Consider the following 112,990-nt stretch of genomic DNA (forward strand, 5'->3'; position numbering starts at 1 on the left):
ACCGCGGGCGGACCGTCGTCGAAGCAGCCAAAGAGCTCGGTGTTCCGCCGGGTACGGTGAAGTCGCGTTCGTACTATGCCCTCCGAGCGCTCCGCGCGGTGATGGCTGAGGAAGAGGCGGAGGTGTCCGGATGAGCGAGCACGAGCGTACGCAGCTGGGCGCCTACGCGCTGGGCGCGCTGGAGCCGAGTGAGATCGAGTCAATCGACCGGCACCTGGCCACTTGTGCGGAGTGCCGAGCCGAGCTTGCTGAACTGACCGGGCTGACGGACGTACTCGGTGCGGTACCGCCGGAGGCGTTCCTGGATGGTCCGCCCGACGGCAGCGACCTCCTCTTGCAGCGGACACTCCGGGAAGTGCGCGAGCCACAAGTACCGGTTGATGCTCCGGTCGCGCGGCGGCGTGCTCCCTGGTTGCTGGTCGCTGCGGCAGTCGTTGTCGTCGCAGGTGCGCTGGGCGGTGGTGTCGCACTCGGTCGGTCGACCGCGCCGAGTGGTACTGAACCGGTTGCCGGGTCGAGGCAGGTGACTACGTCCGACACCATCAGCGGCGCGAAGATGGCGACCACGGTGGAGCCACGGTCGGGCTGGACCTGGGTGCAGGTGCAGGTGACCGGGCTGAAGGCGGGGGACCAGTGCGAGATGGTCGTGTACGACAAGTCGGGCGAGCCGTGGACCGCTGGTAGTTGGCTGGTGTCGGAACAAGCAGCCAAGGACGGAAGTACGTTCGGCGGCGGCGTACTTGTTCCACTCGACCAGGTGCAGTCAGTGGAGATCAAAACCCTGCAGGGACAACACGTGATCACAGCGACGTTGTAAACGGGGTTGCGGGCCGCGAGAGGATGGGAATCGTGGCTACTACCTCCGAAGATCTGCGGGAGCGCCGGAAGAACGCGCTGGACAACTGCGACCGTTGGCTGTCGGGTCGGCGAGTGTCGGTGCCGGACCAGCTGCGGCAGTTGGCGGAGGTCGCTACAGACGATCAGACGGACATGTACGGCAGTGGTGGCGAGGTAGCCGCCCTAGAACAAGAGGTAGCGCAGCTACTCGGCAAACCGGCTGCCGTGTTCATGCCGACCGGCATCATGGCGCAGCAGGCAGTGCTGCGCGTGTACGCGGACCGGGCGGCGACCAACCGGGTAGCAGTGCATGGCCTGGCCCATCTACTGGTGCATGAGCTGAACGCGCTGGAAGAGGTACATCACCTGCGCATCGAGCGGATGACGTCTGAGCCACGTCAGCCACGCCCCGACGAGCTGGCAGCTGTTCCAGGCAAGTTGGCGGCGGTGACGCTGGAGCTGCCGCTCCGGGATGCCGGGTACCTCCTGCCGACGTGGGACGAGCTGGTGGTGTTCTCCGAGTCCTGCGCGGCACGCGGAGTCCCTCTGCACCTTGACGGGGCGCGGCTGTGGGAGAGCACGCCGTACCTGGAGCACAGCCTGGCTGAGATCGCCGCGCTGGCCTCGACCGTGTACGTGTCGTTCTACAAGGTGCTCGGCGGGATCAGCGGGGCCGCGCTGGCCGGCCCGGAGGACGTGATCGCCGAGGTACGCCGGTGGCAGCGGCGACTCGGCGGCAACCTCTTCTCGCTCTTCCCGTACGCCGTCTCCGCGCGCGAAGGTCTGCGGACCGTGCTGCCGCGGATGGACGACCTGTACCAACGAGCCGTCGAAGTCGCGATGGCCTTGCAGAGCGAGGGGTTCCGCGTCTTCCCGGAGCCGCCGCAGACCAACTCGTTCCGCCTGTACGCACCGCGCGCCGTGGATTCGATCGAGCGTGCTTCGATCGAACGAATGGAGCGTACGCACGAGGCGCTGTCCTACAGCTGGCAGCCGGCCGACGTCCCCGGGTGGTCGTGGGTCGAGTTCGTCACCACCCCGAACACGCTCGATTGGCAGGTCGACGAAATCGCCAAGGCGTTCGGGGAACTTCTGACGCGGTAACAACGTCAGGCACTGTGTTGGGGTGTGGGGATCCGGGGAGAGAAGTGCTGACATTCGTCGTCACCATGGTGGTTTTGCTCGTGCTGGCAGGTCTGGTCCTGCTGGCTGTCGCCCGCGGGGAGGGCAAGCACTTCGGTTAACTGACCGCGTCCACAATCGCCGTCACGATCGGGGCGGCGATCGTGATCGTAGGGATGATCAGCAGCGCCGCCGCCGCGACGTACGTGCAGCTGGACAGTAGGCGCTCGTTCGGCGCCGGTGCTGCCAGGCGTTCCACTCGAAGCACAGTGGAAGACTTGGCCGCGGCCAGTGCTGCTTCGGGCGCCGGCGCACCGGCCAGGGCTACTAGGGCTCTGGCCAGTGGGCGTGGTCCGTTGCGGCGTCGCGCGTCGTCATCGGCCAGCAGCTCCACCAACGTACGCGCCTGCTCCAGAGCCACATCACTGCGTACCCAGCGTGGGAACGCATGGTGCAGTGCGGTGAACTCCTCCAGCACCAGGTCGTGCCGTGCACGTAGGTGCGCCTGCTCATGAGCGAGTACGGCCTTCAGCTCGCCGTCGTCCAGCCGATCCAGTGCACCGACGGAGACAACGACCCGAGCACCGCGAAGAGCAGGCAGGCAGTACGCCAGTGGTGTCTCCTCCGCCAGCACGCGCAGTCCGGGGATCAGGCCGTCCGGTGTGGCAAGTACGTCGACCAGGTCCCGGTGCCGTTTGCGACGGGCCCGCGTACCCACTGCGACTCGTCCTACGGCCCAGAACAGTCGCACCACGACCAGTGCGGTCATGGCCAGGATCGCTGCGGCCACCAGGTCACGTGCTGACGACGGGTTGAACCGTGGCTCACCAGGGCGGCCGGCAATCGAGTAGGAAAGGGCAATGCCCGCACCGAGCGCGGCCAGTACGGCTGCGAGTGCTATCGCCTGCCAGAGGATGACAGCGGCGCGGGGGACTCGGTAGGGCCAGTTGGAACGAGCTAGCACGGCCGGGGCCGGGCCGGTGAGTACCAGCGCCAGGACGGCCAGCAGAACCGGGGTGATCACCCCGACTGCTCCTGAGCGTCCAGCCGCGACAGGGCCTCACGCAGTAGAGCCGCCTCCTCGTCGGACACCTGACCGACGAACCGGACCAACGCCTCCCGGCGATCACCAGCACGGTCCAGCGCGTCCCGCATCAGGTCGGCGGCCAGCTCCTCCCGCGGCGCGGCCGCACGGTACCGCCAGGCTTTGCCGTCGCGCTCCCGCTCGGTCAGCTTCTTCTTGGCCAGCCGGTCCAGCACGGTCATCACGGTGGTGTACGCCAGCTCGCGCGTGCCGGACAGCTGCTCGTGCACCTCGCGCACGGTCAGCGCGGCCGGTGCCGCCCAGAGCTGCTCCATCACCAGCCGCTCCAGGTCACCCAGTGGCCGCGGTGCCTGCGGCTGAACCTTCTCCTCACTCGCCACGTGACCAGTATAACTACATGTTGTAGTAGATCGGCGCTACCATCTACTACGACACGTCGTAGATGGGCTCGGAGGCCTGCCGATGGACACCCTGGACCTGGCGCGGTGGCAGTTCGCGATCACCACCGTGTACCACTTCTTCTTCGTGCCGGTGACGATCTCGCTGGTCGCGATCACCGCCGGCCTGCAGACCGCCTGGTACCGGACCGGGAAGGAGAAGTACCTCCGGCTGACCAAGTTCTACGGGAAGCTGTTCCTGATCAACATCGCGATGGGCGTGGTCACCGGGCTGGTCCAGGAGTTCCAGTTCGGGATGAACTGGAGTGACTACTCGCGGTTCGTCGGCGACGTCTTCGGCGCCCCGCTCGCGCTCGAGGGGCTGCTCGCGTTCTTCCTGGAGTCGACCTTCATCGGGCTCTGGATGTTCGGCTGGGACCGGCTGCCGAAGCTCGTACATCTGGGCTGCATCTGGATGGTCGTGCTCGGCACGCAGCTCTCGGCGTACTTCATCCTGGCCGCGAACTCGTGGATGCAGCACCCGGTCGGCTTCCGCTACAACGCCGAACGCGGCCGGGCCGAGCTGACCGACCTGTGGGCGGTGCTGACCAACAAGGTCGTCCTGGTCACCTTCCCGCACACGATCTTCGCCGCGTTCATGGTCGGCGGCGCGTTCGTCGCCGGGGTCGCGCTCTGGCACCTGATCCGCCGGCCCGAGGTGGACAAGGCGGTGTTCCGGTCGGCGCTGAAGATCGGCGCCTCGATCGTCCTGGTCGCGAGTGCCGGGGTGGCGATCAGCGGTGACCTGCAAGGCAAGGTGATGACCGAGGTACAGCCGATGAAGATGGCGGCGGCCGAGGCGCTGTACGAAACCGAGAAGCCGGCCGCCTTCTCGGCGTTCACGATCGGCACGCTGGACGGGTCGAAGGAGATCTTCTCGATCAAGGTCCCGTACCTGCTGTCCTTCCTGGCCACCGGGAGTTTCGACGGCGAGGTGAAGGGCATCAACTCGCTGCAGGAGGCGTACGAGCAGTTGTACGGCCCAGGCTCGTACAAGCCGAACATCCCGCTCACGTACTGGACGTTCCGGCTGATGATCGGTGTCGGGATGGCGTCCGCGGCGGTCGCGCTGTGGCTGCTCTGGACCACCCGCCGGGGCCGGGCGCCGACGCGCTGGCTGATCTACCTGGCCGCGCCGCTGCCGCTGCTGCCGATGGTGGCGAACACATTCGGCTGGATCTTCACCGAGACCGGCCGGCAGCCGTGGCTGGTGTTCGGCCTGTTGCCGACCGCCTCGGGTGTCTCGCCGGGTACGACCAGCGGCGAGGTGATCACGTCCTTGGTCGGCTTCACCGCGCTGTACGGCGTGCTGGCCGTGGTCGAGACCAAGTTGCTGCTCCGGACCATCCGTGGCGGTCTGGCCGGGACCGACGATCCGCCGGCGGACGAACCACCGGACGGCTCGCCGGAGCAGGCCGAGAAGCCACTGTCGTTCGCGTACTGAGGGGTTCGAGATGGAACTGACGACTGTGTGGTTCGTCGCGATCGCGACGTTGTGGACCGGGTACTTCGTCCTGGAGGGGTTCGATTTCGGAGTCGGCATGCTGTTCCGCGTGCTCGGCCGGAACGAGCCGGAGCGGCGGGCCGCGATCAGCACGATCGGGCCGGTCTGGGACGGCAACGAGGTCTGGCTGATCATGGCCGGTGCCGCGACCTTCGCGGCGTTCCCGGAGTGGTACGCGACCCTGTTCAGCGGGTTCTACCTGCCGCTGTTCGCGATCCTGGTCGGGCTGATCATCCGTGGCGTGGCACTGGAGTACCGCGGGAAGCGCGACGACGCGACCTGGCGGGGCCGGATGGATGTGATGATCGCGGTCGGTTCGCTGCTGCCGGCGCTGCTCTGGGGCGTTGCCTTCGGCAACATCGTGCGCGGCGTCCCGCTGGACGCCGACCACGAGTACATCGGCGGTCTGGGTACTTTGCTGAACCCGTTCGCGCTGCTCGGCGGGCTGACCTTCGTCGCGGTGTTCGTCACGCACGGCGCGATCTTCCTGGCGCTGCGGACCACCGGCGACCTGCGCGTGCGCGCCAACCGGCTGGCGACGCGGACCGGAGCCGTCGCCGCGGTGCTCACGATCGCCTTCCTGGCCTGGGCGCAGGTACTGCGCGGCGACTCGATGTCGCTGGCGCTGATGATCGCGGCCGTGGTCGCCTTCGCCGGTGGTCTGGTGGCGAACGTGGCGCGGCGCGAAGGGTGGGCCTTCGTCGGTACGACCCTCGCGATCGGGCTGGTCGTGGTGGCGCTGTTCGTCGCGCTGTTCCCCGACGTGATGCCGTCAACACTTGAGCCTGGATCAACATTGACGGTAGTTGATGCGGCGTCATCGCCGTACACATTGAAAGTGATGACGATCATCACGGCGATCTTCTTCCCACTGGTTCTGCTGTACCAGGGCTGGACGTACTGGGTGTTCCGCAAGCGCGTCATGGTGGCAGCGTCGTGAAGCCGCTCGATCCGCGGTTGCTGCGGAGGGCCCGGGGCGCGCGGGTCTTCCTCGCGGCGTCGGTGCTGATCGGGGTCGCCAGTGGCGTGCTGATCATCGTGCAGGCGGTCCTGCTGGCGCGGGGCATCGCGGGTGTTGTACTGCACGGCAGTCCGGTAACCGCGGTGGCCTGGGGGCTCGGTGCGGTGGTGGCAGGACGCGCGCTGCTGGTGTGGGCGCAGGAGGTGGTCGCACAACGTGCGGCGGCCGCAGTGAAGTCCACGCTGCGCAAACAGGTCCTGCGGCACGCGCTGGAGCTCGGACCTGTCTGGCTGAGCGGTGAGCGCAGCAGCGCGCTGACAACGCTGCTGACAAAGGGCCTGGACGACCTGGACCCGTACTTCGCGCGCTACCTCCCGCAGCTGGTTCTGGCGGCTACTGTGCCGGCCGGTGTGATCGGATGGATGGCGACCGGCGATCTGATAGCTGCCGGTACGGTGCTGATCACCTTGCCGTTGATCCCGATCTTCATGGCGCTGATCGGCTGGGCCACCCAAGCCCGCAGCCGGCGCCGCCAGCACGCGCTGGCGGTGCTGGCACATCACTTCGCCGATGTGGTCGGTGGACTGACCACGCTGAAGTTGTTCGGCCGGGCGAAGGCGCAGGTGACCGCCGTACGCCGGGTGACCGACGAGCACCGGAAGGCGTCGATGGGGAGCCTGCGGCTCGCGTTCCTGTCGTCGTTCGCGCTGGAGCTGCTGGCCAGTATCTCGGTGGCGCTGGTCGCCGTGGGCGTCGGCCTGCGCCTGGTCGACGGGAAGCTGGGCCTGGAGACCGCGCTGATGGTGCTGATCCTGGCACCGGAGGCGTACCTGCCGCTGCGGCAGGTCGGTCTGCAGTTCCACGCCAGCGCCGACGGAGTCGCCGCGAGCGAAGAGGTCTTCCGGGTACTGGAGACCCCGCTGCCGCAGCGCGGCGACCGGACCGACGTACCTGACCTGCGGACCATCCCGCTGCAGCTGTACGACGTGACGGTGTCTTACCCGGGCCGTGAGGAACCGGCGCTGGACGGCTTCGACCTGGAGTTGCATCCGGGTGAGGTGGTCGCACTGACAGGTGCGAGCGGCGCCGGTAAGTCGACCGCACTGGCTGTGCTGCTTGGGTTCGTCGAGCCGACGCGCGGCCTGGTCGTGGCTGGAGGCAGTGCGGCCGACGAGTTCGACCCGGTCGTGTGGCGGCGGCAGTTCGCCTGGGTGCCGCAGCGGCCAGGGCTGCGGTTGGGGAGCGTGGCCGACAACGTACGGCTTGGTCAACCGGACGCGTTGGACGACGAGGTACGGATGGCGCTGCTCGCCGCCGGTGCCGGTGAGCTGGAGCTGGACAAGGCAGTGGGGGAGCAGGGGCAACTGCTGTCGGGTGGTCAGCAGCGCCGCGTCGCACTGGCCCGGGCGCTCATCACCGACGCGCCAGTGCTGCTCCTGGACGAACCGACCGCCGGCCTCGACGCCGATGCGGAGGCCGCCGTGGTCGCCGGACTGCGTGCCAGCGGCCGGACCGTCCTGATGGTCGCCCACCGACCGGCGCTGATCGCCGCCGCCGACCGGACAGTCACTGTCGGAGCCAGAGAGCTGGTGAAGGTATGAGCATGGACCCGGAGCACCCGAGAGCTGGTGAGGGTGTGAGCAGGCACCCGGAGCACCCGAGAGCTGGTGAGGGTGTGAGCAGGCACCCGGAGCACCCCAGAGCTGGTGGCAGTGTGAGCGGGCAGTTGGTTCGCCCGGACAGTGGCGTGCGGTGGCGACTGGTGCTGGCGTTGATGTTGGGCGTTGCCGCGGCTGGGTCCGCTGTCGCGCTACTCGCCACGTCCGCTTGGCTGATCACGGCCGCCGCCGCGCAGCCGCCCGTACTGCTCCTGATGGTCCCGATCGTGGCTGTACGTGCCTTCGGTGTCGGGCGAGGCGTCTTCCGGTACGTCGAGCGGCTGGTCGGCCACGACGCGGCGTACCGGGTGCTGGGAGAGTCGCGTGCCCGCGTGACCCGACGGCTGGAGCAGGTAGCACCCGGCGGACTGACTGGGCAGCGAAAGGGTGATCTGCTCGCCCGCCTGGTGTTGGACGTGGATGCCGTCCTGGACCTCTGGCTGCGCGTCCTGCTGCCTGTTGCCGTGGCAGCTGTCACCGCAACAGCCACTGTCGCCCTGCTGACCATCCTGCTACCTGTGGCCGGTGCGGCCGTGGCGCTGGCAGTTCTGGTCGCGTGCACCGTCGTCCCGTGGCTGACTGCCCGGACCGCCGAGCGGGCCGAGCGGAACATCGCCGGCGCCCGTGGTGAGGTCTCGGCGACCACCACGGAGACCCTGCTGACCGCAGCCGACATCGTGGCCTTCAACGCGGTTGACTCGGTGCTGAACGACTTCAGCCGCCGGGATGCCCGCCTCGCCGCTGCAGAGCGTCGCTCCGCGTGGAGCACAGGCCTCGGCGGCGGTCTGCTCACCCTGTGCGTCGGCGGTGCCAGTATCGCCGCGCTGATCCTCGGCAGTACGGCGAACATCACCGGTCCGGTCTTCGCCGTACTGGTCCTCACTCCGCTCGCCCTGGCCGACGTCCTTGGTGGCATCCCAGCCGCTGCCCAGCTGGCCATCCGCGTACGGGCATCCCTCGCCAGGGTCCAGGAGCTCCTGGACACCCCAGAGCCCGTCACTGAGCCGACCCATCCGCTGCCGCTGCCCACCGGCCGCGACCTCCAGGTCCGGCTCCTACGTGTCGGGTACGACGACACCGATGTGCTGACTGGCCTCAACCTGGACCTGACGGCGGGCAGCCGCGTAGTGGTCACCGGTCCGAGCGGTTCCGGCAAGAGCACGCTGGCTGCCGTACTGCTCCGCTTCCTCGCACCACGCGGGGGAGAGGTGCTGCTGGACGGAGTGGACCTGGCCCGGCTGGAAGGCGACCAGGTGCGGTCCGTGGTCGGGCTGTTGACCCAGGAGAGCCACGTCTTCGACACGAGCATCCGGGAGAACCTGCTGCTCGCACAGCCCGGCGCAAGCGACCTGCGGCTCTGGAAGGTGCTCTACCGGGCCCGGCTCGGGCAGTTCGTCGAGAACCTGCCGGAAGGCCTGGACACCATGGTCGGCGAGCACGGCGCGCGGTTGTCCGGTGGGGAGCGCCAGCGGCTCGCTTTCGCCCGGCTGTTGCTCGCGGAGCGGGACGTACTCGTGCTGGACGAGCCCACGGAGCACCTGGACGAGGAGACCGGCCGTGCGCTGCTCGCCGACCTGTTCGCGGCCGCCGGAGACCGGACCGTCGTTCTGCTCACCCACCGGCCCGAGCTGGTACCTCCTCACGTACCGCGACAAGAAGTGTGCCTGACGTGACGAATGCGGGCGGCGGGCCGGGTGTCTGTCAAGATTGGGAACCGTGTTGACCCCACAGCTCGTCTCGCTGCTCACCGACCAGGCACTGATCACGATCGTGGTCGCGATCGCGGTCGTTCTGGTCGTCGGTACCACCGGTCTCGTCGTCGCGCGGCGGCGGCGCGCGGAGCTGCCGTCGGCCACCAAGCCTTCCGTCGAGGCCGGATCCGACCAGGCCGGATCCGACCAGCCCGGCTCTGTCGAGGCGGCCGAGCCGGGGGTGGCGGAGCCGCAGGTGGGCGACGACGCCGGGGAACCCCGGGACACGCCGACCCGCACGCTGGAAGACGCCGAGCTGCCGGAGCCGGTCACCCCGACCATCGAGAAGCCCGAGTCGGCGCAGGGCCGCCTGGTCCGGCTCCGGGCCCGGCTGGCCCGCTCCCAGGGCTCCCTGGGCAAGGGGCTGCTCGCGCTGCTGTCCCGCGACAAGCTGGACGAGGAGGCGTGGGAGGACATCGAGACCACGCTGATCACCGCTGACGTCGGCGTGGCGCCCACCCAGGAGCTGGTGGAGAAGCTGCGGACCCGGATGCGGGTCGAGGGCGTCGGCGCCCAGCAGGCCCGCGAGATCCTCCGCGAGGAACTGATCGCGCTGGTCAACCCGTCCCTGGACCGCTCGCTGAAGGTGAGCCGCAAGGAGGCGCAGCCGGCCGTCGTACTCGTAGTCGGCGTGAACGGCACCGGCAAGACCACGACGGTCGGCAGGCTTGCCCGCGTGCTGGTCGCCGAGGACAAGCACGTCGTGCTCGGCGCCGCGGACACCTTCCGGGCCGCGGCGGCCGACCAGCTGCAGACCTGGGGCGAGCGGGTCGGCGCACGCACCGTGCGCGGCCCTGAGGGCGGCGACCCGGCCAGCATCGCGTTCGACTCGGTCAAGGAGGGCATCGCCGAGGAGGCGGATGTCGTGCTGGTCGACACGGCCGGCCGGCTGCACACCAAGACCGGCCTGATGGACGAGCTCGGCAAGGTCAAGCGGGTGATCGAGAAGTCCGCCGAGGTGGACGAGGTGCTGCTGGTCATCGACGCCACCACCGGGCAGAACGGCCTGACCCAGGCGCGGGTGTTCGCCGAGGTCATCGACGTCACCGGCCTGGTGCTGACCAAGCTGGACGGTACGGCCAAGGGCGGCATCGTGATCGCGGTGCAGCGCGAGCTGGGCGTGCCGGTCAAGCTGGTCGGTCTGGGTGAAGGAGCCGACGACCTGGCACCGTTCGACGCGGAACAGTTCGTCGACGCGCTGCTGGACTGATGTCGAGAACCCGGCATCCGCTCCGTCTCCCGGGTAAAGGCACCCAAGGAGGAACATCATGACCAAGTTCATGCTGCTGATGAACATGGACGGCGGGAACTGCCAGACGCCGATGCTGGACTGGGACCCGGCCGACATGCAGGCTCATATGACGTACCTGGGCGAGAATCTGGCCAAGCTGCGGCAGAGCGGCGAGCTGGTGGAGGTGAACGCCCTCACCTGGCCGAAGCACGGCAAGGTGGTGCGGGCGGCGAGCGTGAGCGCACCGGTGCTGACCGACGGGCCGTACGCCGAGTCCAAGGAGGTCCTGGCCGGGTACACGATCGTCGACGTCGCGTCGGAGGAGCGGGCGCTGGAGATCGCCGCGGAGCAGTCCAGCGCGCCGGGGCCGGGCGGCGTGCCGCTGGAGCAGCCGATCGAGGTCCGGCGGATCATGGAGACCGATGCCGATCTCCAGGACATCTGAACCAGACGACCTGGAGGACCTGCTGCGGGAGCTGACGCCGCAGGTCCTCGGTGCGGTGGTGCGCTGGTCCGGCGACTTCGCCGCGGCCGAGGACGCGGTCCAGGAGGCGCTGCTGGCCGCCGCGACCACCTGGCCGCGTGACGGCCGCCCGGACAAGCCGAAGGCGTGGCTGATCCAGACCGCTTCCCGGCGGCTGATCGACGAGGTACGGCAGCAGCAGGCCAGGCGCCGCCGCGAGGAGCGTGCCGCGCTGCGAGACGTGCCGTCCGGAGACGTCGAGGAGCACGACGACACGCTGCGACTGCTGTTCCTGTGCTGCCACCCGGCGCTGACCCCGGCGTCCGCGATCGCGCTGACCCTGCGCGCGGTCGGTGGACTGACGACAGCTGAGATCGCCACCGCGTACCTCGTACCGGAGGCGACGATGGCGCAGCGGATCAGCCGGGCGAAGCAGAAGCTGAAGGGCGCCAGCTTCGCCGTGGATGCTGATGACGCCCGGCTGCGGAACGTACTGCACGTCCTGTACCTGATGTTCAACGAGGGCTACACGAGTACGAGTGGTCCGGAGCTGCACCGCAGTGACTTGTCGACTGAGGCGATCCGGCTGGTGCGTGCCGTACGTACGCAGCTTCCGGCGGATGGTCAGGTGACCGGACTGCTCGCCCTGATGCTGCTGACCGATGCACGGCGAGCAGCACGGACCGGTGTGGACGGTGAGCTCATCCCACTGGCCGAACAGGACCGGACGCGGTGGAATGGCGAGTACATCACCGAAGGCGTGGCGCTGGCTGTCGAAGCGTTCGAAACGCCTCCGCTGGGGGAGTACCAGCTTCAAGCAGCGATCGCCGCGCTGCACGACGAGGTGGACAAGGCTGAGGACACCGACTGGCCACAGATCCTCGGGCTGTACGGACTGCTCGAAACCCTGTCCGGCAACCCGATGGTCAAGCTGAACCGAGCCATCGCCGCCGCCATGGTGGACGGCCCAGACGCCGGCCTGCAGCTGCTGGAGCCGCTTGACGAGGAGCTGGCCGACCACTACCGCCTTGCAGCCACCCGCGGCCATCTGTACGAGATGCGCGGCGACCACGAGACCGCCGCCGAACACTTCCGCACGGCGGCCCGTGGCACGACCAGCCTCCCTGAGCGGGACTACCTACTCAGCAAAGCAGCCCAGCTCAGTTAGGCCACCGGTTGCCAGCAGCAACCGAAGGAGGATGCGGGCCTTGTAGGGATCGAGGAATCCGGCATCGATCAGACCACGCCGCAACAGATCGGTTTCCGATCCGGGCGCGTGGTACGTACCGCGCAGCACCGATCCGCCGCCGGTCCGCGAGGTGAGCACGACCGGGATCCTGGCCGCCAGCTCGCCGAGCACCGGCGCGAGCTTGGCCGGTACGTGACCGGCGCCGAACCCGGCGACGACCAGGCCCTGATGCGTGTCGGCCAGGCCACGAAGCAGTACGCCGTCGTCGTCCATGGTGACCGTGTAGAGCGCGACGCGGATGTTCTCCAGCTCGGCCGGCTCGGCGCTGCCCTGGACGCCGTCCAGCCGCGGCGGCCGGGTCAGGACGCGGACCCGGTCCTCGACCACGTGGCCGATCGGGCCGGTGTTCGGGGAGATGAAGGTCGCGGTGCTCGTGCTGTGCGTCTTGCGTACCCAGCGGGCCGCGTGGATCTCCTCCTGGAAGACGACGAGTACGCCCAGGTCGCGGGCGGCGGGGGAGCAGGCGACCCGCAGCGCGGCCAGCAGGTTGGCCGGGCCGTCCGGACCGGCGAGGGTCGGGTTGCGCATCGCGCCGGTGAAGACCAGCGGCTGCGGGTGCGGCCAGACCAGATCGGCCAGGAACGCGCTCTCCTCGAGCGTGTCGGTGCCCTGGGTGACGACGACGCCCGCGGCGCCGGCGGTCACCGCCTTCGAGGCGGCGTCGACCACCTCCAGCAGGCGGCCGGCGGTCAGGTCGCCGCTCGGGATCTTCTCGACGTCCTGGATCTCCACCTGGTGGCCGAGCCGGTCCAGACCGGGCACGGCGGCGGTCAGGTCGTCGCCGGTGAGCCGGTGGCTGCCGGCCATCGAGATCGTGCCGCCCAGGGTGAACAACGCGACGCTCACGGGGGTGTCTCCTTCATCGAGTTCGGGCTCTGACGTGCATCCGCTCCCCCTGCGGGCCGTACAGACATAGCACCTCGGTCGGTCCAGGTCCCGGGTTGGAGAACCAGTGCGGCACGCGGCAGTCGAACTCCGCCACCTCGCCCTCCTTGACGATGAAGTCCTGGTCGCCGAGCCGCAGCCTGATCCGGCCCGAGAGCACATAGAACCAGTCGTAGCCCTCGTGCGTCTTCTGCTCGACGTCGTTGCCCGGGTAGCCCTCCGGCAGGATCTGCTTGAACGCCTGGAGCCCGCCCGGCCGGCGGCTGAGTGGGATGTGCACCGTGCCGTGGCGTTTGATCGGCTTGGCGTAGATCCGCGGGTCGCCGGTCGGTGGCGCGTCCACCAACTCGTCCAGCTGCACCTGGTGCGCCCGGGCGAGCGGCAGCAGCAGCTCCAGCGTGGGCCGCCGCCCGCCGGACTCCAGCCGGGACAGGGTGCTGACCGAGATCCCGGTCGCCTCGGACAGTTGCGCCAGCGTGGTGCCTCGTTCGACCCGCAGCGAGCGCAACCGGGCGCCGACCGACTCGAGTACGTCCTCGAAGGTGTTTGCCATAGCGGCAACATTACTTGTCGAAAATGAAAACCACGACGGATCGTGGGGACACACCTGAGCAGAGGAGTATCGGAGATGACGAAGTACGACGTGATCGTGATCGGTGGCGGCGCCGCCGGGCTGAGCGGTGCGCTGGCGCTGGGCCGGTTCCGCCGTTCGGTGCTGGTGATCGACGACGGGACGCCACGGAACGCGCCGGCCGACGGCGTCCACAACTTCCTGACCCGCGACGGCGTACCGCCCGGCGAGCTGTATGCGCTCGGCCGGCAAGAGGTCATCGGGTACGGCGGCGCGATCGCCGAAGGCACCGTGACCTCCGCCCGGCGGGACGGCGACGGCTTCACGGTCGAGCTGGCGGACGGTACGACCTACCGCGCCAGGCGGCTGCTGGTGACAACCGGGCTGACCGATGTACTGCCTGACGTACCCGGACTGGCTGAGCAGTGGGGCAAGGACGTGATCCACTGCCCGTACTGCCACGGCTGGGAGGTACGCGACCAGGCCATCGGCGTACTGGCGACCAGCTCGATGGCGATGCACCAAGTACAGCTGTTCCGGCAGCTGAGTGACGACGTGACGCTGTTCCTGCACACCGCACCTGAACCGACCGAAGAGCAGTGGGAGGAGCTGGCTGCCCGTGGTATCGCCGTTGTACAAGGCAAGGTCGAGCAGATCGAGCTGGCGAACGGCAAGCTCACTGGTGTCCGGCTGGAAGGCGGTGTGGTCGTGCCACGACAGGCACTGGCGATCCAGAGCACCGTACGCGCGCGGGCGGACTTCCTGGCCGATCTGGGCCTCGAAACGACGCTAGTGGAGTCGAACGGGGTGGAGATCGGTACGGCGGTGCAGGTCGACGCCATGGGCGCTACACAGGTCCCTGGGGTGTTCGCGGCCGGCAACGTGACCAACCCGATGGCTCAAGTCGTACCGTCCGCAGCAGCCGGTCTGACTGCGGCTGGTGGCATCAACTTCGATCTGATCAACGAAGAGACACGTCAGGCAGTAGCAGTGCGCGGTAGTTGAGGAGTTCAATAGGGGCCGGGAGGGTGGATGCGCGACACGATCGACCCCGACTTCGCCTCGTATGTGGATGCGCGGCAAGTCAGATGGCTTCGTACGACGTACCTCGTGTACGGCGATCTGGAACGAGCTCAGAAGGTACTACTGCACGCCTTCGCGCGGTTGTCGATGCGCTGGCCCCGAGTGGACGACCCGGACGAGTTCGTCCAGCGCCTGCTCTACCAGCCGGCGCTGAAGCCGTGGAACCGCGCCAAGGCGTTCCTGGACACGGAGAACCAGGTGCAGCGCGTACTGGGCGAGCTGACGCCCGTGCAGCGCACTGTGCTCGTGCTGCTGCACGTGGAGGAGCTCACCGAGTTCGAGGTGGCCGATCTGCTCGGGCTGTCGCAGCCGGCAGTACATGCACATGGCATGGCCGCGTTCGGCTTGTTCCGTACGGCACTGGGCGATGGTGATCGGCGGGATGCCCCATGAGGCGTGAGGACGTGCAGCCACTGCTCCTGGAGACAGTAGACCTGCTCCCGGACCCGAACCTGGCCGATGCGGCGTGGGCCGACGGTCTGGCGCTCCGTCGTACCCATCGCCGCATCGTCCTGATCTGCGTACTGACCGTGATCGCGCTGGCGATCCTGACGTCCGTCCTGATCGGGATCAGCTAGTCCATGATCGCCCGCAACGTGACTTCGGCCAGTCGCTCGGCTTCGTCCGGGGTGGGCATCGGCTGACCGGTCAGGGCCCGGACCACGAAGACACCGGCCAGCCACTCGACCATCAGTACCGGGTCGGCGGTGTCCTTGACCGGCTCTCCCCTTGCCCGGGCGCGCTCCAGCGTGTCCCGGGTCTGCGCGATGCGGTGTTCCAGCAACGTTCGGTAGATCCGCGCGGACCGCTCGTCGCGGTTCGCCTCCGAGACTGCGAGCCGGATCATCGCCCGGCCCTGATCGGTGTTCACGAAGGCCAGCGCGACCCGGTACACCTGGAGCAGGTCACCGGCGATCGAGCCGGTGTCCGGGTCCGGGATCTCCAGGTCGAACAGGTCGGCCAGCGCGTCGTTCGCGAGCAGCTCCTTGCTGGCCCAGCGGCGGTAGATCGTCGCTTTGCCGACACCGGCGGCCTCGGCGACGTCGTCGACCGTCATGCCGTCGAAGCCCCGCTCCAGCAGCAACTGCACGGCGTACCTGCGGATTCGCGGTTCCGCCTCCGGGTCGCGTGGCCGGCCGCGGCGCGGCCTCACCCCGTGGTTCGGCTCCATTCGTCGTCCCCAGCTCAGACGGGTGCGGTGGCGCGTCCGCGGCCCGTGTGGTCCAGGCCAGAGTGCCATATCTTTGCCCCGGGCGAGCAATGTCACCCCGATGTCACCGGAGAGCTTGCTTTGTCACATCCCTGAAACAAATCGACCGATCGGCTGAAACCACGCGCCGAGACGGTGTCGGTGTGGCCGCGCGGCGGGCTCCCCGGCGTTGTGGAGACCTCCCCGACTGAGGACGCCGGCCATCCCCGTTCGATGGAAGGGATGACGTTGATGGAGATCAACGCCGGCGATACCGCCTGGGTGCTGGTGAGTGCCGCCCTGGTGATGCTGATGACCCCGGGCCTGGCCTTTTTCTACGGCGGCATGGTGCGCGTGAAGAGCGTGCTGAACATGATGATGATGAGCTTCGTCACCATCGCCGTCGTCACCATCCTCTGGGTGGTGGTCGGTTACTCGCTGACGTTCGGTGGTGACAGCGGGCATGTGATCGGCAACCTCTCCGAGGTCGGCCTGAAGGGCCTGCTCGCGCCGGACGCGGTCAGCGGGACGACCCCCACGCTCGCCTTCGTCGCCTTCCAGATGATGTTCGCGATCATCACGCCGGCGCTGATCTCGGGCGCGATCGCCGACCGGGCAACGTTCCGCGGCTGGATCGTGTTCGTGGCCGGCTGGACCTGCCTGGTGTACTTCCCGGTCGCGCATTCGGTCTGGTTCCTGGACGACGGCAACGGCGGCTGGATCGGCGACAAGCTGAAGGCGATCGACTTCGCCGGTGGTACGGCGGTGCATGTGAACGCCGGGGCCGCCGCCCTGGCGCTGGCGATCGTGCTGGGCAAGCGGATCGGCTGGAAGAAAGACCCGATGCGGCCGCACAGCCTGCCGCTGGTGCTGCTCGGTGCCGCGCTGCTGTGGTTCGGCTGGTTCGGTTTCAACGCCGGCTCGGCGCTGAGCGCGGGTAGTACCGCCGCTATCACCTTCGTGAACACGCAGGTGGCCACGGCGGCCGCGGTGATCGGCTGGCTGATCATCGAGCGGCTCACCCACGGCAAGGCCACCACGCTGGGGATGGCGTCCGGTGCGGTTGCCGGTCTGGTCGCGATCACCCCGTCCTGTGGTGCGGTGACGCCGGTCGGCGCGATCATCCTCGGCCTGTTCGCCGGTGGGATCTGTGCGTTCGCCGTGTCACTGAAGTACAAGCTCGGCTTCGACGACTCGCTCGACGTGGTCGGCGTACACCTGGTCGGCGGACTGTTCGGTTCGCTGGCGATCGGGTTTCTCGGTTCGGCAGCGGCGCCGTCCGGCGTGAACGGACTGTTCTACGGCGGTGGCGTGTCCCAGCTCGGCCGGCAGGCGCTGGCCAACGTGGTGGTCGGGATCTACTCGTTCACGATCGCGTTCGTACTGGCCAAGGTGATCGACAAGACGATCGGCTTCCGGCTGACGGAGGACGACGAGGTCACCGGCGTCGACCAGGTCGAGCACGCGGAGACGGCGTACGACTACCTGAGCGCCGCCGGCCTGCGCGGTGTACTGTCCGCCCGTCCGGTTCCGGCACCTGCTCCGGCCGCGGCGGAACCAGCGCCGGCGACCGAGCCGGAGACTGAGTCGGAGACCGTGGACGAGTCCGGTGACGAGACCGAGGCGTCGGAGAAGGAAGGTGTCAAGGCATGAAGCTGATCACCGCTGTGGTCAAGCCGCACAAGCTGGAGGACGTCCGGGCCGCGCTGGAGACGTTCGGCGTCACCGGGATGACGGTGACCGAGGCGAGCGGCTACGGTCGGCAGAAGGGCCACACCGAGGTGTACCGCGGCGCCGAGTACGAGGTGGACCTGGTACCGAAGGTCCGGCTCGAGGTGGTCGTCGAGGACGGCGACAGCGCCGACGTGGTGGACGTGATCGTGAAGGCGGCACAGACCGGCAAGATCGGCGACGGCAAGGTCTGGGTGACCCCGGTCGAAACCATCGTCCGGGTCCGGACCGGTGAACTGGACGGAGACGCACTGTAGTGACTGATCGGGCAGAGCAGCGGCGCGCCCGGGCCGGTGAGGCCGACGCGCTGCTGCAACTGCTGCTCGCGAAGGCTTGCGACGCTCTCGGTGTACCTGCCGAGGGCGTCGCGCTGGTCGCGGTGGGCGGTTACGGGCGCGAGGAGCTGTCGCCGTACAGCGACCTGGACGTGATGCTCGTACACGCCGAGGGGTATCCGCGGATCGACGAGCTGGCTGCCCAGATCTGGTACCCGCTGTGGGATTCGCGGACGAAGCTGGACCACAGCGTCCGTACGCTCGCCCAGGCACAGGAGGCAGCAGCAGCTGACGACCGGGTCGCGCTGGGGCTGCTGGACGCGCGGCACGTTGCCGGAGACACCCATCTGACCCTGCAGCTCCGGTCCGTGCTGATGGCGGACTGGCGGCGTACCGCGCGTTCCCGGCTGCCCGGTCTGGCGCGGGCGTGCCGTGAACGAGCCACGACGGTCGGAGAGCTCGCACATCTCGCCGAGCCCGATCTGAAAGAGGCGTACGGCGGGTTGCGCGACGCCGTCGTACTACGCGCCTTGGTGGCGTCCTGGCTGATCGACGTACCGCATCCTGTCGTGGAGCGGGCACGGCGTGACCTGCTGGAGATCCGCGACGTACTGCATGAGGTGTCCGGACGGGCGACTGACCGACTGGTAGCCGATCTGGCTGGTGAGGTGGCTGCCGGACTCGGCTTGTCGGGGCGAGACGAGCTGCTGCGCCACGTGTACGCGACGGGCCGCACGCTCGCGCATGTATGTGATGTGTCTTGGCGGCGCGTCGAGAGCCTGATGACCAAGCCGCCACGATCCAGACGACGTCAACGCACCGGTGGGCCGTTGCTGCTCGCGCTGGATGAAGGAGTTGGCCAGCACGAAGGTGAAGTCGTGCTGATGCCGGACGCACGACCAGAGCGCGATCCAGTGCTCGGTCTGCGTGCTGCCGCGGTCGCCGCGGATCGTGAGCTCGTACTGTCACCAGCAGTCTGCGCACGGCTGGCCGCGGCAGCTGCTGATCTGCCGGACCCCTGGCCGGGGGAGGCGCGGCGGTTGCTGTGCGCACTACTAGGTGCCGGCAGCGGACTGCTCGAAGTGTGGGAAGGCCTGGACCAGGCCGGGTACGTCTCACGCATCCTGCCCGAGTGGGACTCGGTGCGCTTCCGGCCACCGCAGTCGGCGATCCACCGCTTCACCGTCGACAGGCACCTGCTGGAGACCTGCGTCGAGGCGTCGGTGATGGTGCGCGACGTACGCCGACCTGACCTGTTGCTGGTCGCCGCACTGATCCATGACCTCGGCAAGGCGCTCGACGGCGACCACAGCGTTACCGGTGCGGGCATTGCCGCCAAGGTGGCGCGGCGGATCGGCTTCAACGAACCGGACGCCGACACCATCACAGTGCTGGTCCGACAGCATCTGATGCTTGCGCAGGTGGCCACCCGGCGCGATCTGGACGATCCGATGACTGTCGACATGGTGGCTGGGATCGTACGTACTACCGAGACGCTGGATCTGCTGGAGGCGCTGACGTACGCCGATGCGCGCGCCGCTGGACCGGCCGCGTCATCGCCTTGGCGGATGCGGTTGGTGGGGGAGCTGTGCCGGCGGGTGCGTGGTGAGCTGGCGGGTGGCGGTGAGGGCATGTGGACCGAGGTTCCGCCCGTACCGGTGCCTGTGCTGCACCAAGTGGTCGGCGTGGGGCGGTTGGGTGTGACCGTGACCGACCATCACGGTGATCTACGGGTCAACGTCGCCGTACCCGACCAGGTGGGGACGCTGTCGACCGTGGCGGCTGTCCTTGCTCTGGAGCGGTTGGCGGTCCGATCGGCCGTGATCACATCGGTTGAAGGATTGGGCATCTCGCAATGGACGGTGGCGGGTTCACGACCCGATCCGGTACGGCTGCGGGACCGGCTTGCCGTGGCGTTGCGGGACTCGACGGATGTCGTACGCCGGCTGACCGCTCGGGACGCAGCTCGGCCGCGGGTCGCCGGCCGCGTCGACCTGCTGCCGGAAGCGTCGGAGACCGCGACAGTCCTGCAGGTACGCGCACATGACCGTCCGGGGCTGCTGTACGACGTGACCGCAGCGATAGCGGCGACCGGTGCGGACATCCGCTCAGCACATGTCGGAACGCTCGGTGCGGAGTGCGTCGACGTCTTCTACCTGACTGACCGTCACGGCGCGCCGCTAGAGCCGGAGGACGCGCGGACAACCGCAAAGTCGGTCCTGGATCGCCTGACCTTCTAGTCTCGCTTCGTGGATGTCGTAACAGCACTCCAGCGACAAGCGATCGCCTGCGAAGACCTCGGGTCGCCGATGTACGCCGAGCTGCTCCGGTTGCTCGTCGACGACTATGAGGTCGGTGGCGTGTCAGTACAGGCGCTGGCCGGGTACGAGGACCGTTCGTTCGGTGAAGCGATCGGCCTGCGGCTGCTGGGCGCCGTACACGGTCTGGTGCTGGCTGGTACGGCACCTGAACTGGCGGCGTTCTATCCGAGTGTCGGCGGGACCTGGGACGCAGTACTCGGCTGGGAGGCCTTCGAGCAGGTGCTGCGGTCGCGGATCGGCGAAGTGCGCTCACTGCTGACGCAGCCGCCGCAGACGAACGAGGTGGGTCGAGCAGGTGCGCTGTACGGCGGTCTGCTGCACCTGGTCGAGCTGACGCCACTGCCGGTACGCCTGTTCGAGATCGGTGCGAGCGGCGGACTGAACCTACGGGCGGACCACTTCCGGTACGTCGCAGGCGGAGCGCAGTACGGTCCTGCGGACAGCCCAGTCGTGTTTGACCCGGCCTGGACAGGAGCTGTGCCATCGGTGGGGCTGCGCATCGCGGAGCGGGTCGGCTGCGACATCACTCCGATCGATCCGTTGACACCGGACGGGCAGGTCGCGCTCACGTCGTACGTATGGCCCGACATGACCGAGCGGCTCGACCGGCTTCGCGGGGCGATCGCGGTGGCGCGGCGGGTACCTGCTGACGTACGCCGGGAGGACGCGGTGTCCTTCGTACGCGGACTGGAACTGTCGGAGGGCCACGTCACTGTGGTGTGGCACTCGATCATGTGGCAGTACCTCAGCCACTCGGACCGGGACGCTGTGGAAGCAGCGCTCGCCGCACTGGGTGCCCGGGCGACACCGTCCGCGCCGCTGGCCCACCTGCGCCTGGAGCCGCACCGCCAAGGACCTGAGGGCTGGGAGTACCTGGTTGACCTACAGACCTGGCCGGGCGGCGACCGACGCGTACTGGGTCGCGCCGCGCCGCACGGTCAGGCACTGGTCTGGAACACGCCCGTCAGCTGAGTACGGCGACCAGAGTGTCGGTGAGCTCAACCGCGTACTTGCCGTCCGGATCCAGATCCGGGTCGAAGATGCCGATGTCGATCCCCACACACCCCGGCGCCCGCAACAACGGCCGCAGAAGCGCCCGCAGTTGCTCGTGGTCGATCCCACCCGGGTCCGGACTGTCCACAGCAGGCATCAACGCCGCATCCAAGATGTCCACATCCAAATGCACCCAAAACCCATCAACCCCACCCGACTCCGCCTCGCCGGCCCCGCCCTGCTCCCTCGCGTCGAGCGCGCCCGGTTCCGCCACGCCGACGTGGTTCAGCGTTTCGTGCGCGGCGCCCGCCGGATCGGCCGCGACCCGTGCCGCCGTCCACACCGGGATCCCGACCCCTTGCACCTCAGCGGCGTAGTCGTCATCCGCCCGGATCCCCAGCAGCACCGCGTCACTGTCCCGCACGTACGGCCGCAGCCCCTCAAGATCAGTCAGATCCGCCTGCCCCCGCCCGGTCACCAGCGCCAGCGCCTCACCACCGGCCGCGCCGACGTACGGCGAGTTGTCCACCGTCCGAAAGTCCGAGTGCCCATCCAGATACACCACCCCGTACCGCCCGCGCCGCTTCAACGCGACCGCCGGCGCCAGCAGGTTGCTGCACTCCCCACCCAGCACCACGACGAACTTTCCCTGGTCCACGAACCGCTCGATCCGATCCGCCAACCGAGTCGTGTACGCGGCGATCGCCCCCGCGTTGAACACCCCGTCGCCCGGCTTCCACCCACCCCGGTCGTACCGCGGCGGCGTCACGTACCCACCGTCCGCCGCCCCGATCCGCCCCACGAACCCCAGATCCCGCACCGCCCCCGCCAACTTGTAACACCCCGGCACCGCCCCCTCCACCGGCGGCCGCAACCCCAAGTTAGAAGGACCATCCACCACCACCAACTCGCGCGCCACTCCAACCCCCTAACCGTTAGCCGTCCATGAATTGGTTAGATCCTGGTGGCGGCGCCGTGCACCTGTCAATCACTCGGGCGCTCCAGGAGCTGCTCCTCCCGCCGGAGTCATCCATCAGTTGGGTGGCCGGTAGACTCGGGGCGTTCATACCTCAGACTGTTACCTCAGGACTGTTACCTAAGACTTGACCGAGGCGTCCGAGGTGATCGCTTCGAGGAAACGGACTGTTTCTCGTGTTCGACACGCTTTCCGATCGGCTCTCCACCGCGTTCAAGAATCTGCGGGGCAAGGGCAAGCTGACCGACGCCGACATCGACGCGACCACCCGGGAGATCCGGATCGCGTTGCTGGAGGCGGATGTCGCGCTGCCGGTGGTGCGGGAGTTCATCGCGGCCGTACGCGAACGCGCCAGCGGGGCCGAGGTGCGCGGCGGGCTGAACCCGGCGCAGCAGGTGATCAAGATCGTCAACGAGGAACTGGTCAACATCCTCGGTGGCGAGACCCGTGAGCTGCGGATGGCGAAGCGGCCACCGACGGTGATCATGCTCGCCGGTCTGCAGGGTGCCGGTAAGACCACCCTGGCCGGCAAGCTCGCCAAGTGGCTGAAGGAGACCAAGCACCAGACCCCGATGCTGGTCGCCGCCGACCTGCAGCGTCCGAACGCGGTCACCCAGCTGCAGGTGGTCGGCGAGCGGGCCGGCGTGCCGGTGTACGCGCCGGAACCGGGCAACGGCGTCGGTGACCCGGTCGAGGTCGCGCGGCGGGCGATGGACGAGGCGCGGACCAAGCAGCACAGCGTGGTCATCGTCGACACCGCCGGCCGGCTGGGCGTCGACGAGGTGCTGATGAAGCAGGCCGCGGACATCCGCGACGCGGTCAGCCCGGACGAGATCCTGTTCGTCGTCGACGCGATGATCGGCCAGGACGCGGTCACCACCGCGCAGGCCTTCCTGGACGGGGTCGGTTTCGACGGCGTCGTGCTGTCCAAGCTCGACGGTGACGCCCGCGGTGGTGCCGCGCTGTCGATCGCGCAGGTCACCGGCCGCCAGGTGATGTTCGCCAGCAACGGCGAGAAGCTCGAGGACTTCGACGTCTTCCACCCGGACCGGATGGCCTCGCGCATCCTCGGGATGGGCGACGTGATGAGCCTGATCGAGCAGGCCGAGCGGTCGTTCGACGCCGAGGAGGCGGCGAAGACCGCCGCCAAGCTGCAGAAGAAGGGTGGCAAGGAGTTCACCCTCGACGACTTCCTCGCCCAGATGCAGTCGGTCCGGAAGATGGGCCCGCTGACCAAGATCTTCGGCATGCTGCCCGGCGCGAACCAGTTCAAGGACCAGCTGGAGAACTTCGACGAGCGCGAGATCGACCGGATCGAGGCCGTCATCCACTCGATGACCCCGGCCGAGCGGGCCGATCCGCACATCATCAACGGCTCCCGCCGGGCCCGGATCGCGAAGGGTTCCGGGACCGAGGTGGCCACCGTCAGCGGCCTGGTCGAGCGGTTCTTCGAGGCCCGCAAGATGATGTCCGCGATGGCGTCCGGCAAGGGCCTGCCGGGGATGCCCGGGATGCCGGGGATGCCTGGGATGGGCGGCGGCAAGAAGGCGAAGCCGCAGCAGAAGAAGGGCAAGAAGCGCGGCTCCGGCAACCCGGCGAAGCGGGCGAACCAGGCGAACCAGCCGCCGGCGCCGCAGCCGGGGCAGCCCGGCCAGCTCCCGGCCGCGTTCGGCGGCCAGAACGGTGGCCAGAACGGCGGCGACTTCGAGCTGCCGGACGACCTGAAGAAGATGCTCGGCGGCAACTGAGCCCTGCCCGGCGGCCGCTTGGCGTTGCCTGCCGGCAACTGAGCCCTGCCTGCCGGCCCCTTGGCGCTGCCTGCCGGCCCCTTGGCGCTGCCTGCCGGCCCCTTGGCGCTGCCTGAAAGGGCAGCATCGCCGGCGTCACCACCCTGATCGCGGATGACGAAACCGTCATCCGCGATCTGCTGCGGACGGTGGCGCTTCGTCCTACGGTGGTTGGGTGCGTGGGGGAGTGAACGCGCGGGGAAGGCCGGCTGAACTGCCGGCGTGCGGCCCGTCGCGGGCCCGGGGCGGCGCACCGACGCCGGTTGTCGGCGACCCCGGGACGACTAAGATCGTGCCTACGCCCGAGAGACACACCACCTGCGGAATGCGTCGAGGACGGTTCGGATGAGGCAGCAGTTCAAGAACCTGGACACGTGGCGGGGAAAGCTGACCGCCACCTGGGTCTGCCTGGCTCCGCCGACCGCGCTGGTCGCCGTGTTCGTGGTCGGTGGCGTCACCTCGAACACGTTCATCGTGGACGCGCACGCGCTGGCCGCCCCGCGCCAGGACTCGGTCTTCGACGACCTGGCCGCGAACGTACCGTCCCAGCTGGGCGCCGACGGCAGCCTGCCGTCGCAGGAGAAGTCGACCATCCAGGTCCCCCTGACCGGTACGACCGACGGCACCGTGAAGCCGATCCCGGGTGCGATCGGCGACACCTCCGGCATTCCCGGGACGGTGCTCGCGGCGTACCAGAAGGCTGCCCGTGACCTGGCCACGTCGATGCCCGGCTGTCACATCACCTGGCCGCTGCTGGCCGGAATCGGCAAGGTCGAGTCCGATCACGCAGGAGGTGGCAAGGTGGACGCGAACGGCAACACCCGCGGCAAGATCCTCGGCCCGGTCCTGAACGGTGGCCCCGGGATGGCCGCGATCGCCGACACCGACCAGGGCGTGTACGACGGGAACACCACCTGGGACCGCGCGGTCGGCCCGATGCAGTTCATCCCCAGTACCTGGAAGACGTACGGCGCGGACGGCAACGGTGACGGTGTCAAGGACCCGCACAACGTGTTCGACGCGGCCCGCGCGGCCGGGGACTACCTGTGCGCCGGCGGTGCGAACCTGTCCGACCCGCAGGGCCTGGTCCAGGCGGTGCTGCGCTACAACCACTCGATGGACTACGTGTCGACCGTGCTGCGCTGGATGCAGTCGTACAGCAAGGACACGGTGAGCGTGCCGGACAAGCCCGGTTCGATCGACACCCCGGACGACAACGGCAATGCCGACGGCAAGAGCAAGACCGAGACGACACCTCCGCCGAGTACGCCGACGACTGCTCCGGTGACCACGGCGCCGACGTCGAGCCCGACGATCGTGCCGACGACGCAGCGTCCGGCCCGGCCGACCTCGGTCAAGCCGACGCCGACCCCGACCAAGACGTCGACGAAGACGCCGGGTGGGACGCCGAGCAAGCCGCCGACGACGCCGAAGCCGCCGTTCACGCCGCCGCCGACCACGCCCAGCAAGCCGACGACGACCCCGACGCCGGGCGACCCGAGCTGCACGCCGACGCCGACCCCGAGCGATACACCGACGCCCGACCCGAGCGACTCCCCGTCGACGACTCCGTCGACGAACCCGGCGGATCCGCCGACCACGCCGCCGTCGCCCTGCACCTCGACCGGCCCGGATTCGGAACCGACCAAGACCGCCGTCACCCCGGGACCAGGCCCGCAACCCGCGAACTGACCCGCGACCGGCGAGCTGACCACCGGCAAGTGAACCGATCAGCGGCCGGATTGCTGAGAGGCCGTCACTTTCAGGTAGCCACGTTCGTTACCTCGGTGGTGGTTTTCCGTGAGTTCCCGGCGTCCGTAACTTTGCGTCGTCTTGATGTAACTTTCTGGCCCCTGGTTCGTTGAAGGGGCTATGCGCCTAACCCGTAGTGGTAATCGTCGGGTCAAAATAATCATCGCTTCACTGTGCACGGCCCCGCTCATGGTCGGGGCCATCGTGACCGTTGCCTCGGGCGGAGCCGGTGCCACCGGCCAGCTCGCGGCGGGCAGCCCGGTCGCCCCATCGCCTGGGGCCGGGCTGAACAGCGGTGAGTTCGACGAGTTGACGATGATCGTGCCGCAGCGTCCGGGAGTGGACGGCCGGCTCGGTTCCGACAAACCCGCCCGCGCCGACGTCCCCGTGCAGGGGGCGACCGACGGCCGGTCGGTGGTCCGGCCCGGGCGGCCGGGAGCCGTGAACGGCATTCCCCGCGGGGTCTTCCCCGCCTACCGCCGGGCCACCGCGAACCTCGCGGTCGTCCGGCCGAACTGTGGGCTGACCTGGCCGCTGCTGGCCGGGATCGGCAAGGTCGAGTCCGACCACGCGGCCGGCGGCCGGGTGGACGTGGCCGGTACCACCCGCGGCCGGATCCTCGGCCCGGTGCTGAACGGCCGGCACGGCAACGCCCGGATCACCGACACCGACAAGGGCAAGTACGACGCCGATCAGACCTGGGACCGGGCCGTCGGCCCGATGCAGATCATCCCGCAGGTGTGGGGCGAGTTCGGGGCCGACGGCAACGGTGACGGCTTCCGCAACCCGAACAACGTGTACGACGCCGTCACCACGGTCGCCGTCGTGCTCTGCTCCGAGGGCGACGACCTGAAGCGGCCGCAGGACCTGGTCGCGTCGCTACTGCGCTACCAGCACTCCAAGGACTTCGTCGCCACCGTGCTGAAGTGGATGCGGGTGTACAGCAAGAACGCTGTCCTGGTTCCGAACGCGACCGGCAACATCGCGACCGCGAAGACGACCGGCAACGCCGATCGCAAGGTCGACCCGCGCCAGGTGCCGGACGTTCCGGACGACACCAAGACACCGACGCCGACCCCGGCGCCGACGCAGAGCACCGCGCAGCCGACGGACCCGTCGACCCCGGAGCCGACCGACGAGGGCAAGCCGACGCTGCCGAAGCCGGTGGATCCGACGACCGACACGCCGACGCACCACCCGACGGTGACGCCGACCAGGACGCCGACGAAGTCGCCCACCAAGACCCCGACCAAGACGCCGACTCCGACCCCCACGCCGACTCCGACGCCGACGGAGACGCCGACGGAGACGCCGACCGAGACGCCGTGCGCGGGCAACGAGACGACCACCCCGACGTGTACGCCGGGCGGCGGCTCGCACGGCTGATACCGGGCCGGATACGGTCGACGCATGACGGAGTTGATCGGGTCCGGCGTACTCAAGCTGGCCGGCACGGTGTTGCCGGCCGGCGAGCGGCAGGAGATCCACCTCAGCGGTGGGCTGGTCGTCGACCGGCCCGCCGCTGCTGACGTCACGACGGTGCACACCGGTGGCTGGATCGTGCCGGGTCTGGTCGACGCGCACTGCCATATCGGTCTCGACCGGCACGGTGCGGTCGAGCGCGACGTACAGGAGCAGCAGGCGGTCCTGGATCGGGACGCGGGCGCCTTGCTGGTACGGGACGCCGGGTCGGCCGCGGACACGCGCTGGATCGACGACCGGGCGGACCTGCCGAAGATCATCCGGGCCGGGCGGCACATCGCGCGCTCCAAGCGGTACCTGCGGAACTACGGCTGGGAGATCGAGCCGGCGGAGCTGGTCGCGTACGTCGAGCAGGAGGCGCTTCGCGGTGACGGCTGGGTCAAGTTGGTCGGCGACTGGATCGACCGGGAAGCGGGCGATCTGACGCCGTGCTGGCCGGCCGACGCGCTGAACGCGGCGATCGCCCGCGCGCACGAGCTCGGCGCCCGGGTCACGGCGCATGTGTTCGGTGCGGATGCGCTGCCGGATCTGCTTGCCGCCGGCATCGATTGCCTGGAGCACGGCACCGGCGTCGGACCGGAGCTGCTCGCCCAGCTGGCCGAGCGCCAGGTCGCGATCGTCCCGACCCTGATCCAGCTGGAGAACTTCCCGGAGTACGCCGAGCAGGCCGCGGGCAAGTTCCCGGTGTACTCGGCCCACATGCGCGATCTGTACGAGCGCAGACTGCACCGGCTCCGCGATGCGTTCGAGGCCGGAGTCCCGGTGTACGCGGGCACCGACGCGGGCGGCGTACTCGGTCATGGGCTGGTCGCGCAGGAGATCCAGGCGCTGACCGAGATCGGGATGTCGGGGGAGCAGGCGCTGGCCGCCGGCTCGTGGGCGGCGCGCGCGTGGCTGGGCGCGCCGAGTGAGCTGCGGCCGGGCGATCCGGCCGATCTGGTCGTGTACGACGAGGACCCGCGGACCCATCCGGAGGTTCTCACGCACCCGCGGCTGATCGCGCTCCGTGGCAACATCGTGTTCCATCGGTAACGGGAGAAAATTCACCCAAACCCTGGCAGAGGCGGAAGATTTTCCCTTACGGTGACTCCTGGGACCGCCGACGCCCCTCGGCGGACCACATCAGGGAAGGATCCGCCCATGGGTTCTGTCAATTCCACGTTGACCACCCGAGTACCCAAACTGGCCGTCGTTCTGGCGGTCGCAGCGCTCGGTCTGAGCGCACTGCCGAGCAACGCCGCCGAACCGGCCCAACCATCCGACGCGGGCCTGGCGCCCGCGTTCCAGGACGCCGCGGCGAAGTACGACGTACCGCGTGAGGTACTCGTCGGCGTCGGTTTCGCCGAGACGCACCTCGACGGCCACAACGGAGCGCCCAGCCAGGCGAACGGCTACGGCGTGATGCAGCTGGCCAGTAACAACGTGAACAAAACGATGTCGGAGGCAAGCAAACTCACCGGGCTGCCAGTGGCGAAGCTGTCCAAGGACGATCGGTCGAACATCCTCGGCGCGGCAGCCGTTCTGGACGCGTACGCGGACCAGGCCGGGCTGACCGGTGCCGCCCGCAAGGACCCCGGCAAGTGGTACAGCGTCGTTGCCAAGTACTCCCATTCGGCTGACGGGCCGACCGCCCGGCTGTATACCGACGAGGTCTTCCGGATCATCGGCACCGGCGTACAGGCGGCCGGCGTCACCACCGCGCCGCGTGCCGTCAAGGCGGACCTCGGCGCGTACGCCAAGGTCGCACCGCTCGGTACCCGGAGCGCGTCGTCGGTGCAGGCCGTCGACTACCCGGGCGCGATCTGGAACGCGGCCAGCACCAGCAACTACCGGGCCGGTCGCACCGCGGCGATCACCACGATCGTGATCCACGTGACCCAAGGCTCGTACGCGGGCACGATCAGCTGGTTCAAGGACCCGGCGGCGCAGGTCAGCGCGCACTACGTGGTCCGGTCCAGCGATGGTCAGGTGACGCAGATGGTGGCCGAGAAGGACACCGCCTGGCACGTACGCACCGAGAACCCGTACACCATCGGCATCGAGCACGAAGGGTACGTGGACCAGCCGTCGTGGTTCACCGACGCGATGTACCGGTCGTCGGCCGCGCTGACCCGCAACATCGCGGACCGGCGTGGCATCCCGAAGGACCGGGCGCACATCAAAGGCCACAGCGAGATGCCGAACAACGACCACACCGACCCGGGTCCGAACTGGAACTGGGACTACTACATGCAGCTGGTGAACGGCGGTAGCCCGAACCCGCCGCAGTACAACTTCACCACCTGGGGCAGCGGCGTCAACGTACGCTCGGCGCCGAAGCTCTCCGCGTCCGTGGTGACGTCGCTGGCCGGACCGACCCAGGTGTACGTCGAGTGCCAGGTCCAGGGCGACACCGTCACCGCCGGTGGTTACACCAACAACTGGTGGGCGAAGCTGCGCGATCAGAACGGCTACATGACCAACATCTACATCGACGATCCGAACACCAAGCTGCCCGGCGTACCGGACTGCTAGTCAGATCCGCCTGGTCTTGACCAGCCAGGCGACGAACGCAGCCATCACCACCCACCCCGGCCAGGCCTGCAGACCCACTTGCATCGGGTCCATGTCCTGGCCGGGCGCGCTGAGGAAGAAGACCGTCCGCATGGCCAGGCTGCTGACGACCGCGTGCGCCAGTACGGCCGGCAACACGGAGTTGGACCGCTTACGCAGCCAGCTGAAGATCGGTACGACAAGCAGGCACGAGACGACCAGGGCCCCGACCGACGCCGCCAGCGAGTGTCCTGGGTACTGACCGCCCATGAGCAGGGTCGGGAGGTGCCAGAGGGCGAAGATCACCGCGGTACCCAGGTAGCCGACCAGCCGGCCGTACTGCAGCAAACGCGGCAGCAGGTAGCCCTGCCAGCCCAGCTCCTCGCCGAAGAAGAACGGCAGCGACAGCACGTACTGCAAGGCCAGCGGTGCAATCCAGCCGATAATGCCGGACAGGTTGCTCAGCTCGAACTTGTACGTCCCGGCGAGCCAGGCGACGACCAGTGACGCGACAGTGAGTCCTAGTGGTACGACGATCGCCAGTACGCAGTCCATGACTCGGTGGGGCAGCTCCAGGCCGAGTGCTTTGCGCAGATTGGGTGTACGCCGCCGCATCACGATCACTGCGGCCAGGGCGGGCGCCAGCATGGCCGCGTACACACAGACGAGTTGCAGTGTGCCCATGCCTAGGTCGTTCGAGTCGCGGTGGAAGCCGCTGATGAGCAGCGGCGACATAGCCAGCCAGATGCCTCCAAAGGCGAGACCTATGTACGCCGGGAGGTCGTGGCGGGTTCTACGGAGGGTCTTTGTCATGTGACCAGACGCTATGGAGTACGGCCCGCTGGAACGATCCGGTGCGCTGCCAGGAAAATGGTGGAGTCTGCTGTACCGACCGCGGGTGCCGGCGTAGCGGAAGATAGTGGACATGCTCACCAAGATCCTGTCCCGCGGTGGACCTGCGGCCGGCTACCTGGCCATCCGCTTCCTCAAGTCGGTCACGTTGCTGGCGGCAATCCCGATCAGCCTGCTGCTCGGCTGGATCATCCCCGGCGCGACGGCCGGGCTGGTGCGGCTCGCCAACAGCGAGCGGCGCCGCGCGGCGAAGTACCTGGGCGTGGGTGAGCCTGACCTGCTGCCGTCGGCGCAGCGCCGGCTGCCGGGCGACGTGGTGACCCTGTTCCGCGACCAGTCGTTCAAGGTCAGTCTGCGGTGCCTGCTGATGCCGCTGGTGATGATTCCGGAGCTGACCGTCACCGCGATCGCGGTGATCGGGGTGCCCGCCGCCGTCCTCGGGATGGTGCTGTGGCCGATCCAGCCAGGCCAGTTCTCGCTGATGGGTGTCGGTGTGGACAGCTGGACAGAAGCGCTGACGAACGGCCTGGCCCAGATACTGATCAGTGCGGCGCTCCTGTACTGGGTACTGCCCGCGCTGGCCCGTGCGCATGCCGGTGCGGTGCTCAGCCTGCTCGCACCGACTGCGGAGCAGCTGGAAACCACACGCCTGGAGCAGCGCGTCGAGGAGCTCACCAAGAGCCGCGCGGGTGCTGTGGACTCCCACGGTGCCGAACTGCGCCGGATCGAGCGGGACCTGCACGACGGCACGCAAGCTCAGCTGGTGTCACTGGCGATGCGGATCGGTGTCGCCAAGCAGACCATGGCCGATGACCCGGACAAGGCCGCCAAGCTACTGGACGATGCCCGTGACGGTGCCGAGCAGGCGATGACCGAGCTACGCGGCGTACTGCGCACTATGTACCCGCCGATCCTTGCTGACCGCGGACTGGTCGGTGCGGTGTCCGCACTGGCCGCACGATGCCCACTGCCCGTCCAGCTGCGCATAGGCGAGCTGGGCGAGGTCCCGGCCGCGGTAGAAGCTGCTGCGTACTTCGTCGTCGCGGAGTCCCTCACCAACGTGACAAAGCACAGTGCTGCCGGCCACGTGGACGTACAGCTCGAACGGCGTGGTCCTGACCTGTTCCTGTCGATCATCGACGACGGGATCGGCGGAGCGCGGATCAGCGAGGAGGCGGACCTGCTGGGCCGGGGGAGTGGCCTGCATGGCATGCTCCATCGGGTGCGTGCGATCGATGGTCAGATGGAGTTGCGGAGCCCGATCGGTGGGCCGACCACCGTCGAGGTGATCCTCCCGTGCGGGTGATCATCCTTGAGGACAACCCGATCCTCGCCGAGGGCCTCGGCCTGCTGCTGAACAACTCCGGGTTCGTGGTGGCCGCGGTCGCCACCGACGCGGACGAGTTCGCGAAGGCGATCGCCGAGCACGAGGTGGAGATCGCGGTGGTCGACGTACGGCTGCCACCCACCTTCACCGACGAGGGCCTGCGGGCGGCGATCGAGGCGCGCCGGGTCCGCCCGGGGCTGCCGGTGCTGGTGTTCTCGCAGTACGTCGAGGAGGTGTACGCCGCGGAGCTGCTCGCCGCGGGCAGCGAGGGCGTCGGGTACCTGCTGAAGGACCGGGTGTCCCGCGTGGACGAGTTCCTCGAGGCGGTACGGCGGGTGGCGGCCGGCGGCACCGTACTTGACCCCGAGGTGGTCAGTCAGCTGATGGTCAAGCGGAGCAGCCCGCTCGACCGGCTGACGCCCCGCGAACGCGAGGTCCTGGCCCTGATGGCCGAAGGCCTCGGCAACGCCGCCATCGGCGAAAAGCTGGTGATCTCCGATGGCGCCGTACACAAACACGTAGGCAACGTCTTCCTGAAGCTGGACCTCCCGCCGACCGACTCCGGCCACCGCCGGGTCCTGGCTGTCCTTGCCTATTTGGGCCTCTAGCAGTAAGTCTTCCAGCCGCCACCGTGCTCGACAGCAATGTAGTTGCCGGCACCGAGCAGGAGCGCGGCGAGTACTGCGAGGATTCTTCTGGGCGGCGGGATCAGGCCGGCTCGTCGGCGGCCGGCTCCAGGGCCGGCTTCGTGCCGTCGTCCTTCTTGGTGGCCAGCGAGTCGATCAGCTGCTTGGCCAGCGCGAAGCCCGAGCCGCCCATGGTGATGGTCTTCACCAGGGTGTCCTCGATGCCCTGCGCGCCGTTCAGGACGACCATGTTGCCGACCTTCTCGAACGAGCTCGCGGCCGCGTTGACGATCTCCGGGTACGCCTCGGCGAGCTGCTGCGCGACGACCGCCTCGGTGTTCGTGGCCAGCGCCTCGGCGCGCGCCTTGATACCGGCCGCTTCCGCCATCGCCTTCGCCTGCACGGCGGACGCCTCGGCCTTACCGGTCAGCTCGGTCGCCTTCGCTTCGGCCTCACCACGCAGCTGGACTTCCCGCGCGTTCGCCTCGGCGGCCGCGATCTGCGCGTCCCGGGCAGCACTCGCGAGCGTGCGCTGCCGGTACGCCTCGGCGTCGGCCGGCTTCAGCACCGACGACTCCAGCTGCTTCTCGGCCAGCGACGCGTTCAGTTTCGCGGTCTCGGTCTCGGCCACCACGACCTCCTGCCGGGCCAGCGCCTCGGCCAGCGGACCGGACTGCGACGCCTTCGACTTCGCCTGGTCGACCTCGGCCTGGTAACCGGCCTGTGCGATCGAGCTCTGCCGGACGGCCGCGGCCTTCTGCGCGGCGGCGGCCTGCTCGCGCTCGGTCGCCTCCCGGTCCCGCTCGGCCTGCGCGATCCGGGCCGCGGCCTCGACCGCAGCGGCCTGCGGACGGCCCAGGTTCTTGATGTAGCCGGATTCGTCGTCGATCTCCTGGATTTGCAGCGAGTCGACGACCAGGCCGAGCTTCTCCATGTCGCCGGCCAGCGAGCCGCGGATGTTCGTGGTCAGCGTCTCCCGGTCGTGCAGCATCTCCTCGACCGTGGTCGAACCCACGATCGCCCGCAGGTGACCGGCGAACAGCTCGTGGATGGTCCCCATCACCTGCTCGTCGCTCTGCTCCAGGAAGCGCCGGGCCGCGTTCGCGATCGAGCCGTAGTCGTCACCGACCTTGTACGCGGTGACGCCCTTGATGTGCAGCGGGATGCCCTGGCTGGACACGCAGGTCACGGTCAGCGGCGTGGCCCGGATGTCCAGCGGCAGCCGGCGCACGGTCTGGAAACCGGGCAGCACCGCGGTGCCGCGGCCGACCACGATCTTGAAACCGAGGGTCTCGTTGACCTGCTCCTGGCTGGAGTGCGCGCCGAGGCCGGAGATGATCAGCGCCTCGTTCGGCTCGGCCACCCGCCAGACCATCCGGAACAGGATCAGAAGCACGACCACCGCGATCGCCGCGATGATCAGGTACGTCCAGAGCATTTCCCCTCCAGGGACAAAGTTAGATGGCGCGAGCGACGTACACGGTGCGCGGCGGGTCGAAGTCGACCACGACCACCTGCGTACCCACCTCGATCACCTCGTCGGTCGCCGGGTAAGCGTAGAAGGCTTCGGTGGCGCCCCGCACCGGCAGCATCACCTCGCCGACGATCCCGGGTGCGATCCGGCCGATCACCCGCCCCCGCTTGCCTACCATGGTGCCCCTCCGACGTACCGCTGCTGCTCTGGGTTCCGCAGCTTACCCGGAGCGCCGGTCGCAGTTCAGCCGCGGACCGCACCCTCGGTCGCGCCCTTGATGAACTGCCGCGCGAAGAGCGCGAACACGATCACCAGCGGGATCATCGCCAGCAGCGCACCAGTCATCACCATGCTGTAGTCGACACCGTGCGCACGGTTCAAGGTGGACAGTGCCACCTGCAGCGTGACGTGGTCCGGGTTGGTCAGCACGATCAGCGGCCACATGTAGTCGTTCCACGAACCGACGAAGGTGAAGATGCCCAGGAACGCCAGCGCCGGCCGGGCTGACGGCAGCGCCACGTGCCAGTACGTACCGAAGAAGCCGCAGCCGTCCAGCGTTGCTGCCTCGACCAGCTCGTCGTGGATCGAGCTGCGGAAGTACTGCCGCATCCAGAAGATCCCGAACGCGTTGGCGGCACCGGGGATGATCAGTGCCTTGAGCGAACCGACCCAGCCGAGCAGCGCCATCGTCTGGAACTGCGGTACGGCGGCCAGCTGCGCGGGTAGCAGCATCGTCGCCAGCAGGATCACGAACAACGCGTTCCGCCCCGGGAACCGGAACTTGGCGAACGTGAACGCCGCGAGCGAATCGAAGAACAGCACCAGCAGTGTGGTCGAGATCGCGACGACCGCGGTGTTCGCCATCGACTGGAAGAACGCCACGTTGTCCAGTACGTGCCGAACGTTGTCGAAGAAGTGCCCGCCGAAACTGAACTTGGGCGGGAACCGGTAGATGTCGGCGGTCGTGTTGGTCGCCATGATGATCGTCCACACGAACGGGAACAGAAAGACCAGCAGGGCCAGTACGAGTACGGCGTGCAGCGCGAGGCCCCGCCACCGGATCCGCGTCATCGGTCCTCACCCCGTCCGCGGAAGACCCGCCAGTTGATTGCCGTGAACAACAGCACGAGCAGGAAGATGCTCAGCGCGATCGCGGCGGCGTACCCGTAGTCGTTGTCCAGGAACGCGGCGCGGTAGAAGAACAGCACTACGGTCATACCGCTCTGGCCGGTGCCGCCGCTGTTGCCGACCATCACCTGTGGCTCGGTGAAGGTCTGCAAACCGCCGATCGTCGACATGATGACGGTGAACAGTACGACCGGGCGCAGCTGCGGCAGGGTGATCGAGAACAACGTCCGTACCGGACCGGCGCCGTCCACCTTCGCCGCCTCGTACTGTTCCTTCGGTATCGCCTGCAGACCGGCCAGGTAGATCAGTGTGTTGTACCCGACCCACTGCCACACGATCATGGTCGAGATCGCGATCTTGATGCCCCACGGCTGTCCGAGCCAGTCCTGCTGCGGTATGCCGAGTGAACGCAGTGCGGCGTTCACCAGTCCGAAGTTGGTGCTGAAGATCGAGCTGAAGAAGATGGCCATCGCCACCAGGGACGTGACGTTCGGGATGAAGTACGCGATCCGGTAGACGCTGGTGAACCGTACAGCCGACTGCAGCATCACGGCGAGCAGCAGCGCGATCACGAGCGTCGGCACCGTGGACATCAGGAACAGGACGACCGTGTTCTCCAGTGCCTGCCAGAACGTCGGGTCGCGGACCAGGAACGCGAAGTTGTCCAGTCCGGTGAACTTACGGGCGCTCAGGCCGTCCCACCGTTGAAAGGCGAGCACGATCGTGGACAGCATCGGGTACAGCCCGAACACGGCGAACAGCACGTAGAACGGCGACAGTGCCAGGTAGAACCGCCAGTACGACCAGATCCGCCGCCGGGTGGGTGCTCCGGCGACGGCCCGGGTACGCACCGCCGCGGTAGCGCTCACTGCACCCCTTGCCTTTTGGCGATCGCCTTCGCCTTGGAGACCGCGGCCGACCAGGCAGCGTCCGAGGTCTTGGCGCCGGTCTGTACGGTCTTCAGCTCGTCGTGGAACGGAGCGGCGACCGCGTCGTCGAACGGGCTCTGGTACGCGACCGGGATCGCCTTCGCGGCCGGACCGAAGATGTCGATCGGTACCTGGCCACCGAAGAAGCTGTCCGCCGCCTTGAGCTGCGGCTTGTCGTACGCGGCCGGGGTGGCCGGGAAGATCTGAGCGTCCGCGAACGCCTTCGCCTCGTTGTCGGGGCTGAGCATGTACTTGATCACGTCGAACGCCTTCTGCGGATCGGCGGCGTTCTTGGTGATCGCCAGGAACGAGCCACCGAAGTTCGCCGGGCCGCCCGGGGTCGGCGCCAGCCGCCACTTGCCGGCGCTCTTCTTCACCGCCGACTTGATGTCCAGGGCCACCCAGGCCGCGCCGATGTGCGCCGGGATCGTGCCCAGGTCCAGGCCGGCGTTCCAGTCCGGTTTGCCGCTCGGCGTCCGCCCGTCGATCTGCAACGTCATCGCCTTCACCGACGTGTCCCAGGCCTTACGGATGTGGTCCTGGTCGCCGACGAACTTGTTGTCCTTGGAGATGTACCGCTCGGTGCCCTGGCCGACCACCATGTCGTACAGGTCGGTGGCGTCCCACACCATCGGCGCCTTCGGGTTCGCCTTCTTCAGTTGCACACCGGCGGCGAAGAAGTCGTCCCAGGTCTTCAGCTGCTCGGCCACCTTGGCCGGGTCGCTCGGCAGACCGGCGGCCGCGAAGACGTCCTCGCGGTAGTACAGCGCGGTCGGGCCGACGTCGATCGGCAGTCCGATCACCTTGCCGTCCAGCGTGGTCGCCTGCTTGACCTTCCAGTCCAGGTAGTCACCCAGGACCGAGTCGGCGCCGACCGTCTTCAGGTCCACGAACCGCTCCGCCTGGGGCAGCAGCGAGGCGATGTCCTCGCCTTTCAGCCCGGTGATGTCCGGGATCGACGTACCGCCGTTGAACGTGGTGACCAGCTTCTGCTTGAAGTCACCGCCCACCTCGGAGTACTTGATCTTCGGGTCCGGGAAGTGCGCGACGGTGTCGTCGAGTACCGACTTGCCCAGGCCGCCCGGCCAGCACCACATGGTCAGCTCGGTGGCGGCGTTCTTCTTGGTGGTCCCGGTGTCCATCCCCGACGAGCAGCCGACGAGTGCGCCGCCGGCAACGGCCGCGAAGCCCCCGAGCAACGTCCGACGTGTGAGCGCCATGGTTCTACCTTCCTGAGTGTGCGCTGATCAGCGCGTGGAGGTGGTGGTCCTGGGGGTCCTGCTCGATCAGACCGGCCTGCCAGGCCGCGAGGTCGGACCAGCGTGGTGCCGCGTCCGCGCCACCGAGCCGGGTGACCGACAACGCCGCGGCGAGGGCGGCGAACCGCACCCGCTGCTGGAGCGGCAGCTCCCAGAGGGTCGCTGCGATGAAGCCGGCGGCGAACACGTCACCCGCCCCGGTGGTGTCCGCCGCCGTGACAGGGAAGGCGGGTACGGCGACCTGTTCGCCTGTCCGCGCGTCCAGAGCGAGTGCACCAGCCGCACCGTCGGACACGACGACCAGCGGCACCTGCTCAGCCAACTCGCGCAGTGCCTGCTCCGGAGTGTCAGTACGCGTGTAGTGCATCGCCTCTTCGGCGTTGGGCAGGAACACATCACAGTGCTCGAGCTGGTCGAGCACTCTGAGATTCCACTGCTCGGTCGGGTCCCAGCCGACATCCGCGAAGACCAGACTGCCGGTGGACTTCGCTTTGGCCAGCCACTCGTTCGGCCAGGGGCCAATGTGCGCTGCCACCGCGCGGGCGGTTGGCGGCGTACTGATCAGGTCGTCGGCCGACAGCGGGGGAGTAGTGCCGCGGGTGACCAGTGCGCGGTCGTTGTCGTAGGCAAGCGCCACGGTCAGCGGGGTCGGCCAGTCGGGCAGCCGCCGCGACAGCGTCAGGTCGATGCCTTCCGCGCTCAGAGCGCTCCAGACCTGGTCACCGTCCCGGTCCGCGCCGAAGGCAGCGGCCATCCCGGTGCGCAGTCCGAGCCGGGCCAGCGCGACCGCGAAGTTCGCGATGCCGCCTGGGCTCTGGTGCGATTCGGTGGCCCAGACCTCGGTCCCCGGTCGCGGCGCGGACGGCAGGCCGAGCACCAGGTCCTGGAAGACCAGGCCCGACAGGACGACGTCGAACTCCATAACGCAGCACACTCCTGCAGGGTCGATCAAACTCGTGCATGAATCTTGAAACTGTTGCCCGAGATGCGCAATACCCACTCATGACTTTGACTGAAAATGACAAAGTTTGCGTGATACCGTCTGTGCTGTGTTGCCGAAGCAGCGACAGGATCAGATCGTCAGGGCCCTCCGGGCCGACGGAGCCGGCGGCGTCAAGGTGCTGGCCGGGAAGCTGGGCGTCAGCGAGGCCACGATCCGTCGTGATCTCGAGCAACTGCACGCCGAGGGCCGATTGACCAGGGTGTACGGGGGTGCGCTCGCCGTCGACGGTGGTGACGAACCGTTCGCGGACGTCAACGCGGTCAACGCCGAGGAGAAGGACCGGATCGCCCGTCGCGCCGCCGAGCTGGTGAGTGACGGCGAGTCGGTCCTGCTGGACATCGGCACGACGGCGCTCCGGGTCGCGCAGCACCTGCACGGCCGTTCGTTGACCGTGGTGACCAGCAACCTCGCGGTACTGGAGGAGTTGGAGAACGACGAGCACATCGAGCTGATCGTGCTCGGCGGCTTCGTCCGGCGCAGCTACCGCTCACTGGTCGGCTACCTGACCGAGGAGAGCCTGCGGCAGATCCACGTCGACTGGCTGTTCCTCGGTACGAGTGGAGTCCGGCCGGACGGGCGAGTGATGGACAGCACGATGATCGAGGTGCCGGTCAAGCGGGCAATGATCAAAGCGGCTGACCGAGTGGTGCTGCTGGCTGACGGGACCAAGTTCCCAGGGCATGGCGTAGCCAGGGTGTGTGAGCCGAGTGAGCTGTCGGTGGTGGTGACCGAGCCCGGCGCCGACGAGGCAACCAGAACGCAACTGATCGAGGCAGGAGTACAGGTGGTGCTGGCGTGAGCGTCGAGGGGGTGTTGGGGTGAGGCTGACGATCCTTGGCGGAGGCGGCTTCCGCGTCCCGCTGGTGTACCGAGCCCTGCTCGGCGACCGCGGCTCCGGACGGATCACCAACGTCGTCTTGTACGACACCGACACCAGCCGCCTGTCCGCGATCACGGCAGTGCTGCGCCAGCAGGCCGCTGACGCAGTAGACGCCCCGGTCGTCACGGCGACGACTGACCTTGACGAGGCGCTGCGTGGCGCCGACTTCGTCTTCTCGGCCATCCGGGTCGGTGGCCTTGCCGGACGGACCGTGGACGAGCGGGTCGCACTGGACCTCGGTGTCCTCGGACAGGAGACAGTCGGTGCCGGCGGGATCGCCTATGGACTACGGACGCTGCCGGTCGCCGTACAGGTGGCTCAGCGGATCGCCGCGGTCGCACCGGAGGCTTGGGTCATCAACTTCACCAACCCGGCCGGCATGGTGACCGAGGCGATGATCCCGTACCTGGGCGATCGAGTGATCGGCATCTGTGACTCGCCGTCCGGCCTGGGGCGTCGGGCGGCGCTGGCACTTGGAGTGGACCCGGCTACAGCGTTCTATGACTACGCGGGCCTCAACCACCTCGGCTGGTTGCGTGGACTGCGATCCGGTGGCGTGGATCGGTTGCCAGAGCTGCTCGAGTCCACTAGCGCGTTGGCCTCCTTCGAGGAGGGGCGTCTGTTCGGTGTGGAGTGGCTGCGGTCACTGGGCTCCATTCCGAACGAGTACTTGCACTATTACTACTTCGCGCGCGAGACACTGGCCGCAGTACAAGCTGTTCCGCAGACGCGCGGCACGTTCCTCCTGGAACAGCAGTCCGCGTTCTACGCCAAGACAGGACAGCAGCCGGAGCAGGCGCTCGAGCTGTGGCAGCAGACGCGAGCCGAACGCGAGTCGACGTACATGGTGGAGAGCCGTGCGGTCGCGGACGCCGGGGAGCGCGACGAACGCGACATGGCAGCCGGTGGGTACGAGCAGGTCGCACTGTCCCTGATGCGGGCGATCGCGCACAACGAACGTGCCTCGCTGATCCTGAACGTCCGCAACCGTGGCGTACTGCATCAGCTGGACGACGACGCGGTCATCGAGATCCCATGCACTGTCGACGCCAACGGTGCGGTGCCGCGCACGGTGTCTCAGTTGACCGACCACCAGGCCGGTCTGGTCTGTTCGGTGAAGGCTGTCGAACGCGCCACGATCGAGGCAGCCGCTACTGGTTCACGGTCGACCGCGCTGCGTGCGTTCGCGTGGCATCCACTCGTCGACTCGGTGACCGTCGCGCATCGGCTGCTGGACACGTACGCGACGGAGCTTTCGGGACTCGGCCAGTTCAGGCACTGAGCCGTTCGCGCCACTCGGCTTCGATGCCGCGCATCAACGGCGGGTACACGAACAGGTGGCGGAACGGTCCGATCAGGCCCATGTACACGCGTCCCCACCAGCCGTTGGGTCGTACCAGTACGCCCATCTGCCCGCGGTACCCGCCGGCGCCGTCGGGCACCCAGGACAGATGCAGGACCGCATGCACAGTGCGGTTGGCCATCTCCGCCGCCAACTCGTTGCCGGTCTGGTAAACCGAGCTGAATGGCAGCTTGGTGAACTCCGGCCCGCCCGCCGGTAGATCGGGCGGCAGTCTGTGGCGCAACGATGCGACGCGAGCGTTGACGCCGGCGCCGGCTTCGTCCCAGCCGAGTACTTCGCCGAGCTTCCAGCGGATCGCGAAGAGCAGCCGCGCGATCCGTGACGGGTTCGTGGCCGTGTCGCCGCCGGCGAACAGGTCGACCAGCAGCTGGAAGTCGTCGGCGGCTCCAGGCGTCGGCAGCGCCCACACGTCGTACACCCGGAAGTCAGGGGTCAGCTCGTGGATACGCCACGGCAGCTCGGTGTGTGCTGATTTCGGGAGGTTCATGACAGGTCCTTTCCTTCGTTGGGCAGACCAAGCACTCCGGCGACCGCGCGGGCGGCGAGCTCCGCGTCGTACGGCGCGGTCCCCGCCAGCGCGACCACGGTGCCTTCGAGCGCGCCGATGAACGCGCGGGCGAGGACCTCCTCGGACGGGCCGGGCGGGACCGATCCGACGGCCCGCGCGGCGGCGATGTGCCGCGCGCAGATTTGCGTCAGCACGGCGTAGGCCGCCTCGACCGCCGCGCCGACCGGATGCTCCTGGCCGGCGAACTCGACCCGCAGCGCGAGCGCGACCCGGGCGAAGTCGCGCCGGCAGAAGACGGCGTGCCCGCGGGCCATCGTGAGCAGCGCCGCGGCCGGATCGGTCTCCTGGTCGACCAGCGTGCCGACCTGGTCGGACCAGGCCTGCTGAATCCACTCCAGCACCGCCAGCGTCAGCTCCTGCTTGTCGCGGAACTGGTGGTAGAGCGCGCCACGGGTGTACCCGGCCTCACGGGCCACGTGCTCGAGGCCGAGGTTGCCGTACCCGGACCGGGAGATGCCGACCGCCGCCGACTCCAGCAGGGCGGTCCGGGAGCGGGCCCGCCGCTCGGCTTGGGTGTTCATGGCAATAAACATACATGCACGTCTGTATGTTTGTCCGGCGGATAGCGTGCCGGGACCGCGAATTGGTTGCGCGGGACGGATCTGGCAGAATGTCTGGCTGAGTCCGTCCAGGTCCGTGCAGCCCTCTAACTCCACGTCCTGGCTCGGCCCATCGAGTGGTCACCCCGTTGTCCCCACGACGCGTCGTGCTGCTCACCAGACATGTATTCCGAGGGAGACCCCACAAGCGTGGCAGTCAAGATCCGTTTGAAGCGCATCGGCAAGAAGCGCACCCCGCACTACCGCATCGTCGTGATGGACGCCCGCGCCAAGCGGGACGGCCGGGCGATCGAGGAGATCGGGATCTACAACCCGAAGACCGAGCCGTCGTTCATCCGCGTCGAGTCGGAGCGGGCGCAGTACTGGCTGGGCGTCGGCGCGCAGCCGAGCGAGGCCGTCGAGGCGATCTTCAAGGCCTCCGGCGACTGGCAGAAGTTCAAGGGCCTGGAGGCCCCGGCGCCGCTGCGGGTGGCCGAGCCGAAGCGGGACAAGCAGGAGATCTTCAACGAGGCGCTGGCCGAGGCCCACGGTTCGCTGAAGACCGAGGCGGTCACCGCCAAGAAGACGGCGAAGAAGGCCGAGAAGAAGGACGACGCCGCCGACGCCAAGGCTGAGCCGAAGGCCGAGGAGAAGGCTGCCGAGGACAAGGCCGCCGAGGCGCCCGCCGCCGAGACCGCCGAGGCCTGACGGTGATGGAGACGGAGGCGCTGGAGCACCTGGTCCGGGGCATCGTCGACAACCCCGACGACGTCAGCGTCCGGGCCCGGAACCTGCGGCGTGGCCGCACCCTCGAGGTGCACGTCCACCCCGACGACATCGGCAAGGTGATCGGCCGCAACGGCCGGACCGCCACCGCGATCCGGACCGTCGTCGGCGCGCTCAGCTCCGAGTCCTCGCTGCGCATCGACTTCGTCGACGAGTTCAACCGGCGTCCGCGCCGCTGAACTCGGCAGTTCATCGCGAAGGGCCGCCCCGTCTCGGGTGCGGCCCTTCGTCCTATTCTTCCCTCAGTACTTCCGGAGAAGGGTTTGTGCAGGTGTTGGTGACAGTCGGGCGGATCGGCCGGGCGCACGGGATCAGGGGCGAGGTCGGCATCGACGTCCGGACCGACGAGCCGGACACGCGGTTCGCCGACGGCGCCGCGCTGGTGACCGAGGCCAAGGTGTCACGGACGCTGACGGTCGCGTCCAGCCGGTGGCACAGCGGGCGGTTGCTGGTGAAGTTCGCCGAGGTGCCGGACCGGACGGCGGCGGAGCAGTTGCGCAATCTGTTCGTCCAGTCCGAGGTGGACGACGACGCCCGCCCCGAGGACCCGGACGAGTACTACGACCGCGACCTGGTCGGCCTCGCGGTCCGTACCACCGACGGCGCCGAGGTCGGTGAAGTGGTCGACGTGGTCCATCTGCCTTCGCAGGACCTGCTGGAGATCCGCCGTACGGCCGGCAACCTGGTGCTGGTTCCGCTGGTGGAGGAGCTGGTCCCGGAGCTCGACGTCGACAAGCGGTACGTAGTGGTTGCCGACCGCCCCGGTCTGCTCGATCCGGATGGCGCGGACGTGGTTCCGACCGAGGCGGACGCGGACTGACATGCGGCTGGACGTCGTCACCATCTTCCCGGAGTACCTGGCCGCGCTGGACGTCTCACTGGTCGGCAAGGCCGCCAAGAGCGGGCTCCTGGACGTCCGGCTGCACGACCTGCGGCAGTGGACGTACGACCGGCACCGGACCGTCGACGACACCCCGTACGGCGGTGGCGCCGGCATGGTGATGAAGCCGGAACCCTGGGGCGAGGCCCTGGACACGATCGCCCCGACGGACGCTCCGGCGCAGCCACGGCTGATCGTGCCGACGCCGGCCGGTCGCCCGTTCACTCAGGACCTCGCGTACGAGCTCGCCGCCGAACCGTGGCTCGCGTTCGCGTGCGGCCGGTACGAGGGCATCGACGCGCGCGTGGCGGCGTACGCCGGGGAGCGGATGCGTGTCGACGAGGTGTCGATCGGCGACTACGTACTGAACGGCGGCGAGGTCGCCGTACTGGTCATGGTCGAGGCGATCGCCCGCCTGCTGCCCGGCGTGATCGGCAACCCGGAGTCCCTCGCCGAGGAATCACATTCCGGCGACGGCCTGCTGGAGTACCCGGTGTACACCAAGCCGCCGGCCTGGCGCGGCCACGACGTACCCGAGATCCTGCTGTCCGGCAATCACGGCGCGATCGCGTCCTGGCGTCACGACGAGTCCGTCCGGCGTACGGCCGAACGCCGGCCGGATTTGCTGGCTGCCTGGGGCGGTACGGTCGCGCAGAAGGACGATGCGGCGGCGGCAGTACGCCTGCTCCCCGCCACGGCTGCGGACGCGGGGGAACTGCACGTACTGCAACTGGCCGCCTTCCTGTCCGAGGCACGGCTCTACGACGACTACACGATCCCCCCGTTGACCGACGACGTCGCCGCGACCACGGCTCGGCTGGAGCGGGGCACTGTCCTGAAGGCGGTCGCTGGTACGCGCATCGTCGGCTCGGTGCAGCTCGTCGTCGACGGTTCCGTAGGGCAGGTCGAGCGGCTGTTGGTGGCTCCGGACTGGCAGGGGCGCGGCCTCGGCGTACGCCTCCTCCAGGCCGCCGAGAAGCTCGCGCCGGCCGACGTCACCTCGTACCAGCTGGACACCGGCGACCTGAGCGCCCGCAACCTGGCGCTGTACGCCAAGGCGGGCTACCGCGAGACGGGCCGGGAGCAGCAGACGCCGAAGGTCACGCTCGTCCGGCTGGCCAAACGCCGCCGGAGCCGGCGCTGACCGTACGCTCACCCTGCGCAGCGGCCGGTGGCGGATTTCGTCACCGTATGGCTGGTGTGGCAAGATTGCCTGTTGCTGCCCTTCGGTGCTCCTGCCACAGGGGGTGACCACCGACCGGCAGCCTTTCGACGACTTTCACCACCGAGATTCGTGGGTGACCTGTGGCACGCGCGAGAAAGAGACACCTGATGAGCAACGTGCTGAACGAGCTCGACAACGCGAGCAAGCGCGACGACATCCCGAACATCCGCCCCGGTGACACCGTCAAGGTGCACGTGAAGGTCGTCGAGGGCAACCGGTCCCGCGTCCAGGTGTTCCAGGGAGTCGTCATCCGTCGCCAGGGCGGCGGCCTGCAGGAGACCTTCACGGTCCGCAAGGTCAGCTTCGGCGTCGGCGTCGAGCGGACCTTCCCGCTGCACACCCCGATCGTCGAGAAGATCGAGATCGTCACCCGCGGCGACGTCCGCCGCGCCAAGCTGTACTACCTGCGCGAACTGCGCGGTAAGGCGGCGAAGATCAAGGAGAAGCGCGAAGTTCCGGCCTCCTGACGCCGCGTAACGACGACGGTCACCTATGGCGCCGAGCACCGCGACTCGCGCTCGCCCTCGCCCGGTCGCCAGGAGGGCACGTCGCAGCAAGGGACGTCACCGCAGGCTGAAGCAGCGGAATCCGCTGCTCAGCCTGCTGGTCGAGATGAGCACCGTCACGGTGCTCGCGCTCGTCATCACGGTGGTACTGCGGCTGTTCGTCGCGGAGGCGTTCTACGTCCCGTCGGAGTCGATGTACGACACGCTGACGAAGGACGACCGGATTCTCGCCGAGAAGATCAGCTACCTGCACCGGGACGTCGACCGTGGCGACATCATCGTGTTCAAGGACCCGGACAACTGGCTGAACGAGGCCGAGGCCCAGCCGGGTACGTTGCGGCGGATCGGTGAGTTCGTCGGCATCCTGCCGCGTACCGGCGAAGGCCATCTGGTCAAGCGGGTGATCGGAATCGGCGGCGACCGGGTGATCTGCTGCAACAAACAGGGCCTGATCACCGTCAACGGCATCCCGCTGGACGAACGTGAGTACCTGCTGAAGGACGCCAAACCGTCCGAGGTGCCGTTCAACGTCCTGGTCCCCGCCGGACACCTGTGGGTGATGGGTGACAACCGGGCTGACTCGGCCGACTCCCGCGCCCATATGGGCGGCCCCGGCGGCGGCTTCGTACCGGTCGAGAACGTGGTTGGCCGGGCCTGTTGCGTAATCTGGCCATCTGACCGGATGACGATGCTGCGTCCTCCGGATACCTTCAAGAAGCCGGGGCTGAAGAAGTGACCGATACACCGACCAAGCCGGACGCCAAACCCGCCCACCGCTCGGGCTTCGCGGCAGCGACCCGCGAGTTCGTGCTGATCGTGGTCGGTGCCCTGATCGTCTCCTCGATCCTGCGGGCGTTCGTCGGGCAGATGTTCATCATCCCGAGCGAGTCGATGCAGAACACCCTGCTGGTCGGTGACCGGGTCGTGGTCGAGAAGCTCACCGACGTGAAGCGCGGTGACGTGGTCGTGTTCGAGGACCCGGGCGGCTGGCTCGGTGCCGAGGAGAGCGGCCAGAAGCGCGGCTCGATCGGCCGGTTCTTCGAGATCGTCGGCCTGCTGCCGGACTCCAGCCACGGCCACCTGATCAAGCGCATCATCGGCATGCCCGGTGACAAGGTCGCCTGCTGCGACTCGAAGGGCCGGATGCTGGTGAACGGCCAGCCACTGGACGAGACCGGTTACCTCTATCCCGGGGATGCCCCGTCCCAGATGGAGTTCCAGGTCACCGTCCCGGCCGGCCGGATCTTCGTGATGGGTGACCACCGGTCCGCCTCCGGCGACTCCCGCGTGCACCTGCAGGAGGTCGACGCGAACGGCGGCAACCAGGGCGACGCTGCCTTCGTCCCGCTGGACAAGGTCACCGGCCGGGCGATCATGATCGTCTGGCCCGCGGGCCGCTGGGCCAAGCTCGGCGTCCCGGACACCTTCAAGGCGGTGCCGGCGCCCGGCCCGGCACCGGACAAACCTTCGATCTCCCTCACACCACCACCCAAGACCTCCGGCTGAGTACCGTCGGCGCTCTTGTCTAGGCTTGGTTCTGTGATCTGGAGGGCTGAATGAGCGCGCTTCCGCGCGGAAGCACGGTCCGGCGGGACGCGGGCCTGTACGGGTACGAGCGGGCCTTGCGCCGGGTCGGCCTGGACCCGATCGCGGGCGTCGACGAGGCCGGTCGCGGCCCGTGCGCCGGTCCGCTGGTCGCCGCCGCGGTGATCCTGCCGGAGGGCAAGCGCGGCCAGGTGCCGGGTTTGGCCGACTCGAAATTGTTGACCGCGAAGGCACGTGAGCGGTGCTACGACGAGATCCGCAAGCGTGCGCTGGCCTGGTCGGTGGTGTCCATCGAGGCACCCGAGTGCGACCGGCTCGGCATGCACGTCGCGAACGTGGAAGCGCTCCGCCGGGCCCTGTTCCGGCTGGACGTCCGCCCGTCGTACGTCCTGACCGATGGTTTCGGCGTCGACGGCCTCGGCGTACCGGGCCTGGCGATGTGGAAGGGCGACCGGGTGGCAGCCTGCATCTCGGCCGCCTCCGTGATCGCCAAGGTCACCCGCGACCGGGTGATGGAGCACTGGGATTCGGTGTACCCGGAGTACGGCTTCAAGATCCACAAGGGGTACTGCACCCCCGAACACCAGGCGGCACTGGACGAATTCGGACCGTGCCCACAACATCGACGGCGGTTTGAGAATGTCCGCCGCAGTCTACGGCCCGATATGGGACAGAATGTGACCAGTCCCACCGGAGTGGAGAGCCTGTGAGAGAGCGTAGCGAGCGAACAACCCACGCAGCGCCCTTCAGAGGGCGTCTCAGCGCCGATGTCCGAGCCGAGCGTGAAGAGGTGGCGGCATGAGCGCTGACGACCTTGAGAAGTACGAAACCGACATGGAGCTGCAGCTCTATCGGGAGTACAAGGACGTCGTCGGGATCTTCAAGTACGTCGTCGAGACCGAACGGCGTTTCTACCTGTGCAACGCGGTAGACCTGAAGGTCCGCACCGAAGGCGGCGACGTGTACTTCGAGGTGACGATGGCCGACGCCTGGGTCTGGGACGTGTACCGTTCCGCCCGCTTCGTCAAGAACGCCAAGGTGGTCACCTTCCGCGACGTCAACATCGAAGAGCTTGCCAAGTCCGACCTGGAAGTCCCCAAAGACTCCGACTTCGGCCGCTGACCCCACCCGCCGGATCCGTGGCGGGGGAGGGCGGCCCGGGGTTCCGCACGACGCGGCACCGCGCCCACCCCGGCGGTGCGGAGATCCGCTGCTGGTGCTCATCGCCGGCGCCACGTCAGGTGGGTGGTGTTGGGGTTGTGGGTGGCAGGCGCCAGCCGGTGGGGCAGTGTTCTACCAGCGCGAGGTCGGACAGGGTCAGCAGGCATTCCTGGGTGGTGGTGAGGTCCAGGCCCGCGGCGCCCGCGATCTGGTCGGTGGGCGCCGGGTCTTGGACGGGGACGGCGTCCAGCGTGCGGCGGAGGTCGTAGTCGAGGTCGTCGTGCGGGGTTTTGGGAGCCATCGGGTACGTGGTGAGACGAGTGCCCAGCGGTGAGAGGGCCTCGATGATTTCCATGACGTTGGTGACCAGGACAGCTCCTCGTTCGCGGACGAGGAGATGACTGCCTTCGGACATTCGGGACGTGACCGGTCCCGGTACGGCGAGCACCGCGCGGCCGCACTGTTCGGCCCAGCCGGCGCTGTTGAGTGCTCCGCTTCGGACAGCTGCCTCGACCACAACGACGCCGAGAGTACTGGCGGCGATCAGGCGGTTTCGCGACAGGAACCTGAGGCGCGTCGGCCGAGATCCGGGTGGGAGTTCGCTCACGATCAGTCCTTGCTCGGCGATCCGGCTCAGCAAAGCCGAGTTCCGCCGTGGGTACAGGACGTCTACTCCGGATGCCAGGACGGCGACGGTAACGCCGGCGGCAGCCAGTGCACCACGGTGGGCGGCCGCGTCGATCCCGAATGCGCCGCCGGACACCACCGTGTAGCCGTTGTCCGCGACTCCGGAGGCAAGCTCAGCAGCCACATGCTCGCCGTACGCGGAGCTGGCGCGAGCACCCACCACCGCGACGGATTGCTCAAGCACCCGACGCAGGTGGGCCGGCCCCCGGAGCCACAGCCCGTACGGCACGCCGCCTCGTCTTGTCAGCTGTCCGGCTTCGGCGAGGATCTCGACCTGTTCCGGCCATTCGTCGTCGCCGGGGATCACGAACCGGGCGCCGGTCGCGGCCGCTCGTTCCAGATCCCGCTCGGGGTCGGCATCGGCGAGGCGGGTGGACCATCGCTCGGTGCCTGGAGTCTTTCGCTGCAGCAACTCCCAGACCTCGGTCGCCGGCATCCCGTCGAATGCCTGCAGCGCTTTCAGATCGCCAGGTTCCACCACCCGCGACAACCCAACCCGCGCCAGCCGCTCCACCTCCCCATCCCCACCCCCAACCACCCCAGCAACAACTCGCCCGCCCCCGCCGCCACTTCCACCAGCACCACCCCGTCCGGCCGCGGTGTTGTTGGTGGTGGTGGGGGTGACGGGTTGGTGGACTTGGTGGATGGTCATTGGAAGAGTCCTTTGAGAGGGCGGGTGTCGGAGGGGGTGGTCAGGGGGTGGCCGGTTCTCAGTTGGTAGGCCTGGTGGGCTTGGGTGATGGTGGGTTGGGGGATGCCGTCGAGGTCGGCGAGGGTCCAGGCGACGCGGACCACTCGGTCCAGGCCGCGGGCGGTGAGTTGGCCGGCTGAGTAGAGGTCTTCGAGGAGGCGCTGGGCGGCGGCGTCGAGCGGATGATCACGGCGGAGAACCGGGCCGGGCACCTCACTGTTCAAGATCCAGGGAGTGTGTTGGTAGCGGTGTGCTTGGCGATCACGAGCAGCCTGGACGCGGGCTGCAACGACCGCGGTTGATTCCGGTTCCTCGCCGTCGACGATGGTCCGAGCCGCGGGGAGGATCTGCCGCTGGATGTCCAGACGGTCCTTGATCGGGCCGCTGATCCGCTGGCGGTAGCGCATCAACATCTGCGGAGTACAAGTGCAGTCGCCTTGTCTGGTCCCGGAAAGTCCACAGGGACAGGGATTCGCGGCCAGCACGAGCATGAACCGGGCCGGAAACTTCGCCACCGCCGCCGCTCGGTGCACCTCGATGTGTCCGGACTCCAGCGGCTGGCGCAGCGTGTCCAACGTCAGCGGGTGCATCTCGGGCGCTTCATCTATGAACAGAATGCCTCGGTGCGCGCAGCTGATCGCTCCGGGCCGGGGCATGCCCGAACCACCGCCGACCAGACTGGCCAACGACGCCGTGTGGTGCGGCGCGATGAACGGTGGCCGCACCACCAACTCGGCATCGCTGGTCAGCAGCCCGGCGAGTGAATGCACCGCGGAGACTTCGAGCGAATCATCGGTCGACAGGTCCGGCAGCAGCCCACCGAGTCGCTCCGCCAGCATTGTCTTTCCGGATCCCGGTGGACCGTGCAGGAACAGGTGATGACCGCCGGCGGCCGAGGTCTCGATCGCCAGCCGTCCTTCTCGATGCCCGATCACCTCGTCCAGGTCGACGTCAGGAACGCGGGTGAGCGAATCGGACAGCAAGCGGGGCTCGGCGCGCGGCGCGTCCTCGTCCGGGATCTCACTACCGCGCAGCAGCGCCAGCACTTGCCGGAGCGAGCGGACCCCGAAGACCTCGATGCCCGGCACCAGCCGGGCTTCGTTCTCATTCAGGTCGGGGATGACGATGCGCTCGAAGCTTGCCCGGGCCGCGGCCAAGGTCATCGCGAGCGCGCCGCGCACTTCGCGAATGCGACCGTCCAGGCCGAGCTCACCGATGATCGCGGTCTGCCGCAGCGACCGAGGCTCGACAACGCCGGCCGCGGTGAGTAGCGAGACGGCGATGGCAACGTCGTAATGGGAACCGGCCTTCGGCAGGGTGGCCGGGGAGAGGCCGATGGTGACCTTGCGGTCGGGGAATCGCTCGCCGCTGTTGACGACCGCGGCACGAACCCGATCGCGAGCCTCGGTCAGCGACGCGTCCGGCAGGCCGATCAATGTTGTCTTCGGCAACCCTTGTGAGATGTCTGCCTCGACCTCGACCAGGTGACCTTCCAGGCCGACCAGCGCGACCGACCAGGTCCGAGCGAGCGCCATCAGACCGCGCCCCGGACGTGCTCAACACTGGGCGGCGTCCTCCGGTCGAAGAGGATCGCGATGACGTCGATCCGGATCTCGGCCGGACGGAGCTGATGGGTCTGCAACCACCGGCCGGCCAGCCTTCGCAGCGTGGTCAGCTTCTTGTAGGTGATGGCTTCCAGCGGGCTTCCGTAGTTCAGCCCGCGGCGGGTCTTCACCTCACACACGACGAGCACATCACCTTCGCGGGCGACGATGTCGATCTCGCCCAGCTCACAACGCCAGTTGCGTTCGAGTACGGCGAATCCGTTGCTGGTCAGATACCTCGCGGCGAGCTCTTCGCCGTACTGCCCGACTGCTGTCCTGGTCCGCATCGATGACCACCTCCGACAAAGAACATGCCGGGATCAGGCCAGGATTTCGGACCCACTTTGCTGCCTGTGGACAACTTCCGTTGGCACCCAGGGCCGCGAACGGCTAGTTGCGCATGTGCTTGCCGCGCGGTTTCTGGCCTTGCTGCTCGGGAGGCGTACGGATCGCGCGCAACTCGGCCGGCCGGGCCTGATCGGCGCGGATCGCATGCAGGCCACCGGTTCCGGGGTCGGTGTCGCCGAGGTCGAAGTCCCAGCTGTCCTCGTTCGCCAACCGGCTGTGCCAGCGCCCGTACAGCGCGTAGATCGCGATCCCGATCGCCATCCAGACGCCGAACTTGGCCCAGGTGCTGGTCTTCAGGTTGACCATCAGCCACACGGTCGCGGCCAGCGACAGCAGCGGGATCAACGGCACCATCGGCACCCGGAATCCACGCTCCAGGTTGGGCTCGGTTCGGCGCAGCCGCAGCACCCCGACCGCGCAGAACGCGAAGCAGAACAACGCCCCGAGGACCAGCAGCTCCTCGAGCTCCAGCACCTTCGGGTACATCGTCAGCAGCACGGCCGCAACGCCGGCCGCGGCGGCGGCCCGCGCGGGGGAGGAGTACACCCGGCTGACCCGGCCGAGGCTCTTCGGCAGCAGACCATCACGGCCCATGTTGAACAGCACCCGGCTCTGCGCGATCAGAACCACGATGATCACTGTCATCAAGGCGAGCAAAGCACCGACATTGACCACCTTCGCGGCCCAGCCGGCCCCCACCGCGGCGAGTGCCTCCGAGACCGGTGCGTCCCCGCCGAGCTGGCCGTAGGGGCGCATACCGACCAGCACGACCGTCACCGCGATGTACAGAATCGTCACGGCGCCGACGCCGAGCAACATGCCTTGTGGCACGGTCTTTCGCGGGCTGCGGGCGTCCTCGGACGCGGTCGCGATCAGGTCGAAGCCGATGTAGGCGAACACGATCGTGCTGGCCGCCGTGAAGATGCCCATCGTCCCGAACGAACCGAAGGAGGAATCCATGATCCAGCCGATGACGGTCGGGCTCGCGGTCGCGGGCGCGGCCCGGGCCGGCGGCACGAACGGCTGGTAGTTCTCCGCCTTCACGTGCATCGCGCCGACGATCACCACCAGCAGGATCACTGCCACCTTGGCGATCACCACTACGGTGAGCACCCGCGCGGACAGCTTGGTACCGGTCACGATCAGCGCGGTGAGGACCAGCAGCAGCAGCGGGGCAACGAGGTTCAGCTTGGCGTTCGGGCCGAAGAACTGCGCGACCGCGCTGGGCAAGGTGATCCCGAATCCGTCCAGGGTGGCCAGGAAGTACGCCGACCAGACCCGCGCGACGATCGCCGCCGCGGTGACGAGTTCGAGGACCAGCGCCCAGCCGACCAGCCAGGCCCACGCCTCGCCGAAGGTGACGTAGCTGAAGGTGTACGCGCTACCGGAGACCGGGATCGTGGAGGACAGCTCGGCGTAGCAGGCCGCGGCCAGCAGGCAGACGATCGCGGCGATGACGAACGACAGGATCACGGCCGGTCCGGAGACGCCGGACGCCTGGACGCCACTGATTTTGAAGATGCCGGAGCCGATCATCACGCCCAGGCCGAGTACAACCAGGTCGCGACGGCCGAACAAACGCGGCAGCCGGTGCCGCGCGTCCTCGACTCGAGTGAACGCCGACTCGACCGGCAAACGCCGGCCTGCGGTCTGTCCGTTCGCTGAGGGGGCCATGGTCAGGGGTGCCTCCGTTGCTACTAGGGCAATCGGGCCGAACAGTAGTCGACCGTCGGGCTGTCGACCAGACCTCCTTTTCGTCGCCCCCGCGCGGTGGCTTGCGATGCCGTGCCAGCTCACGCATCGTCATGACATGACGCCGGACGATGTCAGTGGAAACGCCTCCTGGCCGGAGGGTTTCGCTGTGTTACTGGCTGACTACGAACGGCATCTGACGGCGGAAAGAGACCTCAGCACTCACTCGGTCAGAGCGTACATCGGGGACGTCGGGGATTTACTCGAACATTTGATTCGGCTTGGTCACGATGGGCTGGACGGGCTGGACATCCGGGGCCTGCGGTCGTGGCTGGCGAAGCAGCAGAGTCTGGGGAAGTCCCGCAGCACGATGGCCCGCCGGGCGACCGCGGCCCGCGTGTTCACGTCGTGGGCGCAGCGAACCGGGCGGATCAGCACCGATCCGGGTGCGTTGCTGGCCAGCCCACGTGCACAGAAGAGCCTGCCGGGCGTACTCGGCCAGGCCGACACCCGCGCCGTCCTCGACGCGGCCGCGGTCGCGGCCGACGACGGAAGCCCGGTGGGGCTGCGCGATCTCGCGATCATGGAGTTGCTCTACGCAACGGGTATCCGGGTGGGTGAGCTGTGCGCGCTCGATGTCGACGACATCGACCGGGCCCGCCGAGTGGTCCGGGTCTTCGGCAAGGGCCGCAAGGAACGCTCGGTCCCGTACGGGGTCCCGGCCGGCCAGGTGCTGGAACGGTGGCTGGCCGAAGCGCGACCGAAACTGGCCAGGGAAGGCAGCGGCCCGGCGGTCTTCCTCGGTGCCCGTGGTGGCCGGATCGATCAGCGCGCTGTCCGGCGGATGGTGCACGAGCGGGTCGGCGCGGTCGATGCACCGGACCTCGGGCCACACGGCCTGCGCCACACGGCGGCCACGCATCTCCTCGAAGGTGGTGCCGATCTGCGCAGCGTGCAGGAACTGCTCGGTCACGCATCGCTGGCGACCACGCAGGTTTACACGCATGTCTCCAGCGAGCGTCTGCGGCAGGCCTTCCAGCAGGCACATCCGCGCGCCTGACGGTGGTTGCGCATCGGGTCTGTCCGCGGGTGATGCGGCGCGGGAGCGGCGGGATGCGGCAGACTGCGGGACATGCGGGTTTCGGCGAAGTCTGACTATGCGTTGCGAGCGCTGATCGAGATCACCCAGCGATGGGTCGCGGACAATCCCTCCGTGGTGTCGGCCGAGGAGCTCAGCCGGGCCCAGGGCATTCCGCACGGGTTTCTGCAGGGCATCCTGGCCGACCTGCGGCGGGCCGGCATCCTGGCCAGCCAGCGTGGGCAGTCCGGCGGGTGGCGGCTCGCGGTCGACCCGAACGAGATCTCGGTCGCCGACGTGATGCGCGCGGTCGACGGGCCGATCGTCAGCATCTCCGGCGTCCGGCCGGAAAGCGTCAGCTACAACGAGCACGCGGTCGTCCTGCAACGGGTCTGGATCGCGGCCCGGGCGAGTCTGCGGGACGTACTCGAGCAGACCACGCTGACCGATCTCGCCCGGAACAAACTCCCGGCCGGGGTCGAGCGCCGGTCGCGGGACGAGGACGCCTGGCAGGCGCGGGTGCCCGGGAGCTGACCATCTGCTACAGTCACGGCTTATATAAGCTACGACTGAAGGAGCTGGACGATGGCCGAGCAGAAGATCAAGACGTTCCTGATGTTCGAGGGCGGTGCGGAGGAGGCGATGAACTTCTACCTGTCGCTGTTCGAGGACGCGGAGGTCGTGTCGATCAACCGGTACGGCGCCGAGGGGCCGGGGCCGGAGGGTTCGGTGATGGTCGCCGTGTTCCAGCTGGCCGGACAGCAGTACATGTGCAGTGACAGCTTTCAGCACCATGGATTCACCTTCACGCCTTCGGTGTCGATGTTCGTGGACTGTGCGGACGAGGCCGAGCTGGATCGGCTGTACGAGGCGCTCGGCGAAGGCCGCCAGGCGCTGATGCCGCTCGGTGACTACGGGTTCAGCAAGAAGTTCGGCTGGGTGAACGACCGGTTCGGGGTGTCCTGGCAGCTCAATCTGCCGGCGTAACGGTCGAGGTGTCCGGCATCCGTCGCCGGAGCGGCCCTGGTGGATGGGGTTGGGGCTCGGTGAGGGGGAGCAGGCGGATCGGGCGGCGCGGGGTAAGGGTCAAGGGGTTGAGGTACTGCTTGCCTTGGAGAAGGCCCCAGTGGAGGCAGGTCGCGGGTGGGCAGTGGGAGCCGGCGGCTGAGAGGTGGCCGATGACGGTGCCGGTGGTGACGGTGGTGCCGGCTGTGACCGTGGGGACGACCGGCTCGTACGTGGTGCGGCGTGGGCCGGTGGTGAGGGTGATGATGCCGCGGCCCGCGAGGGAGCCCGCGTAGGTGATCGTGCCGGTGGTGGCGGCGAGGACCGGTTGGCCTGGCCGGCCGGCCAGGTCGACGCCTCGGTGGCCGGGGAGCCAGGGCTTGGCGGGCAGTTCGAAGCCGCGCACGACCTCGGGACGTGGTCTCAGCGGCCAGTCCGAGACAGCGGAGTCCGAGGCAGCGGAGTTCGAGACGGCTGAGTCCGAGGCAGCTGAGCCCGAGATGGCTGTGTCCGGCGTGGCTGAGTCCGGCGTGGCTGAGTCTGGGGTGGTGAGGGTGAGTAGGGCGAGGGTTGTGCCGGCGAGGGGCATGCCGAAGAGGGTCATGCCAGAGAAGATGCCGTTGTCGTGGGTGGTTCTGGCCCGGTGGTGGCGTGATTGTGGATAACGCCGGCCGGTTCGCGTTCGGCGCGCCGGGTCACGTACACTTCCGGTGGCGCCCCCTGTGAAGAGGGCGACTACGCATGCCCGCACAAGTGTGCGGTTCCAGCGGTCCTGGAGTGATCCGGGCGGAGCCGTACGACGGGCATCAGGCGCGGTGCACCACCCGGTGCCCGTGAGAAAACCGAGAGACGCGCGGACCCCGGATCGAGCGAGCCGTGGGGAAGCGTGACAGGAGACCCACACAGTCATGGCCGTAGTCACCATGAAGCAGCTGCTCGAGAGCGGCGTGCACTTCGGGCACCAGACCCGGCGTTGGAACCCGAAGATGAAGCGCTACATCCTCACCGAGCGCAACGGCATCTACATCATCGACCTGCAGCAGTCGCTGTCCTACATCGACCGCGCGTACGAGTTCGTGCGCAGCACGGTCGCGTCGGGCGGGGCGATCCTGTTCGTCGGTACCAAGAAGCAGGCCCAGGAAGCGATCGCCGAGCAGGCGACCCGGGTGGGTATGCCGTACGTGAACCAGCGCTGGCTGGGCGGCATGCTGACCAACTTCCAGACCGTGAACAAGCGGCTCCAGCGGCTGAAGGAGCTGGAGCTGATCGACTTCGACGACGTCGCCGCCTCCGGTGTCACCAAGAAGGAGCTGCTGCAGAAGCGTCGCGAGCACGACAAGCTGCTCAAGACCCTCGGCGGTATCCGCGACATGGCCCGGGTTCCGGCCGCCGTGTGGATCGTGGACACCAAGAAGGAGCACCTCGCGGTCGACGAGGCGCGCAAGCTGAAGCTGCCGATCATCGGCATCCTGGACACCAACTGCGACCCGGACGAGGTCGACTACCCGATTCCGGGGAACGACGACGCGATCCGCTCGGTCGGCCTGCTCACCCGGGTCGTCGCGGACGCGGTCGCCGACGGCCTGATGGGCCGCTCCGGCGGGGGCTCGGCCGCCGCCGGCGAGGAGCTGGGCCAGGAAGAGCCGCTGGCTGCCTGGGAGCGCGAGCTGCTGGAGAGCCAGAACGGTGCCGCGGAGGGCAAGGCCGCTGAGGCGAAGGCTGCCGAGGCTCCGGCCGCGGACGCCGCCCCGGCCGCCGAGGCCGCTGCCGAGGCCGCCCCGGCCAGCGAAGCTCCGGTTGCCGAGGCTCCGGTTGCCGAGGTGAAGGCCGAGGAGACCCCGGCCGCCGAGGCGCCGAAGGCCGACGAGGCCTGACAGCCACGGGTGCCGTCCGGTTCACCGCCGGACGGCACCACCGCCGCGTACGCCGCACGGTCCCGGGCGAAGCGTCTGGGCCGGACGGCTCGCGGGGACCGAACCAGCTCCGCCCATCCAGCCGCATCGACAAGACGAGAGAACGAGGAATGGCGAACTACACCGCCGCTGACGTGAAGAAGCTCCGCGACGCCACCGGCGCGGGCATGATGGACGCGAAGAAGGCGCTCGAGGCGACCGACGGCGACTTCGACAAGGCGATCGAGGAGCTGCGCATCAAGGGCGCGGCCAAGGCGGCCAAGCGTGGCGCCGAGCGGTCCGCCACCAACGGCCTGGTGGCCGCGGCGGAGAACGCGCTGGTCCAGCTGAACTGCGAGACCGACTTCGTCGCCAAGAACGAGCAGTTCCAGCAGCTCGCGGCCGACATCGTCGCGCACGCTTCGGCGAGCAAGGTCGGCGACGTCGAGGGCCTGCTGTCCGAGAAGCTGACCGACGGCAAGTCGGTGGCCGAGAACATCGAGGCGCTGGCTTCGGTGATCGGCGAGAAGCTGGAGCTCGGCAAGGTCGCGGTCTTCGACGGCAAGGTCACCGCGTACATGCACAAGCGTGCCGCGGACCTGCCTGCCCAGGTCGGCGTGCTGGTCGAGTTCGAGGGCGACGACGTCGAGGCCGCCCGCGGTGCCGCCATGCAGGCCGCCGCGATGCGCCCGCTGTACACGAACCGCGACGAGGTTCCGGCCGAGACGGTCGAGAACGAGAAGCGGATCGCCGAGGCGACCGCCCGCGAGGAGGGCAAGCCGGAAGGCGCGCTGCCGAAGATCGTCGAGGGCCGGGTGAACGGCTTCTTCAAGGAGGTCGTGCTGCTCGAGCAGGCGTCGGTCCAGGAGAACAAGAAGACCGTCAAGGCTGTGCTCGACGCGGCCGGCGTGACCGTGAAGCGGTTCGCCCGCTTCGAGGTCGGCGCCTGATCCGGCGAAGGATCTGAGCGGACAGCAACGAACGAGGAGGCCGGAATCGTGACGGAAACCCTGGGTACCGAGACGAGTCCGGCCTCTTCGCCGAACTCCCCGGCCTACCACCGGGTGCTGCTGAAGTTGTCGGGTGAGGTGTTCGGCGGCGGCAAGCTCGGCGTCGACCCCGACGTGGTGAACTCGATCGCCAAGCAGATCGCCGAGGTGGCCCGGGCCGGCGTCCAGGTCGCCATCGTGGTCGGCGGCGGCAACTTCTTCCGCGGCGCGGAACTGCAGCAGCGCGGGATGGAGCGCAATCGCGCCGACTACATGGGCATGCTGGGTACGGTGATGAACTGCCTGGCGTTGCAGGACTTCCTGGAGAAGCTCGGGATCGAGACCCGGGTGCAGACCGCGATCACGATGGGTCAGGTCGCCGAGCCGTACATCCCGCGGAAGGCCGAGCGGCATCTGGAGAAGGGCCGCGTGGTCATCTTCGGCGCCGGCTCCGGGATGCCGTACTTCTCCACCGACACCGTCGCCGCGCAGCGGGCCCTCGAGGTCGGCGCCGAGGCGCTGCTGATGGGCAAGCAGGGCGTGGACGGTGTCTACGACTCCGATCCGAAGAAGAACCCGGACGCGGTCAAGTTCGACCAGTTGTCGTACGACGACTTCCTGGCCCGCGGTCTGCGGGTCGCCGACGCGACCGCGATCAGCCTGGCCCGCGACAACGCGCTGCCGATCGTGATCTTCGGTCTGGAGGAGGGCAACATCGCCCGGGTCGTGCACGGCGAGAAGATCGGTACGGTCGTCTCCCGCGGGCAGTAACCCGGCGTAGGCGGCCGCGAGGGCGTACCACTAGGATCAAGCTACGGGTGGAGGTCCGGCAGCGGACGGCCGCGCGTTCGTACGGTAGCTGTGTTTGTTGGTTGGGGAAGCCGCACCGAGGCGGCCCAGAGGAAGCGAGGAATGTCGTGATCGACGAAGCTCTCCGCGATGCCGAGCAGAAGATGGCCAAGGCCGTGGAGGTTGCGAAGGACGACTTCGCCGCGATCCGCACCGGCCGCGCGCACCCGCAGATGTTCGCGGGCATCCTGGCCGACTACTACGGCAGCCCGACGCCGCTGCAGCAGCTGGCCGGGTTCCAGGTCCCGGAGCCCCGGACGGTGCTGATCTCGCCGTACGACAAGGGCGCGATGACGGCGATCGAGAAGGCGATCCGGGACTCGGACCTCGGGGTCAACCCGGGCAACGACGGCGCGGTGATCCGGGTGGTGCTGCCGGCGCTGACCGAGGAGCGCCGCAAGGAGTACATCAAGGTCGCGAAGACCAAGGCCGAGGAAGCTCGGGTTTCGGTCCGCAACATCCGCCGGCACGCCATGGACCAGGTCCACAAGACGGTCAAGGACGGCGACGCCGGTGAGGACGAGGGCAAGAGTGCTGAGAAGCGGCTCGACGGGTTGACGAAGAAGTTCGTCGACGCGATCGACGAGCTGCTCAAGCACAAGGAAGCCGAACTGCTCGAGGTGTGATGGGCGTCGAGAGTACGCCCGCGCCGAGTCCCAACCCGAGCCGCGCCGGGCGGAACCTGCCCGCGGCGATCGCGGTCGGGGTGGGGCTGGGCGCGCTGATCCTCGGTTCCCTGTACTGGGAGAAGGTCCTCTTCGTCGTTCTGGTCCTGGTCGTCGTCGTGGTGGCGGTCGACGAGATGATGAAGGCCCTGCGGACCGGTGGCGCCGAGATCCCGCGGATCCCGTTGTACGTGGGCACGACCGCGATGCTGGCGGCGGCGTACTTCGGCGGCCCGATGGCTTTGCTGGTGGCGCTGGGTCTGACCGTGCTGGGCACGATCTTCTGGCGGATGCCGGGTGGTTCGGTCGGGTTCGTCCGGGATGTCAGCGCCGGGGTGTTCCTGATCGGTTACGTCCCGCTGCTGGCCGGGTTCGCGATTCTGCTGGTGCAGCCGGACGCCGACGGGCCGGGGCGAGTGGTGACGTTCTTCCTGGTCACGGTCGCGAGTGACGTCGGCGGGTACGTCGCGGGGGTGCTGTTCGGCAAGCATCCGATGGCGCCGACGATCAGCCCGAAGAAGTCCTGGGAGGGCTTCACCGGGTCCGCGCTGGCCTGTATCGGTGCCGGGATCGGCGCCGTCGTGCTGCTGCTGGACGGCAACTGGTGGGTCGGCGCGATCGTCGGCGCGGTCGCGGTGCTGACCGCGACGGTCGGCGACCTGGGCGAGTCGATGATCAAGCGCGACCTGGGCATCAAGGACATGTCGAACCTGCTGCCCGGTCACGGCGGCGTGATGGACCGGCTGGACTCGCTGCTGGCGACCGCGCCGGTGGTCTGGCTGCTGCTGCATCTGCTGGTGAAGTCATGACGACGGCTCCGGACGGACGCTCGCTGATCGGCGACGTGGTACGGCTGGATCGCCTGCAGGATGCCGATATCGAGGAGTTGTACGCGGCGATCGCCCGCCCGGAGGTGTACGCGGGTGGGTTCGGCGGTGGTCCCGCCGCGCTGCCCGCGAGCGCGGAGGCGATGCGTACGGCGTGGATCCCGGCCGCGGCGAAACGGTTCGCGTACGTGGTCCGCCTGGTGTCCGACGGACCGCTCGGTGCGGCCGGAACAGTGGTCGGTACGTCGAGCCTCGCCGATGTGGACGTACTGAACGAGCGAGCCCACCTCGGCTTCACCGGCTACACGCCCGCGGTGTGGGGTACGGCGGTGAATCCCGCGACCAAGCTCCTCCTTCTCACGCATGCCTTCGAGGTCTGCGGCTTCGGCCGAATCAAGATCCAGACGGGTACGAAGAACACGCGCTCCCAGGCCGCGATCGCGAAACTCGGGGCGACGCGGGAGGGCGTACTGCGCCGGCACCTGCGGCAGGCGGACGGATCGTTCCGCGACACGGTGGCGTTCTCGATCCTCGCCGATGAGTGGCCGGGCGTACGAAAGCGGCTCGAGGACCGAATCAGCCGGTGAGCTTCGCCAGCGCCGCGTACGACGCCAGCAGCGCGGCGCGATCGTACGTGTTGGTGGTGATCAGGATTTCGTCCGCTCCGGTACGGTCGACGAGCTCGCCCAGCGCGTCGTCGACCTCGTCGGGCGTGCCGTAGATCTGTCCGCGCAGGGCATTGTCGAAGAATTCCCGTTCGCGGGCTGTCATGTCGTCCGGGACCGATGGCTGGAGTGGTGGAAATACGCCGCGGGTCCGCGAGTACGCGCTCGCCCAGGCCTCGGGCAGCAACAGTTGCCGCGCCGCTTCGGTCGAATCGGCCACCGCAGCCGTGACGGCGAGGATGACGTACGGCTCCGCCGCCCACGCGGATGGCTGGAAGGCCTCTCGATACTGCGACACCAGCGCCGCGGAATCGGAACGCGCGGCGAGCACGACCGGCAGACCCAGCGACGCGGCGATCGCGGCCCCTTCGCCGACCGCGAGGATGAACGGCGGGATGCGCAGCCCTTCACCCGGCCGGGCGTGGACCTGGTTGTCGGCATCACCGGTCAGATAGCCGAGCAGCGAGCGGACCTGCGTGGCGAAGTCGTCAGCCGCGTCCTTCTCGACTCCGAGCGCCCGGCGGACGCCGTTCGTGAAGCCGACCGACCGTCCGAGACCCATGTCGATGCGGCCGGGATACAGCGATTCCAGGACGCCGAACTGCTCCGCGACGACGAGCGGTTGGTGATTCGGCAGCATCACCCCGCCGGTACCGACACGGATCTTCTCGGTGCGCGCGGCAACAGCCGCTGCCAGCACGGTCGGCGCCGAGCCGACCACCCCAGGAACGCTGTGATGCTCCGACACCCAGAACCGCTGGTAGCCAAGCTCTTCCACCTGCCGCGCGAGCTCCACGGTCGCCCGCAGCGTCTCCGCCTCCGTCTCGCCGGTGCGGGTCCGGGAACGGTCCAGAACTGACAGTGGGACAGGGCGCATGTGTCAGTTCAACGGGCTCGGCACCGGCCTGATTCCCGGCCTTTCCACCCAGATCGAAACCTCCGGTGATTTTTTCACCGCAAACCCAGTTGCTGTGTCAGTATCAAACGCAGGACGATCCGCCCCGGTCGTCCATCGCGTGTGAGGAGCTGACATGACCCCCACGACGAAATTCAAGGCCGCCCTCGGCGGTCTCGCCCTGATCGCCGCAGCTGCCGTCCCCCTCACGGCCGCCGCCGGCGCCGCCCCCGCCGCCGGCATCGCCCCGCCGGCCATCTCGGCCGAGGCGATCGCGACGTCCAAGCCGGTGCCCAAGCTCGGGTACTCGACGCAGGCGTCCAAGACCCTCGCCATCGACTTCCAGTACCAGCAGACCAGCTACTGGTGTGGCCCGGCCGCGACCCGGATCGCCTTGTCGGCAAGGATCTCGCCGCCGAGTCAGCAGCAATTGGCGAACGAACTGCCGACCACCACGAACGGCACCGACTGGATCGGCCAGGTGACCCGGGTGCTGAACAACCACGTCGGCACCGGCTGGTACGAGACGAAGGAGATGACCAACGACCCGCCCACCCAGGCGCAGCGTGACCTGCTCTGGCGCGACATCGTCCTCGACATCGACAACAACTATCCGATCGTCGCGAACATCGTTGCCCCGGCCAACAACCACCCGCCGGGCTACCCGAACTACACGATCTACCACTACTTCACGGTGATCGGGTACGACGCGAGCGACCAGACCGTACTGATCGCGGACCCGGCCGGCTTCGCGCCGACCGCTACGTACTGGCTGACCTTCAACCAGTTGGCCACGCTGATTCCACCGAAGGGCTACGCGGCCTGACGACCCGGCCCGAGCCACGGCGATCCCGGTGTCGTCGTGGCCCGGGTATCGAGGTCGGGGGAGCCGGCGGTGACGAGGGTCATGGGATGTGAATTTGTGAATCGTCCTGGCAGCTTGCGACAATAGGCCGGTTATGACTACCTCGCTTCCCCTTGTCTTCGATGAGCCGCGCCGTGCCAAGAAGCCGCCGCGGCACCTCGCCGATCTGTCCGGGGAGGAGCGGCGTACGGCGGTGGCCGCGCTGGGCGAGCCCGCCTTCCGCGCCAACCAGCTGTCCAACCACTACTTCTCCCGGCTGGTGTCCGACCCGGCCGAGATGACCGATCTGCCGGCCGCGACCCGGGACAAGCTGGTCGCCGAGCTGATGCCGCCGCTGCTGACCCGGGTCCGGGACCTGGAGTGCGACAACGGCGAGACCCGGAAGACGCTGTGGAAGCTGCTGGACGGCTCGCTGGTCGAGTCGGTCCTGATGCGCTACCCGGGCCGCGTGACGATGTGCGTGTCCTCCCAGGCGGGCTGCGGGATGGCGTGCCCGTTCTGCGCGACCGGCCAGGGCGGTCTGACCCGGAACATGACGACCGCGGAGATCGTCGAGCAGGTAGTGGACGGTGCCCGCGCGCTGGCTCGCGGTGAGATCGCCGGTGGTCCGGGCCGGGTCTCGAACATCGTGTTCATGGGTATGGGCGAGCCGATGGCGAACTACAAGGCGGTGATCGGAGCCGTTCGCCGGTTCACCGATCCGTCGCCGGAGGGTCTGGGCATCTCCGCGCGCGGCGTGACCGTGTCGACGGTCGGTCTGGTGCCGCGGATCAACCAGCTCGCGACCGAGGGCATCCCGGTCACGCTGGCGCTGTCGCTGCACGCCCCGGACGACGAACTGCGGGACGAGCTGGTCCCGATCAACAACCGCTGGAAGGTCGACGAGGTGCTGGACGCCGCGTGGGAGTACGCGCGCCAGACCAAGCGTCGGGTCTCGATCGAGTACGCGATGATCCGCGACATCAACGACCACGCCTGGCGGGCGGATCTGCTCGCGGAGAAGCTGTCGGCGCGCGGCGACTGGGGCTGGGTACACGTCAACCTGATCCCGCTGAACCCGACGCCCGGCTCGAAGTGGACCGCCTCCGACCCGGCCGACGAGCGCGAGTTCGTGCGCCGCTTGGAGGCCGGTGGCATTCCGGTCACGGTCCGCGACACCCGCGGCCAGGAGATCGACGGCGCCTGCGGTCAGCTCGCCGCCAGCGAATCCTGATGCTGGAATCCGGGTTCACCGTGCGCCGCTCCGGCCAGCGCTACGACTGCACGGCGGTCGACGCGCTGGTGGAGCGCCTGGTCGCGACTGTCGAGCGCCGGTCCGTCGGTCCGGACCTGACCGTGGCGGACCTCCGCGCGGCGCAGTTCGGGACGCCGATGTTCGGGCCCGGGTACGCGGTCGAGGAAGTGGACAACTTCCTGGCCGAGGCGGAGCGGCTGTTGCCCGCTCGCGACGGTGTGGCCGGTCAGCGAGCAGTTGCCCAGAGTGGCCGGCCGGTCCAGGGTGAGCTGACGAAGCCGAGCTTCTCCCGGGTGCGCCTGCGCGAAGGATACGCGCGGGACGAGGTGGATGCCTTCGTCGATCGGGTGCTGGCGACGGTCAACGGGCTGCCCGTGGATCGGCCGGTGACCGCGCAGGAGATCCTGAATACGCGGTTCCGGACGGTGCGCCTGAGTGAGGGATACGACGCCACCGAGGTCGACCTGTTCGTCGACACCACCGCCGCCCGGCTGGATGGGATGATCGGGCAGTGAAGATCCTTTCGATTCAGTCCGCGGTCGCGTACGGGCATGTGGGGAACTCGGCGGCCGTCTTTCCGCTGCAGCGCATCGGCGTGGAGGTCCTGCCGGTGTACACGGTGAACTTCTCGAACCACACCGGGTACGGGGCGTGGCGCGGGCCGATGATCAGCCCGGACGACGTACGCGAGGTGCTGCTCGGGATCGAGGACCGTGGCGTGCTCTCGCAGATCGACGTGGTGCTGTCCGGTTATCAGGGCGGTGAGGGGATCGCGGACGTGATTCTCGAGACCGTGCAGCGGGTGAAGGCGGCGAATCCGGCTGCGGTGTACTCGTGCGACCCGGTGATGGGCAACGCGAAGTCCGGCTGCTTCGTCGCGCCGGCGATCCCGGTACTGCTGCGCGATCGGGTCGTACCGGCCGCCGACCTGATCACGCCCAACCAGTTCGAGCTGGGCTTCCTCACCAACACCGAGCCGGACACACTCGAGTCCACGCTGGAGTCGGTGAAGCTGGTCCGCGCGACCGGGCCGCGTACGGTGCTGGTGACCAGCGTCGAGCGCCCCGACCGCGAGGAGGGGACGATCGAGATGCTGGCGGTCGACGACAGCGGCGCGTGGCTGGTGCAGACGCCGTACATCCCGATGAAGGCGAACGGCTCCGGCGACGTGACGGCGGCGCTCTTCACGGCGCACTACCGGCGTACGGGCGATCTCGCCGAGGCACTCGCCCGGACGACGTCGAGCGTGTTCGATCTGCTCACGCGTACCCACGAGTCGGGGGAGCGCGAGTTGCAGCTGGTCGAGTCGCAGGAGGCGTACGCGCACCCGCGGATGCAGTTCACGCCGCGCCAGGTCGCCTAGCTCACCAGGTCGCCTAGCTCACCAGCTCGGCGGCCTCGTCGATCGAGTCGACCAAGCGGACTGATGCCTGCATCGGGCGGTCCGTGGCCAGTGACTGCAGGAGCGGCCAGACCGGCAGCTCCACAGTCCAGTGGTTGACGTTGACAAGGACGAGTGGGATCTGGGTGGCCGCGTCGCCGTAGTAGTTCGGTGTGACCGCCTGGAACACCTCCTGCACGGTGCCCGCGGCGCCGGGAAGGTAGATGATCCCGCCGCGAGCGCGTCCGAGCAGTACGTCCTCACGTAGCGCGTTGGAGAAGTACTTCGCGATCGCCGACGCGAACACGTTCGGCGGCTCGTGACCGTAGAACCAGGTCGGAACGGACACGCCACCGTCGCCAGGGAAGCGCGAGCGCACACTCAGCCCTGCACCGGCCCAGGCACCGATCGACGGCCGGAACGACGGTACGGCGGCCAGCTCCGCCAGCGCGCTTTCCACGGCGGCATCGTCGTACGACGCCAGCGAAGCGCCCAGGTTCGCGGCCTCCATCGCGCCCGGACCACCGCCCGTGACAACCACCCGTCCGCGCCGGGCGAGCGTACGCCCCAGCAGCACCGCCGCGCGATAGCCGGCCGAATCACGCGGTACGCCGTGACCGCCCATGACGCCGACCCACGGCTTGTCGTCGGGCAGCTCGTTCAGCGCGTCCGCGATCGCGTGGTCGTGCAGCGCGGCGGCCAGCGTACGGCTGGTGTCGCCCTTCTCGTCGTGCTGCCGTGACCATGCGTAGATCTGCGCGTCCGGAGTGGCGTGATACCCCTGTTCGAGGCCGGCGTACAGCTCGTCGGCGTCGTACAACCGCCCCCGGTACGCGTCGAACGGCAGCGCCGGGATGGTCGGAAAGACCAGCCCGCCACCTTCGCGTACCCAGGTGTCGGCCTTCTCCTCCAGCGCACAGCCCAGGAACACCGATCCGGTCGGCTTCAGCGCAAGCAGTTCCGCCGTACGCCCGGTCAGATCGACCGACTGCACCCGCCACCCGGCCATCGTGCCGGCTCCCGCCGCCAGCAGCCGGTCGAAGTGCTCCAAGGACTCGATGTCCACATGCGGGATGCTCGGCAACGTCACGGGACAGAACGGTAATAGACGCGCACTGGGAGTTGAGGTAAAGGTTGGACATGACACATGCGGAGCTCTGGGAACGACACAAGGCCGTCATGCCGGCTTGGCTCGCGTTGTACTACGAAGAGCCGATCGAGATCGTGCAGGGGTCCGGCCGCCGGGTCACCGACGGTGAGGGGACGACGTACCTGGACTTCTTCGCCGGCATCCTGACCAACGCGATCGGCTACGACATCGCGGAGATCTCCGATGCCGTCCGCGAGCAGCTCGGCTCCGGCATCGCGCACACCTCGACGGTGTACCTGATCCGGAAGCAGGTCGAGCTGGCCGAGCAGATCGCCGAGTTGTCCGGGATTCCGAACGCGAAGGTGTTCTTCGCCAACTCGGGCACCGAGGCGAACGAGACGGCCCTGCTGCTCGCGACCCAGGCCCGCCGCTCCAACCAGGTGCTGGCGATGCGCAACTCGTACCACGGCCGCGCGTTCGGCACGGTGGCGATCACCGGCAACCGGGGCTGGTCGGCGAGCAGCCTGTCGCCGGTGAACGTGCAGTACCTGCAAGGCGCGTACCGGTATCGCAGCCCGTTCCGCGACCTGCCGGACGCCGAGTACGTGAAGGTGTGCGTCGACGATCTGCGCAACGTCATCGAGACCACCACCTCGGGCGATGTGGCCTGTCTGATCGCGGAGCCGATCCAGGGCGTCGGCGGCTTCTCGTCCCCGCCGGACGGGCTGTACGCCGCGTTCAAGGAGGTCCTGGACGAGTACGGCATCCTGTTCATCTCCGACGAGGTGCAGACCGGCTGGGGCCGGACCGGTGATCACTTCTGGGGCATCCAGGCACACGGCGTCGTACCGGACGCGATGACGTTCGCGAAGGGGCTCGGCAACGGGTTCGCGATCGGCGGTGTGGTCGCGACGGCCGGGTTGATGGACAGCATCCAGGCGAACTCGCTGTCCACCTTCGGCGGTAACCCGATCTCGACCACGGCGGCGAAGGCGACGATCGACTACCTGCTGGACAAGGACCTGCAGGCGAACGCGGCCAAGCGTGGTGCCCAGCTGGTCGACGGTCTGCGTGGCATCTCCGACGAGTACCCCGAGCTCGGCGACGTCCGTGGCAAGGGCCTGATGCTGGCCGCGGAGATCGTCAAGCCCGACGACAACAGCCCCGACCCGGCGGCGACCGCCAAGCTCCAGCAGGAGACCAAGGACCGCGGGCTTCTGGTCGGCAAGGGCGGGCTCTACGGCAACGTACTCCGGATGGCGCCGCCGATGACGCTGACCGAGGAGGAAGCCACCGAGGCGCTGGAGATCATCCGCGACTCGTTCGGCACGCTGCGCTGAGCTCAGCCGGCCCGGGCACAGCAGCCGGTCCGAGCCAAGTGGTGAGCGCCACCTCGAGTCCTGTATCCGTCTGTACGTCCGTTGCCCAGGCGACGTGCCCGTCCGGACGGATCAGGACCGTGGCGGGTACGCGGATGTCGCCGGCGCCGGGAATTGTCCACTGCCGGGTGACGGCGTCAGCGGCCACGCAATCCAGTCGCTCGGTCCAGCCGGTAGCGATCGCGGGCGGCTCAGATCCGTTCAGGGACAGCAGAATCGGCTTCCCCGAGACGAGCAGCTGATGTACGCGCGTCGTCGACAGCTCCGCGTCCGGAACCCGCCGGCCGATCAGCGGATGATCGCCCGCCAGTTCGTACCTGATGTCGAGCCCGGTGATCATCAGCCCGAGCCGCTGGCGGACTTCGTCGATCTCCACCAGGCCGGTGAAGGTCTCGCGCAGCGCGTCACTGTGCGCGCCGGGACGGGCGAGCGCGGTCTGTGCCCGGGTGTTCTGTAGCACGCGCGCAGCGACTGGGTGCCGCTCGCTCTCATAGGTATCGAGCAGCAGGGCAGGTGCTTCGCCCCGGACCACCGCCGCGAGCTTCCAGCCGAGGTTCACCGCGTCCTGTACGCCGGTGTTGAGTCCTTGACCACCGGCCGGGTAGTGGATGTGCGCCGCGTCTCCGGCGAGCAGTACGCGCCCAACCCGGTAGCGGTCGGCCTGGCGGGCAGCGTCGCCGTACTGGGAGACCCAGCGCGGGCTGTGCATCCCGAAGTCAGTGCCCGCGACCTCTCGGAACGACTCCCGGAAGTCCTCGAACGTCGGCTCGGCCGCGCGGTCGATGACCCGGTCATGCCGTTGCACGAGCAATCGGTACCAGCCGGGCTGGAAGTTCAGCGCCGAGTAGTCGCCCGGTCCGCGACGCACGGAGAACACCGGTCCCGCGGGCGGGTCGGCCAGCTCCACGTCCGCCAGCATCCCCTGCATGGTCGACTCGGTCCCGTCGAACGAGATGCCGGCCAGCTTGCGCACGGTGCTGCGGCCGCCGTCGCAGCCAACCAGGTACTCGCACCGAATCCGGCTGCCGGCCGAGTCACCGACCTGCACCTCGATGCCGTCCGCGTCCGGCCGGATGCCACGCACCGGCGAACCCCAGCGCACGGGTACGCCGAGGGTGGCCGCGTGCGCGTCGAGTTCACGCTCGATCTCCGCCTGCACGATCGCCAGCGTGTACGGGAAGCGGGTCGGGAAGTCGCTGCAGTCGAGCTTGATCCCGGCGAAGTGGCCGGCCTGGATCGGCCGCCCGCGCTCGATCATCCGGTCCAGCAGACCGCGCTGATCGAACAGCTCCATCGTCCGCGCGTGCACGCCGCCGGCCCGGGACTCGCCGCTGCGTGCCGGCAGCGCGTCCAGGAGTACGACGTCGATCCCGGCCAGCCGCAGCTCGGCGGTCAGCATCAGCCCGGTCGGCCCGGCGCCGGCGATCACTACCTGGGTGGTTTCCATGCCAACTCCTTAACGATGTTCGATTTCCTTTAACACTGTTAAGGAGAACAGAACGCTGTTAAGGTTGTCAACATGAAGCCGGAGACCGGAACGAAGGTCGATGCCGCGAGCATCGCCGCCGCGGCGCTGCGGCTGCTCGACGACGGTGGGATCGACGGCCTGACCATGCGCAAGGTGGCCGCGGGGCTCGGCGTCCAGGCGCCGGCGCTCTACTGGCACGTGAAGAACAAGCGCGAACTGCTCGACGTGATGGCGGACGCGCTGTTCGTCAGGGCCGTCGACGGCATCGAGGCGCCGCGGCGGGACACCGCGTGGCAGGACTGGCTGCTCGACCTGGCCGGACGCCTGCGGTCCACGCTGCTGCGGCACCGCGACGGCGCCCGCGTCCTGGCCGGTACGAACGTGGCGGGCGAGTCACTGTGGCGAGTGACCGAGCTGACGCTGCGTACGCTGGAGGACGCCGGCTTCTCGGCGGCGGATGCGATTCGGGTGTTCCCGATCCTGCTGCACTACACGATCGGTTTCGTGATCGAGGAACAAGCACGGTCCGGCGTCGAGTACCCCGACGGGAACCCGTACACGGTGGACCAGCTCAGTCAGGCGGTCGACGCCGCGCGTTACCCGCTCACCGCGCGGATGGTCGGCACCGTCTTCGGCGCCGACAACGACGCCGAGTTCGAGTACGGGCTGCGCGTCATCCTGGCCGGGATCAGCGCGACCACCGGCCAAAAGCAGTAGGCCCCTCCGAAGAGGGGCCTACGTGTGTCAGAGCGGAGCTTCCGCCGAAGTGGCGGACTCGGCCGCCGAAGTCGGCGGCGCGCCGGTGACCTTGCGGCGGCGCCGCGAGCGGCCCTCGAGGTAGCGGGCCAGTACGGACAGCAGCGAGCACAGCCCGATGTAGATGATCGCGATCACGATGTACGTCGGGATGTACGGGAAGCCGTAGTTCAGCCGGCCACCCATCTGCTTGCCGACGTAAAGCAGCTCCGGGTACGTGATGATGAACCCGAGCGCGGTGTCCTTGAGCAGGACCACCAGCTGGCTGACGATCGCGGGCAGCATCGCACTGATCGCCTGCGGCAGCAGCACGAGCCGTACCACCTGGTTCTTCCGCAGCCCGAGCGCGTACGACGCCTCTCGCTGACCCTTCGGTACGGCGGCGATGCCGGCCCGGAAGATCTCCGCGAGCACCGAGCCGTTGTACAGCGTCAGACCGAGCACAACCGCCCAGAACGGCGTCAGACCGAGCTGGAACTGCAGGCTGCCGTAGTAGAAGAAGAACATCAGGATCAGCAGCGGCACCGCCCGGAACAGCTCGACGACGAACGTCGCCGGGGTCCGGACCCACTTGTGGTCGCTGATCCGCGCAGCAGCGAACACCGAACCGAACACCAGCGCGAGCACCGCCGCCAGCCCAGCCGCCTTCAGCGTGGCGAGCAGACCGTCGAGCAGCTGGTTCTGGATCGCGGTGTACTGGAACTGGACCCACCGGCGGCTCTCGAACTGGCCGGTCGCGTTCAGCCGGTAGATGACCCAAGCGACAGCGCCGGCCACCAGCAGCAGCACGACCACGTTCAGCGTCCGGTTACGGATCTTCGCCCGCGGTCCGGGTACGTCGTACAAGGCGCTCATCAGGCCACCGCCGTCCGTCGCTCGGCCCACCGCTGCAGGAACATCAGCGGCACGATCAGGATCAGGAAGCCGATCGCGATCCAGGTCAGTGTCAGCAGCTGGTTCTCACCACGCTCGGACATCGCCGCCGGGATCGCCCCCGCTTCCGCGACCGAGAAACCGGCCGCGATGGTGGTGTTCTTCAGCAACGCGATCAGCACGCTCATCAGCGGCGGTACGACGACCCGGAACGCCTGCGGCAGCACGATCACGGTCAGTACCTGGACGAACGACATGCCGACCGCGCGGCCCGCCTCGGTCTGCCCGGGCGGGACCGTATTGATACCGGACCGGACCACCTCGCAGATGAAGGCCGACGTGTAGATCGTCAGCGCGACCACCGCGGACCAGAAGAACGACGGCAGCTCGATGCTCATCTTCGGCGCGCCGAAGACCAGGAACGCGAACACCAGGGTCAGCGGGGTGTTCCGGAGCACGTTCACGTACCCGGTGCCGACGCCGCGCAGGGCCGGCACCGGGGAGACCCGGAACGTACCCAGCAGGGTGCCGATCACCAGGCTGAGTACGCCGGAGATCAGGAACAACTTGATCGTGGTCCAGAAACCTTGTCCGAACAGATCCCAGTTGTCGGTGAGGACCGAGAACATCGCGACCTTCCTCTTGCCCTTCGGTGGATCCGGTCAGGAGCCACCGGCCGTTGCCACGGCTCGGCCGCGGCGGCTGCGCACAGCCGCCGCGGCCGGGTGGTGGATCAGTACTTCTCGAGCGGCGGCGGGGTCGAGTCCGAACCCGACTTGCCGAGCGTCTCGTCGTAGATCGCCTTCCAGGTGCCGTCGCCCTCGCCGGCCTCCAGGATCGCGTTCACCTTGGTCCGGAGCGCCTTGTCGGCCAGCGGCAGGCCGATGCCGTACTTCTCCACGCTGAACGGCTTGCCGACCACCTTCAGGTCGTCCGGCGCGTTCGCCGCGTACCCCTTCAGGATCGCGTCGTCGGTGGTGACCGCGTCGGTCTTCTTGTCCAGCAGCTGGGAGACGCACTCCGAGTAGGTCTTGAACTCGGAGATGTTGCTCGCCTCGGTCAGCTGCTCGTCCTTGACCCGCTGAATCGGGGTCGAGCCGGTCGCCGAGCAGACCTTCTTGCCCTTCAGCGCGGTCTTGCCGGCGTCCATCGAGTTGTCGCTCTTGCGGACCAGCAGGTCCTGACCGGCGATGAAGTACGGGCCCGCGAACGAGACCTGCTTCTTGCGCTTGTCGGTGATCGAGTAGGTGCCGACGTAGTAGTCGATCTCACCACCGGCGATCGCCGTCTCGCGGTTCGCGGACGGGATCTCCTTGTACTCGATCTTGTCCGGGTCGAGACCGAGGCCGGCCGAGACCATCCGGGCGATCTCGATGTCGAACCCGCAGCGCTTGCCGCTGGCGTCCTTGTACCCGAGGTTCGGCTGGTCGGCCTTGACGCCGACGACCAGGTTGCCGCGGGCCTTCGCCTTGGTGAAGGCCGGGCTGCCGGCCACGTCCACGCCGCTCGCGGTGGTGAACTTGTGCAGCTGGCCGCAGGAGTCGGAGGCGTTGCCGCCGCCACCTCCGCCCGCCGCCGGCTCGCTCTTGCCACAGGCGGCGGCGGTCAGCGCGAGCGCCGCGACGCCGAAGGTGGCGACGAGGTTGCGCATTCTCATGATCAGGATTCCCCTTCGTTTCGTTACCGGGTACAGCCGCGGGCGGAAGCTCAGTGCTTCAGGATCTTGCCGAGGAAGTCCTGGGCCCGCCGGGAGGTCGGGTTGGTGAAGAAGGTCTCCGGGTCGGCCTGCTCGACGACCTCGCCGTCGGCCATGAACACCACCCGGTTCGCCGCGGTCCGGGCGAAGCCCATCTCGTGCGTGACCACGACCATCGTCATGCCCTGCCTGGCCAGGTCGACCATCACCTCGAGGACCTCCTGGATCATCTCCGGGTCGAGCGCCGAGGTGGGCTCGTCGAAGAGGATCACCTTCGGGTCCATGGCCAGCGCGCGGGCGATCGCGACCCGCTGCTGCTGACCGCCGGACAGCTGGGCCGGGTACTTCTGTGCCTGGGTCGCCACGCCGACCCGCTCCAGCAGCTCCATCGCCCGCTGCTCGGCCTTCTTCGGGTCCGCCTTCCGGACCTTGCAGGGGCCGAGGGTGACGTTCTGCAGGATCGTCTTGTGCGCGAACAGGTTGAACGACTGGAACACCATGCCGACGTCGGCACGGAGCTTGGCCAGCGCCTTGCCCTCGCTCGGCAGCGGCTGGCTGTCCAGCGTGATGGTGCCGGAGTCGATCGGCTCCAGCCGGTTGATCGCGCGGCAGAGCGTCGACTTGCCGGACCCGGACGGGCCGATCACGACCACGACCTCGCCCTCGTCGATGGACAGGTTGATGTCCTTGAGGACGTGCAGTTCGCCGAAGTGCTTGTTCACACCGGTCAGCGTCACCAGTCCGGCCGCTTTCCGTGTGTCCTGTGCCAGGGTGCCGGAATCGCTCATGGCCAGAACCTAGCGGAGGCCGGGGTGCGGTCGCAGGCCCGGGTGGTTCCACCGTGGTAACGATCTGCCAGAAAGTCGAACGGGCTGTGATCGATTGATCACAGCCCGTTCAGGGTTCTGCCTCAGTGCTTGCGCGGCGCGGTACCGCAGCAGCCGCCCGCGGCGATGCTCGCGGCCGTCGGCGGCTCCTTGACCGCGGCCTCGACCCCGGCCAGCAGTCGCTGCCGGTCGGTGGGGGAGATCACCCGGCCCCGGGTGACGACCGAGTGGATCTTCCGGGTGTTCCGGATATCGGTCAGCGGATCCGCGTCCAGTACGACCAGGTCGGCGATCTTCCGCGCCGCGACCGCGCCCAGGTCCGCGTCCATCCCGAGGAACTTGGCCGGCTCGACCGTCGCCGCGTACAGCGCCTGCCGCGTACTCGCACCGGCGCGTACGAGGTGCTCGAGCTCATCGTGCAACGCGAACCCTGGTACGGAGTACGGCGTGCCGGTGTCCGTACCGGCCAGCAACGGGACGTCGTGCTCGATCAGCTCCCGGACGAACCGCTGCCGCCAGGCCCACATCTGGCGCTGATGAGAGATCTCCTCCGCGGTGCGGTTGGGCGCGTACATGGTTCGGATGACGTAGTCGTACGTGCCGATCGAGTCTTCGCTCAGGTACTTCGCCAGCGCCGGGTCGAGGCCGGTGTAGTCGATCTGGTCGAGTACGTAGTGCATGGCCAGCGTCGGCGTGACGCGGGTGCGGTTCCGGCGGAGCGTGCCGAACACGTCGGCGGCGCGCGCCGGGCTGTACGTGTTCGCGGCGATCCACTCGATCGGGTGCAACTGCCGGAACCACCCGTTGTAGTCGCCGTTCGACACCTTGATCGCGAGCAGCATCCGGCGTACCTCGGCCTCCCGGGTGGAAACCGACAGGCCGAGCGAGTGGATGTGCTCGATGCTGCGCTGGCCGGCCTTGCTGACCTCCTTGATCGGGACCTCATCCGGCCCGTGGCCGTGCACGGTCAGGCCGACCCGGCGGGCCTCGTCGATGACCGCGCGCCACGACTCGCGGCTCAGCCGGGAGTACACCTTGACGAAGTCCGCGCCCTCACCCTTGACGCGGCGGACGGCGGCCCGCGCGGCGGCGGCGTCGTCGACAACGATCACCTTGATCAGGTTCGGGTCCCACAGCGTGGGGTCGCCGTCGAGGATGTTGCTGGCGACGATCATTCGCGGCCCGAGCAGGGTGCCGGCGGCGATCCGGTCCCGCCAGTCGTAGAGCGCCGGGTTCGTACCGGACATCTCGCGGACCGTGGTCAGGCCGTTCGCCAGGTAGAGCGGCGGCGACACCCGCTCGTCGCCGAGGCTGTGGACGTGCATGTCGGCCAGACCGGGGATCACGTACTTGCCGGTCAGGTCGATCTCGACGGCACCGCGGGGAACCGGGACGCGGCCGACGCCGATGATCCGGTCGCGATCGATCAGTACGGTCTGGTGCCGGTCCCGGCGGCCGGTGTGGACGTCGATCACGGTCACGTTGGTGAGCGCGGTGATACGCCGCGCGGCAGCTGACGGTACGGCGGCCGGGCCGGCCGTGGCGGTCGTGGTCGCGAAGGTGCCACCGGCGAGCACGGCGGCACCGGCGGCGGTACGGGCGAGAAACTGACGGCGGGAACTGTTCATGCCCATCACTATTGTCTCCCCGAACGCCCAGGTCAGGGGTCGCAGGCCACCGTCCCAGGTAGGTCTTTGTCTACCCCGGCACGTACTCTTGGTGGCTGTCATGCGTACTTATGAGGTCCGCACCTACGGGTGTCAAATGAATGTCCACGACTCCGAGCGCCTGCGCGGGCTGCTGGAGGACGCGGGTTACGTCCGCGCGCCCGAGGGTGACGAGGCCGACGTGGTCGTCTTCAACACCTGCGCGGTCCGCGAGAACGCCGACAACAAGCTGTACGGCAACCTCGGCCACCTGGCGCCGGTGAAGGCCCGCAAACCCGGCATGCAGATCGCCGTCGGCGGGTGCCTGGCGCAGAAGGACAAGGCGTCGATCACCCGCAAGGCGCCGTGGGTGGACGTGGTGTTCGGCACCCACAACATCGGTTCGCTGCCGGTGCTGCTGGAGCGGGCCCGCGTCGAGCAGGAGTCGCAGGTCGAGATTCTCGAGTCGCTGGACGTGTTCCCGTCCACGCTGCCGACCCGGCGCGAGTCGCCGTACTCGGCCTGGGTCTCGGTCAGCGTCGGGTGCAACAACACCTGCACGTTCTGCATCGTGCCGGCGCTGCGCGGCCGGGAGAAGGACCGGCGGCCGGGGGAGATCCTGGCCGAGGTCGAGGCACTGGCCGCCGAGGGCGTTCTCGAGGTCACCCTGCTCGGCCAGAACGTGAACTCGTACGGCGTCGAGTTCGGCGACCGGTACGCGTTCTCGAAGCTGCTCCGCGCGTGCGGTTCGGTGGACGGTCTGGAGCGCGTGCGGTTCACGTCACCGCATCCGCGTGACTTCACCGCGGACGTGATCGAGGCGATGGCCGAGACGCCGAACGTGATGCACTCGCTGCACATGCCGCTGCAGTCCGGTTCGGACGCGGTGCTGAAGGCGATGCGGCGTTCGTACCGCCGGGATCGGTATCTGAAGATCATCGAGGACGTACGCGCCGCGATGCCGGATGCGGCGATCACCACCGACATCATCGTCGGATTCCCGGGGGAGACCGAGGCGGACTTCCAGGGCACGCTCGACGTGGTCCGGGAGGCGCGGTTCGCCGGGGCGTTCACGTTCCAGTACTCGAAGCGTCCTGGTACGCCGGCCGAGTCGATGGAGAACCAGGTGCCGCGCGAGGTCGTCCAGGAGCGGTACGAGCGGCTGGTCGCGCTGCAGGACGACATGGCCTGGGCCGAGAACAAGCAGCTCGTCGGGCAATCGGTCGAGGTGCTCGTCGCGGAAGGCGAGGGCCGGAAGGACGCCAGTACGCGGCGGCTGAGCGGCCGGGCGCGGGACAACCGCCTCGTGCACTTCGCGGTGCCCGAAGGGGTGGAAACGCCGAGGCCGGGTGACCTGGCGACGGTCGAGGTCACGTACGCGGCGCCGCATCATCTGGTCGCTGACACCTTCGGCAACCTGCGCCGGACCCGCGCGGGCGACGCCTGGGCCAGAACGCAGGACGAGCCGACCACCAGCCCCGGCGTGATGCTAGGCATGCCAACCCTCGGCGCCAAGCCCCTGGAACCAACCACCGGCGGCTGCCAGATCGGATGACAGAACCCTCGTCCACACCGGCTCCGGCCACCGCCCCCGCTCCGGCCGCCCCTGTCACCCGCGCCCCGGCCGCTGCTGGGCCAGCCGCCGGTGTTGGGCTGTGGGCTTTGCTGCCTCCGGGCGCTGAGCCGTTCGCGGCGGGGCGGGATGCGGATGTTTTTGCGATCGACGACGACTGGGTGTTGCGGCGGTACCGGGACGGGCATCCGGTTCGGGACGAGGCCGACTACATGCGGCACGTCGCGAACCACGGCTACCCGGTGCCCGCGGTCCGGGAGATCAGCGGCCCGGACCTCGTGATGCAACGGATCACCGGCCCGACCCTCGCCGAGGCCGCCGTCGCGGGTGACGTCAGCGCCAAGCAGCTGGGCGAACTGCACGCCGACCTGCACCGCCGTCTGCACGCCATCCCCGCACCCAGCGGCACACCCGGCCTGACCGTCGTCCACGGCGACCTGCACCCGCAGAACGTGATCTCATCCACGGACGGCCTGACAGTCATCGACTGGCGCGACGCGACCGAAGCCCCCGCCGAGCTGGACATCGCCAAAACCGCGATCATCTTCGCCCAGATCGCCCTGGACCCGCAGTGGGCACACCTGTCGCCACTCCTCCGCGAGGCCCTGAGCGTCTACCTCGCCAACTCCGTAGACCCGACCCCGCAACTCCCTGCCGCGCTGCACACCCGCGCCAGCAACCCCACCCTCACCGCCGCGGAGCTGGCCCTTCTCCCCGCCCAGGAAACCCTGATCCGCTCCCTGCTCTAGAAACCCTGGACGATCACCGCGGGAAGTGCCTCGCCCTTGGCCAGTGCCTCAAGTACTTGGGCCTCCTGCGACACCAGCGGCTCCGGTAGCGCATCCAGCGCGTACCACTCCAGCCCGGCCGCCTTCTCTGGCTCCATCAACCGCGGCTCCCCGCTCCACGTCGACACCTCGAAGAAGAAGTCCACCCGCTCGTCGATCGGCTCGCCGTTCCCGCCCGTCCGGTGCATGGCCGTCAGGGGTACGAGATCAGCGGGCTGTACTTCCAGCCCGACCTCTTCCCGCAACTCACGCACCGCCGCCGCGATCGCCGACTCACCCTGCTCGACATGCCCCGCCGGCATCGCCCAGTGCCCGTCCATGTAGCCGGTGTTGGCCCGCAGCAACAACAACACCTCATTGCCCCGCCGCACCAACACGTAAGCCGCAGGCACCACCCGAAACCGATCCATAGCCGGAACCCTAGACAACCCGACCGACAAACCCGAACAGGATTGTCAGACGACGTACGTCGCACCGGGCGACGCGTACTCAACCTGTCCACCGAACCGCCTCGCAGCGCGCCGAGCAGCGCCAGCGGGGGACAGGGCACGACCAACATGCGTGACGATCAACCGGTTGGACCGGGACGCGGCAGCGGTGTCACCTGCCTGTTCAGCCGTGTGGTGTACGCCTCCGCCGTCACCAACCGCATCCGCTTCACAGAGGAGTACGTCGCAATCAGCCGCCAGGGCAGTCAGGTTGTCGCAGGGCGCTGTGTCACCGGAGTACACCAGTGACCTGCCACCGGACGACATGCGTACTGCGAACGCGGCCATGCCGTGCTCCACAGCTCGCGTGGTCAGCTGGACAGCGCCGACAGTCGCCTCGTGCTTGTCGTACAACTCAGTGACGGCAAAAGCGGACTCGATCGGACTACGCGTCGATGTGTTGGTCAGAAACCCGGCCAGCCGATCAGCAATGCCCGGCGGACCGTAGAGCGGGATCGGTGCAGTCAGCGTGACATCCGCGTACAGCGCGCCGTAGTACGCCGTCAGCAGGTCAGCTGTGTGATCGGCATGCAGATGTGAGATCCAGATGGCATCCAGCTCGTCCAGGCGCGCGTGGCGCTGCAGCGGCCCGAGCGTTCCGGTGCCGGCATCGACCCAGATCTTCGTCTCACCACAGGTCACCAGGTACCCGGAACAGGGGTTGTCCACAGCCGGGTACGGCGTCGCGCACCCAAGCACTGTCAGCCGCAAAGCTTCGTCACTCACACCGGCGATCCTAGAAGTACGCACGACAAAGGGCCGCAAGCTGGATGCTTGCGGCCCTTCGGGGGTTCGATCAGGCGGACTGGTTCGGTGCGTCCGGGATGTCGTCGTTCTGGCCATCCAGGTTGTCAAGCCCTTCCTTGGCCTTCTCGACACCGGTGTCGATCTTGTCGCCGTACTTGCCGCCCGTCTTCTCGTCGACGAAGTCGCCGGCCTTGTCAAGACCTTCGCCGACCTTGTCGCCGTGCTCGTTGACCAGGTCGGTGGCCTTGTCCTTGAGGTTTTCGGCCGTGCCCTTGAACTTGTCGAAGATGCCCATCTCGGGGCTCCCATTCCTGCGTAGTTGAGTGCTTACAGACAGCTAGCGGTGATCTTCGCACCTGCCACGCCGAAACTGTGGGATCTCCGCGAGCGCCATGCTGAGACGCTCAGCGACGGGCTGCCGAACGGTGGCTCAGACGCCGTCCTTCGGACCCGACTCGACGTCGCCGCCGCTGCCGTCGGTGCTGCCGCCGCCGGATTCGACGTCACCACCGGACTCGACGTCGCCGCCGCTCTTCTTCGCCTCCACGTCACCGCCGCTGCGGCGCGCCTCGACGTCCCCACCGCTCTTCTTCGCGGCCGCGACGTCCTCGGTGCCTTCCCCCAGTCCGGCCGCGTCCTTGGCCGCGGCGGACTCTTCCTCGAACGAATTCGTCACTTGGTTCCTCCCGTAGAAATGTCACCAACGCACAGGTTCCTACCGAACTTTCCGGGTCAACCACAAGGCTGGTACAGACCTCTTGGCGAAGTCTTCAGGGCGGAGCTGCCAAACTGGAGCGATGCCTGCTCCACTCGTCGTCGCGGTCGTCGGCCCCACCGCGGCCGGCAAATCCGATCTTGCCGTTGCCCTGTCCCGGCGCCTGGGCGGCGAGGTGGTCAACGTCGACGCCATGCAGGTGTACCGCGGGATGGACATCGGGACCGCGAAGATCACCGGCCCGGAGCGGCACGGCGTACGCCATCATCTGCTCGACGTTCTCGACGTCACCGAGACCGCGACCGTCGCCGAGTTCCAGGAGCTGGCCCGCGCCGCGATCGACGACTGCATCGGGCGCGGCGTGGTGCCGGTGCTGGCCGGCGGTTCCGCGCTGTACGTCCGCGCGATCCTCGACGACTTCGTCTTCCCCGGGACCGATCCGGTCGTCCGGGACCGGCTCGAGGCGGAGCTGGAGCAGCACGGTTCCGGCGTACTGCATCAGCAGCTGGCCGCGAAGGACCCGAAGGCGGCCGAGCAGATCCTGCCGAGCAACGGCCGGCGGATCGTCCGGGCGCTGGAGGTCATCGAGCTCACCGGCGGCCCGTACGTCGCGACCCTGCCCGAGCACCGGTACGTTTACCCGGGCGCGGTACAGCTCGGTCTGGACGTACCGCGACCGGTGCTGGACGAGCGGATCGACCGCCGGGTGGACCGGATGTTCGACGCGGGATTCGTCGCCGAGGTGCGAGGTCTGCTGAACAAGGGTTTGATTGAAGGTAAGACAGCCAACCGAGCGCTCGGATATTCGCAGGTGATCGCGTTGCTGAACGGTGAGCTCGACGAGGCGCAGGCCCGGGAGCGGACCGCGCAGGCCACCCGCCGGTTCGCGCGCCGGCAGGATTCGTGGTTCCGGAAGGACGACCGGATCAGCTGGTTGCCGTACGACGCCCCCGATCTGGTGGAGAAGGCATTTCAAGTGCTGCGTAGAACTGCAATGGCGCAAGGCAACCGTGACGGCGCCGGCGGCGTAGTCGAGTTGGAAGGCCCCGGACACCACTCAGGGGCTGTCGATGCGAGGGGGTGACCGTGAGGCCGAGTTCCGTGAGTACCTGCTCGCGGACCGCACCAGGCTGATGCGGACGGCGCTGCTGCTGACCGCCGGGGACGCGCACACCGCCGAGGACCTGGTTCAGACCGCCTGCACCCGGGTGTACGTGCACTGGCACCGGATCAAGCACGAAGGCGCCGGACCGTACGCCCATCGCATCCTGGTGAACGCGTTCCTGGACGAACGCCGCCGGGCCGGCCGCCATCCGGAGGTCGTCACCGCGGAGACCGTCGAGCCGCGACTGACCGATGTCCCGGACCAGGCGGACACGCTTGCGGTCCGGGGCGCGCTGCTGGAGCTCGCGCCGCGGCAACGGGCCGTACTGGTGCTGCGGTACTTCCAGGATCTCGATGTCGCCACCTGCGCGCGGATCCTGGCCTGCACCGAAGGGACGGTGAAGAGTCAGACGGCGAAGGCGCTGAAGCGGCTGAAGGACCTGATGACCGAGGAGACGGACCGAAAGACGGGGAGTAGCTGAGAACGCCGATGGACGACGTGAAGAGGTTGTTGGAGGGGTTCGCCGACCGTGCCGCCGACGGGTTGCCGGAGGCGGACATCGAGGCGGATGTCACCCGCGGGCGGGTCGCGCTGCGCCGGATCAAGCGCCGTCGCCGGACCACCGGGGTGTTGTGCGTGGCCGCCGCTTCGGCGCTGGTGCTTGTCGTCGGCAACCAGGTGAAGTGGTGGGGGAGCAGCAACAACGTCGCCAGCACCGTGGCCACTCCGCAGGTGGCGTCGGAGGCTTCGAAGCCCGCCGCCGCGCCGGTCACGCCGCGGAGCAAGGAGACGATCTCCAACTTCGGCGCACCGGTCGTGGAGCTGGTCGCGAACAAGCAGGCCTGGCGGAGCATCTCCTGCGGCCTGGCGCCGCGCGGCCTGACGCCGGAGACGCCGATTGCCGTCAACCGGGTGGTGCTGTCGCAGCCGACGATGCGGACCGCCGACACCGCGACCAAGGTCGTACTGCAGACGGCGCCGGAGGCCATCACGCTGTCGAAGGTCCGGGTCAGTCAGGTGAGCGGCAAGACCTTCCGCATCGGCACACTGAACGGCCGGCTGACCGGTCAGGTGCAGGTAGCTAGCCAGTGGCTACTGGTCGAGCTGCCCACCGGCACGGTCGAGTGGTCGGATGACATCTTGCAGCGGTTCCTCGCCTCCTGCAGCGTGAACTAGGGCGTGTCTCCTGAGACACGCCCTAGCCACGCCACAACTGGCGCGCACCGCCCGGGTGAGATAGGCAGGGGCCATGTCCCTTGTCCCGCCGAGCCCGTGTGGGGGAACTAAGTGAAGAAGCTGGTTGCAGCACTGTCCGCTGGTGCCCTGGTCCTGTCAGGTGCCAGTTCGACAGCCCTATCCACTGCAGTAGCCCGTCCACAGGTCAAAGCACCGGACCGGCAGCCCACCGCCATCGGGTACGGCGGTGCGGTGTCCTCCGTCGATCCGGATGCGACGAACATCGGCCTGGACGTACTGCGCCGTGGCGGCAACGCCGTTGACGCAGCAGTCGCCACGGCGGCCGCACTGGGCGTCACGGAGCCGTACTCGGCCGGTGTCGGCGGTGGTGGCTACTTCGTGTACTACAACGCCAAGAAGCACAAGGTGTACACGATCGACGGCCGGGAGACCGCACCGGCGACGATGCCGTCGAACGCGTTCATGGACCCGAAGACCGGACAGCCGTACCCGTTCGCGCAGCTGGTGACATCTGGTGTGTCGATCGGCGTACCAGGCACGCTGGCGACCTGGGACAGCGCACTGAAGCAGTGGGGTTCGCTGTCCTTGGGTGGCGCGTTGCAGCCTGCCGCCGCGCTGGCTGACCGTGGCTTCGTCGTGGACTCGACGTTCCGCCTGCAGACGTTGGAGAACAAGGACCGGTTCGCGCAGGTCGTACCGACCGCCAAGCTGTTCTTGCCGAACGGTGACGCGCCACAAGTCGGTTCGCTGTTCAAGAACCCCGACCTGGCGGCCACGTACAAGCTGATCGGTCAGAAGGGTACGTCGGTGTTCTACCGCGGCCCGCTGGCCGGTGAGATGGCTGCGGTGGCGAAGAACCCGCCGAAGACACCTGGTGCGACGCTGCCGTTCTTCCCGGGGTACCTGCAGGTAGGCGATCTCGCGGCGTACAAGGCGATCGACCGCGCACCTACCAAGGTCCGGTACGACGGACTGGACGTGTACGGGATGCCGCCATCGTCTTCCGGTGGAAGCACGGTCGGCGAGGCACTGAACATCCTGCAGCCGCAGCACCTGGACCGGATGTCCACCACGCAGGCACTGCACACGTACCTTGAGGCGTCCGCACTGGCCTTCGCGGACCGTGGCGCGTACGTCGGCGACTCGGCGTACGTCGACGTACCGCTGAAGGAGCTGCTCTCCAAGGGGTTCGGCGCCGAGCGGTCATGTCGGATCGATCCGAAGCACGCGGCGACCAAGCCGGTGCCTGCTGGTTCGCCGGACGGCAAGTACTCGCGTTGCGGGCAGGGCAGCGCGGTGGAGCAGCGGCCGGATACCGAGGGCCGTTCGACGACGCATCTGGTTGCCGCCGACAAGTGGGGCAACGTTGTCTCGTACACGCTGACCATCGAGCAGACGGGTGGTAGCGGGATCACGGTGCCGGGTCGCGGCTTCCTGCTGAACAACGAGCTGACCGACTTCTCCGCGGTGCCTGACCCGAAGGACCCGAACATGATCCAGGCCGGGAAGCGGCCGCGGTCCTCGATGTCGCCGACGATCGTGCTGCGCGGCCACAAGCCGTACCTGGCGCTGGGTTCGCCGGGTGGGTCGACGATCATCACGACGGTGCTGCAGACGTTGACGAACCGGCTCGACCGGGGCATGACGCTGCCGGCGGCGATCGCGGCACCGCGGGCGTCACAGCGCAACACGGCGTCGGTGACGGCGGAGCAGGGGTTCATCGACAAGTACGGCGCGGCGTTGGGGAAGTACGGTCACACGTTCACGCCGGCGGGTCCGCCGGGGAGTTCGGCGGCCGAGATCGGCGCGGTCGCGGCGCTGGAGTTCCTGCCAGGCGGAGCGATCCTGGCGGCCGCGGAGCCGGTCCGGCGTGGTGGGGGAGCAGCCGGGGTGGCCCGGCCCTGATCACAATGAACAGCTGGTCACAATGAACAGCTGGTCACAGTGACCTGATGTTCACAGTGCACTCATGATCACAAGTGCACTGATGTTCACAGGGATCTGATGATCGCGGCGACCAGGTCGACTCGTTCGGCCAGGGTCGCCGCGATCACCTGCTCGTGCACGGCGTGGGCACCCTTGCCTACGGGCCCCAACCCGTCCAGCGTCGGCACTCCGAGCCACCCCGTCAGATTGGTGTCGGCCGCCCCGGACGCGGCCGCTCCGCCGACGTCCTGACCAACCGACCGCCCAGCCGCCGCGACCTCCGCCAGCAGCGCGTCAGTCGCGCCCGACGGTTGCCAGGCCGGACGGTTCGACATCACCCGCACCTCCAGCTCGGCCCCCGAACGCACCGCCGTCAGCCCGGCGACCGCGTCCAGTACGGCACGCTCTGTCTCCGGATCGACAAACCGGAACCCGATGTCCGCGGCCGCCGAGCCCGGTACGACGTTCGTCCGCCCGCCGCCCGTGATCGTGCCGACGTTGCACAACACGTTGTCGTACCCGGCGATCAGCTGCCGGACCGCGATCAACTGGTCGACGAGCTCGTCGATCGCGGAGATCCCGCTGGCCGGGTCGAGCGCGGCATGCGCCTCGCGGCCCGTGACCTCGATGCGGACCCGGGTGCTGCCCCATCGCGACGTCTTCAGATCCCCGTTGGGATGTGGCGGTTCGAGACCGAAGGCCGCGTACACCCCGGCCGACGCGGCGGTTACCAGTGCGCGCGCGGACGGCGAGCCGATCTCCTCGTCCGCGACCACGACGACCCGCACCGGCCGATGGTCACGATCGGCGACCCGCTCCAGCGCGGTCTCGAGAATGACCAGCCCGCCCTTCATGTCGAAGACACCCGGGCCATGGATGATGCCGTCCGCTTCGCGCCACGGCATCGCGTTCTCGAGCTGCCCGATCGGCCAAACCGTGTCGTGGTGCGCGAGGAAGAGCAGCGGCGCGTCGGCGGCCCGCGGTCCGCGCCCGGGGAAGTCAGCGACCAGGTGGTCGCCGGTCGGCGACGGCTCCCGGCGGACGGTCCCGCCGAGCTCGCCGTACCGGTCCGCGAGCCGGTCCGCGAACGCGTTCAGCGCGGCCGCGTCGCCGGTCGGGGTCTCCGCGGCGACGTACTCCCGAAGTCGCTCGATGATCATGGATAGTCAACGTATCATCATCCGGCCCACGAATGGTCAGCGTCGAGTAATGCGGATAGCATCAAGATATGAATCGTATCTCTGAGGTGAGCTTTCGCGCTGTCTCGCTCACCACGGCGTCCCGGTTCGCCGAGGCGTCGGAGCTGTACCGCGCGGTCTTCGGCTACCTCGACCCGGTGTACGGGCTGAACCCGCGACTGCTCGGCGCGCTGGCCAGCAACGGCGGTTCGGTGGTCGGCATCCTCGACGAGAGCGACAAGCTGGTCGCGTTCGCGTACGGCTTCTGCGGCACCGACCGGCGCGGTTTCTACCACTACTCGCAGTCCGCCGTGGTGGCCGCCGAGCAGCAGGGCCGCGGCCTCGGCCGGATGCTCAAGCACGCCCAGCGAGAAGTTGCCCTCAGCCACGGAATGTCCCGGATGCGCTGGACGTACGACCCGGCCCAGATCCGGAACGCGCACTTCAACCTGGACGTGCTCGGCGCGCGCGGCCGCTGGTACGCCCCGGACATGTACGGCCCCGGAACGGACCGGGTCGTGGTCGAGTGGGACCTGACCGTCGAGCAGCCCAAGAGTGTCGACGAGTCCGCGCTGACAGAGTTGGTCGTACCAACCGATCCGGCCGAGCTGCGCAGAGCGTTCGAGGGCCTGCTGGGCCAGGGATTGGCCGCCGTGTCGTGCCGGCGGCTCGCGGATGGCACCGGCGCGTACTACTTCGGGCCGGTCGACGATGCCTGACGATCCGCGCAACCGGGAGCTCGCCAGCCCGCAGGAGCGGTACGACGCACGCCTGCAACGCCGTTCGTCGACGCTGCTGCAGCGCCGCGTGGTCGAGCAGGAGCGCGCGTCGATCGACGAGGCTCTGGACCAGATCCTGGCCGACGAGTCGATCGCGCAGGCGGCGGCCCGGATCGTCGCGGCACGCCGGCGTTTCATCATCGGCTCGGCGAAGTCGTACGCGTACGCGTCCTTGCTGGCGTTCGATCTGGGCGAGGGGCTGTCGCAGGTGACGCTGGTCGACGGGACCGTCGTCCGTGGTATCGACATCCTTGCCGACGTCCGGGCGAACGATCTGATGGTCGCGTTCTCCTTCCGCCGGTACCGGCGGGACACCGTCGACATCGCGCGCCGGTTCGTCGAAGCCGGCGGTGAGCTGGTCGCGGTCACGGATTTCGAGGACGCGCCGCTGGCGAAGCTCGCGGATCAGAGCATCTACGTGGCGACCGGAAGCGCGTCGTACGTCGACTCGCCGACCGTCGTCGCGTCGGTGCTGCACGTACTCGCGACGCTGACGACCGCGAGCGCGAAGGGCGCGCGGCGGCGGCTGATCGAGCGGGACCGCTTGAACACGGAGCTGGGGATGTATGTCAACTGAGCTGAAGATCGTCGCGGCCCGGCTGCACCGGGTGCGGATGCCGCTGGTACACGCGTTCCAGACCAGCTCGCATCGCAAGGCGTTCCTGGATCACATCCTGGTCGAGCTCGAGGACGTTTCCGGCGCCGTCGGCTGGGGCGAGATCGCATCGTCCTCGGACCCGTACTACGCGCCCGAGACGGTCGAATCGTGCTGGCACATCGCTTCCCAGTACCTGCTACCTGCCGTACTGGGCCGATCGTGGACGCATCCGGATCAACTGCAGAGCGTGTGGTCGAGGGTGCGCGGCAACTACTTCGCCAAGGCCGGTGTCGACATGGCGGCATGGGTACTTCACGCCGAAGCCGAATCCGTGCCCTTGGCAACAATCTTGGGCGGAACCCGGACCGAGGTGGTGGCCGGCGTCTCGCTGGGGATCGAGCCGGCGATCGACGACCTGCTGACCGAAGTGCAGCGCCAGGTCGACGCCGGGTACCCGCGGGTGAAGTTGAAGATCGCGCCTGGCTGGGACATTGAGCCGGTCCGCGCGGTCCGGTCGGCGTACCCGAAGCTCGATCTGCATGTCGATGCTAACGGCATCTATACGGTTGCCGATCTCACCCATTTGCGGCAGCTGGACGAGTTCGGGTTGACGATGATCGAGCAGCCGTTCGGGCCGCGGGAGCTGCTTGCGCACGCGGAGCTGCAGCGGGCGATTCGTACGCCGGTGTGTCTCGACGAGAGCGTGGAGACGCTGGCCGATCTGGAGACCGCGATCGCGCTAGAAGCGCTGCGGATCCTGAATATCAAGGTGTCCCGGATGGGCGGACTGAGCGCGGCCCGCGCGGCGCACGATCGGGCGCAGGATGCCGGGCTCGGGGTCTGGTGCGGGGGGATGCACGAGTTCGGCGTCGGCCGGCTCGCGAACGTCGCGCTCTCCAGTCTCCCCGGGTTCACCCTCCCATCGGATGTGTCCGGCTCGGAGAAGTACTACGCCCGGGACGTCGTCGTACCCGCCGTGGTGGCCGTGGACGGGGTCGTTCAGGTGCCCACGGCAACCGGTCTCGGCGCTGTCGTCGACCGGGAGTGGGTCGAGGCGCGGACGGTCGCCGAGCTGACTTTCCAGGCCGAAGAGCTGACCCTCCGGCCAGAACAGGAGTGATTCGATGCGGATCGCGGTTGCCGGCGGCCTGATCGCCGACGGAAGCGGCGCGGACCCGGTCCCGGGCACCTTACTGATCGACGACGACCGCATCACCGCGGTGCTGCCACCCGACGCGACGCTGCCCGGCGTGGGGGAGGCCGGGGCGGGGGAGACCGGGGCGGGGGAGGCCGGGGTGATGCTGCCGGGAGCCGAGGTTATCGATGCCACAGGCAACATTATCGCACCGGGGTTCATCGATCTGCACTCGCACGCGGATTTCAGTCTCAGCTCAACTCCGGCCGCGGAAACCCAGCTGGCGCAGGGCGTCACCACGCTGGTCGCGGGCAACTGCGGCTGGTCGCCCTTCCCGATCACCGACCTGGAGACCCTGCGGGCCGGTACCGCGTTCCTGGACCCGCGGCACGACTGGTCCTGGACCGACCTCACCGGCTTCGCTGCAACGTTGGAACCCGCCGTGAACATGGCCTTTCAGGTCGGCCACTGCACGCTTCGGATCGCCGCGATGGGCGGCGCGCAGCGCCCACCGACGCCGCCGGAGTTGCGCCGGATGCAGGACCTGCTGCGTACGGCCGCCGACCAGGGCGCGGTCGGCTTCTCGACCGGACTGATCTACGCGCCCGGCACGTACGCCTCGCCGGCGGAGGTCGCCGCGCTGGTCGCGACCGTCGCCGAATGCGGCCTGCTGTACTCGTCGCACATCCGCAACGAAGGCTCCGGCCTGCTCGGCGCGCTGGACGAAGCGATCACGGCGGCGCGGGCGGGCGGAGCACGGCTGGAGATCTCGCATCTGAAAGCCGTCGGCCAGGCCAACCACGGTCTGGTCATCGCCGCGCTGGAGCATCTCGACCAGGTCGATGACGTCGATCTCGGCTGGGACGCCTACCCGTACACCGCGACCAGTACGACCCTGACCACTCGGCTGCCGAGCTGGGCGCTGGCCGGCGGCGCGCTGCTCGACCGGCTGGCCGACCCCGCCGAGCGCGCCCGGATCGCCGCTGCCCTCCGCTCCGACGCGCTGCTCGCGCCCGAGTCGGTGGTGATCGCGTCGCTGCCACCCGGCCGGTACGAGGACAGTCGCGGCCTGAACCTGGCCGAGATCGCGCGCGCCGACGGGGTGGACGCCGCCGAGATCGTGCTCCGGATTCTGGAGAACCATGACGCCGCGGTCAGCATGGTCAACCACGCGATGCGCGAGGAGGACGTCGCGGCGGTCCTCGAACATCCCCGGACAGCGGTTGCCAGCGACGGCTGGATCCTGTCCGCGACCGGGCCGGGGCATCCGCATCCGCGCAACTTCGGCACGTTCCCGCGCGTACTCGGCCGGTACGCCCGGGAGCTCGGCGTACTGGGCCTGGGCGACGCCGTTCGCCGGATGACCTCGCTGCCCGCGTCTCGGCTGGGTCTTGCCGATCGCGGGGTGATCAGGCCTGGTGCGATCGCGGATCTGGTCGTGTTCGATCCGGCGCGGGTCGCGGACAGGTCGACGTACGCCGATCCCTGGCAGTTGTCGGTCGGGGTTGAGCACGTTCTGGTGGCGGGTCAGCCGGTGCTGGCTGATGGCGTACCAACTGGGCGCCGACCGGGCCGGGTCATCGCTTGAAGCGCGCTGCTATTGCTTGGCGCGCCGCGGCGTGGTGGGGAGCTTGTAGCGCTTCGGCGCGGTCGGGAGCTTGAAGCGTTTCGGCGCGGTCGGGAGTTCGGGCGGGGCGTTGACCGGCTCTTGCGTCTCCGTTTCGAGCCAGCCGTCGTGTTGTGCGATCAGCTTCTCGGCCCGTACCTGATCGGCGTCCCGGAGCAGCACCATCCACGGGTGGTCCTCGTCGTCGTCCTCGCCGTGGAAACGCCCGCGCCGTACCTCACCGCCCAGCTCCGCGGCGACCGCGTCCGCATCCTCCTGCTCCCAGAAGTAGGCGATCAGCTCCATGCGCACACCGTACGCTGTGCGCATGAGCACGTTTCCTTGGTTGAAGGGGCATGGGACCGAGAACGACTTCGTGATCCTGCCCGACCCGGACGGTTCGGTGCACGGTGACCTGGACGCGGCGCTGGTGCGGTTTCTCTGCGACCGGCATGCGGGCCTCGGCGCCGACGGCGTGCTGCGGGTGATCCAGGGCGGCAAACAGGCGTACGTCGAGGACGGCGGCGACTGGTTCATGGACTACCGGAACGCGGACGGCTCGATCGCGGAGATGTGCGGGAACGGGGTCCGGGTCTTCGTGAAGTACCTCGCCGACGCGGGGCTGATCGACGGCAAACCGGTCCGGGTCGGCACGCGCGCCGGGATCAAGGAAGTCGCCCAGAACGACGACGGCTCGCTGACCGTCGACATGGGCGAGCCGGCGCTGCCCGGTCCGGCCGGGATCGTCGTCGAGGCAGGAGGTCACCAGTGGCCGGCCGTACACGTCGACATGGGGAACCCGCACGCGGTCGCCTTCGTCGACAGCCTGGACGAGCCGGGCAATCTGTGCGACCAGCCGACCTGGTCGCCGGGCGAGGCGTTTCCGCACGGGGTGAACGTGGAGTTCGTCGTCCGGCGCGGTCCGCGGGATGTCCAGATGCGGGTTCACGAGCGTGGTTCCGGCGAGACGCGGTCGTGCGGGACCGGTACTTGCGCGGTGACGGTCGCGGCGGCGCGGGCCGCCCGCGACGAGTTGCCGGTGACGTACCGGGTGGGCGTGCCAGGCGGTGAAGTGCAGGTGACGTGGCGTACGGACAACCACCTGGAGCTGACCGGTCCGGCCGTACTGCACGCGCGCGGCGAGTTCGATCGCGCCTGGCTGGGAATCCGCTGATCGCCCAGGGCGTTGACGTACGTAAACGGGTCGCTTGTACTTGAGGCCCGTGCCACCATGGAAGGTATATGACGACCCATTCACATGCTTTTGACGAGACCACAACTGACCGGGGCGGCGGGGCGGGGGAGTTGGGCTCAGCCGAACTTGACCTCATTGAGGGCGAGGACTCAGGCGATTCGTTGACGGGTCACGACACGTACGCCGAACAGACCACCGAAGGTCTCGAGCTGGAAGAGCGCCAGGCGCTCCGCCGGATCGTCGGCATGTCGACCGAGCTGACCGACATCAGCGAGGTCGAGTACCGCAAGCTGCTGCTGGAGCGGGTGCTGCTGGTCGGCGTCTGGACCGAGGGCAGCGCCGAAGACGCGGAGAACTCGCTGGCCGAGCTGAAACTGCTCGCCGAGACGGCCGGTTCCGAGGTTCTGGACGGCGTGATCCAGCGCCGGAAGAAGCCGGACCCGGCGACCTTCATCGGCTCCGGCAAGGTTTCAGACCTGCGCAACCTGGTCGCGTCGCTCGGCGCCGACACGGTGATCGCGGACGGCGAGCTGGCCCCCGCGCAGCTGCGCAACCTGGAGGACCGGCTCAAGGTCAAGGTCGTCGACCGGACGGCGCTGATCCTGGACATCTTCGCGCAGCACGCGAAGAGCAAGGAAGGCAAGGCGCAGGTCGAGCTGGCCCAGCTGCAGTACATGAAGCAGCGGCTGCGCGGCTGGGGTGGGAACCTGTCCCGCCAGGCCGGTGGCCGGGTCGGCGCGGCCGGTGGCGGTATCGGTGGCCGTGGTCCCGGCGAAACCAAGATCGAGACCGACCGGCGCCGGATCAACACCAAGATCTCCAAGCTCCGCCGCGAGCTGAAGGCGATGAAGAGCACCCGCTCGACGATGCGCCAGGAACGCCGCCGGAACGCGGTTCCGTCGGTGGCGATCGCCGGGTACACCAACGCCGGCAAGTCGTCACTGCTGAACCGGATCACCGGCGCCGGGGTGCTGGTCGAGGACGCGCTGTTCGCGACCCTGGACCCGACCACCCGGCGGACCACCACCGCGGACGGTCGCGTGTACACGCTGACCGACACCGTCGGTTTCGTCCGGCACCTGCCGCACGACATCGTCGAGGCGTTCCGCTCCACCCTCGAGGAGGTCGCGGACGCGGACCTGCTGCTGCACGTGGTCGACGGTTCGCACCCCGACCCGATGGCGCAGATCCAGGCGGTCCGTGAGGTACTGGCCGAGATCGAGGCGAGCGACGTCCCCGAGATCATCGTGATCAACAAGGCCGACGCCGCCGACCCGCTCGCGCTGGCCCCGATCCTGCACCGCGAGCCGACCGCGATCGTCGTCTCGGCCCGCACCGGCGAAGGCATCGACAAACTCCGCGAGTTGCTCGAAGGCGCCCTGCCGCAGCCGCACGTGGCACTCGACGTCCTGCTGCCGTACGAGCGCGGCGACCTGGTCTCCCGGATCCACTCCGAAGGCGCGGTCGACCAGCTCGAACACACCGCCGACGGCACCCGGATCACCGCCCACGTCCACCCCGACCTGGCCGGCGACCTGACCCCGTACCAGGTGGCCACCGCCAAGTAGCCCACGGGCACGTCCCCCGGAGATCACTCCGGGGGACGCGCTTCGGGTGTTACTTACGCTTGGACACCTGAACCTTCATCGAGGTGCCGGTCTTCGAGACGACCTTGATGTTCACTCCGTTGTTCGGGACCTTGACGCTGCTCGTCGGCAGGTCCGCGGACCAGTACGACTTGCTGTCGTTGAAGGTCCGGACCGCGCTCTGGCCGCGGATGTAGCTCGGCTGCCCGTTGAGGTGCAGCGTGAACGAGTCCGCCTTCTCCAGCCCGAACGGCGCGTCGTACGCCGAAACCCGCGGTCGCCACACGTTCCCGTCCATGCTGTTGATCGGCGTCGGATGCGAGTCGATCGGCAGGATCAGGCCGGAGCCCGGGTGCTCGTTGGTGTTGTTGTCCTCCTGCGACGTGTCCCAGTACCAGATCAGCAGACCGTCCTGGTACGGGAAGTGCTCCGCCTTGCGGGCCTGCGTGCTGAGCCAGCCGTAGTTGTACGGGCCGGTCTGCAGGTGCTTGTCGTAGTCGACGTAGTTGATGTTCGACGCCAGGTAGTAGTTGTCGTACAGACTCGTGTACGACGCCCCGGCCGCGCTGAACCCCTTCAGTGTCCACCCGTCCGGCGAGGTCTCCGCGCCGGAGCTGAGCACGGTGGCAGAACCCGACGTCACCTTGATGTCGTCGGCGAAGAAGCCGAGTCCGCCGGTCGCCGGGTCGGTGGCGTACCGGAACTGCAGCGTGATCGTCTTCCCGGCATACGCCGACAGGTCGAACGTGGCCGGCACCCAGCCGTTGCTCTTCCCGTCGATGCCGTTGCCCTCGGCATCCTTCGTGATACTGCCCTTGATCGGCTTGGCGCCGGAGCCGTCGTTGACGTCGACGTACGCGTAGTCGCACGCCGTCGTACCGCAGTCCTCGATGTCCCAGTTCGCCTGAAAGGTCAGACTCGCGGGCTGGCCGGCCGGGAGCGTCACCTGGCGGCTCATCGTGTTGCTCAGCATGTTGCCCTGGCCGCTCCACCAGGACTTCGTGCCGGCTGCGGGCGGTACGAGCTGGTGCTCCACCTGTTTCTTCGGCAGCGTCACCACCAGACCCTGCGCCTTCGCCGAGTTGTACTCGTGTGGGCCGAGCTCCACGGTCCGGTTCTGGCCGGAGTTCACGATCTCGTAGTCGAGCCAGCCGAGCTGCAGTTTGTCCCAGCTGTTGAAATCGGCCGCTTGCTCGCCGATTCCGCCGTCGGACGGTTTGCCGACCCGGCTCTGCGCCATCATCGTCCACCAGTTCACGCCGTTCTCGACGGCCGCGCCCGAGGTGTCGTACTCGTCCGGCAGCCCGAGGTCGTGCCCGTACTCGTGCGCGAAGACGCTGACGCCGCCGTTCTCCGGCTGGATCGTGTAGTCGCCGACGTACAGCCCGGTGTCGCCGACCTGCGCGCCGCCGTTCGGGTTGTTCGAGGGGCCACCCGGGAACCCGGCGTACCAGCGGTGCGACCAGATCGCGTCCTCGCCCTGCCACGGGTCGCGATCGGCCTGGTCGCCGCCGGAATGCACGATCTGGAAGTGGTCGATGTACCCGTCCGGCTCGTTGAAGTTGCCGTCACCGTCGTAGTCGTACCGGTCCCACTGGTCGAACGCCTTCAGGCTCGCGGCGATCTGTGCGGTGGTCTGGCCCTGCGCCTTCTGGTCCGCGACCCACTGGTTGACCGCGTCCTGGACCAGGTTCCAGGTGTTGCTGCAGACGTTGCCGGCGCACGGGTAGCCGTTCGAGCGACCGTACCTGGCCTCGTTGTACTTCACCTTCACCCAGTTGGTGACCTGGCCGGACACCGAGTACCGGCCGGAGGACTGCTTCTCGTAGTACTTCTTCACCGAGTTGCCGTTGCCGAAGTACAGGTCCTGGTAGTGCTTCTGGTTGTAGTTGGTCTGCCAGATGGTGGAGTTGTCGACAGCGCGATCCGGTGCCGGGATCTCGTTGTGCAGCGGGCCGTCGAACCGGGCCGGGCCGGGAATGCCCGCGTTGGTGTCCTGGTCCGGGTAGTTCGGGTGCCGCTCGTTGCCGAACTCCGCCAGGATGACGAAAATCTGGTCGGTCTTCTCACGGGACAGCTCGACGTACTGGTCGACCTTGCCCTTGGCGTTCTTCGTGCCCTTGGCCCCCGCCGCCTTGGCGCCGAGGTTGACGACGGTGCTGCCGTTGCGCTGCTCGGGTGTCGCCGTGCCGTTCAGGACCTTGGTGAGGGCCTCCTGCCGCAGATCGCGGCGCTTGTCCTCCAGCGGACTGGACAGGTCGTCCGATGCCGCCGCGGCCTCGCCGGCGCTCGGTGCGGATCGCTGTGTGGGCGGTGCGGCGACGTTGCTCGCCGAGGCCGCGGCCATGCCGAGCCCGGTCGACGCCGCCAGAGCCAGGCTGAACAGCCCGGCAGGTAGCTTGCGCACGATTCCCCCTCCGATTCTGTCACTGAATGTGATCGAAGCTCCCCCGAGCGTGTTTGCCCGGGACGGTACGGGCAAACCCGGAAGGGCTGAAGTGGATCCGCGAAGAAATCTTTCAACGCGCGGGAAAACCTTCTGAGTAGAAGGGCTCACGCGGCGCGGCGGACATCCTTGGCAGACTGTCCCGGGTGGAACGGTCCAAGGCGGAGCTGCCGCAGGGTGAGGCGTCGCGGGTGGAGACGTCGCGGGTCGACGCGGCGCACGGTGAGGCGTCGCGGGTCGATGCGTCGGACGGTGAGGCGTCGCGGGTCGATACGGCGCGGGTCGGGCTCTCGCCGGTGGGGCTCTGGCGGGCGGGGCTCGCGCGGGTGGGGCGTGGGGGTGACGACCCGTTGCAGCCGTTGTGGCGTGCGCTGGTCGCGTTCCGCGCGATCACCTGGGCGTTCGCCTGCGTCGGCGTCTGGACCCGCTGGGACGGCATCGCCCGGCCGTCCGGCGCGGTCGCGCAAATGGCGGTTATGGGCCTGTGGACACTGATCTCGTCCTATGGATACAGCCGCCGCTGGGGCCGCCGGAACACCCGGCTCGCACTCGCCGATCTCGTCATCACGGCCGCTTGCATGTACGCCACGCTCTGGGCCCAGCCGCTCGTCGACATCCGCGCCGGCGCATCCGTACTCACGTCGGTCTGGGCCGCCGGACCGGTGCTCGCATTGGCGATCGCCCGCGGGCGTGACGGCGGCCTGGTCGGCGCGGCGACGATCAGCCTCGCGTTGCTGTCCCTGCGCGGCCTCGAACATCCGTCCAAGATCCTCAGCAACGTACAACTGCTCCTGGTAGCCGGTTTGGTCGTCGGGTACGCGGCGACCACGATGCGACAAGCAGACGCGCGCCTACGCGAGGCGATCGCGACCGAGAGCGCGACCGCGGAGCGCCTGCGGCTGAGCCGTTCGATCCACGACGGCGTACTCCAAGTGCTCGCTCAGGTCCAGCGCCGCGGTACCGCGATCGGCGGCGAGGCAACCGAACTCGCCACCCTCGCCGCCGAACAGGAAGTTGCCCTCCGCACCTTGATGTCCGCCCGCCCAACCATTGCCCAAGACAACCAGATCGACCTGTGCAGCCTGTTGTTACCGCTGGCCACGACCCGGGTCGATGTCGTCGTACCCGCCACCCAGGTCCTGCTGCCCGCGACCGTTGCCGCCGAACTGGTTGCCGCGGTCAAGGAAGCGTTGAGCAACGTGTCCAAGCACGCCGGCCCGGACGCGCGTTGCTGGGTGACCGTCGAAGACCTCGGACCGGAGATCGTACTGTCGGTTCGCGACGACGGCGTCGGTACCACCCCCGCCCGGCTCGACCAGGCCCACGCCGACGGCCACCTCGGCGTCAGCCAGTCGATCCGCGGCCGCGTCACGGACCTCGGCGGCACCGCCACCGTACGCACCGCACCCGGCGAAGGAACCGAATGGGAACTGGTGATCAGCAGATGACCCGCGTCATGATCGTCGACGACCACCCGATGTGGCGCGAAGGCGTAGCCCGCGACCTCACCAGCCGCGGCTACAACGTCTGCGCAACCGCCGCCGACGCCACTAGCGCAGTAAAAATAGCCCTCGCCACCCACCCCGACGTAATCATCATGGACCTCCAACTAACCCCAACCCCCACCCCCGGCTCCGCCGCGGGGGCCTCCGCCGGATCGTCCGGTGCTGGTTCTGCTGGTTCCTCCGGCTCTCGGTTGAGTTCCGGCGTGGACGCGACGCGCGAGATCACCGCGGCCCTGCCCGACACCCGCGTCCTCGTACTCTCCGCGAGCGCCGAACAGGAAGACGTACTCGCCGCGGTCAAGAACGGCGCCTCCGGCTACCTGGTGAAATCAGCCTCCCTCGACGAATTCGACGACGCCGTCCGCCGCACAGCCGAAGGCGACGCCGTCTTCACCCCCGGCCTCGCCGGCCTCCTCCTCGGTGAGTACCACCGCCTCGGCCCCGGCCCCGAAGTCCCACACCTGACCACCCGCGAAACCGAAGTCCTCCGCCTGGTAGCCCGCGGCCTCACCGCCAAACAAATAGCCACCCGCCTGGTCCTGTCCCACCGCACGGTAGAAAACCACGTCCAAAACACCCTCCGAAAACTCCAACTCCACAACCGAGCCGAACTGGTCCGCTACGCAATCCAAAACGGCCTAGACACCCCCGACTAACCCACGCCGGACATTTCGGCTCTCGCCGTGGGCTGCCGCCTACGGCTCGTGCTATCACGCGGTCGACGACACTGTCCGCGACGTCTGCAGCGATCCCGATCGAACCCCAACGCGGGTGGATGTCTTTACTGCCCCAGTCAAGCCCAGAGTCTGCGTAGTCTCCGAGTGTGGATGGGACCTCCGGGCCGCCCTGTGGCCCTATGTTTGTGACTTGCCATACCCGTTCCGCAAGTAGAGGTCGCGGAGCAGGCAAATCTCCGCGCCATGGTGAATGATCTCGACGTTCGAATACAGCATCTTTCTGGCCATCGGCGCGTGGGCGAAGGCGGGTGGCTCGCCTTGAGGCTGTGCGAGTCCTGCCGTGCCGAGGCTGCGCACACCGTTGACCCAGGTCGCGTACTCGTCATCAAGCTGCTGCAGCGCCTCCCGGGCGGTGCCCGCGTAACAGAATGTCGCCACACTGGTGGCCTCGCGGCCGAAACGCTTGCTGTTGGCCGATGCGAACTCGCCGATCAGATGCGCCAGCCGCCAGGCGATTGTCGTCACAGGCTCCTGCTCGTAAGGCGGCTCACCGTAGTCCATGGTGAAATCGCCGGCCCCGAAGGAGATCGGCGCAGAGCTTTGACCTCGTCGGCTGAGTGTCCAGCAGTCGGGGACCGGCTGCCAGAAGTACTCGTCGTCGGTCAGCCCATCCAAACGGGGCCTGAGTTGATGCCGCCAGTGCGACTCGATCTGGTCGACCACCTCGGCGTTCCAGTCAATGTCCATCCGCAGACGGTAGCCGCTGACCGGATCTCAACGATCGGTTCCGAGACTTGCGAACCGGCCGGGCTCACTTTGGGAAGCCACCGCGCATCAGCCGGCCGTCCAAGCAAACGGTGGCTTCTCAAAGTGCCCCACCCATCAATGGCTGGAGCGATTGATGGCAGGCCGCGGCAGGGGGAGCTACGCCGCTGGTGGGGTCTTGTCGGTGGTGACGGGCCCAGTGGGTCGGAGGACGCCGGCCTGGTGTAGGTGGGATCGGGCGGCGTTGATGGCTTCCGGGGTGGTGGTGAAGACGTGGCCGGCGTGGCGGAGGTTGTTGGTGACGTCCAGGGCGTCGAGGGTGCGGTGGTGGCCGGGGCGGATGCCGGACATGAAGACGGTGATGCCGCGGTGCTGGAGTTTCTCGATGGCGTCTTTGAGTACGAGGGCGCCGCTGGCGTCGATCGCGCTGACGGCTGACATGCGCAGGATGACGATCGAGACGTGCGCGACCTCGGACAGTTCCAGCAGGAAACGGTGTGCCGCGAACAGGAGTGGCCCGTCGATCCGGTACGCCACGATGTGCTGGTCCAGGAGTGCGCGTTCTTCGGCCGTGTGGTCGCCGGGCAGGTCTGGGTGCAGCGGCATCTGCCGGATGCGGGCGGCTCTGGCGACGGCTCGGAGTGCGAGCGCGCCGGCGACGACGAGACCGAGGAGTACGGCCTTGACCAGGTCGAGCGCGAGGGTCGCGGCGGCAGTGAGGATGAGGACGATCGCGTCTGATCGGGTGGCGCGGGTCATGGCGCGGATGGAGCCGACCTCGACCATCCGTACCGAAGTGGCGAGCAGGACCCCGGCCAGTGCCGCGAGCGGGATCTTCCCGACCAGCGGTGCCGCCGTGTAGATGATCGCGGCGAGGAGAGCAGCGTGAACCAGTGCGGCAAGACGCGATCCGGCTCCGGAGCGTACGTTGACCGCGGTCCGGGCGATCGCGCCAGTAGCAGGAACGCCTCCGAACAGCGGGGTGATGAGGTTGGCGAGGCCTTGGCCGAACAGTTCGCGGTCCGGGTCGTGGCGGTGGTTGACTCCCATGCCGTCGGCAACGGCTGCCGACAGCAGCGACTCGAGCGCGGCGAGCGCCGCGACCGCCAGCGCCGCACCGGCCAAGGAGCCGAGCGCGGCGGGGTCGATGAACGACAAGGAGGGCGCCGCGAGGCCGGTGGGCAGCGTTCCGATCCGGGCGACGTTCAGGCCGGCGAGTTCGACGATCACGGCCGCGGCCGCGACCGCGAGGATCGAGAAGGGCACGACCGGCCGGATGCGGGCGCCGGCCAGGATGGTCAGCGCGACGATGCCGGCGATCGCGACCGCGGTCCAGTTGGGGTTCGCGGCGAAACTGGCGATCGAACGGGCCGCGACGACGATGATCTGGTCGCCGTGCGGTGTCGCGACGCCGAGCGCCGCGGGTAGTTGCTGCAAGCCGATGACGCAGGCGATGCCGAGCGTGAACCCCTCGACCACCGACGCGGGCACGTACGCCATGTAGCGGCCGGCGCGCGCGTACGCCAGACCGATCAGGATCAGGCCGGCCATCAGCCCGACCGCGAGCACGCCGGCGGCGCCGTGCGCGTGCATGATCGGTACCAGGACGACGGTCATCGCGCCGGTCGGTCCGGACACCTGCAGGCCGGAGCCGCCGAAGAACGCCGCGAGCGCGCCGGCCACCACGGCGGTGGTGAGCCCGGCAGCCGCGCCGAGTCCGGACGAGATGCCGAATCCGAGTGCGAGCGGAAGCGCGACGATCGCCACGGTGAGCCCGGCGACCAGGTCACGGCGGGGCTGCCGCGACATCGCGGCCAGATCGGTGCGCGCGGGAAGCAGCGACCGCGTCCGCTGCCAGACCCCGAACCCGGCACTCACCGACCGGCCGACTCGGCGTCGCGTAGTTCGGCGAGTAGTTCGCTTTGGCCTGTGAGCAGTTCGGTCAGGATGCGGCGCGCGATCCGCAGCAGTTCGGCGACGTCGCCGCCGGCGAGTTCGTACACCACGGTTGAACCCTCACGCCGCGACGTCACGATGCCGTACCTGCGCAAGACCGCCAACTGCTGGGACAGACTGGACGGCTCGATACCGATCTCGGCGAGCAGGTCGCGTACGGGTCGCGGGCCGTCCTGGAGCAGCTCGAGTACGCGGATCCGGACCGGATGACCTAGCAGCCGAAAGAACTCCGCCTTCGCCTGGTACAACGGCACCGGCGCGGTCACCGCTCACCACCCGGCCCCACGACATCATCACCGGAGCCGCCGGAGCCACCCGTGACGAGCGCCTCGCCCGTGACGAGCGCTTCGTTCGGGTTGAGCGTGATGTTGTGCTCCATGGCGATCCGCAGCAGGCTGTCGAGTTCGCCGGTGCGGATGTCTACCGCGTAGAAGTCGCCCTCGGCACTCGCCACGTCCAGCGCCAGCCTCGCCTCCCGGACCCGCCGCCGCAGGTCCGCCGCGAACTCACTCGTCTCCACCAGCGCTCCTGCCCTCGACATCCACGGTCAGCTTGATGATGTAGTGAATTGAAGAATTCTGCAACTCGTGAACCAGGCGTGCTCGCGTCAGGCAGTCACCTACCGCTCGAAAGTACTGGTGCGAACAGGTCTTTCGGTCGGTGTTGGGCGCCGGCGATCGATGACAGGGTCGGGGTCATGGAATCTCGATTCTCTTGGTACAGAAGGGCATTCGTGCTCCGGTGCGTATTGGTCGCCGCCGCCGTGCTGCTCTCCAGTACGACCGCCGTCTCCAGCAGTTCAGCGGCGCCGCGCGTCACGCCGTCCCTGCCGGCTCCGACCGGACCACACCTGGTCGGCACCACGTCGCTGTATTTGAAGGACACGTCTCGCCGGGACCCGTGGGTTCCATCGGCGCGGGCGCGGGAGCTGATGGTTTCGCTCTGGTATCCAGCTCGGTCGCCGGGCGCGCACCCCGCGCCGTACATGACGGCCAAGGAGTCAGAGCTACTACTCACCAGCGCGGGGATCACCACCGTCCCGTTGGACATTTTGAGTAAGACGCGCACCCACGCGTACGCCGATGCTCGCCCAGCCGGACGGCATCTTCCGCTGGTGGTGTTGTCGCCTGGGTTCACCTGGCCGCGCAGTTCGCTGACCGCCCTGGCCGAGGACCTCGCGAGCTGGGGGTACGTGGTGGCCGCGGTCGACCATGCGTACGAGAACGCGGGGATGACCTTCCCGGACGGGCGGGTCATCGGATGTACTGCCTGCGATTTCATGGACAGGCCAAACTTCGAGCCAACCGTCATCAACGGCCGCGCCCGCGACATCTCCTTCGTACTCGACAAGCTGACCGGACCACGCCCGAACCAAACGGCCCGAACTGACCGAACCGGGTGGTCCTTCATCGGGCCGGGGTTGATCGATCGGTCCAGGATCGCGATGGCGGGGATGTCGATCGGTGGCGCGAGCGTCGGCGAGACGATGCTGACGGATCCGCGCGTACGGGCTGGGATCAACCTGGACGGGACCATGTTCAAGGACCTGCCGGCGAGCGGCCTGTCGCGCCCGTTCCTGATGTTCGGCCAGAACGCGCCCGACGCCTCCTGGGACCGCAACTGGCAACACCTGACCGGCTGGAAACGACGCCTCGCGGTAACCGGCGCGGTCCACGCATCCTTCACCGACTACGACGTCGTCACCCAGCAAATCAACGTGGACCTTGGGAGCCGGCTTCCTGGCACGCGCTCGGTCGACATCACCCGCGCGTACGTCCGCGGCTTCTTCGACCTGACCTTGCGCGGCAAACCCCAACCCTTGCTGAACCACCCATCACGGCAATACCCCGAGGTCACGTTCACCTCCTCAAGTGCGGCGGGCAAGCCGACCCGCTCCTAGGCCGAGCGGCGGCCTCACGTGCGGGCGCTGGTGTTTCGTACGCTTGCTGACAGTTTCCCGTTCGACCCGAAGGACTGACCCGTGCCCGACCGCCCCGAGATCGTCTGCATCTGCGGCTCTGTCCGGTTCATGACGCACAGGAGCTGATCACCCCAGAACAGAAAACGGCACTGGCCGCCCTCCACCTCCGCAAGATCGACCTGGCCGACCCGCATCCTGATCGTCAACCCAGGCGGATACATCGGCGAGTCCACCAGCAAGGAAATCGCCTACGCCAAGACCACCGGAAAGCCGATCACGTTCACGGACCCCGCCTGACCAGCAGGCAGGTCGTGGGTCCAGCGGTCGACAATCCCAGGCCAACCTCGAAGCGCAGCAACTTGGCATGACAGCTGGGAGGTCTGGCGAGTGCCGGGCTGCCCGGTGGTGGCCCAGAAGCCTTCGGCTGGAGCCGGAAGAGGCACACCCGTCGGTTCTATTGGCTGGTTCGACGTAGTGCCTTGCTGAGGACTGTGCGGATGCGGTCCGGGTTGGCTTCCTCCTCGTTGAGCAGGATGGCCGTGCAGAGGCCGTCGGAGAGCGCGACGATGGTTTCGATCGCGTCGGGGTCGTCGGTCTGGGTCCGAGCAAGTTCCGCGACATTTTCGCGCCAGCGCCGGGCTACCGGGCGGAGAGCGGGTCGGCGGGCTGCCAAGGTGGACAGTTCACGTTCGGCGAGCGCGCGCTCCCGGCCCGGGCCGGCGGACTCCGCGATCAGGTGGGCGAGACCGTCGATTGGCTCATCGCCGGACTCGATGAGTTGGCGGATGCGGCGGGTGTACTCGTCCGTGACGGTGGTCAGAGCGGAGACCAGCAGGTCGTCCAGGGTCGCGAAGTAGTACAGGGTCAGACTGGTGGTGATCCCAGCTTCCTTGGCGACGGTACGGTGGGTGACCCCGGTGGCTCCGTCGCGGCGGACGATCGCGAGCGTCGCCTCGATAATCTGGGCCCGGCGACGTTGGCCGCGCAGTCTGCGCCCATCGCCAGTGTCGTGTTCGGCCGTCATCTGTCCTGCTCGTCAGTGCGTCGCTGGATTACTTGGGTCCGCGGCGGACGACCGGTGGTCGCCGTTCGTGTTCGTCGAGGCTACCGGCTCGGTGCCGTGGTCGGCGTCGTCGAGCGGCCGGAGGTGTCGCAGTGTCGCAAAGCAGGCCAGCGCGGCAGCTAGTACGGCAAGGCCGGCGACCACGGCGGCGGTGTTGAGTCCGCTGGTGAACGCGGCGCGTGCCTGGTCGAGCGCCGATGACGGCAACTGGCGCGCGAGGGACGAAGCTCCGGCAAGACTGCCGCCGTAGGTATCGGCAGCGGTTGGTGACAGCCCGGCCGGGGCCTCAGTCTCGCTTCGGTAGATGGCCGTGGTGAGGCTGCCCAGGAGCGCAACCCCTGCCGCGATTCCAAGTTCTTGAACGGTCTCGGAGAGTGCCGCCGCGGATCCGGACTTCTCTGCTGGTGCTGCTCCGACGACGATGTCAGTACCGAGTGCGGCGATGACGCCGAGTCCGAGGTAGACGAAGGCGAATCCACCGACCACACTCAGTCTGCTCTCGATCCCTGCGAGGGCAAGCAGCACGTACCCGGACAGCGACAGTGCCAAGGCGGCCGACATGACGACGCCAGGCCCGATGCGACCGGCCAGCAGTGGGGCTCCGATCGCCCCGATGAGCATGGCCAGCGCGGGCGGACCCATCCACATTCCGGCCGTCGTCGGCGAGAGGTCCTGGACGAGCTGCAGGTACTGGGTGACCAGGAACATCACCCCGCCGAACCCCGCCAGGCCGATCAGCAAGACGGACAGAGCCGCGGCGAAGGTGCGGCTGGTGAAGAGTCTGACGTCCAGCAACGGTTCGCTCAGGCGCAGCTGACGACGGACGAATGCGACTGCCGCGGTGCCACCGACCAGGACGGCGGCCGATGCCTGGAGGTCGATGCCGTGGGCAGCCGCATGCTTGACCGCGTAAACAATCGGCAGCATCGCGGCGAGGGACAGCACGGCACTCGGCAGGTCGAGCGGACCGGCGGGTGCCCGGTACTCCGGCAGCAGCGCCGGCGCACCAGCCAGTACCAACGCGGCAACCGGCACGGCGATGAGGAAAACCGCACCCCACCAGAAGCCGGCGACCAAGGCTCCACCCACGACTGGGCCGGCGGCCATCCCCAGGGCGAACATCGTTGCCCAGACGCCGATTGCCAGCGCTCGCTGACGAACGTTGGTGAACATGTTGCTGACCAGTGACAGCGTCGAGGGCATCAGCGTCGCGCCGGCCACGCCGAGCAAAGCTCGCGCCACGATCAGCAGGACGGCGCTGGTGGCAAAGGCCGCGAAGACCGACGCCGCGCCGAAGGCTGCCACCCCGATCATCAGCAACCGGCGCCGGCCGATCCGGTCGCCCAGGGTCCCCATCGTGATCAGAAAGCCCGCGATGAAGAAGCCGTACGCATCCATGATCCACAGCGTCTCGGTCGCGCTCGGATTCAGATCCGTGGCCAGGTTCGGCGCCACGAGGTAGAGAGCCGTCACATCAAGCCCCAGCAACATCGTCGGCAGCGCCAGCAGCGCAAGCCCCAGCCACTCCCGCCACCCCGCACGCGCCGCCGGTCCCATCCGCACCACATCCCAACTAATTGAACGTAAGTACTATTTGTACCATGGTTCAATAACTATGAGTTGAATGGCTTCCGTACACTGTGCGTTCCACAAGTCTGTGGATGCTCTCTGTCATGACACCCGTACGCTGGGTGCCCACCTCCGGAGGATCTTCGGTGAACCGGTCGTCCCTTGTCCGTGCTCTGCTCGCGCTCCTGGTGCTCGCGGCGTCGACGTACGTCACGTTGACCGCGAAACCCCAACTCGGCCTCGACCTGCGTGGGGGGACGCAGATCGTCTTGGAGGCGAAGGATTCGCCGACGGTGAAGGCGACCAAGGAGACCACCGACAAGGCGACCCAGGTGCTGCACCGGCGCATCGACGCGCTCGGGGTGAGCGAGCCGAACGTCACCCGGCAGGGTGAGAACCGGATCATCGTCGAGTTGCCGGGCGTGCAGGACCCGCGTGAGGCCGCGAAGGTGATCGGCAAGACCGCGCAGCTGACGTTCCACGAGGTGCTGGACCAGGTCGCGACCAAGCCGGCCAAGCCCGCGGCGGGGGAGACGTACCTTCCCCCGGAGAGTGGTCAGGGCCTCCTGCGGCTGGCGAAGCCCGCGATGACCGGTGAGCTGGTCAGTGGTGCCGACGGCCTGCTCGACCCGCAGCAGGTCGCGCAGGGCTGGTTCGTGGACATGAAGTTCAAGGGCGACGGCGGCAAGATCTGGGCGAACATCACCGGCAAGGCGGCCTGTCAGCCGGTCGGTACGCCGCAACGCCTGATCGCGATCGTGCTCGACAACGAGGTGATCAGCTCTCCGCAGGTCGATCCGAACGGTGGCAACCAGCTCTGCAACATCGGTATCGCCGGTGGTTCGACGACGATTTCCGGATCGTTCGACGAGGCGGGCGCGAAGGATCTGGCCGCGCTGATCTCGGGTGGCGCGCTGCCGGTGCCGGTCGAGGTGATCGATCAGCGTACGGTCGGCCCGTCGCTCGGCCAGGACGCGATCCAGGCGAGTGCAATGGCCGCGATCATCGGTCTCGCGCTGACCGCGCTGTTCATCATCATGGTCTACCGCCTGGTCGGCCTGATGGCGGTACTCGGCCTGATCGGGTACGCCGCGATGTCGTACGCCGCGCTGACCGTGCTGGGAGCGACCCTCACCTTGCCTGGCCTGGCCGGCTTCGTGCTGGCGATCGGGATGGCGGTGGACGCGAACGTCCTTGTCTTCGAGCGTGCCCGCGAGGATTACATCGCCGGGCGTACGGACGGACTGCGCCGATCGCTGCGCAGCGGCTTCCAGAACGCGCTGTCGGCGATCGCCGACTCGAACATCACCACGATCCTGGCCGCCGGCCTGCTGTTCTTCCTGGCGGCCGGCCCGGTGCGTGGCTTCGGCGTCACGCTGTCGATCGGCGTACTGGCGTCGATGCTGTCCGCGCTGGTCGTGACCCGGGTGCTGGCGGAGTTCGCGGTGTCGCGTGGTTTCGTCCTGCGACGCCCGAAGCTGAGCGGGATCGCCGGTCACGGGCGGGTCCGGGTCTGGCTGGAGTCGCGGCAGCCGGCGTTGATGAAGCACAGCCGGCGCTGGCTGGTGATCACCGCGGTCGCGATCATCGTCAGCGTCGCGGGCGTCGCCGTACGCGGCCTGAACCTCGGGATCGAGTTCACCGGCGGCCGGCTGCTCGAGGTGAGTACGGCGCAGTCGATCACGCCGGACCAGGCCCGCGCGGCGGTCGCCGAGGCCGGGTACCCGACCGCGGTCGTGCAGGCGTCCGGCACGGATGACATCACCGTCCGGACCGGGACGATCAGCGACGACGAGGCGGAGAAGATCCGCGAATCGTTGTCCCGGATCGGCGGCGACACGGACGTACTGCGGAACGAGAGTATCGGCCCGTCGCTCGGTGAAGAGCTACGGAACAAGGGCCTGATCGCGCTCGGAATCGCATTGCTGGCCCAATTGGCGTACTTGGCCGCGCGCTTCCGGTGGACGTTCGGCGCCGGCGCGGTGCTGGCACTACTGCAGAACGTGGCGGTCGTGGTCGGTGTGTTCGCGTGGACCGGGAAACCGATCGACGGCATCTTCCTGGCCGCGATCCTGACCATCATCGGTTACACGGTGAACGACTCGGTCGTCGTTTTCGACCGGATTCGCGAGACCCGCAACGCCCGTGCCACCGACGGGCTCGGCAAGATCATCGACACCGCGATCGTGAACGTACTGCCACGGACGATCAACACCGGTATCTCGACGCTGTTCATCCTCAGCGCGCTGCTGTTCCTGGGCGGCGACTCGCTGTCCGACTTCGCGCTCGCGCTGCTGCTCGGCATCATCGTCGGCACCTACTCGTCGAACCTGACGGCCGCGCCACTGCTGCTCGAGCTGGAACGCCGTTTCCCGGCACCGCCGCCACGCCCGAAGCGCGCCCAGGTCGACCGCGACGCCCAGCCGGATCGGGGCGCCGTCGTCTAGCACATCGAGTTGTCCACACCCTCGCCCGCCGGACCGGAAATCTGTCCGTCGCGCGGGCTAGGGTGTGGCGGTGGGTGTTGATGTGCGGGAGCTGCTGGAAGCGGCCGTGGCCGGGATCGCGGGACAGACACGGCCGGGGCAGGTGGAGATGGCGCAAGCCGTGGACACCGCGATGCACGACGGTTCGCATCTCCTGGTCCAGGCCGGCACCGGTACCGGTAAATCCCTCGGGTACCTGGTGCCAGCGCTGATGCACGCGATCGAGGACCGCCGGGTCGTCGTCTCCACCGCGACGCTCGCACTGCAGTCCCAGCTCGTCGACCGCGACGTACCGGCGCTGCTCGACGCGACCGAGAAGCTGCTGCCACGCCGGCCGAAGTACGCGATCCAGAAGGGCCGGAACAACTACGCCTGCCTGCACCGGATTCGGGAGGGCGCGCCGGACGAGGACGGCATGCTGGTCGACGTACCGCCCGCGGGTGAGGTCGGCCGGCAGGTGGTCGAGCTCCGCGAGTGGGCCGAGCAGCAGCTCGCCGACGGCGCGGCCGGTGACCGCGACCACGCGCCCTCGCACCAGTACCAGGCGTGGCAGCAGATCGCGATCGCCGCGCGCGAGTGTCTCGGCGCGCAGAAGTGCCCGTACGGGGAGGAGTGTTTCGCCGAGAAGGCCAAGGAGCACGCCCGGAAGGCCGACATCGTCATCACCAACCACGCGCTGCTCTCGATCGACGCCTTCGAGAACCGTACGGTCCTGCCCGAGCACGATGTGGTCATCGTCGACGAGGCGCACGAGCTGCCCGCCCGGGTCACCGGCGCGGCCGGCGACGAGCTCTCGCCGCAGATGGTCGAGCGCGCCGCCAAGCGGGCCCGCCGGTTCGTCGACGACGACAAGGCCGACGACCTGATCGACGCGTCCGACGCGTTGCGTGCTGCCCTCGACGGCACCCGCGAGGGCCGGATCGAGCCGTCCAACGCCCCGGTCCTGGAGGCAGCCGGCCTGATCCGGGACGCGGCCCGCGGGCTGTACTCCGACCTGAACAAGAAGTCCGACGACAAGGACGACGACCCGGACGGCGCCAAGCGGCAGTCGAAGGGCGCGGTCAAGGAGATCTTCGACGTCGCCGAGCGGGTCGCCGCGCTGAGCGACGCCGACGTGGTCTGGATGATCGACCGCGACCGGTTCGGCCGCGAGCTCCGGATCGCGCCGCTGACCGTGGCCGGCCTGCTCCGCGAGCTCGTGCTCCGGGACCGGACGGCCGTGCTCACCTCCGCGACCCTGACGCTCGGCGGCGACTTCGACGCGATCGCCCGGCAGGTCGGCCTCCGGCCCGCCGACAAGCTCGACGACGACGATGAGATGCCCGAGCTCGACCCGGACGCCGAGAAGGGGCCGCTGCCGTGGCGCGGTCTGGACGTCGGTTCCCCGTTCGAGTACGAGAAGCAGGCGATCCTCTACGTCGCCAAGCACCTGCCGCCGCCGCACCGTGACGGTCTCGGCAAGAAGCAGTTCGAGGAGATCATCGACCTGATCACCGCGGCCGGCGGACGTACGCTCGGCCTGTTCTCGTCCCGCCGGGCGGCGGAGGCGGCGACCGCGGCGGTTCGCGAGGGGACCGACCTGAAGGTGCTCTGTCAGGGCGACGCGCAGCTCGGTGAGCTGGCCCGCGAGTTCGTCGACGACCCGGAGACGTCCCTGTTCGGGACGTTGTCGCTGTGGCAGGGCATCGACGTGCCCGGCTCGACCTGCAACCTGGTGATCATCGACCGGATTCCGTTCCCGCGCCCGGACGAGCCACTGATGGCCGCCCGCCAGCGCGCGGTCGACGAGGCGGGCGGCAACGGCTTCATGTCGGTCGCGGCGACCCACGCCGGGCTGCTGCTCGCGCAGGGTACCGGCCGGCTGATCCGCCGCAGCTCGGACCGTGGCGTGGTCGCGATCCTCGACCCCCGCATCGTCACCCAGCGGTACGGTGCGTTCCTGCGCGCCTCCTTGCCTCCGATGTGGCCGACGGCCGATCGTGAGAAAGTGCTCGGCGCGTTGAAACGGTTGCAGTCCACATGAGCGCGGTGGCCGGTCCGCCGGTGCTGCCGATGATGGCGGCGCTGGGCGAGCTGCCTGCGGGCGCGGGCTGGTCGTACGAGATGAAGTGGGACGGCATCCGGGTGATCGCCGAGGTCGACGACGGCGTCTGCCGGTTGTGGTCGCGGAACAGCCACGACGTGTCCGGCGGGTACCCCGAGCTGATCGGCCTGGCCGAGGCGCCCGGCCTGCGGCTCCCGGCGGTGCTGGACGGCGAGATCGTCACCCTGGACGAACACGGCGCGCCGTCGTTCGGCCTGCTGCAGCGGCGGATGCACGTCCGCGACCCGCGCCAGCTGCGGCACCTGATCACCGAGGTGCCGGTTTCGGTACGACTCTTCGACCTGCTCCGGTTCGACGGCAAATGGTTGCTTGAGGCAACGTATGACGACCGGCGCGGGCTGCTCGAGTCACTCGACCTCGGCGACCCGTTCTGGGAGATCCCGGCGGCGTTCCAGGACGGCGACGAGGCGCTCGACCTGTCCGCGGCGCAAGGACTCGAAGGCGTGGTGGCGAAACGCCGAAAATCCAGGTACCTGCCGGGCCGGCGCAGCTCGGACTGGATCAAGGTCAAGCCGGTGCTGACCCGCGATGTCGTGCTACTCGGCTGGCACCCGGGGGAGGGGAACCGGGAAGGCCGGATCGGCTCGTTCTACTGCGGGGCGTATGCCGAGCCGGGCGGCGACCTGGTCCTGATCGGCAAGGTCGGATCGGGCCTCGACTTTGCCACCCTGGAAATGCTCAGCGCCGAGCTGGCCGGCCTGGAGATCGACCGCCCGGGGTTCGATCCGGCGAGTATCCCGGCCACCGACCAGCGGCGGGCGCACTGGCTGGACCCGGTGCTGGTGGCCGAGGTGACCTACTCGGGCTGGGGCGGTGACGGACGGCTCCGGCATCCGGTCTGGCGCGGTTTACGCCTCGACATCGACCCGGAATCGGTCCTGATGTCCTGAGCCGGAGGTTGGACCCGGTCACCGCCGAGCGTTTCGCCGGGCCGCAACCTGCCCGGAAAGCTGCAATTGCCGGTATTTGCGACATGCAGATCATCGGCAGAAGTGTTCGAAATGCGGTGAATGCACTGCGTCGCTGCGACGCTTTCTGTTCAGTTGTCGCAGAATTGCGCCCAACAACAGTTGCGTACGGCCCCGAAACCGCGGCTTGGGTCAGTCGTTCGTTTCCCGCGACGGTGCCGGCACCGCCAGTGCGGCCTCGACCTTCTCGGCCAGCTTCTCCGGCGTCGCGGTCGGCGCGTACCGGGCGATCACCGCGCCGTCCCGGCCGAGCAGGAACTTGGTGAAGTTCCACTTGATCCGGCCGCCGAGCAGGCCGCCCTGCTCGCGTTTCAGCCAGTTGTACAAGGGAATCGTCCTCGAACCGTTCACCTCGATCTTGGCGAACATCGGGAACGTGACGTGGTAGATCGTCGAGCAGAAGTTCGCGATCTCGTTCTCGTCACCGGGCTCCTGGTGGCCGAACTGGTCGCAGGGAAACCCGAGCACGGAGAAGCCCTGCCGACGGTAGGTCTTGTAGAGCTTCTGCAGCCCCGTGTACTGCGGGGTTTGGGCACACTGCGACGCCGTGTTCACCACCAGGAGCACCTGGTCGCGGAAATCGGCAAGAGACTGTTCATTGCCTTCGATCCGCGCCGCGCTGAAGTCATAGACAGTCGTCATGACTCAATGCTGACATGACCCGCCGGACTTCGCAGGCCGTCTCCCATGTCAGACGCGACGCAGAACTGTAACGACCTTTCCGAGAATGGTCGCGTCGGTGCCGTCGATCGCCTCGAAAGCCGGGTTGTGCGGCAGCAGCAGGATCTCCGTCTTGGTCTTCTTGAACGTCTTCACGGTCGCCTCGCCGTCGATCATCGCGGCCACGATGTCGCCGTTCTCCGCGGTCGGCTGCTGCCGGACGACCACCCAGTCGCCGTCGCAGATGGCCGCCTCGATCATCGACTCACCCTTGACCCGGAGCATGAACAGCGTGCCCTCGCCGACCATTGCCTTCGGCAACGGGAAGACCTCCTCGATCTCCTGCTCGGCGAGGATCGGTCCACCGGCGGCGATCCGGCCGACGACCGGCACGTACGCCGCATCTGGGTGCGCGTCGCCGGCCCCGGTCTCGTCGTACGACGTCTGCCGGACCGGGCCGAGCGCGGACCGCCGGGCCGCGGCGTCCACCTCGCCCGGGTAGCGCACCTCGATCGCCCGTGGCCGGTTCGGGTCGCGGCGGAGCAGGCCCTTCTGCTCCAGCACGCGGAGCTGGTGCGACACCGAGGAGGAGCTGGTCAGGCCGACCCGCTCACCGATCTCCCGCATCGACGGCGGGTAGCCCCGGCTGTCCACCGAGTCCCGGATCACGTCCAGCACCCGGCGCTGCCGCGGCGTCAGCCCGGTCGCGTCGGCCGGCCCGTCAGGCAGTTCGCTGACGGTCCGGTCCGCGGCCTTGGCCTTGTCGGGAGCCTTGTCCGCTGCCTTCTCCACGCCTGTGCGCTCGTCCTTGCTGGAACCGCTCGGCGTCCTGGCCATCGCTGGTGCTCCTCGGGTGCGGGCCGGCGATCACCGCACCGGCCGAAGCTTGCTGACTGTGATGACCGTAGACCGAATTCTGAGATTCTTCAAACATCTGTTCGAAGGCGTGTCGGTTCGCACGTTTGTTCGTGTGTCGGGTTATAGGGCGTACGCGGGGTGCTGACGCGGCAGGGAATTTCTCCCGCGTGTCGTGGTTGGAGATGGTTGCGCGACGGGCGGCTGCCGGTTAATCATTCGTACAGACGTTCGATCGAACAAGTGTTCGGACCGGTCGAACGCGTCACCCGCCGAAAACTGTCGGCGGCGGCCGGTAGACAGGAACCAACACCGCAGGACGTGGACTGACCGAGGTCTGGAGGAACCGATGAGCACACCAGCTCTCACGGCCGACGCACTCACCCCGCACCGCAAACAGCAGCCGCCGGCAGCGGCTGCCCACTCACCCGTGCGCCGACTGCTCAGCATCGTCCCCACACCGGCCACCCGCCGCTCGGCAGAAAGTGCTTCCGAACCGGCGGCGCGCCGGTCGGCGGAATCGGTCCCTTCGCGAGTTGCTCCGGTCCGCCGGCGGATTCAGGGCGCGACTACCGAGCCGATGCCGGTGCGGGGTTGCTCGGGAGAGGCGCTCGGGCGTACGGCGCACCAGCACGGCGCGACGGCACCGAACGAATTGCGGCGTACGACGGAGCCGAGCGGATTGCGGGGTGCGACGGAGCCGAGCGGGTTGCGGCATGTCACACCGTCCGCCCGCGAGGTGACCGATGGCGAGCCGGTGGCGCTGCGGCTGACGCGGCGCGGGCGGATGCTGGTGACGACGCTCTCCGTGCTGGTGTTCGGAGCGGCGATCGTCGTGCTCGGTCTGCGCGTGAGCGGCGTGCTCGAGCCCGGTCCGCGGTTCACCCACACCGTCCCGGTCCAGGTCGCGCCCGGTCAGAGCCTGTGGTCGATCGCCCAGGACACCAACCCCGGGCAGGACCCGACCGCCGTCGTCGAGAAGATCGCCAACCTCAACAACCTCCACACCCCGGCCGACATCACCCCCGGCCAAACCCTCCAAATCCCAGTAGCAGGCTAACCACACCACGCATCACCCAACCGCGGCACAGCCTCAGGGCCGGCCGGAAGGTGCCGTGTTTGGTCAGGGTCGTGGAGTGCGCCATTCGTTGTCCAGTAGCGCGTACACGTACTCGTTGGCCCACTCGCCTTTGAACACCGAGGCGTGTAGGTGGTGTGCCTCTCGGCGCATGCCCAGGCGTTCGAGGAGTTGTGCTGATGCGGTGTTACGGTCGTCCAGAACTGCGACGATCCGGTGCAGACCGAGCTCTTCGAAGCCCAGCCGCAGCATCTCGCGAGCCGCCTCCGCTGCCAGCCCCTTGCCCTGGTACGCCGAATGCAGCGCGAACCCGATCTCACCCTGACGATCGGCCGCACTCGCCCACTTCGGCAGTACCTCGCCGATCACCGTGCCGGTCTCGCGTAGTTCGATCGCGAGTACGAGCCACTGGCCCGGCTCCGTCAGCTCGCCCTGGGAGAGCTTCTTCTCCAGCGCGACCCGGGTCTGTTCCCGATCCCGCACCGGCCACGGCGTGTACCGCACCACCTCCGGCCGCGAGTGGAACGCGAACAGATCATCCAGGTCATCCATCCGATGCGGCCGCAACTCCAACCGCTCGGTCCGCACCGGATACTCCGGCCGAAATCCAGTCACCGACTCATTCTGACCCACCGCATCCACGACCGCCGACGGTACCGACCCGCGGCCCGTACACCTCTCGAGCCGCGCGTGCGCGCTGACTGCCATTTGAGGGGTGAACCTCCGCGGTTGTCCGTCAACCCCCGGCATGCGGGCAGGGAACGAACCATTTGGAAGGTGAACGTCCGAAGTGCACCGGCGTACGCCGCGCCGCACTGGGTGCTTGCCGCGGCTGTCCGCCTGCACTACCTCCTGCCTGTCCCACCCTCCAACCCCACCCCGCGTACCCGCCGGTGGCTCCTCAAACCGGGTTTGGAGGGTGGGTTTGGAGGGTGCAGCGCGTGAAGAGACAACCCACCGTGGGTGCGGGCTTCCCAAAGCGCGTCGGGTGGCGGGTGCACGGCGGTCGTGGTGGCGGGCTCTTCCGCCGGCACCCAACACGAGTGGATATCCACCGCTCTTGTGGGTTCTCCACCCGCACACCGGTGGAGAACCCACAACACGAGTGGAGAACCCCCAGCGAGACAGCGGCCCACCGCCAGCCAGTCCGCCCGCCCTGCCGAACGAGCGGCGGCTGACCCACCAGTCACGCCGGCGGGCGTGCGGGGGTGGGGCCGGGGGTCACGGCAGGGTGGTCACGGTGAGTCAGGCGTGTTGTCGGCCGACTGTGCTCAGCCACAGGTCGGCGTACCGGTTGCCATCCACCGCGGTCGCGACCTGCACGGTCGTCGCG

At 68.4% G+C, this 112,990-nt stretch carries 114 protein-coding genes (2 of these 114 only partly in view); 69 read left to right on the top strand and 45 right to left on the bottom strand.

The annotated features are described in order from the left end of the window. The 3 genes in view from HDA44_RS01860 to HDA44_RS01870 are tightly spaced (at most 32 nt apart) and all read left to right on the top strand, a layout consistent with a single transcriptional unit that may run on beyond the window. Window positions 1-134, top strand: partial view of a sigma-70 family RNA polymerase sigma factor gene (locus tag HDA44_RS01860; RefSeq protein ID WP_337905585.1) — the 3' end only. The gene continues 397 nt to the left of window position 1, outside the view; only the last 134 of its 531 coding nucleotides appear in the window; its start codon lies off the left edge, out of view; its stop codon occupies window positions 132-134. Further along, window positions 131-817, top strand: coding sequence for an anti-sigma factor family protein (locus tag HDA44_RS01865; protein ID WP_184830745.1), 687 nt, complete (start codon window positions 131-133; stop codon window positions 815-817). The genes HDA44_RS01860 and HDA44_RS01865 overlap by 4 nt, the downstream gene beginning before the upstream one ends. A gap of 32 nt (window positions 818-849) precedes the next feature. After that, entirely contained in the window at window positions 850-1,941 is a 1,092-nt protein-coding gene (locus HDA44_RS01870; protein WP_337905586.1) for a threonine aldolase family protein, read from the top strand. 136 nt (window positions 1,942-2,077) lie between these two features. Here the strand turns inward: HDA44_RS01870 and HDA44_RS01875 are convergent, their stop codons facing one another. Further along, the gene (locus tag HDA44_RS01875; protein ID WP_184830749.1) at window positions 2,078-2,983 is read right to left on the bottom strand and encodes a M48 family metalloprotease; all 906 of its coding nucleotides are present in this window, start codon (window positions 2,981-2,983) and stop codon (window positions 2,078-2,080) included. Then, window positions 2,980-3,384: a BlaI/MecI/CopY family transcriptional regulator gene (locus tag HDA44_RS01880; protein WP_184830751.1), complete on the bottom strand. Its 405-nt coding sequence runs from the start codon at window positions 3,382-3,384 to the stop codon at window positions 2,980-2,982. The genes HDA44_RS01875 and HDA44_RS01880 overlap by 4 nt, the downstream gene beginning before the upstream one ends. An 82-nt stretch (window positions 3,385-3,466) precedes the next feature. On the opposite strand from HDA44_RS01880, the gene HDA44_RS01885 reads away from it, so the two are divergent. The 7 genes from HDA44_RS01885 to HDA44_RS01915 all read left to right on the top strand — a co-directional run bounded on the left by HDA44_RS01885 (window position 3,467) and on the right by HDA44_RS01915 (window position 12,177). Next, window positions 3,467-4,885, top strand: a complete 1,419-nt coding sequence (locus HDA44_RS01885) for a cytochrome ubiquinol oxidase subunit I (protein WP_184830753.1) — start codon at window positions 3,467-3,469, stop codon at window positions 4,883-4,885. A 10-nt stretch (window positions 4,886-4,895) separates the two neighbouring features. Next, a complete protein-coding gene (gene cydB / locus HDA44_RS01890; protein ID WP_184830755.1) occupies window positions 4,896-5,885 on the top strand; it encodes a cytochrome d ubiquinol oxidase subunit II in 990 nt (329 codons plus the stop codon). Continuing rightward, window positions 5,882-7,507, top strand: coding sequence for a thiol reductant ABC exporter subunit CydD (gene cydD / locus HDA44_RS01895; protein WP_184830757.1), 1,626 nt, complete (start codon window positions 5,882-5,884; stop codon window positions 7,505-7,507). The genes cydB and cydD overlap by 4 nt, the downstream gene beginning before the upstream one ends. A gap of 113 nt (window positions 7,508-7,620) precedes the next feature. Then, on the top strand, window positions 7,621-9,237 hold the full coding sequence (cydC, locus tag HDA44_RS01900; RefSeq protein WP_337905587.1) for a thiol reductant ABC exporter subunit CydC: 1,617 nt from the start codon (window positions 7,621-7,623) through the stop codon (window positions 9,235-9,237). Window positions 9,238-9,280: 43 nt separating this feature from the next. Continuing rightward, window positions 9,281-10,525, top strand: a complete 1,245-nt coding sequence (gene ftsY, locus HDA44_RS01905; RefSeq protein ID WP_184830759.1) for a signal recognition particle-docking protein FtsY — start codon at window positions 9,281-9,283, stop codon at window positions 10,523-10,525. A 58-nt stretch (window positions 10,526-10,583) separates the two neighbouring features. Next, window positions 10,584-10,991, top strand: a complete 408-nt coding sequence (locus tag HDA44_RS01910; protein ID WP_184830761.1) for a YciI family protein — start codon at window positions 10,584-10,586, stop codon at window positions 10,989-10,991. Continuing rightward, window positions 10,969-12,177 carry an RNA polymerase sigma factor gene (locus HDA44_RS01915; RefSeq protein WP_184830763.1) on the top strand — a complete coding sequence of 403 codons (1,209 nt, stop codon included), beginning with the start codon at window positions 10,969-10,971 and terminating at the stop codon, window positions 12,175-12,177. The genes HDA44_RS01910 and HDA44_RS01915 overlap by 23 nt, the downstream gene beginning before the upstream one ends. Here the strand turns inward: HDA44_RS01915 and HDA44_RS01920 are convergent. Together HDA44_RS01920 and HDA44_RS01925 are read right to left on the bottom strand one after the other, a co-directional pair. Continuing rightward, on the bottom strand, window positions 12,148-13,104 hold the full coding sequence (locus tag HDA44_RS01920; protein WP_184830765.1) for an asparaginase domain-containing protein: 957 nt from the start codon (window positions 13,102-13,104) through the stop codon (window positions 12,148-12,150). The two genes, HDA44_RS01915 and HDA44_RS01920, sit on opposite strands and share 30 nt — an antisense overlap. Window positions 13,105-13,117: 13 nt before the next feature. Then, complete coding sequence (locus tag HDA44_RS01925; protein ID WP_184830767.1) at window positions 13,118-13,696, bottom strand: helix-turn-helix domain-containing protein; 579 nt, start codon at window positions 13,694-13,696, stop codon at window positions 13,118-13,120. A 75-nt stretch (window positions 13,697-13,771) separates the two neighbouring features. Here HDA44_RS01925 and HDA44_RS01930 point away from each other — a divergent pair, with 75 nt between their 5' ends. From HDA44_RS01930 to HDA44_RS01940, 3 genes are read left to right on the top strand one after another with little or no spacing between them, the layout of a single operon-like run. Next, window positions 13,772-14,719, top strand: a complete 948-nt coding sequence (locus HDA44_RS01930; protein WP_184830768.1) for an NAD(P)/FAD-dependent oxidoreductase — start codon at window positions 13,772-13,774, stop codon at window positions 14,717-14,719. A 27-nt stretch (window positions 14,720-14,746) separates the two neighbouring features. Continuing rightward, window positions 14,747-15,190, top strand: a complete 444-nt coding sequence (locus HDA44_RS01935) for a sigma factor-like helix-turn-helix DNA-binding protein (protein ID WP_184830770.1) — start codon at window positions 14,747-14,749, stop codon at window positions 15,188-15,190. After that, on the top strand, window positions 15,187-15,375 hold the full coding sequence (locus tag HDA44_RS01940; protein ID WP_184830772.1) for a hypothetical protein: 189 nt from the start codon (window positions 15,187-15,189) through the stop codon (window positions 15,373-15,375). Before HDA44_RS01935 ends, HDA44_RS01940 begins: the two co-directional genes overlap by 4 nt. On the opposite strand, the gene HDA44_RS01945 is transcribed toward HDA44_RS01940, so the two are convergent. Further along, entirely contained in the window at window positions 15,372-15,968 is a 597-nt protein-coding gene (locus HDA44_RS01945; RefSeq protein ID WP_184830774.1) for a TetR/AcrR family transcriptional regulator, read from the bottom strand. The genes HDA44_RS01940 and HDA44_RS01945 overlap by 4 nt on opposite strands. 261 nt (window positions 15,969-16,229) lie before the next feature. Between HDA44_RS01945 and HDA44_RS01950 the strand changes: the two genes are divergently transcribed. From HDA44_RS01950 to HDA44_RS01965, 4 genes are read left to right on the top strand one after another with little or no spacing between them, the layout of a single operon-like run. After that, the gene (locus tag HDA44_RS01950; RefSeq protein WP_184830776.1) at window positions 16,230-17,639 is read left to right on the top strand and encodes an ammonium transporter; all 1,410 of its coding nucleotides are present in this window, start codon (window positions 16,230-16,232) and stop codon (window positions 17,637-17,639) included. Then, window positions 17,636-17,974: a P-II family nitrogen regulator gene (locus tag HDA44_RS01955; RefSeq protein WP_131346991.1), complete on the top strand. Its 339-nt coding sequence runs from the start codon at window positions 17,636-17,638 to the stop codon at window positions 17,972-17,974. Before HDA44_RS01950 ends, HDA44_RS01955 begins: the two co-directional genes overlap by 4 nt. Continuing rightward, window positions 17,974-20,232 (top strand): [protein-PII] uridylyltransferase, encoded by a 2,259-nt coding sequence (locus HDA44_RS01960; protein WP_184830778.1) that lies wholly within the window; start codon window positions 17,974-17,976, stop codon window positions 20,230-20,232. Before HDA44_RS01955 ends, HDA44_RS01960 begins: the two co-directional genes overlap by 1 nt. A gap of 9 nt (window positions 20,233-20,241) precedes the next feature. Further along, a complete protein-coding gene (locus HDA44_RS01965) occupies window positions 20,242-21,285 on the top strand; it encodes a DUF2332 family protein (RefSeq protein ID WP_184830780.1) in 1,044 nt (347 codons plus the stop codon). Here the strand turns inward: HDA44_RS01965 and HDA44_RS01970 are convergent. After that, window positions 21,278-22,138 carry an arginase family protein gene (locus HDA44_RS01970; RefSeq protein ID WP_238352335.1) on the bottom strand — a complete coding sequence of 287 codons (861 nt, stop codon included), beginning with the start codon at window positions 22,136-22,138 and terminating at the stop codon, window positions 21,278-21,280. The two genes, HDA44_RS01965 and HDA44_RS01970, sit on opposite strands and share 8 nt — an antisense overlap. Window positions 22,139-22,458: 320 nt before the next feature. On the opposite strand from HDA44_RS01970, the gene ffh reads away from it, so the two are divergent. The 5 genes from ffh to HDA44_RS01995 all read left to right on the top strand — a co-directional run bounded on the left by ffh (window position 22,459) and on the right by HDA44_RS01995 (window position 29,817). Further along, on the top strand, window positions 22,459-24,030 hold the full coding sequence (ffh, locus tag HDA44_RS01975) for a signal recognition particle protein (RefSeq protein WP_184830782.1): 1,572 nt from the start codon (window positions 22,459-22,461) through the stop codon (window positions 24,028-24,030). Between the two features lie 384 nt (window positions 24,031-24,414). After that, a complete protein-coding gene (locus HDA44_RS01980) occupies window positions 24,415-25,761 on the top strand; it encodes a lytic transglycosylase domain-containing protein (protein WP_184830784.1) in 1,347 nt (448 codons plus the stop codon). Between the two features lie 264 nt (window positions 25,762-26,025). Beyond that, on the top strand, window positions 26,026-27,207 hold the full coding sequence (locus HDA44_RS01985) for a lytic transglycosylase domain-containing protein (protein WP_337905588.1): 1,182 nt from the start codon (window positions 26,026-26,028) through the stop codon (window positions 27,205-27,207). A gap of 24 nt (window positions 27,208-27,231) precedes the next feature. Then, window positions 27,232-28,335, top strand: a complete 1,104-nt coding sequence (locus HDA44_RS01990) for an amidohydrolase family protein (RefSeq protein ID WP_184830787.1) — start codon at window positions 27,232-27,234, stop codon at window positions 28,333-28,335. Between the two features lie 108 nt (window positions 28,336-28,443). Beyond that, complete coding sequence (locus tag HDA44_RS01995; RefSeq protein WP_184830789.1) at window positions 28,444-29,817, top strand: N-acetylmuramoyl-L-alanine amidase; 1,374 nt, start codon at window positions 28,444-28,446, stop codon at window positions 29,815-29,817. Here the strand turns inward: HDA44_RS01995 and HDA44_RS02000 are convergent, their stop codons facing one another. Next, entirely contained in the window at window positions 29,818-30,648 is an 831-nt protein-coding gene (locus HDA44_RS02000) for a CPBP family intramembrane glutamic endopeptidase (protein WP_184830791.1), read from the bottom strand. Window positions 30,649-30,760: 112 nt separating this feature from the next. On the opposite strand from HDA44_RS02000, the gene HDA44_RS02005 reads away from it, so the two are divergent. Further along, window positions 30,761-31,993: a sensor histidine kinase gene (locus tag HDA44_RS02005; protein WP_184830793.1), complete on the top strand. Its 1,233-nt coding sequence runs from the start codon at window positions 30,761-30,763 to the stop codon at window positions 31,991-31,993. Continuing rightward, entirely contained in the window at window positions 31,984-32,622 is a 639-nt protein-coding gene (locus HDA44_RS02010) for a response regulator (protein WP_184830795.1), read from the top strand. The genes HDA44_RS02005 and HDA44_RS02010 overlap by 10 nt, the downstream gene beginning before the upstream one ends. 100 nt (window positions 32,623-32,722) lie before the next feature. Here HDA44_RS02010 and HDA44_RS02015 read toward each other — a convergent pair whose 3' ends face one another. The 6 genes from HDA44_RS02015 to HDA44_RS02040 all read right to left on the bottom strand — a co-directional run bounded on the left by HDA44_RS02015 (window position 32,723) and on the right by HDA44_RS02040 (window position 38,352). Next, the gene (locus tag HDA44_RS02015; protein ID WP_184830797.1) at window positions 32,723-34,078 is read right to left on the bottom strand and encodes a flotillin family protein; all 1,356 of its coding nucleotides are present in this window, start codon (window positions 34,076-34,078) and stop codon (window positions 32,723-32,725) included. A gap of 19 nt (window positions 34,079-34,097) precedes the next feature. After that, the gene (locus HDA44_RS02020) at window positions 34,098-34,292 is read right to left on the bottom strand and encodes a hypothetical protein (protein ID WP_184830799.1); all 195 of its coding nucleotides are present in this window, start codon (window positions 34,290-34,292) and stop codon (window positions 34,098-34,100) included. 65 nt (window positions 34,293-34,357) lie between these two features. Continuing rightward, window positions 34,358-35,185 (bottom strand): carbohydrate ABC transporter permease, encoded by an 828-nt coding sequence (locus tag HDA44_RS02025; RefSeq protein ID WP_184830801.1) that lies wholly within the window; start codon window positions 35,183-35,185, stop codon window positions 34,358-34,360. After that, entirely contained in the window at window positions 35,182-36,111 is a 930-nt protein-coding gene (locus HDA44_RS02030) for a carbohydrate ABC transporter permease (RefSeq protein WP_337905589.1), read from the bottom strand. The genes HDA44_RS02025 and HDA44_RS02030 overlap by 4 nt, the downstream gene beginning before the upstream one ends. Further along, on the bottom strand, window positions 36,108-37,391 hold the full coding sequence (locus HDA44_RS02035; protein WP_202887066.1) for an ABC transporter substrate-binding protein: 1,284 nt from the start codon (window positions 37,389-37,391) through the stop codon (window positions 36,108-36,110). Before HDA44_RS02035 ends, HDA44_RS02030 begins: the two co-directional genes overlap by 4 nt. 4 nt (window positions 37,392-37,395) lie before the next feature. Beyond that, window positions 37,396-38,352, bottom strand: a complete 957-nt coding sequence (locus HDA44_RS02040) for a carbohydrate kinase family protein (protein WP_184830803.1) — start codon at window positions 38,350-38,352, stop codon at window positions 37,396-37,398. Between the two features lie 127 nt (window positions 38,353-38,479). Between HDA44_RS02040 and HDA44_RS02045 the strand changes: the two genes are divergently transcribed. Together HDA44_RS02045 and HDA44_RS02050 are read left to right on the top strand one after the other, a co-directional pair. Continuing rightward, entirely contained in the window at window positions 38,480-39,232 is a 753-nt protein-coding gene (locus tag HDA44_RS02045) for a DeoR/GlpR family DNA-binding transcription regulator (protein WP_184830805.1), read from the top strand. A 19-nt stretch (window positions 39,233-39,251) separates the two neighbouring features. After that, window positions 39,252-40,595, top strand: coding sequence for a family 4 glycosyl hydrolase (locus tag HDA44_RS02050; protein WP_184830807.1), 1,344 nt, complete (start codon window positions 39,252-39,254; stop codon window positions 40,593-40,595). On the opposite strand, the gene HDA44_RS02055 is transcribed toward HDA44_RS02050, so the two are convergent. Then, window positions 40,585-41,163 carry a DUF2867 domain-containing protein gene (locus HDA44_RS02055; protein ID WP_184830809.1) on the bottom strand — a complete coding sequence of 193 codons (579 nt, stop codon included), beginning with the start codon at window positions 41,161-41,163 and terminating at the stop codon, window positions 40,585-40,587. The two genes, HDA44_RS02050 and HDA44_RS02055, sit on opposite strands and share 11 nt — an antisense overlap. Further along, entirely contained in the window at window positions 41,160-41,765 is a 606-nt protein-coding gene (locus tag HDA44_RS02060) for a TetR/AcrR family transcriptional regulator (RefSeq protein WP_202887068.1), read from the bottom strand. Before HDA44_RS02060 ends, HDA44_RS02055 begins: the two co-directional genes overlap by 4 nt. Window positions 41,766-41,993: 228 nt before the next feature. On the opposite strand from HDA44_RS02060, the gene rpsP reads away from it, so the two are divergent. The 9 genes from rpsP to HDA44_RS02105 all read left to right on the top strand — a co-directional run bounded on the left by rpsP (window position 41,994) and on the right by HDA44_RS02105 (window position 47,847). Continuing rightward, window positions 41,994-42,491: a 30S ribosomal protein S16 gene (gene rpsP / locus HDA44_RS02065; protein WP_184830813.1), complete on the top strand. Its 498-nt coding sequence runs from the start codon at window positions 41,994-41,996 to the stop codon at window positions 42,489-42,491. 5 nt (window positions 42,492-42,496) lie between these two features. Further along, window positions 42,497-42,748, top strand: coding sequence for an RNA-binding protein (locus HDA44_RS02070; RefSeq protein ID WP_131292053.1), 252 nt, complete (start codon window positions 42,497-42,499; stop codon window positions 42,746-42,748). Between the two features lie 92 nt (window positions 42,749-42,840). After that, a complete protein-coding gene (gene rimM / locus HDA44_RS02075) occupies window positions 42,841-43,389 on the top strand; it encodes a ribosome maturation factor RimM (protein ID WP_184830815.1) in 549 nt (182 codons plus the stop codon). A 1-nt stretch (window position 43,390) separates the two neighbouring features. After that, entirely contained in the window at window positions 43,391-44,593 is a 1,203-nt protein-coding gene (gene trmD, locus HDA44_RS02080; RefSeq protein WP_184830817.1) for a tRNA (guanosine(37)-N1)-methyltransferase TrmD, read from the top strand. Window positions 44,594-44,781: 188 nt separating this feature from the next. Then, window positions 44,782-45,141 (top strand): 50S ribosomal protein L19, encoded by a 360-nt coding sequence (gene rplS, locus HDA44_RS02085; RefSeq protein WP_184830819.1) that lies wholly within the window; start codon window positions 44,782-44,784, stop codon window positions 45,139-45,141. Between the two features lie 145 nt (window positions 45,142-45,286). After that, window positions 45,287-45,916: a signal peptidase I gene (lepB, locus tag HDA44_RS02090; RefSeq protein ID WP_238352337.1), complete on the top strand. Its 630-nt coding sequence runs from the start codon at window positions 45,287-45,289 to the stop codon at window positions 45,914-45,916. After that, entirely contained in the window at window positions 45,913-46,686 is a 774-nt protein-coding gene (gene lepB, locus HDA44_RS02095) for a signal peptidase I (protein ID WP_184830823.1), read from the top strand. Before lepB (HDA44_RS02090) ends, lepB (HDA44_RS02095) begins: the two co-directional genes overlap by 4 nt. A 50-nt stretch (window positions 46,687-46,736) precedes the next feature. Further along, complete coding sequence (locus HDA44_RS02100; RefSeq protein WP_184830825.1) at window positions 46,737-47,435, top strand: ribonuclease HII; 699 nt, start codon at window positions 46,737-46,739, stop codon at window positions 47,433-47,435. An 88-nt stretch (window positions 47,436-47,523) separates the two neighbouring features. Next, window positions 47,524-47,847 (top strand): DUF2469 domain-containing protein, encoded by a 324-nt coding sequence (locus tag HDA44_RS02105; protein ID WP_012922325.1) that lies wholly within the window; start codon window positions 47,524-47,526, stop codon window positions 47,845-47,847. Between the two features lie 115 nt (window positions 47,848-47,962). Here HDA44_RS02105 and dprA read toward each other — a convergent pair whose 3' ends face one another. The 4 genes from dprA to HDA44_RS02125 form a co-directional block, all read right to left on the bottom strand. Next, on the bottom strand, window positions 47,963-49,225 hold the full coding sequence (gene dprA, locus HDA44_RS02110; protein ID WP_184830827.1) for a DNA-processing protein DprA: 1,263 nt from the start codon (window positions 49,223-49,225) through the stop codon (window positions 47,963-47,965). Next, on the bottom strand, window positions 49,222-50,799 hold the full coding sequence (locus HDA44_RS02115) for a YifB family Mg chelatase-like AAA ATPase (protein WP_184830829.1): 1,578 nt from the start codon (window positions 50,797-50,799) through the stop codon (window positions 49,222-49,224). Before HDA44_RS02115 ends, dprA begins: the two co-directional genes overlap by 4 nt. Then, entirely contained in the window at window positions 50,799-51,155 is a 357-nt protein-coding gene (locus HDA44_RS02120; RefSeq protein WP_184830831.1) for a YraN family protein, read from the bottom strand. The genes HDA44_RS02115 and HDA44_RS02120 overlap by 1 nt, the downstream gene beginning before the upstream one ends. 103 nt (window positions 51,156-51,258) lie before the next feature. Next, complete coding sequence (locus HDA44_RS02125) at window positions 51,259-52,890, bottom strand: APC family permease (RefSeq protein WP_184830833.1); 1,632 nt, start codon at window positions 52,888-52,890, stop codon at window positions 51,259-51,261. Between the two features lie 136 nt (window positions 52,891-53,026). On the opposite strand from HDA44_RS02125, the gene HDA44_RS02130 reads away from it, so the two are divergent. From HDA44_RS02130 to HDA44_RS02140, 3 genes are all read left to right on the top strand, one after another. After that, window positions 53,027-53,968, top strand: coding sequence for a tyrosine recombinase XerC (locus HDA44_RS02130; RefSeq protein ID WP_184830835.1), 942 nt, complete (start codon window positions 53,027-53,029; stop codon window positions 53,966-53,968). 72 nt (window positions 53,969-54,040) lie between these two features. Next, window positions 54,041-54,520, top strand: a complete 480-nt coding sequence (locus HDA44_RS02135; RefSeq protein ID WP_184830837.1) for an RrF2 family transcriptional regulator — start codon at window positions 54,041-54,043, stop codon at window positions 54,518-54,520. Window positions 54,521-54,571: 51 nt separating this feature from the next. Further along, window positions 54,572-54,973, top strand: a complete 402-nt coding sequence (locus HDA44_RS02140) for a VOC family protein (RefSeq protein WP_184830839.1) — start codon at window positions 54,572-54,574, stop codon at window positions 54,971-54,973. Here HDA44_RS02140 and HDA44_RS02145 read toward each other — a convergent pair. Continuing rightward, complete coding sequence (locus HDA44_RS02145; protein WP_184830841.1) at window positions 54,957-55,595, bottom strand: M23 family metallopeptidase; 639 nt, start codon at window positions 55,593-55,595, stop codon at window positions 54,957-54,959. The genes HDA44_RS02140 and HDA44_RS02145 overlap by 17 nt on opposite strands. A 304-nt stretch (window positions 55,596-55,899) precedes the next feature. Here HDA44_RS02145 and rpsB point away from each other — a divergent pair, with 304 nt between their 5' ends. The 6 genes from rpsB to HDA44_RS02175 all read left to right on the top strand — a co-directional run bounded on the left by rpsB (window position 55,900) and on the right by HDA44_RS02175 (window position 60,800). Beyond that, window positions 55,900-56,865 (top strand): 30S ribosomal protein S2, encoded by a 966-nt coding sequence (gene rpsB, locus HDA44_RS02150; protein ID WP_184830843.1) that lies wholly within the window; start codon window positions 55,900-55,902, stop codon window positions 56,863-56,865. A gap of 149 nt (window positions 56,866-57,014) precedes the next feature. Then, entirely contained in the window at window positions 57,015-57,833 is an 819-nt protein-coding gene (tsf, locus tag HDA44_RS02155) for a translation elongation factor Ts (protein WP_184830845.1), read from the top strand. Window positions 57,834-57,881: 48 nt separating this feature from the next. Next, window positions 57,882-58,643 carry a UMP kinase gene (gene pyrH / locus HDA44_RS02160; RefSeq protein WP_319037322.1) on the top strand — a complete coding sequence of 254 codons (762 nt, stop codon included), beginning with the start codon at window positions 57,882-57,884 and terminating at the stop codon, window positions 58,641-58,643. Window positions 58,644-58,792: 149 nt separating this feature from the next. Beyond that, entirely contained in the window at window positions 58,793-59,347 is a 555-nt protein-coding gene (gene frr / locus HDA44_RS02165) for a ribosome recycling factor (protein WP_319037458.1), read from the top strand. Continuing rightward, window positions 59,347-60,195, top strand: coding sequence for a phosphatidate cytidylyltransferase (locus HDA44_RS02170; RefSeq protein ID WP_184830849.1), 849 nt, complete (start codon window positions 59,347-59,349; stop codon window positions 60,193-60,195). The genes frr and HDA44_RS02170 overlap by 1 nt, the downstream gene beginning before the upstream one ends. Continuing rightward, window positions 60,192-60,800 carry a GNAT family N-acetyltransferase gene (locus HDA44_RS02175; RefSeq protein WP_184830851.1) on the top strand — a complete coding sequence of 203 codons (609 nt, stop codon included), beginning with the start codon at window positions 60,192-60,194 and terminating at the stop codon, window positions 60,798-60,800. The genes HDA44_RS02170 and HDA44_RS02175 overlap by 4 nt, the downstream gene beginning before the upstream one ends. Here the strand turns inward: HDA44_RS02175 and HDA44_RS02180 are convergent. Next, window positions 60,790-61,755, bottom strand: a complete 966-nt coding sequence (locus tag HDA44_RS02180) for an LLM class flavin-dependent oxidoreductase (protein WP_184830853.1) — start codon at window positions 61,753-61,755, stop codon at window positions 60,790-60,792. The genes HDA44_RS02175 and HDA44_RS02180 overlap by 11 nt on opposite strands. 154 nt (window positions 61,756-61,909) lie before the next feature. Between HDA44_RS02180 and HDA44_RS02185 the strand changes: the two genes are divergently transcribed. The 4 genes from HDA44_RS02185 (at window position 61,910) to pdxY (ending at window position 65,235) form a co-directional block, all read left to right on the top strand. Further along, window positions 61,910-62,599 carry a C39 family peptidase gene (locus HDA44_RS02185; protein ID WP_184830855.1) on the top strand — a complete coding sequence of 230 codons (690 nt, stop codon included), beginning with the start codon at window positions 61,910-61,912 and terminating at the stop codon, window positions 62,597-62,599. Between the two features lie 133 nt (window positions 62,600-62,732). Next, window positions 62,733-63,851, top strand: a complete 1,119-nt coding sequence (gene rlmN, locus HDA44_RS02190) for a dual-specificity RNA methyltransferase RlmN (RefSeq protein WP_184830857.1) — start codon at window positions 62,733-62,735, stop codon at window positions 63,849-63,851. Next, complete coding sequence (locus HDA44_RS02195) at window positions 63,851-64,387, top strand: DivIVA domain-containing protein (RefSeq protein ID WP_184830858.1); 537 nt, start codon at window positions 63,851-63,853, stop codon at window positions 64,385-64,387. Before rlmN ends, HDA44_RS02195 begins: the two co-directional genes overlap by 1 nt. Then, a complete protein-coding gene (gene pdxY / locus HDA44_RS02200; protein WP_184830859.1) occupies window positions 64,384-65,235 on the top strand; it encodes a pyridoxal kinase PdxY in 852 nt (283 codons plus the stop codon). Before HDA44_RS02195 ends, pdxY begins: the two co-directional genes overlap by 4 nt. 13 nt (window positions 65,236-65,248) lie before the next feature. Here the strand turns inward: pdxY and HDA44_RS02205 are convergent, their stop codons facing one another. Beyond that, on the bottom strand, window positions 65,249-66,343 hold the full coding sequence (locus tag HDA44_RS02205) for an LOG family protein (RefSeq protein WP_337905590.1): 1,095 nt from the start codon (window positions 66,341-66,343) through the stop codon (window positions 65,249-65,251). Between the two features lie 50 nt (window positions 66,344-66,393). On the opposite strand from HDA44_RS02205, the gene HDA44_RS02210 reads away from it, so the two are divergent. After that, on the top strand, window positions 66,394-67,683 hold the full coding sequence (locus HDA44_RS02210; protein WP_184830860.1) for an aspartate aminotransferase family protein: 1,290 nt from the start codon (window positions 66,394-66,396) through the stop codon (window positions 67,681-67,683). Here HDA44_RS02210 and HDA44_RS02215 read toward each other — a convergent pair. Then, the gene (locus tag HDA44_RS02215; RefSeq protein ID WP_184830861.1) at window positions 67,652-69,169 is read right to left on the bottom strand and encodes an FAD-dependent monooxygenase; all 1,518 of its coding nucleotides are present in this window, start codon (window positions 69,167-69,169) and stop codon (window positions 67,652-67,654) included. The two genes, HDA44_RS02210 and HDA44_RS02215, sit on opposite strands and share 32 nt — an antisense overlap. 72 nt (window positions 69,170-69,241) lie before the next feature. Here HDA44_RS02215 and HDA44_RS02220 point away from each other — a divergent pair, with 72 nt between their 5' ends. Next, the gene (locus HDA44_RS02220; protein WP_184830862.1) at window positions 69,242-69,907 is read left to right on the top strand and encodes a TetR/AcrR family transcriptional regulator C-terminal domain-containing protein; all 666 of its coding nucleotides are present in this window, start codon (window positions 69,242-69,244) and stop codon (window positions 69,905-69,907) included. Between the two features lie 27 nt (window positions 69,908-69,934). Here HDA44_RS02220 and HDA44_RS02225 read toward each other — a convergent pair whose 3' ends face one another. From HDA44_RS02225 to HDA44_RS02245, 5 genes are all read right to left on the bottom strand, one after another. Then, a complete protein-coding gene (locus tag HDA44_RS02225) occupies window positions 69,935-70,801 on the bottom strand; it encodes an amino acid ABC transporter permease (protein ID WP_184830863.1) in 867 nt (288 codons plus the stop codon). Next, window positions 70,801-71,448, bottom strand: a complete 648-nt coding sequence (locus HDA44_RS02230; RefSeq protein ID WP_184830864.1) for an amino acid ABC transporter permease — start codon at window positions 71,446-71,448, stop codon at window positions 70,801-70,803. The genes HDA44_RS02225 and HDA44_RS02230 overlap by 1 nt, the downstream gene beginning before the upstream one ends. 104 nt (window positions 71,449-71,552) lie before the next feature. Next, complete coding sequence (locus HDA44_RS02235; RefSeq protein WP_184830866.1) at window positions 71,553-72,476, bottom strand: glutamate ABC transporter substrate-binding protein; 924 nt, start codon at window positions 72,474-72,476, stop codon at window positions 71,553-71,555. 50 nt (window positions 72,477-72,526) lie between these two features. Beyond that, complete coding sequence (locus tag HDA44_RS02240; RefSeq protein WP_272956398.1) at window positions 72,527-73,303, bottom strand: amino acid ABC transporter ATP-binding protein; 777 nt, start codon at window positions 73,301-73,303, stop codon at window positions 72,527-72,529. A gap of 122 nt (window positions 73,304-73,425) precedes the next feature. Further along, window positions 73,426-74,970, bottom strand: coding sequence for an amidohydrolase family protein (locus tag HDA44_RS02245; RefSeq protein ID WP_184830868.1), 1,545 nt, complete (start codon window positions 74,968-74,970; stop codon window positions 73,426-73,428). A 100-nt stretch (window positions 74,971-75,070) separates the two neighbouring features. On the opposite strand from HDA44_RS02245, the gene miaB reads away from it, so the two are divergent. Further along, window positions 75,071-76,543 (top strand): tRNA (N6-isopentenyl adenosine(37)-C2)-methylthiotransferase MiaB, encoded by a 1,473-nt coding sequence (gene miaB / locus HDA44_RS02250; protein ID WP_184830870.1) that lies wholly within the window; start codon window positions 75,071-75,073, stop codon window positions 76,541-76,543. Between the two features lie 107 nt (window positions 76,544-76,650). Continuing rightward, the gene (locus HDA44_RS02255) at window positions 76,651-77,310 is read left to right on the top strand and encodes a phosphotransferase (RefSeq protein WP_184830872.1); all 660 of its coding nucleotides are present in this window, start codon (window positions 76,651-76,653) and stop codon (window positions 77,308-77,310) included. Here the strand turns inward: HDA44_RS02255 and HDA44_RS02260 are convergent. From HDA44_RS02260 to HDA44_RS02275, 4 genes are all read right to left on the bottom strand, one after another. Then, window positions 77,307-77,759 carry an NUDIX hydrolase gene (locus HDA44_RS02260; protein ID WP_184830874.1) on the bottom strand — a complete coding sequence of 151 codons (453 nt, stop codon included), beginning with the start codon at window positions 77,757-77,759 and terminating at the stop codon, window positions 77,307-77,309. The two genes, HDA44_RS02255 and HDA44_RS02260, sit on opposite strands and share 4 nt — an antisense overlap. A 45-nt stretch (window positions 77,760-77,804) precedes the next feature. Continuing rightward, entirely contained in the window at window positions 77,805-78,563 is a 759-nt protein-coding gene (locus HDA44_RS02265) for an MBL fold metallo-hydrolase (protein ID WP_184830877.1), read from the bottom strand. Between the two features lie 70 nt (window positions 78,564-78,633). Next, a complete protein-coding gene (locus tag HDA44_RS02270; RefSeq protein WP_184830879.1) occupies window positions 78,634-78,879 on the bottom strand; it encodes an antitoxin in 246 nt (81 codons plus the stop codon). A 135-nt stretch (window positions 78,880-79,014) separates the two neighbouring features. Continuing rightward, the gene (locus tag HDA44_RS02275; RefSeq protein WP_184830881.1) at window positions 79,015-79,260 is read right to left on the bottom strand and encodes a hypothetical protein; all 246 of its coding nucleotides are present in this window, start codon (window positions 79,258-79,260) and stop codon (window positions 79,015-79,017) included. Between the two features lie 121 nt (window positions 79,261-79,381). Here HDA44_RS02275 and miaA point away from each other — a divergent pair, with 121 nt between their 5' ends. From miaA to ggt, 4 genes are all read left to right on the top strand, one after another. Further along, window positions 79,382-80,383 (top strand): tRNA (adenosine(37)-N6)-dimethylallyltransferase MiaA, encoded by a 1,002-nt coding sequence (gene miaA / locus HDA44_RS02280; protein ID WP_184830883.1) that lies wholly within the window; start codon window positions 79,382-79,384, stop codon window positions 80,381-80,383. Continuing rightward, window positions 80,370-80,885 carry a SigE family RNA polymerase sigma factor gene (locus HDA44_RS02285; RefSeq protein ID WP_184830885.1) on the top strand — a complete coding sequence of 172 codons (516 nt, stop codon included), beginning with the start codon at window positions 80,370-80,372 and terminating at the stop codon, window positions 80,883-80,885. The genes miaA and HDA44_RS02285 overlap by 14 nt, the downstream gene beginning before the upstream one ends. Window positions 80,886-80,893: 8 nt before the next feature. Further along, window positions 80,894-81,580: a hypothetical protein gene (locus HDA44_RS02290; protein WP_184830887.1), complete on the top strand. Its 687-nt coding sequence runs from the start codon at window positions 80,894-80,896 to the stop codon at window positions 81,578-81,580. A 111-nt stretch (window positions 81,581-81,691) separates the two neighbouring features. Next, on the top strand, window positions 81,692-83,506 hold the full coding sequence (ggt, locus tag HDA44_RS02295; RefSeq protein ID WP_184830889.1) for a gamma-glutamyltransferase: 1,815 nt from the start codon (window positions 81,692-81,694) through the stop codon (window positions 83,504-83,506). Window positions 83,507-83,592: 86 nt separating this feature from the next. Here ggt and HDA44_RS02300 read toward each other — a convergent pair whose 3' ends face one another. Then, the gene (locus HDA44_RS02300; protein ID WP_184830891.1) at window positions 83,593-84,687 is read right to left on the bottom strand and encodes a M20/M25/M40 family metallo-hydrolase; all 1,095 of its coding nucleotides are present in this window, start codon (window positions 84,685-84,687) and stop codon (window positions 83,593-83,595) included. 68 nt (window positions 84,688-84,755) lie between these two features. Between HDA44_RS02300 and HDA44_RS02305 the strand changes: the two genes are divergently transcribed. From HDA44_RS02305 to HDA44_RS02320, 4 genes are read left to right on the top strand one after another with little or no spacing between them, the layout of a single operon-like run. Next, on the top strand, window positions 84,756-85,424 hold the full coding sequence (locus HDA44_RS02305; protein WP_184830893.1) for a GNAT family N-acetyltransferase: 669 nt from the start codon (window positions 84,756-84,758) through the stop codon (window positions 85,422-85,424). Continuing rightward, a complete protein-coding gene (locus HDA44_RS02310) occupies window positions 85,417-86,061 on the top strand; it encodes a MurR/RpiR family transcriptional regulator (RefSeq protein ID WP_184830895.1) in 645 nt (214 codons plus the stop codon). Before HDA44_RS02305 ends, HDA44_RS02310 begins: the two co-directional genes overlap by 8 nt. Further along, window positions 86,051-87,202, top strand: a complete 1,152-nt coding sequence (gene menC / locus HDA44_RS02315) for an o-succinylbenzoate synthase (RefSeq protein WP_184830897.1) — start codon at window positions 86,051-86,053, stop codon at window positions 87,200-87,202. Before HDA44_RS02310 ends, menC begins: the two co-directional genes overlap by 11 nt. A gap of 4 nt (window positions 87,203-87,206) precedes the next feature. After that, a complete protein-coding gene (locus tag HDA44_RS02320; protein WP_184830899.1) occupies window positions 87,207-88,805 on the top strand; it encodes an N-acyl-D-amino-acid deacylase family protein in 1,599 nt (532 codons plus the stop codon). Window positions 88,806-88,814: 9 nt separating this feature from the next. Here HDA44_RS02320 and HDA44_RS02325 read toward each other — a convergent pair whose 3' ends face one another. After that, window positions 88,815-89,129 carry a hypothetical protein gene (locus HDA44_RS02325; RefSeq protein ID WP_238352339.1) on the bottom strand — a complete coding sequence of 105 codons (315 nt, stop codon included), beginning with the start codon at window positions 89,127-89,129 and terminating at the stop codon, window positions 88,815-88,817. A gap of 22 nt (window positions 89,130-89,151) precedes the next feature. On the opposite strand from HDA44_RS02325, the gene dapF reads away from it, so the two are divergent. Together dapF and hflX are read left to right on the top strand one after the other, a co-directional pair. Beyond that, window positions 89,152-89,997 carry a diaminopimelate epimerase gene (dapF, locus tag HDA44_RS02330; RefSeq protein WP_184830903.1) on the top strand — a complete coding sequence of 282 codons (846 nt, stop codon included), beginning with the start codon at window positions 89,152-89,154 and terminating at the stop codon, window positions 89,995-89,997. A 68-nt stretch (window positions 89,998-90,065) separates the two neighbouring features. Continuing rightward, window positions 90,066-91,586, top strand: coding sequence for a GTPase HflX (gene hflX / locus HDA44_RS02335; RefSeq protein WP_184830905.1), 1,521 nt, complete (start codon window positions 90,066-90,068; stop codon window positions 91,584-91,586). 49 nt (window positions 91,587-91,635) lie between these two features. On the opposite strand, the gene HDA44_RS02340 is transcribed toward hflX, so the two are convergent. Next, the gene (locus HDA44_RS02340; RefSeq protein WP_184830907.1) at window positions 91,636-94,011 is read right to left on the bottom strand and encodes an immune inhibitor A domain-containing protein; all 2,376 of its coding nucleotides are present in this window, start codon (window positions 94,009-94,011) and stop codon (window positions 91,636-91,638) included. Between the two features lie 185 nt (window positions 94,012-94,196). Between HDA44_RS02340 and macS the strand changes: the two genes are divergently transcribed. Continuing rightward, entirely contained in the window at window positions 94,197-95,498 is a 1,302-nt protein-coding gene (gene macS, locus HDA44_RS02345) for a MacS family sensor histidine kinase (protein WP_337905591.1), read from the top strand. Further along, window positions 95,495-96,211: a LuxR C-terminal-related transcriptional regulator gene (locus HDA44_RS02350; RefSeq protein ID WP_184842731.1), complete on the top strand. Its 717-nt coding sequence runs from the start codon at window positions 95,495-95,497 to the stop codon at window positions 96,209-96,211. Before macS ends, HDA44_RS02350 begins: the two co-directional genes overlap by 4 nt. Window positions 96,212-96,409: 198 nt before the next feature. On the opposite strand, the gene HDA44_RS02355 is transcribed toward HDA44_RS02350, so the two are convergent. The 4 genes from HDA44_RS02355 to HDA44_RS02370 form a co-directional block, all read right to left on the bottom strand. Next, window positions 96,410-96,979: a DinB family protein gene (locus HDA44_RS02355; protein ID WP_202887074.1), complete on the bottom strand. Its 570-nt coding sequence runs from the start codon at window positions 96,977-96,979 to the stop codon at window positions 96,410-96,412. 177 nt (window positions 96,980-97,156) lie between these two features. Further along, the gene (locus HDA44_RS02360) at window positions 97,157-98,875 is read right to left on the bottom strand and encodes a SulP family inorganic anion transporter (RefSeq protein ID WP_337905592.1); all 1,719 of its coding nucleotides are present in this window, start codon (window positions 98,873-98,875) and stop codon (window positions 97,157-97,159) included. Beyond that, the gene (locus HDA44_RS02365) at window positions 98,872-99,219 is read right to left on the bottom strand and encodes an ArsR/SmtB family transcription factor (RefSeq protein ID WP_319037288.1); all 348 of its coding nucleotides are present in this window, start codon (window positions 99,217-99,219) and stop codon (window positions 98,872-98,874) included. Before HDA44_RS02365 ends, HDA44_RS02360 begins: the two co-directional genes overlap by 4 nt. Then, on the bottom strand, window positions 99,216-99,494 hold the full coding sequence (locus tag HDA44_RS02370; protein WP_184830909.1) for a hypothetical protein: 279 nt from the start codon (window positions 99,492-99,494) through the stop codon (window positions 99,216-99,218). The genes HDA44_RS02365 and HDA44_RS02370 overlap by 4 nt, the downstream gene beginning before the upstream one ends. A gap of 192 nt (window positions 99,495-99,686) precedes the next feature. Here HDA44_RS02370 and HDA44_RS02375 point away from each other — a divergent pair, with 192 nt between their 5' ends. Further along, entirely contained in the window at window positions 99,687-100,853 is a 1,167-nt protein-coding gene (locus HDA44_RS02375) for an alpha/beta hydrolase family protein (protein ID WP_337905593.1), read from the top strand. A gap of 475 nt (window positions 100,854-101,328) precedes the next feature. Here the strand turns inward: HDA44_RS02375 and HDA44_RS02380 are convergent, their stop codons facing one another. Both HDA44_RS02380 and HDA44_RS02385 read right to left on the bottom strand, forming a co-directional pair. Then, complete coding sequence (locus tag HDA44_RS02380) at window positions 101,329-101,898, bottom strand: TetR/AcrR family transcriptional regulator (RefSeq protein ID WP_184830913.1); 570 nt, start codon at window positions 101,896-101,898, stop codon at window positions 101,329-101,331. Between the two features lie 12 nt (window positions 101,899-101,910). Further along, a complete protein-coding gene (locus HDA44_RS02385; RefSeq protein WP_184830915.1) occupies window positions 101,911-103,494 on the bottom strand; it encodes an MFS transporter in 1,584 nt (527 codons plus the stop codon). Between the two features lie 158 nt (window positions 103,495-103,652). Here HDA44_RS02385 and secD point away from each other — a divergent pair, with 158 nt between their 5' ends. The 3 genes from secD (at window position 103,653) to ligD (ending at window position 108,986) form a co-directional block, all read left to right on the top strand. Further along, window positions 103,653-105,953, top strand: a complete 2,301-nt coding sequence (gene secD / locus HDA44_RS02390; RefSeq protein WP_184830917.1) for a protein translocase subunit SecD — start codon at window positions 103,653-103,655, stop codon at window positions 105,951-105,953. Between the two features lie 64 nt (window positions 105,954-106,017). Then, a complete protein-coding gene (locus HDA44_RS02395) occupies window positions 106,018-108,015 on the top strand; it encodes an ATP-dependent DNA helicase (RefSeq protein ID WP_184830920.1) in 1,998 nt (665 codons plus the stop codon). Continuing rightward, window positions 108,012-108,986, top strand: coding sequence for a non-homologous end-joining DNA ligase (ligD, locus tag HDA44_RS02400; protein WP_184830922.1), 975 nt, complete (start codon window positions 108,012-108,014; stop codon window positions 108,984-108,986). The genes HDA44_RS02395 and ligD overlap by 4 nt, the downstream gene beginning before the upstream one ends. A 210-nt stretch (window positions 108,987-109,196) precedes the next feature. Here ligD and HDA44_RS02405 read toward each other — a convergent pair whose 3' ends face one another. Next, entirely contained in the window at window positions 109,197-109,706 is a 510-nt protein-coding gene (locus HDA44_RS02405; protein WP_184830924.1) for a glutathione peroxidase, read from the bottom strand. 48 nt (window positions 109,707-109,754) lie between these two features. Further along, complete coding sequence (gene lexA / locus HDA44_RS02410) at window positions 109,755-110,561, bottom strand: transcriptional repressor LexA (protein ID WP_238352340.1); 807 nt, start codon at window positions 110,559-110,561, stop codon at window positions 109,755-109,757. Window positions 110,562-110,928: 367 nt separating this feature from the next. On the opposite strand from lexA, the gene HDA44_RS02415 reads away from it, so the two are divergent. Further along, the gene (locus HDA44_RS02415) at window positions 110,929-111,639 is read left to right on the top strand and encodes a LysM peptidoglycan-binding domain-containing protein (protein WP_238352341.1); all 711 of its coding nucleotides are present in this window, start codon (window positions 110,929-110,931) and stop codon (window positions 111,637-111,639) included. A 63-nt stretch (window positions 111,640-111,702) separates the two neighbouring features. Here the strand turns inward: HDA44_RS02415 and HDA44_RS02420 are convergent, their stop codons facing one another. Further along, window positions 111,703-112,272, bottom strand: coding sequence for a GNAT family N-acetyltransferase (locus HDA44_RS02420; protein ID WP_337905594.1), 570 nt, complete (start codon window positions 112,270-112,272; stop codon window positions 111,703-111,705). Between the two features lie 630 nt (window positions 112,273-112,902). Next, window positions 112,903-112,990: the 3' portion of a nucleoside hydrolase gene (locus tag HDA44_RS02425; protein WP_184830928.1), read on the bottom strand. 875 nt of this gene lie beyond the right edge of the window; only the last 88 of its 963 coding nucleotides appear in the window; its start codon lies off the right edge, out of view; its stop codon occupies window positions 112,903-112,905.

This window comes from Kribbella solani, from assembly GCF_014205295.1.
Classification (GTDB): Bacteria; Actinomycetota; Actinomycetes; order Propionibacteriales; family Kribbellaceae; genus Kribbella; species Kribbella solani.

Coding starts and splice junctions, on each gene's coding strand:
- HDA44_RS01865 (WP_184830745.1), top strand. CDS start 131: ATGAGCGAGCACGAGCGTACGCAGCTGGGCGCCTACGCGCTGGGCGCG.
- HDA44_RS01885 (WP_184830753.1), top strand. CDS start 3,467: ATGGACACCCTGGACCTGGCGCGGTGGCAGTTCGCGATCACCACCGTG.
- cydB (WP_184830755.1), top strand. CDS start 4,896: ATGGAACTGACGACTGTGTGGTTCGTCGCGATCGCGACGTTGTGGACC.
- HDA44_RS01910 (WP_184830761.1), top strand. CDS start 10,584: ATGACCAAGTTCATGCTGCTGATGAACATGGACGGCGGGAACTGCCAG.
- HDA44_RS01915 (WP_184830763.1), top strand. CDS start 10,969: ATGCCGATCTCCAGGACATCTGAACCAGACGACCTGGAGGACCTGCTG.
- HDA44_RS01925 (WP_184830767.1), bottom strand. CDS start 13,696: ATGGCAAACACCTTCGAGGACGTACTCGAGTCGGTCGGCGCCCGGTTG.
- HDA44_RS01930 (WP_184830768.1), top strand. CDS start 13,772: ATGACGAAGTACGACGTGATCGTGATCGGTGGCGGCGCCGCCGGGCTG.
- HDA44_RS01935 (WP_184830770.1), top strand. CDS start 14,747: ATGCGCGACACGATCGACCCCGACTTCGCCTCGTATGTGGATGCGCGG.
- HDA44_RS01940 (WP_184830772.1), top strand. CDS start 15,187: ATGAGGCGTGAGGACGTGCAGCCACTGCTCCTGGAGACAGTAGACCTG.
- HDA44_RS01945 (WP_184830774.1), bottom strand. CDS start 15,968: ATGGAGCCGAACCACGGGGTGAGGCCGCGCCGCGGCCGGCCACGCGAC.
- HDA44_RS01950 (WP_184830776.1), top strand. CDS start 16,230: ATGACGTTGATGGAGATCAACGCCGGCGATACCGCCTGGGTGCTGGTG.
- HDA44_RS01955 (WP_131346991.1), top strand. CDS start 17,636: ATGAAGCTGATCACCGCTGTGGTCAAGCCGCACAAGCTGGAGGACGTC.
- HDA44_RS01980 (WP_184830784.1), top strand. CDS start 24,415: ATGAGGCAGCAGTTCAAGAACCTGGACACGTGGCGGGGAAAGCTGACC.
- HDA44_RS01990 (WP_184830787.1), top strand. CDS start 27,232: ATGACGGAGTTGATCGGGTCCGGCGTACTCAAGCTGGCCGGCACGGTG.
- HDA44_RS01995 (WP_184830789.1), top strand. CDS start 28,444: ATGGGTTCTGTCAATTCCACGTTGACCACCCGAGTACCCAAACTGGCC.
- HDA44_RS02000 (WP_184830791.1), bottom strand. CDS start 30,648: ATGACAAAGACCCTCCGTAGAACCCGCCACGACCTCCCGGCGTACATA.
- HDA44_RS02005 (WP_184830793.1), top strand. CDS start 30,761: ATGCTCACCAAGATCCTGTCCCGCGGTGGACCTGCGGCCGGCTACCTG.
- HDA44_RS02015 (WP_184830797.1), bottom strand. CDS start 34,078: ATGCTCTGGACGTACCTGATCATCGCGGCGATCGCGGTGGTCGTGCTT.
- HDA44_RS02020 (WP_184830799.1), bottom strand. CDS start 34,292: ATGGTAGGCAAGCGGGGGCGGGTGATCGGCCGGATCGCACCCGGGATC.
- HDA44_RS02025 (WP_184830801.1), bottom strand. CDS start 35,185: ATGACGCGGATCCGGTGGCGGGGCCTCGCGCTGCACGCCGTACTCGTA.
- HDA44_RS02035 (WP_202887066.1), bottom strand. CDS start 37,391: ATGGCGCTCACACGTCGGACGTTGCTCGGGGGCTTCGCGGCCGTTGCC.
- HDA44_RS02040 (WP_184830803.1), bottom strand. CDS start 38,352: ATGGAGTTCGACGTCGTCCTGTCGGGCCTGGTCTTCCAGGACCTGGTG.
- HDA44_RS02055 (WP_184830809.1), bottom strand. CDS start 41,163: ATGAACCTCCCGAAATCAGCACACACCGAGCTGCCGTGGCGTATCCAC.
- HDA44_RS02060 (WP_202887068.1), bottom strand. CDS start 41,765: ATGAACACCCAAGCCGAGCGGCGGGCCCGCTCCCGGACCGCCCTGCTG.
- HDA44_RS02070 (WP_131292053.1), top strand. CDS start 42,497: ATGGAGACGGAGGCGCTGGAGCACCTGGTCCGGGGCATCGTCGACAAC.
- trmD (WP_184830817.1), top strand. CDS start 43,391: ATGCGGCTGGACGTCGTCACCATCTTCCCGGAGTACCTGGCCGCGCTG.
- rplS (WP_184830819.1), top strand. CDS start 44,782: ATGAGCAACGTGCTGAACGAGCTCGACAACGCGAGCAAGCGCGACGAC.
- lepB (WP_238352337.1), top strand. CDS start 45,287: ATGAGCACCGTCACGGTGCTCGCGCTCGTCATCACGGTGGTACTGCGG.
- HDA44_RS02100 (WP_184830825.1), top strand. CDS start 46,737: ATGAGCGCGCTTCCGCGCGGAAGCACGGTCCGGCGGGACGCGGGCCTG.
- HDA44_RS02105 (WP_012922325.1), top strand. CDS start 47,524: ATGAGCGCTGACGACCTTGAGAAGTACGAAACCGACATGGAGCTGCAG.
- dprA (WP_184830827.1), bottom strand. CDS start 49,225: ATGACCATCCACCAAGTCCACCAACCCGTCACCCCCACCACCACCAAC.
- HDA44_RS02115 (WP_184830829.1), bottom strand. CDS start 50,799: ATGGCGCTCGCTCGGACCTGGTCGGTCGCGCTGGTCGGCCTGGAAGGT.
- HDA44_RS02120 (WP_184830831.1), bottom strand. CDS start 51,155: ATGCGGACCAGGACAGCAGTCGGGCAGTACGGCGAAGAGCTCGCCGCG.
- HDA44_RS02125 (WP_184830833.1), bottom strand. CDS start 52,890: ATGGCCCCCTCAGCGAACGGACAGACCGCAGGCCGGCGTTTGCCGGTC.
- HDA44_RS02130 (WP_184830835.1), top strand. CDS start 53,027: ATGACGCCGGACGATGTCAGTGGAAACGCCTCCTGGCCGGAGGGTTTC.
- HDA44_RS02135 (WP_184830837.1), top strand. CDS start 54,041: ATGCGGGTTTCGGCGAAGTCTGACTATGCGTTGCGAGCGCTGATCGAG.
- HDA44_RS02140 (WP_184830839.1), top strand. CDS start 54,572: ATGGCCGAGCAGAAGATCAAGACGTTCCTGATGTTCGAGGGCGGTGCG.
- HDA44_RS02145 (WP_184830841.1), bottom strand. CDS start 55,595: ATGACCCTCTTCGGCATGCCCCTCGCCGGCACAACCCTCGCCCTACTC.
- rpsB (WP_184830843.1), top strand. CDS start 55,900: ATGGCCGTAGTCACCATGAAGCAGCTGCTCGAGAGCGGCGTGCACTTC.
- tsf (WP_184830845.1), top strand. CDS start 57,015: ATGGCGAACTACACCGCCGCTGACGTGAAGAAGCTCCGCGACGCCACC.
- HDA44_RS02170 (WP_184830849.1), top strand. CDS start 59,347: ATGGGCGTCGAGAGTACGCCCGCGCCGAGTCCCAACCCGAGCCGCGCC.
- HDA44_RS02175 (WP_184830851.1), top strand. CDS start 60,192: ATGACGACGGCTCCGGACGGACGCTCGCTGATCGGCGACGTGGTACGG.
- HDA44_RS02180 (WP_184830853.1), bottom strand. CDS start 61,755: ATGCGCCCTGTCCCACTGTCAGTTCTGGACCGTTCCCGGACCCGCACC.
- HDA44_RS02185 (WP_184830855.1), top strand. CDS start 61,910: ATGACCCCCACGACGAAATTCAAGGCCGCCCTCGGCGGTCTCGCCCTG.
- rlmN (WP_184830857.1), top strand. CDS start 62,733: ATGACTACCTCGCTTCCCCTTGTCTTCGATGAGCCGCGCCGTGCCAAG.
- HDA44_RS02195 (WP_184830858.1), top strand. CDS start 63,851: ATGCTGGAATCCGGGTTCACCGTGCGCCGCTCCGGCCAGCGCTACGAC.
- HDA44_RS02210 (WP_184830860.1), top strand. CDS start 66,394: ATGACACATGCGGAGCTCTGGGAACGACACAAGGCCGTCATGCCGGCT.
- HDA44_RS02215 (WP_184830861.1), bottom strand. CDS start 69,169: ATGGAAACCACCCAGGTAGTGATCGCCGGCGCCGGGCCGACCGGGCTG.
- HDA44_RS02220 (WP_184830862.1), top strand. CDS start 69,242: ATGAAGCCGGAGACCGGAACGAAGGTCGATGCCGCGAGCATCGCCGCC.
- HDA44_RS02225 (WP_184830863.1), bottom strand. CDS start 70,801: ATGAGCGCCTTGTACGACGTACCCGGACCGCGGGCGAAGATCCGTAAC.
- HDA44_RS02230 (WP_184830864.1), bottom strand. CDS start 71,448: ATGTTCTCGGTCCTCACCGACAACTGGGATCTGTTCGGACAAGGTTTC.
- HDA44_RS02235 (WP_184830866.1), bottom strand. CDS start 72,476: ATGAGAATGCGCAACCTCGTCGCCACCTTCGGCGTCGCGGCGCTCGCG.
- HDA44_RS02240 (WP_272956398.1), bottom strand. CDS start 73,303: ATGAGCGATTCCGGCACCCTGGCACAGGACACACGGAAAGCGGCCGGA.
- HDA44_RS02245 (WP_184830868.1), bottom strand. CDS start 74,970: ATGAACAGTTCCCGCCGTCAGTTTCTCGCCCGTACCGCCGCCGGTGCC.
- miaB (WP_184830870.1), top strand. CDS start 75,071: ATGCGTACTTATGAGGTCCGCACCTACGGGTGTCAAATGAATGTCCAC.
- HDA44_RS02260 (WP_184830874.1), bottom strand. CDS start 77,759: ATGGATCGGTTTCGGGTGGTGCCTGCGGCTTACGTGTTGGTGCGGCGG.
- HDA44_RS02270 (WP_184830879.1), bottom strand. CDS start 78,879: ATGGGCATCTTCGACAAGTTCAAGGGCACGGCCGAAAACCTCAAGGAC.
- miaA (WP_184830883.1), top strand. CDS start 79,382: ATGCCTGCTCCACTCGTCGTCGCGGTCGTCGGCCCCACCGCGGCCGGC.
- HDA44_RS02285 (WP_184830885.1), top strand. CDS start 80,370: ATGCGAGGGGGTGACCGTGAGGCCGAGTTCCGTGAGTACCTGCTCGCG.
- HDA44_RS02290 (WP_184830887.1), top strand. CDS start 80,894: ATGGACGACGTGAAGAGGTTGTTGGAGGGGTTCGCCGACCGTGCCGCC.
- HDA44_RS02300 (WP_184830891.1), bottom strand. CDS start 84,687: ATGATCATCGAGCGACTTCGGGAGTACGTCGCCGCGGAGACCCCGACC.
- HDA44_RS02305 (WP_184830893.1), top strand. CDS start 84,756: ATGAATCGTATCTCTGAGGTGAGCTTTCGCGCTGTCTCGCTCACCACG.
- HDA44_RS02310 (WP_184830895.1), top strand. CDS start 85,417: ATGCCTGACGATCCGCGCAACCGGGAGCTCGCCAGCCCGCAGGAGCGG.
- menC (WP_184830897.1), top strand. CDS start 86,051: ATGTCAACTGAGCTGAAGATCGTCGCGGCCCGGCTGCACCGGGTGCGG.
- HDA44_RS02320 (WP_184830899.1), top strand. CDS start 87,207: ATGCGGATCGCGGTTGCCGGCGGCCTGATCGCCGACGGAAGCGGCGCG.
- HDA44_RS02325 (WP_238352339.1), bottom strand. CDS start 89,129: ATGGAGCTGATCGCCTACTTCTGGGAGCAGGAGGATGCGGACGCGGTC.
- dapF (WP_184830903.1), top strand. CDS start 89,152: ATGAGCACGTTTCCTTGGTTGAAGGGGCATGGGACCGAGAACGACTTC.
- hflX (WP_184830905.1), top strand. CDS start 90,066: ATGACGACCCATTCACATGCTTTTGACGAGACCACAACTGACCGGGGC.
- HDA44_RS02350 (WP_184842731.1), top strand. CDS start 95,495: ATGACCCGCGTCATGATCGTCGACGACCACCCGATGTGGCGCGAAGGC.
- HDA44_RS02355 (WP_202887074.1), bottom strand. CDS start 96,979: ATGGACATTGACTGGAACGCCGAGGTGGTCGACCAGATCGAGTCGCAC.
- HDA44_RS02370 (WP_184830909.1), bottom strand. CDS start 99,494: ATGTCGAGGGCAGGAGCGCTGGTGGAGACGAGTGAGTTCGCGGCGGAC.
- HDA44_RS02380 (WP_184830913.1), bottom strand. CDS start 101,898: ATGACGGCCGAACACGACACTGGCGATGGGCGCAGACTGCGCGGCCAA.
- HDA44_RS02385 (WP_184830915.1), bottom strand. CDS start 103,494: ATGGGACCGGCGGCGCGTGCGGGGTGGCGGGAGTGGCTGGGGCTTGCG.
- ligD (WP_184830922.1), top strand. CDS start 108,012: ATGAGCGCGGTGGCCGGTCCGCCGGTGCTGCCGATGATGGCGGCGCTG.
- HDA44_RS02405 (WP_184830924.1), bottom strand. CDS start 109,706: ATGACGACTGTCTATGACTTCAGCGCGGCGCGGATCGAAGGCAATGAA.
- lexA (WP_238352340.1), bottom strand. CDS start 110,561: ATGGCCAGGACGCCGAGCGGTTCCAGCAAGGACGAGCGCACAGGCGTG.
- HDA44_RS02415 (WP_238352341.1), top strand. CDS start 110,929: ATGAGCACACCAGCTCTCACGGCCGACGCACTCACCCCGCACCGCAAA.